The following is a 112,457-nucleotide window of genomic DNA, read 5'->3' as shown; positions in this document are numbered from 1 at the left end:
GATGTTCTGGTAGCCGGTGCACCGGCAGAGATTGCCCTCCAGGGCATGCCGTATCGCGTCGGGGCCGGGGTGCGGGTTCTCCCGCAGCAGGTCCCTCGCGGCCATGACCATCCCTGGTGTGCAGTACCCGCACTGCAGAGCGTGCCGCTCATGGCCGCGCCAGGAGGGCGGTGAGTGCTGCGGCAGGCCTTGTTGAGCGTTAATCCGTTGCCGCCGCTCACGGCCGCCTGCTGCACTACGGGGGCAAGCCGTCAGAAAGATCCGTCAGGAAGATCAAGGAGCAGCGATGCGAGCAGCGTTCATGTCCAACCGGGAAGCAATCACTCTCACTTCAAGGGACATGAGGCCAGTTGCAAACGCTGAACTTGGGAATTCTCGCCCACGTAGACGCCGGTAAGACGAGCCTGACCGAGCGGCTCCTGCACACCGTCGGGGTCATCGACGAGATCGGCAGCGTCGACGACGGCAGTACGCAGACGGACTCCCTCGCGCTGGAGCGGCAGCGCGGCATCACGATCAAGTCCGCCGTCGTCTCCTTCGCGATCGACGACGTGACGGTCAACCTGCTCGACACCCCCGGCCACCCCGACTTCATCGCCGAGGTCGAACGGGTACTGAGCGTGCTCGACGGCGCGGTCCTGGTGATCTCGGCCGTGGAAGGCGTACAGGCGCAGACCCGCGTCCTCATGCGGACGCTGCAACGGTTGCGCATTCCGACGCTGATCTTCGTGAACAAGACCGACCGCTCCGGAGCGCGCTACACGGACCTGCTGGAGAGCATCTCCACGCGGCTCACCCCGGCCATCGTCCCGATGGGCGAGGTCCACGAACTGGGCGGCAGGGAGGCCCACTTCACCCCCTACGACGGCTTCCCGCCCCGCCTGCTCGAACTGCTCGCCGAGCACGACGACGCACTGCTGGCCGCGTACGTCGACGACGAGGCGACCGTCTCGCAGAGCCGGCTGCTCACCGAACTCGCCGCGCAGACCGGGCAGTCACTGGTGCACCCGGTGTTCTTCGGATCGGCCGTCACGGGCGCGGGCGTCGATGAACTCATCGGCGGGATCCGGGAGTTGCTGCCCACGGCCGAGGGGGACGCGGACGGTCCGGTCTCGGGCACCGTCTTCAAGGTCGAGCGCGGGCCGGCGGGGGAAAAGATCGCGTACGTGCGGATGTTCTCGGGCACGCTGCGCACCCGCGACCGTGTGACCTTCGGTGACGGCGAGGACGGGAAGATCACCGGCATCACCGTCTTCGACCAGGGGTCGGACCTGCGGGGCGATCAGGTGCCCGCGGGCCGGATCGGCAGGCTCTGGGGGCTGACCGGCATCCGCATCGGCGACACCCTCGGGGTGCCGCGCAAAGGGACAGACGAGCACTACTTCTCGCCCCCGACCCTGGAAACCGTCGTCGTGCCCCGCGACAAGACCGACAAAGGTGCCCTGCATCTCGCGCTCACCCAACTCGCTGAGCAGGACCCGCTGATCAACCTGCGGCAGGACGAGATCCGGCAGGAGATCTCGGTGTCCCTGTACGGAGAGGTGCAGAAGGAGGTCATCCAGGCCACGCTGGCCGAGGAGTTCGGCCTCGACGTCGGTTTCCGTGAGACGACGCCCCTGTGCATCGAGCGGCTGGTCGGCACCGGCGCGGCCGTCGAGTTCAACGGCAAGGACCCGAACCCGTTTCTCGCGACCGTCGGACTGCGCGTCGATCCGGCGCCGGTCGGCTCCGGCGTGGAATTCCGGCTGGAGGTCGAGCTGGGGTCGATGCCGTACGCCTTCTTCAAGGCTGTCGAGGACACCGTGCGGGAGACGCTGGGCCAGGGACCGCACGGCTGGCAGGTCATCGACTGCGCGGTCACCATGACGCACTCCGGCTATTCACCGCGGCAGAGCCATGCGCACCAGGGCTTCGACAAGAGCATGTCGAGCACGGGCGCGGACTTCCGCGGACTGACGCCGCTGGTGCTGATGGACGCGCTGCGGCAGGCGGGCACCCTGGTGCACGAGCCGATGCACGCTTTCCGGCTTCAGGCTCCGGCGGACACGCTGGGCGCGGTGCTGCCCGTCCTGGCGAAGCTGCGCGCCGTACCGCAGACGACTCAGGCGCGGGGCACGGCGTCCGTGCTGGAGGGCCGGATCCCGGCGGCCCGGGTGCACCGACTTGAGCAGCAGCTCCCGGCGTTGACCCGAGGCGAGGGTGAGCTGGAGACCGCCTTCGACCACTACGCACCGGTCGCCCGAGGCGCACTCCCCGAGCGAAAGCGGACCGATCACAACCCTCTGGACCGGAAGGAGTACCTACTCAACGTAACGCGACGTGTCGGCGGGTGAAGGCGAACTCACCTTGAGGGATAGGTCACTTACTCCCGAGTAAATTGGGTACTTACTCTGGAGTCAGGGGCGTTGACGGGGCCGTTGAAGCGCTGCGAACGTAATGGGCATGTCAAAGATGACGGACATGTTCCGATTGCATATGCCTGTGCTCGGTGTGTTCCTGCTGCTCACTGGCCTGCTGACCACGGCGGGCGCTCAGCGCGCCACCGCTCTGCCCGACGACCTCTGGTTCGACGGACCCGCCGCGGCCACCCTCACGGTCAAGAACGGCCGCTTCACCGACGGTCTCGGCCGCGAGGTGGTGCTCCGCGGCTACAACGTCTCCGGTGAGACGAAACTGGCGGAGAACAACGGCCTGCCCTTCGCCTCGGTCGCCGACGCCAAGAAGTCCGCGACCGCGCTCCGGGCACTGGGCGGCGGCAACTCGGTCCGCTTCCTGCTCTCCTGGGCGTACGCCGAACCCGAACGCGGCAAGGTCAGCGCCGAGTATCTCGCCGCCGCCACCGGCCAGATGCGCGCCTTCCTCGACGCCGGGATCCGTGTGTACCCGGACTTCCACCAGGACCTCTACTCGCGCCACCTCTTCGACCCGGACAGCTGGTACACCGGCGACGGAGCCCCCAAGTGGGCCGTCGACGCCGGGAACTACCCGGACGAGTACTGCGGGATCTGCCCCTTCTGGGGCCAGAACATCACCCAGAACAAGGCCGTGACACAGGCGACCCACGACTTCTGGCACAACAAGTACGGGCTCCAGGACGCCTTCCTCACAACTGCCCAGAAGACGATGGCGTACGTCGAACAGAACCTGACCGACGCCCAGTTCGCGGGCGTCATCGGCTTCGACCCGTACAACGAGCCGCACGCGGGCACCTACGACTCCGGGCAGAGCAGCCGCAACTGGGAGAAGGACGTGCTGTGGCCGTTCTATGAGAAGTTCCGTGCCCGGATGGACGCGGCCGGCTGGCAGGACAAGCCCGCCTTCGTGGAGCCGAACCTCTTCTGGAACGCCAACCTCGACTTCCAGAAGCAGGAGGGTGGCCTCCTCGACGTGGGCAGGATCGGCCCGGACTACGTCTTCAACACGCACTTCTACGACCAGAAGGCGATCTCGGGCATCTTCATGCCGGGCAAGGCGGGCGACGGCCAGTACAGCACCGACTTCGCCAAGGTGCGTGACCGTGCCTCCGCGGCCGGCACGGCGGGGATCATCAGTGAGTTCGGCCATCCTCTCGCGGGGCTGGTCTCCGACAAGGCCCCGACCGTCCTCAAGGGGATGTACCAGGCCCTCGACTCCCGTCTGCCGGGCGCCAGTTGGTGGTCCAAGCCCGCAGAGTCCGGGCCGGTGCTCTCCGGTTCTCAGTGGCAGTGGGACATCTACAACGGCCGCCACAAGGAGCTGATGAACGGCAACCCCGACAAGGTGCTCACTCACGGCGACGCCTGGAACGACGAGGACCTGTCCGCCGTACGCCTCGACGACTCCGGCAAGCCCGTACTGCGCCAGGACGCCCGGCTCCTCGACCGGGTCTACCCGAGCGCCACCGCGGGCAGCACCGTCGCGTTCACCTACGAGGACCGTTCGCGTGACGGTTCGACGACGCTGACGTGGAACCCGGTGCCGGACTCGCTCCCGCGGGTGAAGGAACTCGTGGGCTCGGGCCAGTACGCCCTCCATGTGTGGCGCTCCGACGGCAGCTCGGCTCCCACCGAACTGCACCTGCCCGCGTCCTTCCCGGCGTCCTCCACCACGGTGGTCTCGGACCTCGGTACGACGGCGGCCCCGCCCTCGTACACGAAGACCGCCCCGATCGCGGTCGCGAACGAGCCGGGCGGGACGGGCAGCCGTCGACTGCTCCTGACCGCACCCGGCTCGGGCACGCACTACGCCCTGGTCACCAATGGCGCGAAGGCTCCGTCCGCGGAGCTGCTGAGCGCCGCGCGGACGGAGCTGGCGAACTGGGCTGCAACGAAGGCCGGTTAAACGGATCTACTGAGGTCCGGTGCGGTACCGCGCCCCAAGAGAGGCCGTAGGCCTCTTAGGGGCGCGGGGCTGTATCAATTTGCGGCTCCGCCGCGCGGGCGCGACAGGCCACGACGGACCCGCAGCTTCGAACTGCCCAACCAGCGGAGCGCTTACGCGGACGGGCCCGTCCAGTCCGCCGGGACCTTGGCCAGGCGTACACGCTGAGGGTGGTCGCCGACCTCCACCGACGCCGTCTTCTTCCCCGTGGCGAAGTCGATGGCGGTGACCCGGTCGGAGCCGCTCTCGGAGATCACGCAGGACTTGCCGTCACCGCTCACCGTGGCCCAGTAGGGCTTCGAGGCGGTGACGAGCGGGCCCTCCTGGAGGGAGGAGCGGTCGACGACGGTCGCGTAGTCGTCCATCGTCCCGGCGATGCACAGCTTGTCGCCGGCGGGGCTCATCGACATGCCGTGGTGGCGCGAGTCGTTGACCCAGGTCGTACGGTCCTCGCTGGTCGCCGGGTTCTTGGGCAGCGTCTTCACCCGGGTGATCTTGTCGCTCGCCACGTCGTACTCGACGAAGCCGTTGAAGAAGGACACCTGGAAGTAGAGCTTCGACTCGTCCGGGGTGAAGGCGACGGGACGTACGGCGTCGGACAGGTCCTTGCGGCCGAAGGCGTCGAGCCGCTCGCGCATGTCGATGACCTTGACCTGCTCGTACGTGTTCGCGTCGACAACGGTGATCTTCCGGTCGCCCTTCGTCCAGTCCAGCCACGGGGCGTCGGTCGCGGTGTTCACGTCCCCGATCGACATGTTCCACAAGTGCTTGCCGTCCTCGGTGAAGACGTTCTCGTGCGGCTTGTCGCCGGTCTTGAAGGAGCCGAGCTGCTTGCCGGTGGCGATGTCGAGGACGTGCACGGTGTTGGAGATCGAGGCCGACACGGCGACGCGCTTGCCGTCGGGGGAGACCGCCATGTGGTCGGAACGGTAACCGGACACGGGGAAGCGCCAGTTGATCTTCCCGGTGGCGAGGTCGATCGACACGACATCGGCGAAGCTGGGGCGGGAGACCACCATGGCCGAACCGTCCGGCGTGGAGTACATGTCGTCGACGTACTGGTCGTGGCCCTCACCGACGCCGTTGCGGATGGCCGTGAAGTAGATCCACTTGATCGGATCGGCGTTGATCTCCGCGATCCGCTCCTCCTTGTCCGGGACGACGTTGATCCGGCCGATCTTCGCGAGGTCGCCGCCGGGCTTGATGACGTCGGCGGTGCCGTCCCAGTTGTTGCCGACGAACATCACCTCGCGCAGATCTGCGGCGGCGTTGTTGCTGTCCTTGGAGGCGTCCTGAGTCTCGGCCGTGGCCGCCGCCGACCCGGCGACGGTCAGGGCGAGGGCGGCTGCGAGGGAGCCGACGTGCCGGGCTTTGAAGGCGGTCATGACTTCTCCTGAATGTTGGGCGCATGACAAGGTGTGCGGGAGGTGGAGTCTGAATACGCAGGCGTTCAGAGTTACTTACTGGAAAGTAAGGAGTCGATGTCGCTCTACACAAGATGCCGAAGGCGACAAAATTGGTCACCTGTGTGACATGTGAGACCGGGGAGGCCCCAGTGACGGGCAGGCTCAAAGCGCCGACCGGCCGTTATGGCGGCAAGTCCGCCCAGGAGCGGCAGGCCGAGCGGCGTCGACGCTTTCTGGATGCAGCGCTCCAGCTCTTCGGCGACAGCCCCGGCTACCGCGGCACCACCGTCGCCGCCCTGAGCGAGGCCGCCGGGCTGTCGACCCGTCAGTTCTACGAGGAGTTCCACAACTTGGAGGACCTGCTCGCCGCGCTCCACCTCCAGGTCAACGACTGGGCCGAGGAAGCCGCCCTGGCCGGGCTCGCCGAGGCGGACGGCCGGCCGATCGAGGAGCGCGTCACGGCGGCCTTCCGTGCCTACGCCGCCGATGTCACCGGCGATCCGCGGCGCCTGCGTATCGCCTTCGTCGAGATCATCGGCGTCAGTCCCCGTCTCGAACGTCAGCGGCTGGCCCGCCGCTCCCGCTGGATCGACTTCATCTGCGCCGAGGCCGAGGCCGCCGCCGAACGCGGCGAGGCGGCGACCCGCGACTACCGGGTCGCCGCCGCGGCCTTCATCGGCAGCGTCAACGGCCTGCTGCACGACTGGAGTTCGGGCTGGGTCGACGCGACGCTCGACGAGGTCGTCGACGAACTGGTGCAGATGCTTCTGGGAGTGCTGCAGCCGGTGGGATGGCGAGGGCCCGGGTCGGACGAGAAGTGACCCGGGCCCTCGGCAGGGCGCTTGCTAGCCCTCGTCGTCCCATTCCTGGAGCAGGGTGTGGTCGACGATCTTGCCGTTCCGCAGCTCCACCATCGAGCTGGCGAGGACCTTGACGCCGTCGGGGTACTGGCACGACTCCGTGTACGCGAGGTGGTCGCCCTGAACGACGCACTGTTCGACCTTGTGGGTCATGTCGCGGCTGTAGACGTCGTTGAGCATCTCGCTGATCTGGTCGCGACCGTGCATGACCTTCGGGTGGCTGGGCTGGGTGTTGCGGTCGACGACGCGGAGTTCGGCATCGTCGGCGTACAGCGACAGGAGTGCGTCCGCGCTCTGGCCTTCGATGGCCCGGCGCAGAGTTTCGGTGTCGAAGCCGGGGGCTGCGGCAGTGCCCATGGTGAACCTCCTGGTGGACAGTCTTCGAAGGCCGTGGCCGCGCGGGGAGCGGGCCGCGAACGGCCTCTCCCTTCGAGACTCCTCCTGCTGGAAGGCGCCAGCAAGCGCAGCCGTAAGACCTCCGTCATCTCTTGATCGGTGTCGTGCGGGCGTCGGGCGGATTGAATGAGGGCGAGAGGTTCTGGGCTTGTGGAAGGCAGGGTGAGGCATGTGCGCAAGGTGTTGAGCGGGCCGATGATCGCGGGGTTCGTAGTGGTGGCGGTCGTCGTGGTCGGGGCGGGGCTGTACTGGTTCCAGCCGTGGAAGGTGTGGCAGGACGAGACCGTGCAGGAGTCCCTGCCCGCGGCGGCCGCCACACCGACGCCCGCAGAAGAAGCCCCCGCGGCGGAAGCTCCCGCGGACGAACCCTCGAAGGCCGCATCCACGCCACCCGAGCCGGCCGGACCCCGGACGCTGGCGCGCGGTGACCTGATCAGCCACGAGCACACGACGTCCGGTACGGCGACCGTGCTGCGGCTGGCCGACGGCTCCCACGTACTGCGGCTGGAGAACCTCGACACCAGCAACGGCCCGGATCTGCGGGTATGGCTGACCGACGCGCCGGTCAAGGAGGGCAAGGCCGGCTGGGGTGTCTTCGACGACGGGAAGTACGTCAGCCTCGGCAAGCTCAAGGGGAACAAGGGCGACCAGAACTACGTCCTGCCCGCCGACACCGACCCCGCGGCGTACACGAGCGTCAGCATCTGGTGCGACCGCTTCAACGTCTCGTTCGGCGCGGCGGAACTGGCCCGGGTGTAGACCCGCCGTCGGCTCGGGGCGGCGACGCGGTCGGCGTCGCCGCGACGCTTGTCGAGCCCGGATCCTTGGGCACAAACTTGTGACTTGTATCACAAAAGGTCTACGGTGAGGGTACTTGGAGGACTCACCCCTCGCCCTGCAGCGCAGCCTGCTGCCCCGGGGCCGCTCCGAGCAGAACGCCGTCGAGGTCGCCTACCGCTACCTGCCCGCCCAGGCCGGGGTGGGCGGCGACTGGTTCGACGCCATCCCGCTGTCCGGCGCCCGGGTCGCGCTGGTCGTCGGCAATGTCGTCGGCCACGGACTGCACGCCGCCGCCACCATGGGCCGGCTGCGTACCGCCGTGCACAACTTCTGCGCCCTGGACCCGGCGCCCGACGAACTCCTCACCCACCTCGACGACCTCGTCGGACGGCTCGACCGGGGCGAGGGCTGGGCCGTGGAGCACGCCCAGCCGGACGCCGGCATCGTCGGCGCCACCTGCCTGTACGCCGTCTACGATCCGGTGTCCCGGCGCCGCACCCTCACCCGCGCCGGGCACCCCGTCCCCGCGGTCGTCGGACCCGACGGAGCGGTGGACTTCGTCGATCTGCCCTCGGGGCCGCCGCTCGGTCTCGGTGGGATGCCCTTCGAGACCGTCGAGCTGGAACTGGCCGAAGGCAGCCAACTCGTGCTCTACAGCGACGGCCTGACCGAGGACCGGCACCGGGACATCGACGTCGGCCTCGACAAGCTCCGCACCGTCCTCGCCCATGCCGACCGCGAGCCGGAGGACACCTGTGAGGCGGTCCTCGACGCCCTGCTCCCCATCCGCCCGAGCGACGACGTGGCCCTGCTCGTCGCCCGTACGAAAGCCATGGGGCCCGAGCAGGTCGCCCAGTGGGACCTGCCCAGCGACCCGGCGGTCGTCTCCCGCTCCCGCGCGGCGGTCACCGACCAGCTGACCGCCTGGGGCCTGGACGAACTGGCCTTCAGCACCGAACTCATCGCCGGCGAACTCGTCACCAACGCCATCCGGCACGCGACAGGCCCCGTCCAGCTGCGGCCGCTCCGTGACCGGGCGCTGATCTGCGAGGTCTCCGACGGCAGCAGCACCTCGCCCCGGCTGCGCCGCGCCAGGAACGAGGACGAGGGCGGGCGCGGCCTCTTCCTCGTCGCCCAGCTCACCGAGCGATGGGGAACCCGTTACACCACCAACGGCAAGATCATCTGGACCGAACAGCCACTGCCGCGACCGCTTTGAGAGTCGGGTCGAGGGTGGGGAACTCAGCCCCCCGGAACGGGGGTCGGCCCTACTCCAGACGCTCGGGTTGCCTGGATGGGCCGAGGAGTTGACGATCCGTAACGTCTGACGCATGGGTACGCAGACACGCGAGCAGTTCAGTCGGTCGGCATGGGTGAGGGTGACGCTGGCGGTGGCCGGGGTCGGGGCGATCGGGGCGACCACCCTGCTCGGCTCCGGCGCCGGAGCCCTGGGCGCCGACAGCGAGGGGGTCTCACTCGGCCGGTTCCAGCGGGACGCGGACGCGGTCCGGGACACCGGCGCCACCGGACTGGTGGCCAGGGCGCGGGACGCCGCCGGCCGGGACATGTCGGTCAGGTCGGGTGTCGCCGATCTGGAGCGGGGCGGGCCCGTGCCGTACGACGCCTACTACCGGATCGGCAGCGACACGAAGACCTTCGTGGCCGTCGTCGCCCTCCAACTGGTCGCCGAGGGCAAGGTGAGCCTGGACGACACCGTCGACAAGTGGCTGCCCAAAGTGGTCACCGGCAACGGCAACGACGGCAGCCGCATCACCATCCGCAACCTGCTCCAGCACACCAGCGGGCTCGTCGACTACACCGACATCCTCTTCGGCGACCCGGCCGAGCTGACGCCCGAGCGCTATCGCGAGCAGCGCTTCGAGGTGCGCACCCCCGAGGAACAGGTCGCGCTGGCCATGACGCGCAAGCCCGGCTGGCTGCCGGACGCCGACGACCTGGGGTCCGAGACCCGCTGGGCGTATTCCAACACCAACTACGTACTGGCCGGCATGATCATCGAGAAGGCCACCGGTCACCGCTGGGAGCAGGAAGTCCACGAGCGCGTCATCGAGCCGCTGGAACTGCGCCACACTCTCACCCCCGGCACCTCGCCCTACATCCCCCGGCCCACCGCCACCGCATACCTCCAGTTCCCCGGTCGCGACGACCTCACCGACACCACGCTCGCCGTGGAGGGCGGTGCGGACGGCGCCATCATCAGCACGACCGACGACATGAACTCGTTCCTGCGCGCCCTGATGAGCGGACGGCTGCTGCCCGCGGAGCAACTGGCGCAGATGCGCGCCACCGTCCCGGCGCCCGACGAGGTCGGCGGCGACAAGACGCGCTACGGGCTCGGCATCGCCTGGCGCCCGGCCAAGGGCTGCCCCGAGGGTGTCTGGCACCACGGCGGCACCTCCTTCGGCACCGTCTCCGAGTCCGCCGTCACCCCGGACGGCAGGGCCTCGGCCGCAACGGCCGTCTTCACCACCCGCTTCGGCGACGAGAAGCGCTTCATCCAGCAGGCCGAAGCCACCACCGACCTGATCGACCACGCGGTCTGCGGCCGACAGAGTGGATAGCCCGCGTCACGGGTGCGGATGCGCCGGTGCGTGCGTGGCCTCCTCGATCTCGTGGGCGGCCTTGCGCAGCAGTCGCCGGGCCATGTCGTTGAGCGCCCTGGCCGCGGCGAGTTCCTCACCGACCTGGGCCTGTTCCGGATCGTTGGGATTGCGCTTTGCATGACCACGGGTCGTCAGCCGTGTGGTGTCGGGCAACTGCAGAGTCGCCCTCGCCTCGCTCTCGGTCTCGGACCGGTCGATGTCCAGGTCGATATGCCAGTTGAGGTGTGCCATGGTGCTCACCCCTTCGCGCCCGCCGGAGTTCCGTGCAGTGGCGACGAGTGCCCGGATCCCGGGGCCGTATGCGTCGGGGCTTGCCGGCATCGGCGTACGTCACGCGAGGGCGAAGTATCGATGGCCGCCATCGTGGCGACGTACGGAATGTTGTCGACGATGCCCGACAGGACCGCGGAGGCGCCCAGCATCGTCAGGGATCCGCCCGGTTCGTTGTCACCGATCGCGTCGGCCAGGTCTTGGAGACCTCACCGATGACGCCCGTGTCGATGAGTCCGCCGATCATGATGAAAAGGCCGGCGAAGAAGGCAGGCGTGGGCCATTCCACCTCGGCCAGGACCTCGCCGGTCTCCACCGAGGAGACGGCGATGAGGAGCCCGGCGCCGAGCAGCGCCCGCCGGGTTCCGGAAGCGCTGCGGGGCGCGCCCTTATGACACGGCGCCGAGCAGCCGGTCCAGCAGATGCGAGGCGGTGATCACGCCGAGCAGATGCAGACCGGCCTTGTCCTTCTCCACGACCGCCACCAGCGGGCTGCGCACCTGCGCCATCAGCGCCGCGACCTCCAGGGCGGTGTCGTCCGGCGCGGCGACCGGCGGTGCGGGCACGGACTTCGACAGACAGTCCCGTACGGTCCGGTCCTTGAGCGCCTGGCACAACCGGTCGGCGTGGCGCTCGTCGACCACGGCGGCCAGCGTCGGGTCCTCTATGACGTACTCCGGCACCAGGATCTTGATCATCTGGGAGGCCGGCAGGATCGCCTTCGGCGCGCCCCACTCGTCGACCACCAGGAGTGCGGGCAGCCGGTGCCGGGCCATCAGCTGTGCCGCCTCCAGGGCGTCGGTGTCGAGACCGACCGTCTCGTACTCCACTGCCAGATCACGTGCCCGCACGATCGGCTCCTGTCTCTTCTTCGGTTGCCGCTCTGCTCATTGTCGCTCCCGCCCCGATGTGACGCGGTGGTGGGCGCCGCGGGCGTGCATGATCCGCGCGAGGACCGTGCCGAGGAACGCGGCGGCCAGGAGCAGGACGAGCCGCGCGGCGTCGAGGTGACCCTCCCAGCTGAGTTCACCGCGGGGCGCGATGGCGAAGTTGTTGAGGAACAGCCAGCACACGAGGGCGCTACCGGGCGCCGCACGGAAGCGGGCGGGCAGCCCGAGCAGCACCGCGAGCCCGCACAACGCCCCCAGCGCCAGGGACGGGCTGGACAGTCCGCCGGCGGTACCGAGCACGGCCACCAGGAGGCAGGACCCCGCGAAGGCCGCCATCCACACGAAGCCGGTTGCCACCGGCTCGGGCACGGGCCTGACCGCGGGAGTCCGCAGCGGGTGCCACTCCACCATGACCGCTCCCTTCACCCGTCCCTGCGCGTACGCGGTTGCCGCTCTCCCCCCAGCAACGCACGGCCAGCCGCGTTCGTCGACCGCATCGGGCCGGCTTGATGCATCCCGTACGGCTCGTTGACGGATTACGTACACCACGCGGCCAAGCCTCAGCTCAGCTCAGCTCGGCGAAGGACTCCACCGCGTGGGTCTTGCCGGTGACGATGAGGACGTCGCCCTTCTGGACGACGGTGTCGGCGGTCGCGTACGTGAAGCCCTCGCCGGGCCGCTTGATGCCGACGACCGTGACGCCGTACCTGCGGCGGACCTGGCTCTCGCCGAGCGGCATGTCCGTGACGACCTGAGGGGCGACGGTCTTCACCAGGGCGTAGTCGTCGTCGAACTCGATGAAGTCCAGCATCCGGCCGGTGACCAGGTGGGCGACGCGTTCGCCCATGTCGTGCTCCGGCAGCACGACATGGTGCACACCGAGGCGTTCGAGGATCTGGCCGTGCTGGCGGCTGATGGCCTTGGCCCACAGGTTGGGCACCTCGGCCTCCAGCAGATTCGAGCTGACCAGGATGCTCGCCTCGATGTCCGTACCGATGGCGACGACGGCGCTGGTGAACTCGTGGACACCGAGCTGATGCAGCGCCTGGGCGTCGGTGCAGTCGGCGACGGCGGCGTGGGTGAGGCTGTCGCTGTACTTCTGCACCAGCCGGGCGTCGGTGTCGATCCCGAGGACGTCCCAGCCGCGCCGCATCAGCTCGCCGGCCAGTGAGGAGCCGAAGCGCCCCAGGCCGATCACGGCGACGCGCTGGTCGGCGCCGCCGCGGGCGGGGGTCTCGGCGCGGCGCTCGCGGCGCCGATGACGCAGGGAGGGCAGGTGCTCAACCAATGACGGGTCGCTCCTCGGGCAGTTCGTAGCGGCGGGTGCGCTCGCGCAGGGCGAGGGCCGAGACGAGGGTGATGGGGCCGAGGCGGCCGACGAACATCAGCCCGATCAGGAGCAGTTGACCGGTCGTCGGCAGGTCGGCGGTGATGCCGGTGGACAGGCCCACGGTGGCGAAGGCGGAGACGACTTCGAACAGCACCGCCTCCAGACGCTCCTCGGTGAGCGCGAGCAGGGCGAGCGTGGAGGCGATGACCAGGCCGACGCCCAGCAGCGCCACGGTCAGCGCCTGGCGCAGCACCTGCGGGGCCAGCCGGCGGCCCAGCACCACGGAGTGACTCTCGCCGCGGACCTCGGCGGTGATCGCGGCGAACAGGACGGCGAAGGTGGTGACCTTGATGCCGCCTGCGGTTCCGGCACTGCCGCCGCCGATGAACATCAGTACACAGGTCATCAGCAGCGTCGAGGAGTGCAGGGCGCCGATGTCGAGGGAGTTGAACCCGGCGGTGCGCGACGTTGCAGAGTGGAAGAAGCCGCTGAGGATTTTGTGCGCCACGCCCTGCGGGCCCAGCGTCGCGGCGCTGGTCCACTCCAGCAGGCACGTCAGTACGGTCCCCGAGAGCAGCAGGACAGCGGTCATGGTCAGCGTCAGCCTGGTGTGCAGCGTCCAGTTGCGGCGCCCGGTCGTCCGCCGCCGGTTGCGGTGGCGCAGCACTTCCAGCATGACTGGGAAGCCGATGCCGCCCAGGATCACGGCGGCGGCGATCGGCAGCGTGACCCAGGCATCCCGCGCGTAGCGGGTGAGGCTGTCGGCGTGCAGCCCGAACCCCGCGTTGTTGAACGCCGACACGGCATGGAAGTAGCCCAGATACGCCGACTCGCCGATGCCGTTGCCGTATCCGTAGCGGAAACGCAGCGTGAGGACGGCGCTCACCGCGAGCTCGACGATCACGGTCGTACCGGCGACGCCGATCAGCACCCGGCGTACGTCCCCGATGCCGAGGCTCTTCGTCTCGGCCTGCGCGGTCAGCTGCAGCCGCAGGCGCAGGCGGCCCGAGACCAGCAGCGCCAGCAGCGAGGCCATCGTCATGATCCCGAAGCCGCCGACCTGGATCAGCGCGAGGATCACTCCCTCGCCGAAGCCGCTCCAGTACGTTCCCGTGTCGACCACGGCCAGACCGGTGACGCAGACCGCGGAGGTGGACGTGAACAACGCCGTCACGAAGGTCGTCGCGGAGCCGTCCTCGGAGGCGACCGGCAGCGTCAGCAGCACAGCACCACCCAGCACCACGACGGCGAACGCGACCACGACCGCACGCGCGGGATGCGCCGCGAGCAGCGAGGGCCACGATCGCAGCCGCGTCAGCAGTCCCGCCACCGCTCGTTCCTTCCCCGCATTCCGAGAGCCGTCGCCGCGTATCGCCGGCGTCAACGCTTGTCAAAGGCTCGTCAAGGTCCCGCCGCACACGTTAATTCGTCCGCTGCGCGCAATAGTCCACACAGCCGCCGTCATCGTCCACAACGGTCGCTCTAGCATCGTGCAAAGCCAGTCGCGCGGCTCAGTCACACGTACGCGTACATCAGCTCTCCAAACCCCCACGGATGGAGAATCCCATGCGCAGGACGAGCGCAAGGATCACCTTGATGAGCGTCGCCGCCGGCACGGCCGTTGTACTGGCCGTCACCGCGGCGACCACCGCGAACGGAGCCCCGACCGAGTCGGAAGGCGACCGGGCGGTAGCGGCGGCGGGCCCCATCGGCTTCGGCGCCGGTACGACGGGAGGTGCGGGCGGCAGCACGGTCACCGTGTCCAACGCCTCCGCCTTCACCTCGGCCGTTCAGAGCAGTGGCGCCGCGATCGTGAAGGTCGACGGCACCATCTCGCTCAGCGGCATGACGAAGGTCGCCGCCAACAAGACCATCGTCGGCGTCGGCACCAACGGCAAGATCACCGGTGGCGGGCTGAACGTCAGCAAGGTCAACAACGTGATCATCCAGAACCTGGCCTTCTCGGGCTCCAACGACGACGCGATCAACGTCGAGTATGCCGAGAAGGTCTGGATCGACCACAACGACATCTCCGGCGCGAGCGACGGCGGAGTCGACATCAAGCGGGCCTCGAACAACATCACCGTTTCGTGGAACCGCAGTCACGACCAGGACAAGAACATGCTGCTGGGACACTCCGACGACAACGGCAGTGAGGACAGCGGCAAGCTGAAGGTGACGTACGACCACAACTGGTTCGACGGCACCGGCCAGCGCAACCCGCGCGTCCGCTTCGGCAACCCGGTCCACGTGCTGAACAACTACTTCAGCGACATCGGGTCCTACGGCGTGGCCTCCACCGAGGGCGCGGGCGTGCTCGTCGAGGGGAACTACTTCGAGAACACCGAGGACCCCTTCCACCTCGGCGAAGCCAGCTCCGGACCCGGCACGCTCGTGGCCAAGAACAACCACTTCGTGGGCTCCGGCGAGGGCCAGACCGGCGGCAGCGTGGCGAGCATCCCGTACGACTACACCGCCGACGCCGCCTCCGGCGTGAAGGCCGCGGTGATGGCGGGCGCCGGAGTGGGCAAGATCTGACGCACCATTCGATCCGGTACACACCGGATTCCCACCGTGCGGCACCTGATGGCCGCACGGACACCGGGGCAGGACCCGCGGACGAGCCGTGCCGCAGGTCTTGCTCCGGTAAGCGCTTTCCCCTACGTTCCTCCACCCGACGGGACATCCCCGGGCAGGCACCCGGGAGCACCCCTGACGAGTGAGGCACAGATGGCGGAACAAGGGCCCGCCGGAGCCGCGGGGCGGCGGGAGAGACCAGAACGGCTCACGATCGGGCTGGTCACGGCGAACATCCATCTCGGAGTCGGAGCCACGTTGTGGTCCGGGGCGCTGAGGGCCGCGGAGCGCGACGACGTGAACCTCGTGTGCTTCCCGGGAGGCTCACTGCGCCCGGGCGGCGAGGCGTCGCGGAGCGCACTGTACGAACTGGTGGACCGGGCACGCCTCGACGGCGTCGTCTGCTGGAGCTCCACCCTCGGCCTGCCGGTGTCCGGCGACCACGCCGAGCGCTTGCTGCGCTCCCTTCGGCGGCTGCCGGTCGTGAGCCTCAACCACGCCCTGGAGGGCGTCGACGACCACGAGACCCTCACGCTCGACTCGTACGCGGGTATGCGGGAGCTCGTCGGTCACCTGGTCGCACGGCACGGAGTGCGGCGCCCCGCGTGCATCCGCGGGCCGCTCACCAACCCCGTCTCCTTCGGGCGGTACCGCGCCTACACCCAGGCACTGGCCCAGTACCGCCTGCCCGCGGAACGCCAACTCGTCTGCGCCGCGGGCGACTTCGCGGCGGGCGCCGGTGCCTCGGCGATGCGGGTGCTGCTGGACGCGCGCGGGCTGCGTCCCGGCGTCGACTTCGACGCGGTGGTCGCGTGCAGCGACGTACTGGCGGCGGACGCGCTGCGGCTGCTCGCCGAGCGGGGCATCCGGGTACCCGAGGACGTCGCCGTGGTCGGCTTCAACGATTCCCCCGAAGCCCGGCTCTCCGAGCCGCCGCTGACATCGGTCTCGCTGCCCTTCGCGGAGCTGGGCGGGCTGGCCGTGGACACGTTGGTGGCCCGGCTGCGGGGCGGGCGTGCGCCGGACCGCAGGGCGGTTGCGGGCGCGGTGGTCGTCCGCCGGTCGTGTGGGTGCCCTTCGCCGTTGGTGGCGGAGGGTTCGGTTAGCGGCGGGTTGCTGTCGGGCGGAGCGCCGGCGGGCCGGTCGCGCATCGAAGGGCGGCGCTCGGATCGGACGCGCTCGGGCCGGGCACGTGCGGAGGGGCCGCGCTCGGGCGGGGCACCTTCGGGTGGGCCGCTGAACGAGGGGGCGTGCTCGGACGGGGCACCTTCGGGTGGGCCGCTGAACGAGGGGGCGTGCTCGGGCGGGTCGCTCAACGCGGGGTCGCCCTCGGGCGGGGCGCTCAACGAGGGGCCGCGCCCGGGTGAGGCGCCTTCCGGCGGTTCGGGCTCGGGCGGGCCGTTGTCGTGTGACGACGTGTTCTCGGCGCTTCCTTGCGCCGGGCGGGAGTTGGCGGCGGCGTTCCGGGCGGACGCCGATCCCGCGGCGGACGTTGATCGCCCCGACGTCCGGCGTGCCGACGTCCCAGGCCGAGGTGTCCGAGGCCGAGGTGTCCAAGGACCCGACATCGGGGTTGCCGACGTCCGGGGCCCAGGCCCTCATGGCTCCGGCCCCCAGGGCTTTCTGCCCATGCTGGAGCGCCTGCTGGGACAGCAGGTGCGCCGCCCCGACACGGTGGCGGCCTGGGAGCGGGCCTTGTTGGAGATACGTGACGATGCGGTCAGGTGTCTGCCGGAAGCCGCGCGGGTCCGCGGGGAGCGGCTTCTCGCACAGGCGCGGCTGCTGGCGGCCGATGCGTCCCGGCGGCTGCTGGAGTACGAGCGGTGGCTGGATGCCCAGGAGGCAGGCCGGCTGCGGGAGTTCGGCACGGCGCTCGCCACGGTGGTCGATCTCGACGGGCTCGGCGAGGTGCTCGAGCGGCACGCGGTGGCGGGCGGGCTGCCGGGGTGCCGGGTGGTGCTCTATGAGGGTGCGTGGGACCGGCTCTGCGGCCCCGGCCCCGGCCGCGGACTGGCGCGGGTCCTGCCGGTCCCGTCCGCATCGGGCGACCATGGCGGGGAGCGCCCCGAGCCGGATCCGTACCCCGCGCACCTGCTGCTGCCCGACGAACTGCTGCCCGAGGCGGGCCGGTTCACCTTCGTGCTCGAACCCCTCCACGTCGGTGACGAACAGCTGGGCTTCGCCGTCTTCGAATCCGGTACGGGGCACGAGGCGGACCGGCGAGGAAGTCTCTACCGGGCGCTGGGTGACCAGATCAGCGCGGCGCTGAAGGGCATCAGGCTGTTCGCGGAGGTGCGCCGCGCCCGTGACGCCGCGGAACGGGCCAGCACGTTCAAGACACGGCTGCTGACCCAGGTCACCCAGGAGCTGCGTGGACCACTGGAGGAGATCCGGCGGCATGCCGGCACCGAAGCGGGCGGGGACGAAGCGGGCGGGGGCGAGGCGCTCCAGCTGGTGCATCGCGATGCCGACCGGCTGCTGCGACTGGTCGACGATCTGCTGGAGTGGTCCCGCACCGGGACGGATGAACTCGGCCTGTCCCCACGGCTGATCGACCCCCGTCCCGTACTTGTGAAGGCGTTCCGTGCCGTCGCCGCAACGGCACCTGGCGGCGCCGACTGGTCGCTCGTACTGCCGCGTCGGCTGCCCGCCGTGCTCGCCGACCGGGAGCAGCTGACCAAAGCTGTCTGTCATGTACTGGACGCCGCGGCACGGGCCGACACCCAGGGAGGCGTCGTGCTGACGGCGCGCACCGCGCCGACGTGCGTCAGGGTCACCGTCACGGCGGTGGCCGACCCGTCCGCGGACCCGCGGTCGGGCGAGGCCGAAGGCGCGGGCCTCGGTTCGGCCACGGCGCGTCGTCTGGTGATGCTGCACGGCGGTTCGTACGCGGTCGGCGACAGCCCGCCGCACATCCGGCTGACCGTGGATCTGCCGCTGCCCGTCGCGCCGGGGCCACGGGCGCCCTCGGCCGGAACCGGACGCACCCTGCTGGCCGTCGGCACGGGCCGGCCCGCCGGGGATGTCGCCGCCCTCGCCAGGCAGCACCGGCTCCGGCTCCGCCCGGTCGGCCCCGACCCCGACTCCGACGCGGACGCCGCCCCGCCCACCGGCCGGCGCACGGTGGCCGCGGTGGTGTGGGACGCCGAGGCCGCCGGGCCCGAGGAGTGGCGGGTGGCACAGCGCCTGCACGACGAACCGGCGCTGAGCGGCACCCCGTTCGTGCTGTTCGGGGCGACGGGCGAGGACCTCGCGCAGGCGCTACGCGGACAGCGGCCCAGCAAGAGCCCGCGGCCGGTGATCGTGGTCGACCGAGCGACACCGTCGCGGGAACGTCTCAGACGCACGGTGGCCACGGCGTTACGCGGCCACCCGGTCCGTACCGCGGCCGACGGCACCACGGCGCTCGCCCTGATCGCCGAGGAGGAACCGCACCTGGTGATCGCCCAGCGGACGCTCGCGGACATGGACGGCTTCGACTTCGTCGACCGGATACGGGTGCTGGAAGGACGCCTCGGGGAAGGAGGGCCCGGCGAACAGGGTCTGGCAGGAGGCAGCGTCCTGGGAGGCGGGGTGGCCGGGGGAGTACTCGTCGGCGGCCATCTGGCCGGAGGGCGTCCGCCGTGCCCCGTACTGCTGCTCAGCGCCGAAGGGTTCACCCACACCGACGCCCACCGCGCCAAGTCCCATCCCGGGCTCGTCCTCCTGGACCGCGACATCCTCACCGAGGACGAGACCGCCCAGCTGGTCGTCGCGATGACGGGCGACGGGGCGCAGGCCGCCGGACGGAACCGGGCCCTCGTCCACCAGGCCCTGGTCTGCCTTCAGACGCACTACCGCCGGCGGATCTCCCGCTGGCAGATCGCCCAGGCCGTCGGCGTCAGCGCCGATCACCTGGGCAGGCTCTTCCACCAGCAGTACGGCCTCACGGTGTGGGAGTACCTGACGCGCGTCAGGATCCAGCGGGCTTGCGAGCAGTTGCGCGGCAGCGAGGACAGCATCCAGAGCGTGGCCCGGGCGGTGGGCTTCACCGACCGGGCGTACTTCAGCCGGGTGTTCCGCAGGGTGACCGGTGTCGCGCCGCACGCCTACCGCACGGCCGGTCCCGTCGTCGGCCCTCAGCCGCGGGACGCGAACACGGGGCTCATTGAGAAGGCCGGTTCATGAATGCGTGCGGGTTCTTCTGTTGGACGGGCGATCTTCCCAGGGCCGATGCTGGAGGCTCGGCACCGCACTGCGCCCACGGGCACCACTGAAAGAGATCACACATGGAACAGCGGGTTATCGGCAGGATCAACCAGCAGGTCTCCGTCGTCGGCCTCGGCACCTGGCAGCTGGGCGCCGACTGGGGCGAGGTCAAGGAGGAGGATGCGCTGGCCGTGCTGGACGCCGCCGTCGAGAGCGGCGTGACGTTCTTCGACACCGCCGATGTGTACGGCGACGGGCGCAGCGAGCAGCTCATCGGCCGCTATCTGCGCGAACGCCCGGACGCGGATCTCCTCGTCGCGACGAAGATGGGCCGCCGCGTGGCGCAGGAGCCGGCGCACTACACCCTCGACAACTTCCGTGCCTGGACGGACCGTTCGCGTACGAACCTGGGCGTGGACACCCTCGATCTCGTACAGCTGCACTGCCCGCCCACACCCGTCTACTCCTCCGACGCGGTCTTCGACGCCCTGGACACCCTCGTCGAGGAGCAGCGCATCGCCGCGTACGGCGTGAGCGTGGAGACCTGTGAGGAGGCGCTGACCGCGATCGCCAGGCCCGGCACGGCCAGCGTCCAGATCATCTTCAACGCCTTCCGGCTCAAGCCGCTGGAGGCGGTGCTCCCGGCCGCCGCCGAGGCGGGCGTGGGCATCATCGCGCGGGTGCCCCTGGCCTCCGGGCTGCTGTCCGGCAAGTACACCAAGGACACCGTCTTCGCGGCCAACGACCACCGTACGTTCAACCGGCACGGCGAGTCCTTCGACCAGGGCGAGACGTTCTCCGGCGTCGACTACGAGTCGGGCCTCGAAGCGGCCGCGGAGTTCTCGGCACTCGCGCCCGCGGGGGCCACTCCCGCGCAGACCGCGCTGCGCTGGATCATCCAGCAGCCCGGCGTGACCTCGGTCATCCCCGGCGCCCGCTCTCCCGAACAGGCACGGGCGAACGCGGAGGCCGCCGCGCTGGCCCCCTTGCCGGACGCGACGCTCGTCGCCGTACGGGAGCTGTACGACCGCAGCATCCGGGCGCAGGTCCACCACCGCTGGTAGCGGGGAGGGGGGCGGTCAGCAGGCGCACGGACCCTCTCGCCCCCTGACCGCCCCGGCAGCCTTACCGCTACGGCTTACGGCCCACTCCGCCGTACGCGTCGACTGTCGACGCTTCGGACTCCGGGCGCCACTCGGTGACCTGGACGACGCCGGGCTCGGCCAGTTCCAGCCCGTCGAAGAACCCGGCGATCTCCTCGACGCTGCGTACGTAGTACGGAACAGCCCCGCTCTCGTTGTACGCGTTCGACGCGGCGATCATGCCGTCGCTGGTGGCGGTGCTGTCGCTGATGACCAGGTAACTGCCTGACGGCAGACCGGCCATGAGGCGTGAGACCAGCGAGCGGGCCTGGTCGTAATCGGCCACATGGCCCAGGGTGTTGAGGATCATCAGGGCGACGGGCTGCGAGAGGTCCAGCGTGCTCGCCGCCGTCTTGAGAATCTCCTCGGGCTCGTAGAAGTCGGCGTCGATGTACGCCGTCTCGCCCTCGGGTGTGCTGGTGAGCAGCGCGCGGGCGTGGGCGAGGACCATGGGGTCGTTGTCGACGTACACGATCCGGGCGTCGGGGGCCACGCGCTGGGCCACCTCGTGGGTGTTGTCGGCGGTCGGCAGGCCGGTGCCGATGTCCAGGAACTGCCGGACGCCCTGTTCGCCGGCCAGGTGCCGGACGGCGCGCCCGAGGAACTGGCGGCTCGTGCGCGCCACGTCGACGAGGCCGGGGAAGATCTCCTTGATCTGGTCCCCGATCTCGCGGTCCACCTCGTAGTTGTCCTTGCCGCCCACGAAGTAGTTCCAGAAACGCGCGGAGTGCGGCTTGGTCGTGTCGATCCGGGCACGTATCTCGGCAGCGGCGGCGAGCTGGGGGTCTTGATCGGACACGAAAGTGCCTCCTGCGCATCGGTGTTCGGTAACCGGACATCAATCTAGTCGAACGGTCGGGCTTCCCGCCCACGTCCTGCACGTCCTGGCAGGTGAACTGGGCCGAACCATAGGGGATTTGGTCAAGTGAGCCGCCGTCAGGCCCAAATCGGCATGGGGCGGGGAGGGGGAGTCAGATCCAGCCCTGCTGCCAGGCGTGGTGGGCGGCGGCGTGGCGGGTGGGGGCTCCAACTTTTCACCACCAGCCCCGCGCCTCCGCCTGAACGGGCGGGCTCCTTTCCCCAATCCCGCCCCTTCCCGAAACCGGGGGCTTCGCCCCCGGGCCCCCACGACCGGGGTGGGGGTGACAGTCGTGTCTCGTCTCGGCTGCGGGTCCGTGGTGGCTGGTCGCTCCCCCACGAGGAGAGCGGCACTCCACTCATCCACTGACTGGATGTGGGCGGAGGCCGCTGGGTCTGCGACCGGGATGAATGCGGTGGAGCCCGAGGACTGAGCTGCTCTGGCCCGGTTGCGGTCACGGGAGGAGTATGGAAGATGAGCGACCAAGGAGGACCGTCATGAAGACCGGGGCCTCGGACTACGACCGCTGGCTGTACTCGCACACGCCATCCCAGGCCGAGGGCGAGCGAGACGAACCGGCCGAGCGTGCGGCCATGGAGCAGCACCCGGACGTCCCCAGAACCGAGCCGTCCCAGGCGGAGGGGGAGAGGGTGGACGACATCCGGACCGCGTAACCGCTGCTACTCCAGGAACCCGCGGGGGCCGGCTCCGTAGTCGGACGGAGACGGCACCCGTCCCGCGCCCCAGGGGAGCGACCGCCGGCGCGGTCAGCGTGACGACGGAGAGTGCCCGGCGTCCCATCCGGGTGAGCCACGGTGCGACATCACGTCGGAGACTGTGAGGATGGAGCTCAGACCCAGGTGTCGAGCCACATGCGGGTGTGCCAGCTGGGATACGGAATCTTCAGGCCCGTGTAGATCGGGAAGAAATAGATGAAGTTCCAGGTGATGAGCAGCACCAGCGTGCCCGCAGCCACCGCACCGCTTTTGCGGCGTGTTTCGCTCGTCCCCGGCGGACCCAGTAGCGCGCCCAGCATCATCGCCACGGCCAGGCACAGGTACGGCACGAAGACGACGGCGTAGAAGGAGAAAACCGTTCGGTCCTGGTACAGGAACCAGGGAAGATAACCCGCGCCCACGGCACACAGAACGGCACCGGCGCGCCAGTCGCGGCGCAGCGCCCACCGGAAGAGCAGATACACGAGGGCGCAGCATGCCGACCACCACAGCAACGGTGTGCCCAGTGCGAGGATCGTCTGCGAGCAGTCGGCCGTCGCCTGGCAGCCGGCCTTGCCGGGCTCCGGTGACTGTGAGTGGAACAGCACGGGACGGCCGAGGACCAGCCAACTCCAGGGATTTGACTCGTACTTGTGTGGAGTGTGCAGTCCCACATGGAACTGGTAGACCCCGTACTCGTAGTGCCACAGGCTGCGGAGTGGTGCCGGAATCCACGACCAGGTGCCGCCGCGGCCGTCCGCCCAGCGCCTCCCATAGCCGTTGTCGGACAGGAACCAGCCGGTCCACGTCGCCAGATACGTCACCACGGCAGCCGGCACGACGGACACCACCGACCAGCCGAGGTCCTTGCGCAGCACCGCACGGTACGGGTGCCGTGCCCCCGCGACACGGCGGGCGCCGACGTCCCACAGCAGGGTCAGGATGAGGAAGGAGGCCAGGAAATACAGGCCGCTCCATTTGGCCGAGATCGCCAGTCCCAGGAAGAAGCCGGCCGCGAGCCGCCATGGACGCACTCCCGTCCCGGCGCGGTCGCCGGTGTCCTCGTCGGGGCGTACGTGACCGTCCTCGCCCGCCGGTAGGGCTGCCGCGAGCCGGGCCCGCGCCCGGTCCCGGTCGATGAGCAGGCATCCGAACGCGGCCAGGACGAAGAACATGACGACGAGGTCGAGCAGAGCGGTGCGGCTCATCACATAGTGCAGGCCGTCCACCGCCAAGAGCGCGCCGGCCAGGCAGCCCAGTACCGTCGAGCGGAACAGGCGGCGGCCTATGCGGCACAGCATCAGCACCGACAGCGTGCCCAGGACCGCCGTCATGAAGCGCCAGCCGAACGGGTTGAGGCCGAACATCCACTCGCCGAGGGCGATCACCCACTTGCCCGTCGGCGGGTGCACGACGAAGGACCCGGTGTCGGAGAGCGGAATCACCTGGGGGTCGGCCAGGATCTGCGGGTCGGCGACCTTGCGGTCCGGCCAGGTGCCCTCATAGCCGAGCTGCAGCAAGGCCCAGGCGTCCTTGGCGTAGTAGGTCTCGTCGAAGACGATGTCCCGCGGGCTGCCCAGACGCCAAAAGCGCGCCAGCCCGGCAAGGAGTGCCACCAGGAGCGGCCAGCCCCACCCTGACCAGCGTGCCAGTCGACCCGCCGCTACCGGGGACGGCCCGAGCGTGCGCCAGAGCTGTGACCCGGGTTCGGGGAACGGCACCACCAGTCGGTCGTGCACGGACGTACGCGGCCGCTCTGCATACCCGAAGCGGCGCAGCCGCCGCTCCCAGGAGGTCGGCCGGTGAGTCGCCGCCTTTTGCGGCACGTCGACAGACGCGGGCGCGTTCGCACGGATCACGTGGTGAGCTTTCAACTCGGGGAGAGCGGGACAAGCGGGGGGTCAGCCATCCGGCGGTCGACGGTGTTCACGTCGGCTCAGGCAGCCCTGACCCATCGGGACCGCTTGAACCAGGCCGAAGCGCTACCTGGTGGTTGAGGTTCGCGTCGGCATCGGGACCGTCTCGGGGGTTGAGGGGCGGTACGGCATCGGCGCCGGCCTGGTAGTTGACGTGCAGGTCGGCATCGGCACTTCCTTGGCGGTGGAGGCGGGGCGGGCCGTCGACGGCATCGGCGCCGGCCTGGTAGTTGACGTGCAGGTCGGCATCGGCATCTCCTTGGCGGTGGAGGCGGGGCGGGCCGTCGACGGCATCGAGGCCGACTCGGCAGAGGTGACGGGACGGGGCTGAGGGCCGGCAGGCCCGCCCTGAGCGAAAGAGCTCGGCAGGACCACCAGTCCGACTCCGAGTCCGGCAACGGTCAGCACGTATCCGGTGGCCATCCATGCCGTCCGGGCTCGCCGTCGGGCGCGAACGCCGGCTTGGAGTCGGTGTCGGTGCCGGTCCTCATAGGGCGTGTCCTCTTGGCTGTCACGCATCATCCGTGCCAGCTCCTGCTCGAAGTGATCCATGGCTCCCTTCTTCACTCCACCGGCTCGACTGCCTCAGCCAGAAGCTGCCGTAACCGTCCGACACCGCGTGCCGTGAGTGAACGGGCGGTACCCACCGGACACCCCAGCACCTCCGCGACCTGCCGCTCGGGCAGGTCCTGGTAGTAGCGCAGCACCACCGCAGCCCGCTGCCGCGCCGGCAACAGCGCCAACATGGCCTCCAACCGGGTCCGTTCATCCACGGCGGCGGTCTCATCCCCCACCTCGGGCGGGTCGGGCAGGTGGTCCACGGGGTGCTCGCCCCACCAGCGACGCCGTGCCGAGCGAGCCGCAGCACGGGCCAGGATCCTGCGCACATATGCCTCGGGCGCCTGCTCGGCCACCTTCGGCCAGGCAAACCACAGCTTGACCAGCGCCTCCTGCAGCATGTCCTCGGCCCGGTGCCGGTCTCCGCCGGTGAGCAGTCGCGCCAGGTGAAGCAACGCCGACCACCGAGCCGCCACGAACCGGTCGAACTCATCGGCCGGCAACTGCCCCATCAGCGTTGCCCCTTACCCCCGTACGCCCCTACACCCTGAATAAAGGCACTGGCCCCTGCCCCGCTATGCACCCCCGACATGTGGTCTGGCTCACATGTGCCCGTCCTGACGGTGCGCTCCCGCGCCCTGAAAGCCCGCGTCCTGGAAAGGCCCGCCCCCACCCGCAGCCCCCCACCGGCGGGAGGGGACGTGGGCCGGTGCGTCGTATGACGAACCGGTCGCGCTCAGGCGGTGGCGCCACCGTCGGCCAGGAGGGTGCTGCCGGTCATGAACATCGACAGGTCGCTGACGCAGAAGAACACGACGCGGGCGATGTCGTCGGGCGTCCCGATGCGGCCGATGGGGCTGGTCATCATGAGCGGCACGCTGTCCTCCTGGACGGGCACGCCGGCGGCGGCCAGCTGATTCCCCTCGGTCGGGACATAGCTGGGTGCCACCCCGAGTACGCGGATTCCGTGCGGGGCCAGCTCCATGGCGCTCTGCCGGGTGATGCCGCGTACCGCGTGCTTCGATCCGACGTAGGCGGCGAGGCCCGGAGCGCTGCCCCGGAAGCCCGCGGTGGAGCAGATGTTGACGATCACGCTGCCGTGCCCGCCGGTGCTCATGATCCGGGAGGCCTCACGGGTGCCCGCGAGGACGCCTCGGGCGTTCACCGCGAACACCTTGTCCCACATCGCGTCGTCCATCTGTGCGATCGGGACACTGGGGAAGACCCCGGCGTTGTTGACCCACGCGTCCAGCCGGTCCCACCGCTCCACGGCGAAGTCCGCCGAGCGGCGCACGTTGTCCGAGTCCGTCACGTCCATCTCGATGCCCACGACGTCGGTCCCGTATCGGTCGGCGAGCTCGGTGGCCGCACCTTGGCCAGCCCGGCATTCACGTCCCCTGACAGCAGGTAGTCGAGGGCGGTGGCCTGCGCGTCCAGGAACGGGCCGGGAAGAAGGCGTACCGCGTTACGGGGGAGTACCTGCATGACTGCTTGATTCCTTGGGTCGAACGCTTCCGCCCTGCGGGGAAGCGGCGTCGTGGGGCCGGCGGTCCGGCGTCAGGGAGGGAACCGCAAGGCCTCCCGTGTCACTGGTCAGGTCCTTCGAGAGGGAGGATGGGGGCCTCGAGGGTTTCGTCGCGGTCGCACACGAGGGTGTCTCCGCTCACCCGCAGGCGGGCGACGTGGACCGAACTCCGGCGGCCGTTGTGGTCGATGTGGGGTCCAGGGTCGTCGTCGGATCGCCTGGGGTGCGAGAAGTAGAAGACGAACGCGCCGAGTTCGCTGGTGACGACATCGGCGTGATAGCCGTACCCCCCGTCGTCCGGGCCCTTCCCGGGACGGTCGAGGATGAGTCCTCGCGGTTCCCATGTCTCCAGGTCCGTGGAGTGGAGAACCCGCTGGCCATGCCATTCGTCGATGAGCATCCAGTAGCTGCCGCCGAGCTCGAAGACGTTCGGGCCTTCGTGCTTCGAGCACGCGACGGCGGGCCCCCGGACGGTCCACTCGGCCAGATCGTCGCTGTCCGCCGCGTAGGTGTGCGCGTGATCGGCCTCGTCCTTGTACCACATGCGGTAGCCGCCCGTGGGGAGCCGCAGGACGCAGGCGTCGATCACTCTCTCGGACGAGAGCGACAGGGTGGAACGGTAGGTCCATGAGAAGAGGTCGTGGCTCGTGTAGTGACGGATCACGCGTGCATGGCCCGCCCACTGGGTCGGAACACCGCGGATCACGCTGACGAACATGTGGTACCCGGTTCCGTCGTCGATGATCTCGGGGGCCCAGTAGGTGTGCCGCCCGGGCTCGATGTCCAGCCCTTCGGCGATTCCCCGGTACAGCCAGCCGGCTCCGCCGTCCGCGGAGGACGCGATCCCGATGTCGGTCCCGTGTATCCAGCTCACGTCGTCCATCGGCGGGGCGTCGGCGCGTCGGCTCGTGTAGAACATCCACCACTCGCCGGCCTGCCGGTTCCAGATGACGGTGGGGTCGGTCGCGCCGTCGTGGATGGGGTCTCGGAACAGGGGTCGGGCAACGGTTGTCATCGGTTCTTCCCAGGCGTGAGTGTGAGGGTGTCGGGAGTGGTCAGTCCTGGTGGTTCGTCAGCCGGATCATGTTCCAGGAGAGCGGCTCGAGTTCGGCGTGGAGGACACCGTCGGTGACGGCGGTGCCGGTGGCGGGGCGCGGGGTGACCCGGTCGGGCCGGTCCGCGGTGTTGGTGGCCTCCGGGGCGCTGTCGGCCAAGGCCAGGTGCTCCGCCACGGTGTGGGCGCCGACGCCGCGCAGGTCGATCTCCAGGGGCAGGGGGTCCGTCTGGCTGCGGTTGACCGCGAAGACGGTGATGTCGCCGCTCTCGTCGTCCATGACGGCGGTGGCGTGCAGCAGCGGTACGTCACCGAAGCGGGCGGTGGGGTACGTGGGGCTGTCCACGTCGACGCGCAGCACCCGGCCGCGCCCGTACGTCGACGCCTGCGCGAAGGGGAAGAACGTGGTCTGCCGCCAGGCCGGGCCGCCCGGCTCGGTCATGATCGGCGCGATGACGTTGACGAGCTGGGCCAGGGAGGCGGCGGTCACCCGGTCGGCGTGCCGCAGCAGGGCGATCAGCAGCGAGCCGAAGACCACGGCGTCGGTGACGGTGTAGACGTCCTCCAGCAGGCGCGGTGCCTGCTGCCAGTCCTCGACCTGGTGGGGGTTGGGCCGCTTCTGGTACCAGACGTTCCATTCGTCGAAGGAGAGGTTGATCCGCTTCTTCTCCTTGAGCCGCGCCCGGACGTGGTCGCAGGTGGCGACGACCGACTCGATGAAGTGCTCCATGTCGACGGCGGAGGCCAGGAAGGAGTCGCGGTCGCCGTCGATCTCCTCGTAGTAGGCGTGCAGCGAGATGTGGTCGACCTGGTCGTACGCGGCCTCCAGGACGGTCGCCTCCCAGGAGCCGAAGGTCGGCATGGAGGACGCCGAACTGCCGCAGGCGACCAGTTCCAGGCCGGGGTCGATCATTCTCATGGCGCGGGCGGTTTCGGCGGCGAGCCGCCCGTACTCCTCGGCCGTCTTGTGCCCGGTCTGCCAGGGCCCGTCCATCTCGTTGCCCAGGCACCACATCTTGATGCCGTACGGCTCCTTGGCGCCGTGGGCGGCACGGCGGTCGGACAGCTCGGTGCCGCCCGGGTGGTTGCTGTACTCCAGCAGCCGCAGGGCGTCCTCCACCCCGCGGGTGCCGAGGTTGACGGCCATCATGGGTTCCATGCCGGTCTTGGCGCAGAAGTCCATGAACTCCCCGAGGCCGAACTCGTTGGTCTCGGTGGACTTCCAGGCCAGATCCAGCCGGACCGGGCGCTCCTCGCGCGGGCCCACGGAGTCCTCCCAGCGGTAACCCGAGACGAAGTTGCCGCCCGGGTAGCGCACGGTGGTGACGCCCAGTTCCCGGATCAGCTCCAGGACGTCCCGGCGCAGGCCGTCGGTGTCGGCCTGCGGGTGGCCGGGTTCGTAGATGCCGGTGTAGACGCAGCGGCCCAGGTGCTCGACGAACGATCCGTACAGCCGGGGGTGGACGGCGCCGATGCCGAACGCCGGGTCGAGGGTGAAGCGTGCGGGGGTGGTGGGGCTGGACATGACGGCCTTTCGTTGGCTGTTCTCAGGCTGTCCGGCGTTTGCGGACGAGGTGTTCAGGGCGAAGCGGGTGTCAGAGGGCGAGCGCGCAGACCACCGACGGAACGGACAGCGCCGGGCCCGCCTGCCGCAGTGCCCCGTCGGCCAGGACACGCAGCGCGACGAGCGTCCCGCTGTGCTGGTTGGCGACCAGCAGATGATCGTCCGCGTAGGTCAGGCCGCGCGGCCAGGTACCGCCGGTGGGCATCTCGTAGACCGGTTCCAGCGTTGTGCCGGTGACCCGGAACGCGGCCACTGTGTCCGCGCCCCGGTTGGTCACCCACACGAAACGGCCGCAGGGCGAGGTGACGATGCCGCCCGGCTGGTTGGTGACGTCCCGGACCGCCGTGGCGGGCGCTGAGGAGAGGCCCGTCAGGGTGCCCGTACCGGCGTCGTAGCGGTGGCAGGTGACGGTCGAGGACAGTTCGTCCGCGCTGAAGACCAATTCTCCGCCAGGAGCGAAGGCGAGGTGGCGAGGACCGGACCCCGCGCGCAGCCGGTTCACCGCGACTCGCGCCAGGGTGCCGGTCCGGGGGTCGAGCCGGTAGGTGAAGACCGAGTCCGCGCCCAGGTCGGTGGCGAGGACGTAACGGCCTGCCGGGTCGACGAGCATCTGGTGGGCGTGGCTGCCCTCCTGCCGTCCGGCGACCGGGCCCGCCCCTTCGTGGACGGCGACGTCGGTCAGCTCCACCGGGCGTCCGTCCGCGCCGAGGCGGTGCACGGCCACGCTGCCGGGCGCCGTGTCGCTGCCGTAGTTCGCGGTCAGCAGCCAGCCCCCGTCCGGGTGGACGGTGAGGTGGCACGGGTTGGCGCCGCCGCTGCTCAACGGGTCGCCCAGCGGGGCCAGTTGGCCGTCGCCGTGCCGGATCAGGGCGCTGACGGTGCCCGGATCCGTCTCGTGAGTGCTGTAGACGACGTCGAGCGAGGGATGCGCCGCCAGGAAGGACGCCCCGCTGACGGGCACCGGTGGCACTTTGGTGTCGTGCGCCAGGTGGCCGGTGCCGGGGGCGAGTTTCAGGGCTGCGATCCCGGCGCCGTCCCCGCCGGAGTCGGGTGTGTAGGAGCCGGTGAGGACAGCGACCTCATCGGTGGAGGAAGGCGTGGGCATGGGTGTTCCCTGGAAGGTCCTTGAGCGGGTGGGTACTTGCGCGGATGCGGTGCCGCGAAGGGCTCAGCGCACGATGTCGTCGTAGTGGTCCAGCAGATCCAGTTCGTTGCGCCTGGGCAGTCCTTCCCAGTCGCCGGTGGTGCTGACGGCGAAGGCGCCGAGCAGGGCCGCCGTCCGCAGCCGCCGCTCCGGGGGCTCACCCGCGAGCAGTTCGGCGAGGTACCCGGCGGCGAACGCGTCTCCCGCGCCCACGGAGTCGTGCAGGGTGACGGGCACGGCGGGCTGCCGGTGTTCCCGGCCGTCGAGAAGGGCGTACGCGCCCTCGGCGCCCAGTTTGATGACGGCTCCGGCGGGGCCGAGTTCGCAGATGCGCTTGGCGAGCTCCTCCGGGCCGTCGGCGTCCGGCACCATGAGACGGGCCTCGTGCGGTCCCGCGAAGACCAGGTCGCTTCTGCGTAGCAGCGGCAGCAGCGTGCGCCCGGCCTCCTGCTCGTTCCACAGCAGCGACCGGAAGTTGACGTCCAGTGAGACCGGTACGCCGGCGTCGACGGCGATGTCCACCGCCCGGGTGACGGCACGGGCCGGACCTTCGCCCAGCGCCGGGGTGATCCCGGTGATGTGCAGGACCGCCGCGCCGGCGACGAGGTCCTCGGGGATGTCGTCGGCGGTCAGCCGGGCACCAGCCGTGTGGGTGCGGTAGTAGCGCGTACGGCTGTGCGTGGCCGTACGGCGTTCGCGCAGCAACAGCGAGGTGGGCGCGGGGTCGCGTGCGGCGACCGTGGTGACGCCTTCCGCGCGCAGCTCGCGGAGGATGAGGTCGCCGAGTGCGTCGTCGCTGACGCGGCCGATCCAGGTGGCGGACCCGCCGAGCCGGCTGACGCCCACGGCGACGTTCGACTCGGCTCCGGCGAGCCCGAGACGCAGGTCGGAGCCGAGGGCCAGTGGGCCGGTGTCCGACGCCGCCAGGACCGCGAGAACCTCGCCGACGGTCACCAAGTAGCGTTGCTGGGAAGGGTCGTTCACGGGCCGATCTCCTGATGACTGGACGGGGCCCGGATCGCGTCGAGCAGCGTGCGGGTTCTCGCCGTGAGGGCGTCCAGGGTCTCCGGTGCCGGGTTCCGGTCCGCTCCGCGCAGCAGCGGGGAACCGATGCCGACGGCGAGGGCGCCCGCGTCGAGGTAGTCGCGGGCCTGGTCGACGCCGACTCCGCCGACGGCGACGAGCGGGACGTCCGGCAGCGGCGCCCGCAGCTGCCGCAGGTGGGCGGGGCCGCCGGTGCTCGCGGGGAAGAGCTTGACGGCGGCGGCACCCGCCCGCCAGGCGGTGGACACCTCGGTGGGTGTCCAGGCGCCCGGGTAGAACGGGATGCCCCGGCCGGCGGCGTCGCGGATCACGTCGGTGTCGACAGCCGGGGCCACCAGGAACTCGGCCCCGGCCGCGAGCGCTTCCCGGGCCTGCCCGGTGGTGATCACCGTGCCGGCGCCGACCGCCACCCCGGGCCCGAGCTCGTCCCGGACGGCGGCCAGCGCGTCGAGGGCACCCGATGTGGTGAGGGTGACCTCCAGGCAGGTGATGCCACCGGCCGCGAGGGCCCGGGCCACAGCGGGCAGTCCCCTCGCGTCGGCCGACCGCAGGATGGCCATGACCCGGGTCCGGCCCAGCTGCGGGGTGAGAGCGGGACGTTCCGTCATGACCTGGCCGCCGCAGGGGAGTTGCCGGTGCCCAGGGTGTTGGTCATGGGAGGTTCCTTTGCAAGATGGTGCGTCGGTAAACGGCGTTACTTGAGTCCGGAGGTGGAGATCCCGGAGATGAAGCCTCGCTGCATGATCAGGAAGAGCACCAGCACGGGTACGACGTACATCACCGCGCCGGAGGCGACCACGTTGCCGAGCTGGGCACCGTGCTCGTTGACATAGCCGGTGGCGAGCTTGACCGCGAGAGTGGTGCGGGCGTCGTCCAGCAGCAGGGCCGGGGCGATGTAGTCGCCCCAGGTCCAGGAGAAGGACAGGATCAGGCTGGTGGCGATGACCGGCCAGGACTGCGGCAGGAAGATCCGCCAGAAGATTCGGATCTGCCCGCAGCCGTCGACGATCGCCGCCTCCTCCAGTTCCTTGGGCATGTTGCTGAAGAACTGCCGGAACAGGAAGACGAGGTACGGCGCGCCGGACAGACCCCACAGCACCCACGGCATGTAGGTGTTGAGGAGGTGGAGCTTGGCGAACATCAGATAGGTCGGGATGAGAGTGATCACGCTCGGCAGCATCATCGTCGACAGCAGCACGGCGAAGATGGCCTTCTTGCCCGGGGCGTCCAGCCGGGCGAAGCCGTAGCCCGCCCAGGCCGAGGCGAGGGTGACCAGCACCGCGTAGACGGTGGCGATCGTCAGGGAGTTGCGGGCGTAGCCGATGTAGTCGAAGAGGGTCAGAGCCTGGTGGAAGTTGCCGAGGTTCGGTTCGTGGGGCCACCAGTGGATGGGGAAGGCGCGCAGCTCGGACACGTCCTTGAGCGCGGTGATCGCGAGCCAGCCGAAGGGGCTGAGCATCAGCGCGAGGATCGCGATCAGGAGCATGTAGACGGTGCTGCGCCGGGAGAGCACGCTCATCGGCTGCCTCCGATCGTGCGGGCCTTGGGCTTCGCCTGCTCCGGCTCCACCGAGTAGAAGACCGCGCCCTTGCTGAGCTTGAAGATGAGGAAGGTGACGACGCAGATGATCGCGAAGAGCACCCACAGCAGGGCGGAGGCGTAACCGTAGCGGCCGTTGGCGAAGTACTGGGCGAAGACGTTGATCATGTAGAAGTAGTTGCTCTCGGGCACGGACGAGACGCCCTTGGGCGTGGGGTCGAGCGCGATGAGCAGCGGCATGAAGGTCTGCAGCGAGCCGATGATGCCGGTGACGACCTGGAAGAAGATCACCGGGGAGAGGAGCGGCAGGGTGATGCGGGAGAAGGACTGCCAGGGACTCGCGCCGTCCACCCTGGCCGCTTCGTTCAGCTCCTTGGGGATGTCCTGCAGCCCCGCCAGCGAGATGATCATGCCGTTGCCCACGCCCCACAGCGTCAGGACGATCAGCACCCAGCGGGCGTAGGGGTCGACCAGCCAGGTGACGCCGTTGATACCGGCGAGGTCCAGGGCGCCGTTGGCCGCTCCCGAGTCACGGTCGAAGATCAGCTTGAAGGTGAGGGCGGCGCCGACCGGGGGCACCACGGCGGGCAGGTACAGCAGGGTGCGGAACAGTCCGCGGGCCCGTATCGGCTGGTTCACCAGCACCGCCAGGAGCAGTCCCGCCACGATCGTCAGCGGCACCGTTACCGCGGTGAAGACTCCGGTGCGCCACAGGGAGGACATCGTCTCCGGGTCGGAGAAGACCTCCCGGTAGTTGTCCAGGCCCACGAAGCGGGAGTTCTGTGACAGCCCGTCGGCGTTGGTGAAGCTGAGCCACAGCGCGTACCCCAGTGGGAAGGCCGTCAGGGCGAGGAAGCCCAGCACCCAGGGCACGGTGAACACATAGAACGCGCGTGCCCGGCGGGCCCGCAGTGAGGCGGGCCGGCGAGCGGGGCCGGCCGGCCGGGACGGGGACGACGACGCCCCCGCCCCGGCGGCCTGCTCAGTGAGCTGGCTGGTGCTCACCCCACCAGCTCCTTGCCCTTGGCGATCTGCTCGTTCATCAGCTTGTTGAGCTCGTCGGCGGCCTTGCCCGCGGACGCCTTGCCCTTGATGGCCTTCGGCAGCACCTTGCTGATCACACCGTCAAGGGCGGCCAGCTGGGCGTACGGCGTGAACGTCAGCACCGAGAAGTGCTCCAGCTCCTGCTCCTGCACCTTGAACGCCTGCTTCTGGTACGGCTGGGCCTGCGGCATCTTCGAGCGCAGCGACTTCAGGCTGGGGATGCCCCAGCCGCCCGCGGCCCGCTCCTCGGCGGCCTTGCCGCCGAAGAAGTACTCGAAGAACTTCCAGGCCGCGTCCTTGTTCTTGGCGTCCTTGGGGATCCAGTAGCCGGTGGCGCCGAAGCAGGGGCTGATGCGGTTGCTGCCGAGCTGGGGGGCGGGCGCGAAGCGCGACACCTCGGCGACCTTCGGGTCACCGCCGATCGCCCCGCCGAACCAGTAGCCGTCGGAGGCGATCGCCATGCGTCCGGCCTGGTAGGTGGGCCAGTCCCAGCCATCCGGGTTGGGGTTGGCGACGTTCGGGCCGATGTCGGCCCGCGCGTACTCCAGGTACCACTCCAGCGCCTTGAGCGCCTCGGGGGACGAGAAGTCGACCGAGGCCAGGTCTTCGGCGAACACGCTCCCGCCGGTCGAGGCGGTCATGCCCATGAGCTGCGAGAAGGTGCCGAGACCCGAGGCGCTCAGCCCGTAGACCTTGACCTTGCCGAGCCTGCGCTTGGTCAGCTTCTTGCCCAGTTCCAGCAACTCGTCGTACGACAGCGGCTCGGTCTCGCTGAGCAGATCCAGCTTCGCCGCCTCGAACAGGTCCGTGCGGTACCAGAGCATCTGGTCCTGCGAGTAGTCCTTGGCCAGGCCGTAGCGAGGTCCCGCGCCCTGCTTCTTGCCGTCGTAGCGCCAGACGTCGTTGACCGGGTCGATGTCGGACGGCTTGAGCACCGAGCTCTTGGCGAAGTACGGGTCCAGGTCGGTCATCAGCCCGCGTGCGGCGAAGTACGGCGTCTCCACCGCGCCCAGGCCGCGCACCACGTCCGGCGGGTTCTTCGCCGCCAGCATCGCGTTGAGCTTGGTCTCGTCCCGGGCGACGAAGTTGATCTTTATGCCCAGCGCCTTCCCGACCGTCTGGAGCTCCTTCTTCTCGTCTTCGCTGGACATGACGGTGAGCGTCTTCGAGCCGGCCTTCGTATCGCCGTCGCTCGAACCGTCGTCGACGGAAGCGGCACAGCCGGGCAGGGCTGTCGCGGCGAACGCGGCGCCGGCGGAGACGGTGAGGAAACGGCGTCTGTCGAAGGACCCTGTGGTCGAGACGGACATGCTGGTGAGCCTTTCGTGCGGGGACACAAGGGCGTGCGGACGTATGCGGCGTTTGCCGCGAGGAGGAGCGATAAAGGGGCCATGGGGGGTGCGGAGCCGGGCGGGGGAGGAGCACCGGGCCCGCTCGGCCGTCGTGCGGGATCTCCCGAACCGAGCGCGCACACGTCTGTCGTGGACGTGTGCAGGCACCGGCATCGCCCCACCGGATTGCGACGGTGGTCGCGTTCGTGGTGGGCCTTTCGGGGCGCATCGAGGCACACCCCACCCATGGCTGACTCTGGCTGGATTGCTGTCGTGGAGGTTGTGACCGGTTTCTCTGGCTCTGCCCGGACGTATCGCTTATTTCCGCCTGAGGAAACCGGTTGACTGAAACTTCGGCGAACGTTAAGTTGCGGCGCCAGAGGGTGTCAAGAGTTCTTGCAAGAGTCGGAATGCGCCACCGGCAGACACACCCGAGCGGTCCGAGGCGCCCAACGGAAAGAGGGAACCCACGTGCCGGAACAGCCCGTCAGGGCAAGGCTGGTCGACGTGGCGGAGATGGCCAAAGTCTCCAAGGCCACCGTGTCCAAGGTGCTCAACGGCCGGCAGGACCTGTCCGTCCGGCCGGAGACCCGGCAGCGCGTCCAGGAGGCCGCCGCAGCGCTGGGCTACCGTCCCCACTCCGGAGCCCGGGCCCTGGCCGGTGCCCGCACGCACGCCCTGGCGCTGCTGGTCCCCGCCCTGGACAACCCCACGTACGTCACCATCGCCCGAGGCGCCTACCAGCGCGCCCGCGAGCTGGGCTATCTCTCCCTGCTGGCCGAGGACTTCGACGGGCAGGAGGCCGACGAGTCCTTCAACGACCTGGTGCAGGAGGGCCGGGTCGACGGGCTGCTCATCGCCTCCGCGCGCCCCGGCCACCCACTGCTGGACGCCCTGAGCCGCACCCCGGTCCCGCATGTCTTCCTCAACCGCTCGGTGGAGGGCTCCGGCCGGAACGTCACCATGGACGTGGCCCGTTCGAGCATCACCGCCCTCGACCACCTCTACGGTCTCGGCCACCGCGCGGTCGGCCACATCGCGGGCCCGCCCGGCATCACCCCCAGTGAGGACCGCAAGAAGGCGTTCCTGCGACACGCCGGGGAACTCGGGCTGTCCGCCTCCCCCGTGGCGTCCGGGGACTTCACCGAGGACGGCGGCGTGTCCGCGGCGCTGCAACTGCTGCGTCCGGCCGACGGTAGTACGCGTCCGCCGGTCACCGCGCTCTACACCAGCTCACTCGCCCAGGCGATGGGCGCCATGACAGCCGTCCGGGACCTCGGCCAGCGGATCCCCGAGGACGTCTCCGTGGTCGGGAACGACGACCTGCCCGTCGCCGGTCACCTCTCCCCGCCGCTGACCACCGTGGCGATGCCCCTGTACGAGCTGGGCACCGCGGCCGTGGAGGCCTTGGTGGCCGCCATTCAGGGGGCACCCGTTGGAGACGTCGTCGTACCCACCGAGCCGCGCCTGGTGCTGCGCGGTTCCACGGCAGGTCCAGGAGCGACACCATGAGTCGTGCCGGTCCCACACGCTTCACGGGCCGTACGGCCCTGCTCACCGCGGCCGCCTCCGGCATCGGTGAGGCGACCGCCCACCGCCTCGCCGCGGAGGGGGCGTCGGTCCTCGTCACCGACGTGGACGCCGAGGGCGCCCGCCGGGTGGCCGAGGAGATCGGCGCCCAGGGCGGACGGGCCCGGCACCGTGCACTCGACGTCACCTCGGTCGACGCGTGGACCGAGGCCGTCGAGGCGGTGACGTCCTGGACCGGGCACCTCGACGTCCTGCACCTCAACGCCGGCCAGAACTTCCCCGGAGCGGCACACGAACTGGACGACGCCGCCTGGCACGACCAGCTGCGGCTCTGCCTCGACTCCGTCTTCTACGGTGTCCGGGCCGCCGTGCCATTGCTCAGTACGGCCAGAGGCGCGGTGGTGATCACCTCGTCCGTACACGCGGTCATCGGCTTCAAGGGTTTCCCCGCGTACGCGGCGGCCAAGGGCGGGATCAACGCCCTCGTACGCCAGCTCGCCGTCGAGTACGCCGGGCAGATCAGGTTCAACGCCGTCCTGCCCGGAGCCGTGGCCACTGCCCTGTGGGCCGAGACACCCCCCGAGTACAAGGCGCAGACCATCGCACGCACTCCCGTCGGCCGGCTCGGTGCCCCCGAGGACATCGCCGCCGCCGTCGCCTTCCTCGCCTCCGAGGACGCCTCCTTCGTCACCGGCCAGAACCTGCTCGTGGACGGTGGCCGCAGCATCAGCTCCCAGGAGTAGGCCGCCCTCGCCCGTTCCAGGCCTGACCCCTGCCCGCTCCAGGCACGACCCGGCTCTCCGCGTCCCGGTGGGCCGCGCCCGCGGGCGTCCTGCACAGCAGCCCCTTCCTCACAGCTCGACTCTCTCCCGGAGCGGGCACGTCCTCTCACCCGCCCCAACCACACCGACTCACCCGCACGCTGTCTCGCCCGGGCCCGGCCCGGCGGATCCAGCACAGGACCGGAGGTCCACCCCATGAAGATCACTGGATACGAGCTCTTCCTCGTCGAACCGCGCTGGCTCTTCCTGCGCGTCGACACCGACGAGGGCATCTCCGGCTGGGGAGAGCCCATCGTCGAGGGCAAGGCCCACACCGTCGCCAAGTGCGTCGAGGAGATGTTCGACTACCTCCTGGGGCAGGACCCGGCCCGTATCGAGGAGCACTGGCAGGTGCTCGCCAAGAGCGGTTTCTACCGTGGAGGCGTCGTACTCAACAGCGCCTTGGCCGGTATCGACCAGGCCCTGTGGGACATCGCGGGCAAGACCCACGGTGTGCCGGTGTACCAGCTGCTCGGCGGCCATGTACGGGACCGGGTACGCGTCTACGGCTGGGTCGGCGGGGAAACCCTCGAGGAGCTGGGCGAGTCGGCGGCCGAGCAGGTCGCCAAGGGCATGACCGCGGTCAAGCTCAACCCCTGCGGGCAGCTGGAGCCGCTCGCCACGGCCGGCGCGATCAACGCCATCGTGGACAGCGTGACCGCGGTCCGCGAGGCCATCGGCCCGGACCGCGACCTGGCACTCGACTTCCACGGCCGGTTCAGCGGGGCGATGTCCCGCCGCGTACTGCCCCTGCTCGAGCCCCTGCTGCCGATGTTCGTCGAGGAGCCCGTGCTGCCGGAGTTCTCCCAGGACCTCGGCGCCGTGGTGCGCTCCACCTCCATCCCCATAGCCACCGGCGAACGGCTCTACTCCCGCTGGGACTTCCGCTCAGTGCTCTCCGACGGCATCGCCGTGGCCCAGCCCGACATCAGCCACGCCGGAGGCATCTCCGAGACCCGCCGGATCGCCGCGATGGCCGAGGCGTACGACGTCGTGGTGGCCCCGCACTGCCCGCTCGGCCCGATCGCCCTCGCGGCCAGCCTGCAACTCGACTTCGCGATCCCCAACTTCCTCATCCAGGAACAGGCGCTCGGCATCGGCTACGGCGACAGCAGCGGACTGCTGGACTACCTCGCCGACACCACGCCCTTCACGTTCCGCGACGGCTACATCGACCGCCCCACCGCCCCCGGACTCGGCATCACCATCGACGAGGACGCGGTCCGCGCCGCCGCCGAACGCGGCCACCGCTGGCGCAACCCGGTCTGGCGCAACACGGACGGGTCACTGGCTTCCTGGTAGTCCGTGACAGGCCGCTTGGCGATGGGCCCTACATGTGAATTGAAACTCACGTTGGATTGGGCGCGAGGGCTCCCGCGTCAGCAGTCGGCGACGAACTGCTCACCCGAGTGGGGAACACCTACGAGCTCACGCCGCTGGCCGAGCGCGTGGCCGCGCACACGGCGCAGGCGCTCGGCTCGGCGGACCGGGTTTTCCAGACCCGTCCCGCCTTTGAACCCGCCCACGCGCTGCGCGAGTTCACCCTGGTGGTGACCGATATACATCTGGCCACCTTCGGCCGGACGCTGGCCGCCCTGGTGCGCGACGCGGCGCCGGGGGTGCGGCTGCGGTTCCAGCACATCGCCCCGCAGATCGCCCGCCGCGCCCAGGAGCACCTGCGCACCGTTGACGGCATGGTGCTGCCGCAAGGCCGCGCCACTGGCGGTCAGCCCGTAGGCCCTGCGGACATCGCCCTGAACCCCGGGGCGCGCGGCGATCGGCATGCGTCCCCGGACCGCACCGGCCCCGTGGGGACGTGGCCGGCGCGGTGAACGACCCGGCCGCGGCCTCCCCACCCCCCAGGGACCGCGGCCGGGTCTCTCCCACCGACGGCGTCAGGATCACAGGTGCTGACGGTGTCAGGTGCTGACCTGGGGTTGTGCCGGGCTGAGGAAGTGCACGGCGGTCTGTTCGGCGTGCGGGGCGAGCAGGCCCTGGAGTTCCTTCGCCGCGACCTTGAGGACGTCGCCGTCGCGGGTGGCGTGGAGGGTTTCGAGGGCGAAGGCGATGTGGGTGGAGTCCTCGGTGACGCGGGTGCGGTGGGCGTCGCGGTGGTTCCAGTGGCGGGTCAGGACGCCGGTGGTGTCCGCGTAGATGATCTCGCCGGGCTTGGGGTTCTCGACGGTGTCGGGTTCGCCGAGCGGGGTGAAGGACTCGGTGCCGTCCGCGTATCGGATGTCGACGTCGCCGGTGACGTGGTCCAGGTCGAAGGCGCCGGCGGGCAGGCCGTGCCGTACGGAGACGACGTTGTAGGTGTCGACGGCCGGGTTGATGCGCGGCAGTGTGCCCTTCTTGGCGAGGCGGCGGCCGAGGGCGTCGACGCTGGGGCGGATACGGCGGGGGTTGGTGCCGAAGGAGCGGTAGGCGGTGTGCCAGGCCTCGATGCGGGGGTCGGTCTCGTCGGCGGGCTGCCAGGTGCCGTCGGCGAGTTGCTGCTCCAGGTCCTCCAGGGCTGCGGTGGTGTGGGGCCAGGGTTCACGGCCGCGCAGGCCGGTGGCGGTGACCAGGGCGATGAGCGTGTCGGGGAAGGCGTCCGCGACGGCGGGGGTGATGCGGAAGGCGGGCATGGGCGGGGTTTCCGTTTCCTGTGTCCGGGCGTGGGTGGTCGGGGCGGGCGTCAGGGCTTCCAGGGGCCGATGCGGTCCAGACGGCGGCGCTGCTGGCGTGCGGTGGGCACGTCGAGGCCCTGGTCGCGTGCGCTGAGGTGGTCGGCGACGGCGGTGCGGTGTTCGACGGGCTTGTGGTCGTCGTACTTGAACTTGGCCTGTACCTCGGTGACTTCGAGGCGCAGGCCGCGGATACCGGGCAGCATCCGGCCGTAGGGCGGCCGGTCGACGGCGACGGCCCCTTACTATCATTGGAACGACCACACCGTACAACGCAACGACCGGCCCGTGTCAACCAAACGACCGCGCGGTGCATTGAAGTGGTCGGTGGCGAGGATGGAGATCAGATGGTCGAGACAGCCGCAGCCCTGCGGACGGTGGCGCACAACGTCCGGGCGGCCCGTACCCGGGCGGGCCTGTCCCTGGAGGAACTCAGCCGACGCTCCCAGGTCAGCAAGGGAGCCCTGGTGGCACTGGAGAAAGCCCAGGGCAACCCGAACCTGGCCACCCTGGTCCGACTGGCCGACACCCTCGGCATCTCGGTGTCCGACCTGCTGCAGGGGCCGCCCGAAGGCCGCGTCCGCGTCGTGGCCGCCGACGCCGTGGCGCCGCTGTGGACCGGAGAACGGGGGAGTGAGGCCCGGCTCATGCTGACGACCTCCGGCCCGGCCCCGGTCGAGGTCTGGCGCTGGCAACTGGAACCGGACGAGGAATACCCCAGCCACCCCCACCGGTCCGGCGTCGTGGAAACCCTCAGCGTCACCACCGGCCGGATGACCCTGATCGTCGACGGCACCGAACACACCCTGGAAGCCGGACAGACCGCCACGTTCGACGCCGACGCCCCGCACATCTACCGCGGCTCCGGTACCGAAGCCTGCAGCCTGATCATGACGGTCCACCTGCCGCCCGGTCCCGCTTCCACCACCTGACCCGACCCGCCGTGGCTGATCGCTCGACACATCGCATCCGAGGCCCGCCTCGTGATCTTATGGATCAAACCCGTCAGCCCTCGGAGTCAACAGGCCGCTGGAAGGCCGTAGTTGGGCGAGATGTCCCGGGCCGGGCCGAGCGCGCGCCCGGGGACCCCACGGACTCGCCCGCACGTTCCCCGCAACGCATAGGCACGTCACCCAAGCCATACATGGAGGAGCCGGATACATGGTGACCCGCATACTCGTCATCGGCGGCGGGATCGCCGGCACGACGACGGCCCTGGCCCTGCACAAGGCCGGCTTCGACGTCTCCGTGTACGAGGCCCACCCGGACTCGGCCGAGGACATCGGCGCTTTCCTCGCGCTCGCGAGCAACGGCATGCGAGCCCTCGCGCAGATCGACGCCTCCGCCGCGGTCACCGCGGCCGGTTTCCCGCTGACCTCGATGCGCCTCGTCGACGGCGCGGGCACCGAAGTCACGCAGAGGCGGCTCGGCGAGGCCGACAACCCCGTCCTGCGGTACCGGTGCCTGCGTCGCGGTGAACTCAACGCCGCCCTGCAGGCCGAGGCCGCCCGCCGGGGCATCGGCATCCGGCACGGCGCCTCGCTGGCGTCCGTCCAAGACGGCCAAGACCGCGTCACCGCACACTTCGCCGACGGCAGCACCACGACCGGCGACCTGCTCATCGGTGCCGACGGCCTGAGCTCCACCGTCCGCCGGACGATCGCCCCTGCCTCACAACCGCGCTACGCGGGCGAGTACGTGTTCTACGGCTACACCGCCGGCGCCGCTCTGGCCGAGGAGGCCGACGACGAGCGCTTCACCGTGGTGCGCGGAAGTGCGGCCTCCTTCGGCCACGCGGTGTCGCCCGGCGGGCAGACGTACTGGTTCGCTCGCGTGGCCGGAGAACCCCTGTCCGCCGAGGAGATCGCACACGGCACGCCTGCCCAGTGGCGCGAACGGCTGCTGCCGCTGCTGCGCGAAGACGCCACCCCGGCCGCCGACATCGTCGCCGCCTCCACCGACGACATCCTGGCCACCAACGCCACCGAGATACCGCCCGGAGCGCCCTGGCGCTCGGGACGGATGCTGGTCATCGGCGACGCCGCCCACGCGGCCTCCCCGGCAGCCGGGCAAGGGGCTTCGATGGCGATGGAGGACGCCGTCATCCTCGCCAAAGCACTGCGCGACACACCCGACACCGACACCGCGCTGTCCGTGTACGAAACCCTCCGCCGCCCGCGCGTGGAACACAACACCACCGTCAGCGGAAACATCTCACGGGGCGTCCATACACCGTCCCGCACCGGTCAAGCGCCTGCGGCGCGGCCCGGCGATGAGGAACTTGCCCGGCTGCTGGAGTGGAACTCCACCATCGGAATCAAGGTCTGAGACGACCGCCGCCAGGACCGCTCGGAGTTCGCGGAGCACCTAGCCCGAATCCCGCTCCGCCGCCTCCGCTTCCTCGGCCACGCGCTTGATGGTCGCCAGCCGGCTGTCCCAGTCGGCCGCCAGCGTGGCCATCCACCGCGCCGTCGCGTCCAGTGCCGCGGGCCGCACCATGTAGCGCATCTCGCGCCCGACCCGGCTCCCGGACACCAGCCCGGCGGCATCCAGGACGGCGAGGTGTTTGACCACCGCCTGGCGTGAGACGGGGAGTTGGGCGGCGAGCGTCGTCGCGGTGGCCTCACCCCGGGCGGCAAGCTGATCGAGGAGCTGACGCCGCGTCGGGTCGGCCAGCGCGCCGAGGACGCTGTCGACCGGCCCGATGGCGCCGCGAGACTCCTCCGTCATGCGGAGGGCTGTTCGGCGCGCGTCTTGAGCGCGTCGAGCTCCACGGGCCAGCCCTCGCTGTGCTCCTTGAAGTTCTGGCTGCGCAGCTCCTCGGAGCCGGCCAGTGCCGCGAACCCGCTCTCCACCACGCGCAGCCGTGTCCCGTCGCCTTCCTGTGACAACGTGAACTCGACGAGGGTGCTGTTGTCCTCGCGCAGCTCTTCGCCCGGGAACGCGCTGGTCCAGCGGTACGCCAGGTACGTCGGAGGCTGAACCTTCTCCACTCGCACCGGGAAGTCCCCGTGCTCGGCGTTCTTCGCCACCATCGACTCGCCTTCCCTTGCCACCGTGCCGGGCAGGCTCGTCTTGTCGGCCACCCAGAACCCGGGCTGGGCCACCAGCGTCCAGACCCGCTCCAGGGGTGCCGCGATCAGGGTTTCGCGCTCGATCCGGTCCTCGCTCATGGGTGACTCCTCTGCCGTAGTCATGCATGGATGTCATTCATCGGTGGCGTTCATTGCCACCATTGATGCAACTCCAGGGTTGCACGTCGCTCGCCCATGTGCAACTACAGAGTTGCACTACGAGTCCGCAACCCCCGCCGACTCAGGCGGCATGTTGTACGGCGTAACGACCTGGATCGGGGACGGCAGCGCGGGTGCCGTACCGGCGGGCAGCGCGCCATGGGCCCGCATGATCACCCGGCAGGCCCGCCGCATGTCCTGACGCAGGTCGTGGTGGAGTACGGCGGACAGCCGCCCCGCCCGCAGCAGCCGCGCGTTGTCGTGGTCCAGGTCGTGGGCGATGAAGACCTCGCACGGCCGGTTCAAGGCGTCGAAGGCGTCGAGCGTGGCGACGTTCCCGCCCCCGATCGAGTAGACGGCCTTGATGCCCGGGTCGTCCCGGAGCGCGGCCAGCACCAGGTCGTACTGGGTGGCGTCCAGGCCGTCGCTGTCCGTGACCTCGACCAGGCGCCGTACGGGATGACGGGCGCGTATCGCGGCGCGGAAGCCCATCTCGCGTTCCTCCTCGCCCCGGAAGAAACCCCGGCTGACGGTGGTCAGGACGTGCCCCGGCCGGTCGCCCAGCCACTGGCCCAGGAGATATGCCGCGGTGGCGCCCGCCGCCCTGTTGTCGATGCCGACATAGGCGAGCCGCGTGCTCGCGGGCAGATCGGTCACCAGGGTCACGACCGGGATGCCCGCCGCCTCGAGCCGGCCGACCGCGGCGGTGACCTCGGGGACGTCCGGGGCCTTGAGGATCACGCCCTGCGAGCCGCGCCGGGCGATCCGGTCCAGGGTGCCGACCAGCTCCCCGACCGGGCCGGTCTCGCGGAACCGGAAACGGGAGCGCAACACGGCCGGATGCAGAGACGGCAGCTCGGCCTCCAACGCGGCGCGTACGGCGGTGGTGAAGCGCTCCGGCGCCTGCATCACTATGTCGATCATGAAGGTGCGGCCCACGAGCCGGACCTGGGTGCGCTGCCGGTCCAGGTCGGCTATCGCCCGGTGCACCTCCTGCGCGGTGCTCTCCCGTACGCCGCCCCGGCCGTTGAGGACCCGGTCGACCGTGGCCTCGCTCAGACCCGCCTGACGTGCGATCTCACGGACGGGAAACGGGTGGCCCATGCGCCGGCTCCTTGAGGGGTTTTTGATGGGTTCCTGCTGGTTGTTCGAGGGGTTTGTACTGACAAGAATGACAGCGCTCCACCGCTCCGTGACCCGAAGGGACGACGATGACCGTCACCTCCGTACACCCCCGTCCCTGGCTGTCCGAGCAGGACTGCGACCTGGACTCCTTCCGTGCGCTCGTCGAGCAGGAGACCGACCCCACCGACTACCCGCAGGCCTCCGCCATCGTGCGGAACGTGCCGGTCTACGACGCCGACCAGGTCGAGGCCGACCGCGAGTTCCAGGCCGAGCTGGTGCACGCGCTCGCCGAGGGCCCGGGAATCGTGGTCTTCCGGGGCGCCTTTGCGGACCCGGAGGTCGTCGACCGGGCCACCGCCGTCTTCGACGCCCTGATCGCCGAGCAGCGTGCCGCGGGCGCGACCGCGGGTGATCACTTCGCCAAGCCGGGCGCCAACGACCGGGTCTGGAACGCACTGGAGAAGGCGGCCCTGTATGACGCTGAGGCGTTCGCCGACTACTACGCCAACGACGTCCTCGCCCTGGTGTCATCGGCCTGGCTCGGCCCCGGCTACCAGGTAACCTCCCAGATCAACGTGGTCAACCCGGGCGGCGCCGCCCAGACGGTGCACCGCGACTACCACCTCGGCTTCCTCTCCAACGAGACCGCGACCGCATACCCGGCGCACGTCCACCGCCTCTCACCCGTACTGACCCTCCAGGGCGCGGTCGCCCACTGCGACATGCCCGTCGAGTCCGGCCCGACGATGTACCTGCCGCATTCACAGAAGTACGAGCCCGGCTACCTGGCCTGGCGACTGCCCGAATTCCGGGCCTACTTCGAGGCACGTCACGTCCAGCTCCCCCTCGCCAAGGGCGACGCGGTCTTCTTCAACCCCGCCCTGTTCCACGCCGCCGGACACAATCGCTCGGCGGACGTCCGCCGCATGGCCAATCTGCTCCAGGTCTCCTCTGCCTTCGGCCGGGCGATGGAGACCGTCGACCGCGAGGCCGTGGCGAACGCCGTCTACCCGGTGCTGCTGAAGCGCAAGGCCGAGGGCGCACGCCAGGAGTGGCTGGACACGGTGATCGCGGCCTGCGCCGAGGGCTACCCCTTCCCGACGAACCTGGACTCCGACCCGCCCGTCGACGGACTGGCCCCGCCCTCCCAGGCGGACCTCGTCCGGCGCGCCCTCGGCGAGGACTGGACCCCGGAACACCTGCGGGACGCACTGCGGGCCGCCACCGAGCGCCGCGAGAGCTGAGGAACGAGAGAGCACATGGGACTTCTTGAGGACAAGGTCGTCCTCGTCAACGGCGGCACCCAAGGCGTCGGCGCGGCCGTCGCCCGGGCCGCCGCCCGCGAGGGCGCGACCGTGGCCGTCACGGGGCGCCGCCCCGAACCCGGCGAGGCACTGGTCACGGAACTGACCGAAGCCGGGACCAAGGCCATGTACATACGGGCCGACCTCGCCGACGCGCAGCAGGCGCGGGGGAGTGTGGCCCAGGTGATCGAGGCGTACGGCTGGATCGACTGCCTGGTCAACTCCGCCGGGCTCACCTCCCGCGGAACACTGCTCGACACCACACCCGAGTTGTTCGACGCGCACATCGCGATCAACCTCAAGGGCCCGTTCTTCGCCATGCAGGCCGCAGTGGCCGACATGGTGGCGCGCAAGGCGCCCGGCACGATCGTCAACATCATCACCTCGTCCGAGCACGGCGGACAGCCCTTCCTGGCCCCGTACGTCGCCGCCAAGGCCGGACTCGCAGGGCTGACCCTCCCCCACGCTCGGCTTCGCTCGCGCGGGGGGACCCCCATCGCCGCGCACGCCCACCGCTGGGACCGGATCCGGATCAACGGCCTGAACATCGGCTGGACCGCGACCGAGGGCGAGGACACCACCCCGCGCACCTTCCACGGCGGCGGGCGACGACTGGCGCGAACAGGCCGCTCAGAAGCTGCCGATGGGCAAACTCGGCCAGCCCGACGAGATCGCCGACTTCGTGGTCCTGCTGGTCTCCGACCGCAGCGGTGTCGTCACCGGCTCGGTCGTCGACTGGGACCAGAACGTCCTCGGCGGACTCGATTGACCCCCCACTCGACTACGACGCGCACTTCATCCGTACGACGCAGAAGCGATCAGAAGCAGTACGTACGACGCACAAGGAAACAAGGAAACTAGGAGCCCCTGAACCATGCGTATCGGCATCCTCGGCCTCGGCCGCATCGGCGCGTTCCACGCCGAGACCCTGTCCCGGCTCGACGTGGTCGAGTCCCTCGTCGTCGCGGACCCGTTCGCGGATGCCGTCACGGCCGCCGTCGAGCGCTTCGGCGCCGAAGCAGTCGGCTCGCCGGAGGCGGTACTGGCCGCCGGCGTCGACGGTGTGGTGATCGCCGCCGCCACCGACGCCCATCCCGGACTGATCCGGGCCGCCGTCGAGGCGGGAGTGCCGGTCTTCTGCGAGAAGCCCGTCGCCCGCGCGATGAAGGAAGGCGTCGAGGTCCTGAACGCCGTGCGGGACAGCGGCGTCGAGATCCAGATCGGCTACAACCGGCGCTTCGACGCCGGGTTCATGGCCGCCCGAACCGCCGTCCAGAGCGGCGAACTCGGCCCGCTGCACACCGTACGGTCCACCACCCTGGACCCGGCGCCGCCCCCAGCCACGTACATCGCCGCCTCCGGAGGCATCTTCCGCGACTGCTCCGTACACGACTTCGACATCATCCGCTGGGTCACCGGCCACGAGGTGACCGAGGTGTACGCCGTCGGCGGCAACCGGGGCGCCGAATACATCAAGGAGGCCGGTGACGCCGACACCACCGGCGCGATCCTCACCCTCGACGACGGGACGATCGCGGTGGTGTCCAACTCCCGCCACAACGCCCGCGGTTACGACGTCCGCATGGAGATCCACGGCTTCCAGGACTCGATCGCCGTCGGCCTGGAGGACAAGCTGCCGCTGCGCTCCGTGGAGCCAGGCGTCACCTTCCCTGCCGGGACGCCGCACGACTTCTTCATGGACCGCTTCACCGACGCCTACCGCGCCGAACTCGACGCGTTCACCGAGGTCGTCGCCGGCCGGCGGACCTCGCCGTGCACGGTGGCCGACGCGCTGGAGGCAGGCTGGATCGCCGAGGCCTGCACGCTGTCGCTGAACGAGCACCGGCCGGTGACGATCGCCGAGGTCCGCGCCGGCTGAGACCCCTCGCCCGTGTCCCGGGTGCCTCGGGCACCCGGGACAGCCTGTGTGTGAACATCACAGCTCCCGCGTCCGTTTACGGCCATGTGATCTCTCCATCCGACCATGAGAGCCGTTCACGTCCGACCGATCGAGGAGCGACGACCATGCAGGAGTTACCCGACACCGCCGGCCCCCGGAGCGTGGTCGTCATCGGCGGGGGACCGAGCGGTCTGGCGGCCGCCCGCGAACTGGAGCGTGCCGGGCACCGGGTGACCGTCCTGGAGGAGCAGGACACGGTGGCCGGGAAGTGCCAGAGCGTTCACGTCGACGGCCGGGCCTACGACCTCGGCGGCCACATATGCACCAGCCAGTACGCGCGGGTCGCGGAGTTGGTGACCGAGCTGGACGTGGAGACGGAACGCACCACCCGCTACCGGGTTATCCGCGGTCTCGACGTCGCCGCACGCGCCCCGGGCCGCCAGTCCATGGCGTTCCTGCTCGACGGCGCCCTCCCGCGCTACCAGGCGCTGCGCGAGCGGGAGTTCCCGCGCATCGCCGAACCCGGGCTCGCCCACTCCGCGCGGGCGCTCGCCGCTCCCGTCACCGAGTGGCTCGCCCAGCATGGCCTTCAGTCCATGGCCGAGTCGTTCGGCACCGGATACACGGCGGCCGGGTACGGCTATCTCGACGACGACGTGCCCGCGCTGTACTTCGTGAAGTACGCGGAGATGACCGGGCTGCTGTCCTCCCGCAGACCCGAACTGCTCGGACACGCAGGCGACTTCACCGTCGTGGGCGGATTCGCCACACTGTGGCGCCGGGTCGCCGACGAACTGAAGGACGTACGGTGCGCCGTGCGTGTGGAGTCCGTCGAGCGGCACGCGGGCGGCGTGCGGGTCGGTACCGACTCCGGACCGGTGGAGGCGGACGACCTGGTGCTCGCCGTAGCCCTGGACCGGATCCTGCCGGTCCTGGACGCCACCGAGGAGGAGCGCGACCTCGCCGCGCGGATCCGCTGCAACGCCTACCACACCACCCTCGCCTCAGCGTCCGGCCTGCCGGAGAACGCCTTCTATTTCCTCGACCGCCACACCGCAACCCGCGAGGCGAGGGGTCACTGCGTCTCGTACCACCACCGTTACCCGGGCAGCGATGTACGCACCTTCTACTCCTACGGCCGCCCGGAGGACGTTCCCGCGCTGCTGCGGGACGACGTCGCGGCACTCGGCGGGCGGCTGCGGGAGGTGCACCTGCGGCGCCAGTGGGCGTTCATGCCGCACTTCGGCAGCGACGACCTCGCCGGCGGCGCCATGGACCGCCTCGACGCGCTGCAGGGCCGGGCCCGCACCTACTACGTCGGCGGCCTGCCCGCCTTCGAACTGGTCGAGTGCGCCGTAGCCCACGCCCAGGACCTCGCCCGCCGGCACTTCCCGACTGTGGACGGCGGGACGACTCTGCAGGAAGATCGCCCTGTCACGATCGAGGAGGAACAGCAGGCATGAGCGAACCGGGCCGGGAACCACTGCGCATCGGCGTACTCGGGGCAGCACGGATCACCGAACGCGCGCTCGTCGACCCGGCCCGGGCCGGCGGCCACCGCCTCGTCGCGGTGGCCGCACGGGACCGCGGCCGGGCGGAGACCTTCGCCGCACAGCACGGCGTGGAGCGGGTGCACGACTCGTACGGCGATCTGCTCGCCGACCCCGAGGTCGAGGTCGTCTACAACCCGCTCGCCAACGGTCTGCACGGGCCGTGGAACCTCGCCGCCCTCGCCGCGGGCAAGCATGTCCTGACCGAGAAACCGTCGGCGAGCAACGCCGCGGAGGCCGCCGAGGTGCGGGAGGCGGCCGCGAAGTCCGGAACCGTCTTCATGGAGGGCTTCCACTACCTCTTCCATCCGGTCACGCGGCGCCTGCACGAGCTGCTGGCCGGCGGTGAACTCGGGGAGCTGCGACGGGTGGAGACGCTGGTCGCGATTCCCGCCCCGGACGACGCCGATCCGCGCTGGTCGCTGCCGCTCGCCGGCGGTGCCGTGATGGACCTGGGCTGCTACAGCCTGCACGCCGTGCGGTTGCTGGCGCCGTGGGCGGGCGGTGCTCCCCGCCTCGTATCCGCGCGGGGTGAGGAACGGGCCGGGGCGCCCGGGGTCGACGAGTGGATCGACGCCGAGCTGGAGTTCCCCGGCGGCGCGACCGGGTCGGCCCGCTGCCACATGGCGTACGGCGAGCTGGAGATGAGCTGCCGGATCGTCGGCACCCGGGGCGAGGCCTTCGCACCGAACTTCGTGCTGCCGCACCAGGACGACCGGGTCGTGGTGCGCACGCAGGAGGGCGAGCGGGTGGAGCACCTCGGCACCAGGTCGTCGTACACGTACCAGCTGGACGCCTTCGCCGCGCGCGTCCGCGGCGGGGCGGCGCTCCCGCTGGACGCGGACGACGCGCTGGCGACGATGACCCTGATCGACGAGTGCTACACGGCGGCGGGTTTCCGCCCGCGACCGCGTACGGCTCTCTCGGCCTGACGCCGCGTCAGCCGCAGCAAGCGACAGGCGCGGGCCGGGATTCGCTCCTGGCCCGCGCCTTGATTGCCTGGTGTGACGCCCTGTCAGCTCCGGTACAGCTCAGGGCGGTCGATCATCTTCACCTCTCTCCGGCCGCCCTCGGTCAGCGCCGTCACGCCCGTTTCGCAGACCGCGGCGGCCGCATAGCCGTCCCACACGCTCGGTCCTGTGACCTCGCCGCGGCGGGTGGCGTCCACCCAGGCCTGCACTTCACGGTCATACGCGTCCTCGAAGCGCGCCACGAAGTCCGGGGCGATCGAACCGCCCCACTGCCCGGCCGAGTTGACGAGCATCCCGTGGGCGTCACCGATCCGTGCGGTGCCGTTCTCGCAGACCGCCTCCGCCTGAACCTGGTAGCCGAACCGGCAGTTGACGTTCATCTCGACGTCGACGACGGCGCCCCCGTCGGTCTCGAAGATGACGAACTGCGGGTCCTGGAGGCCCTCGGGCGCGTTGGACGACGGCCTGGGCTTCATCACGGTGACCGCGGTGATCTCCTGGTCCAGCAGCCACCTGGTGATGTCCATCTCGTGCACGACGGCGTCGTTGATGAGCATCTCGCTGGTGAAGCCGGGCACCGGGAGGGTCGCGTTGCGGTGCCGGTTGTGCAGCATCAGCGGACGCCCCAGTCGGCCGCTGTCCAGCAACTCCTTGAGCCGCATGTACTCGGCGTCGTACCGGCGCATGAACCCGACCTGCACCCGCCGGTGGCCCAGCTTCTGCTCCGCCTCCATGACCCGCAGCGCTGAGGCGGCGTCCGGCGTGAGCGGCTTCTCGCACAGGACGGGCAGGTCGTGCTCGAAGGCCGTCAGCAGCGCCGCCTCGTGGGCGGGACCGGGGGAGGCGATCAGCACCGCGTCCACGTCGTCCGCCGCCATGGCGGCGTCGGGGTCGGTGTACGCGGTGCAGCCGTCGATGCCGTCGGCGAGCCGCTCGGCCCGTGCGGTGTCGAGGTCCACGACCGCCGCCACCCGCGCCCCGCTGGTCACCCCGTCGATACGACGTACATGGTCGGCCCCCATCTTGCCGGTGCCGACGACGGCCACGCCGAGCGTGCCGCGCTGGGTCATGGACTGGTGTCCCCTCTCAGGCGCCGCAGGAGCGGAGGAACTTCCGGGTGCGGGTGGCGATGGGCAGCGGCTTGTCCGGCTCGCACGGGTACATGTCCTGCTCGACGATCGCGAACAGCTCGACGCCGAGGTTCTGCGCGGCGACCAGCACCGGCTCCAACTCCGGTACGCCGGACGGGGGTTCGCACATCACTCCACGCTGCACGGCGGGCCCGAACGGCACCTCGTTCTTGACGACGTCGGCCAGGATCTCCGGGTCGACCTGCTTGAGGTGGAGGTAGCCGATGCGCTCGCCGTACGTCTCGATCAGCTTGACGTTGTCGCCCCCGCAGTAGGCGTAGTGGCCGGTGTCCAGGCAGAGGTTGACCAGAGCGCTGTCGGTGGAGTCGAGGAAGCGCTCGACGTGTTCCTCGGTGTCGATATGGGTGTCCGCGTGCGGGTGCACCACGATGTCGAGACCGAAGCGCTCCTTCACCTCGTGCCCGAGCCGCTCCATGCCCTTGGTGAGATTCGCCCACTGCCGGACGGTCAGTTCGGGCGGCTCGATCAGCTCGGCGGTCTTGTCGTCCCGCCAGAAGGACGGGATGACCACCAGGTGCTTCGCGCCCATGGCCCGGGTCAGTTCGGCGACCTGGCTGACGTGCTCCCAGGTGGAGTCCCAGACGTCGGGGCCGCGGTGGAGTGCGGTGAAGACCGTGCCGGCCGACACCTTGAGGTCGCGCTTGTTCACCTCGTCGGTGAGCCTGGCCGGGTCGGACGGCAGATAGCCGTACGGGCCGAGCTCGATCCAGGAGTAACCGGCCTCGGAGACCTCGTCCAGGAAGCGTTCCCAGGGCACCTGCAGGGGATCGTCGGGGAACCACACGCCCCATGAGTCGGGAGCCGAACCGACGCGGATGCGGTCCAGGGCGTTGGTCACGATGCGGTCCCTTCGGACGTCACTACGGGGGCCTTGAGGTCCTGCTCCTCGGGAAGCTCTTCCACGTCGACGCCGCGGACTTCCGCCAACTCGTGCTTGAGCGCGGCCAGTTCGGCACCGCCGGCCATGTGGTTGGTGAGCTCTTCCAGGCTGACCTGGCTGCGGTCGGCGGACAACTCCATGGTGCCCAGACGCAGCACGCTGAAGTAGTCGCCGACCATGTAGGCGTGGTGCGGGTTGTGGGTGATGAAGATGACGCCGAGGCCGCGGTCGCGGGCGGCGGCGATGTACTTCAGCACGACGCCGGACTGCTTGACGCCGAGCGCGGCGGTCGGCTCGTCCAGGATGAGGACGCGGGCGCCGAAGTAGACGGCGCGGGCGATGGCCACGGACTGGCGCTGGCCGCCGGAGAGCGTGCCGATGGGCTGGTCGAGGTCGTCCAGGACGATGCCCATGGCGCGCAGTTCGTCGTCCGCGGTCTTCTTCATCCGCGCGATGTCGAGGCGGCGGATCGGCCAGGGGCCGCTGGTCATCTCGGAGCCGAGGAAGAAGTTCCGCCACACCGGCATCAGCGGGACGACGGCGAGGTCCTGGTAGACGGTGGCGATGCCCTTGTCGAGGGCCTCGCGCGGGGTGCTGAAGCGCACCGGTTCGCCGTCGACGAGGAACTCGCCCTCGGTGTGCTGGTGCAGCCCGGAGATGATTTTGATCAGCGTGGACTTGCCGGCGCCGTTGTCGCCGAGGACGCATGTCACCCTGCCGGGGTGCACGGAGAGGGTCACGCCGTGCAGGGCGCGGATGTTGCCGTAGGACTTGCCGGCGCCGCGCAGTTCGACGATCGGCTTCTCGTCCTGGGGGGCGGCGTCTTTGACGAGGGCCCCGCTGGCCGTGGATCCGTTGCTTGTCATGGGATCAGATCACCTCCGGGTGGCCGCGTTGCGGACCCACAGATTGACGAGGGTGGCGCCGAGCAGCATCACGCCCAGGAAGGCCATGAACCAGTCGGGGTTCCAGCCGGCGTACACGATGCCCTGCTGCACCATGCCGAACATGAAGGCACCGAAGACCGGGCCGATGGCGGAGCCGTAGCCGCCGGTCAGCAGACAGCCGCCGATCACCGCCGCGGCGATGTAGATCAGCTCCTGGCCGACGCCTTCGCCGGACTGCACGGTGTTGAAGGAGAACAGCTGGTGCATACCGACGAACCAGGCGCCGAAGCCCACGCCCATGAACAGCGCGATCTTGGTGAAGGTCACCGGCACACCGACCGCGCGGGCGCTGAACTTGTTGCCGCCGACCGCGAAGGTCCAGTTGCCGAACTTGGTGCGCAGCAGCAGCCAGGTGGCGATCGCCGCGAAGACCAGCCAGTAGAAGACGGTTATCTTCACCCCCACGCCACCGATGGTGAAGGTCGAGGCGAAAACCGACTTGGCCCCCTCGAAGCCGTCCATGTCGCTGATGTCGTTCGTCGCGACGTTGCCGGTGACCAGCTTGGTGACCGCCAGGTTGACGCCCTGCAGGATCAGGAAGGTGCCCAGGGTGATCAGGAAGCTCGGCAGTCCGGTTTTCACCAGCAGCCAGCCGTTGAACGCGCCGATCGCCAGCGACACGATCAGGGCGACGATGACGCCCACCCAGACGTTCATCGTCAGCTGGTAACTGACCATGCTCGCGGTGAGCGCCGAGGTGAGGACGGCGACACCGGCCGACAGGTCGAACTCGCCGCCGATCATCAGCAGGGCGACCGGGAGGGCCATCAGGCCGATGGTCGACGACTGATAGAGGATCGTGGCCATGGAGCCGGCCTCACGGACCGGCGGCGCCGCGATGAGGAAGAAGACGAACACCGCGACGGCTCCGAGGAAGACGCCGACCTCGGGCCGGGCGAGCAGCCGCAGCCACATGGGGCGCTCGGAGGTCCGGCCGTCGGTTTCCTTCTTCGGGCCGGAGGCCGGCGGTGCGGACACCGCCGGCGCAGCCTGCTGGGTCATGGGGATCACCGAGTACCCTTCGCGGCGAACTTCGCTATGGCCTCGACGTTGGACTTGTCCACGAAGGCCGGGCCGGTGAGGACGGGAGCCTCGCCGCCGCCGCTGTAGTTGCCGTTGTTCTTGTAGAGCCAGAGAGTGTCGACCGCGAGGTAGCCCTGCAGGTAGGGCTGCTGGTCGACGGCGAACTCGATGTCGCCCTTCTCGATGGCGCCGGTCAGGTCCTTGTTGAGGTCGAAGGTGGCGACCTTGGCCTCGCTGCCCGCCTCGGACACCGACTGCACGGCCGTCATGGCGAACGGGGCGCCGAGCGTGACCACTTCGTCGATGGAGGTGTCCTGCTTGAGCTTGGCGGTGATGGTCGACTTCACGGACGGCATGTCGGTGCCGTTGACGTAGAGGTTCTCCGTCTTGCCCTTGAAGGTCTTCTTCACGCCCGCGCAGCGCGCCTCGAGCCCGACGTGTCCCTGTTCCTGGACCACGCAGACGGCGTTCTTGGCGCCGGACTCGTTGAGCCTGTTGCCGAGGGCCTCGCCGGCGATGCCCTCGTCCTGGCCGAAGTAGGACAGGAGGCCCATATCCTTCCAGTTGTCGACACCGGAGTTGAGGCCGACGACGGGGATGCCGGCCTTCTCGGCCTTGGCCACCGCTTCCTTCATGGCGTCCGGCTTGGCCAGGGTGACCGCGATGCCGTCGACCTTCTGGTCTATGGCGTTCTGGACGAGGTTGGCCTGCTCGGCCGCGGTGGGGTTGCTGGAGTAGATCAGCTTGATGTTGTCCTTGGCGGCGGCCGCCTCTGCGCCCTTGCGGACGATGTCCCAGAAGGTGTCGCCGGGGGCCTGGTGGGTGACCAGGGCGACGGTCATGCGGGGCGTGCTGGCCTTGCCCGCGGCGATGTTCTCGCCGCTCTCCTCGGATTCCTTGCCCCCGGAGCTGCTGGAGCAGCCGGTGGCGATCAGTGCTGTCGCGGCGGCTGCGGCCACGAGTACGGGGAGTCTGCGGGAGCGGGGGCGAGACGTACGGTCCATCTTTCCGGCACCTCACTGTGCTGCGGGGAAATAGGGAGCGGGCGAGGACACGGGCCGGGCAAACGCCCGCACCCTGGGAGCCCGTGCGAAGAACATACGCCGGGCCAGATGCCGAAGAACTTTCGGCTGCACTTGTTGGGACGGGATGTAAGCCCCTGATGAGGCACCGTGTCAATACTTTGTTAAGACATCATTTCACGAGCACGTGAGAATGTCAGTACAAACTATTGACAGGGTCCCGTCCGCCGACTTACATCTGAGGGCATCCACCCGAGCGAGGAGCGACGCATGACCGAGTCCTTCGACCTGATCACCATGGGCCGTATCGGCGTCGACCTCTACCCTCTCCAGGCCGGCGTCCCCCTCACAGACGTCGACACCTTCGGGAAGTTCCTCGGCGGCTCCGCGGCGAACGTCGCGGTGGCCGCCGCGCGCCTGGGCCGGAGAACCGCGATCATCACCCGCACTGGTAAGGACCCCTTCGGCGCGTATCTGCACCAGGCGCTGGGCGAGTTCGGGGTCGACGACCGCTTTGTCACCCCGGTCGACGCGTACCCGACGCCCGTAACTTTTTGTGAGATCTTTCCCCCCGACGACTTCCCGCTGTACTTCTACCGGCAGCCCAAGGCGCCGGACCTGGAGATCCACACCGAGGAGCTCGACTTCTTCGCCATCCGCTCGGCCCAGATCTTCTGGATCACCGGGACAGGCCTGAGTGAGGAGCCCAGCCGCTCGGCCACCCTCGCCGCCCTCAAGGCGCGCGACAAGGCGGGCACCACCGTCTTCGACCTCGACTGGCGTCCCATGTTCTGGAAGAACCCGGCCGAGGCCCGCCCGTACTACGCCGAAGCACTGCGCCACGTCACGGTCGCCGTCGGCAACCTCGACGAATGCGAGGTCGCCACAGGCGTACGCGAACCGCACACCTGCGCCGAGGCCCTGATCGAAGCGGGTGTGGAACTCGCGGTGGTCAAGCAGGGTCCCAAGGGTGTCCTCGCCGTCCACCGCGACGGCAGCACCGCCGAGGTGCCGCCGGTGCCCGTGGAAGTGGTCAACGGACTCGGCGCGGGCGACGCCTTCGGCGGTTCGCTCTGCCACGGGCTGCTCGCCGGCTGGGAGCTGGAGAAGACCATGCGGTACGCCAACGCGGCCGGAGCCATCGTCGCCTCCCGCCTCGCCTGCTCCTCCGCGATGCCGACCGCCACCGAGGTCGAGGAACTCGTCGCTTCCCGAGGCTGACCCCGACACGCCTCCCGAGGCTGACCCCCACGCCCCCTGAACGGAGCCAACCCTTGAGCCTCACCATCCCCGACCTCGTCAGAGTGCGCGCCCGGCACCCGGAGGCCATCGCCGAAGCAGCCGCCCGCCGCAACCGCCGCCCCCTCATCGGCGACAGCGGACGCCTCATGATCGTGGCCGCCGACCACCCGGCCCGCGGCGCCCTCGGAGTCGGCGACCGCCGCCTGGCCATGGCCAACCGCGCCGATCTGCTGGAGCGGCTGTGCATCGCGCTGTCCCGGCCAGGCGTGGACGGGGTGCTCGCCACCGCCGACATCCTGGAGGACCTGCTGCTCCTCGGCGCCCTGGAGAACAAGGTCGTCATGGGCTCCATGAACCGCGGCGGGCTCGCCGGGGCGACCTTCGAGATGGACGACCGCTTCACCGGACACCGCCCCGAGGACATCGCCCGGCTGAACTTCGACGCGGGCAAGCTGCTGCTGCGCATCGACTACGACGACCCCGGCTCGCTGGCCACCCTGGAGTCGACCGCGCGGGCCGTCGACGCCATGGCCGAGCGTCGACTCCCGTTGTTCGTCGAGCCGTTCATCTCCCGCCGGGTCGAGGGGAAGGTACGCAACGACCTGTCCGCCGAGGCCGTCACCCGCTCCATAGCCATCGCCTCGGGCCTGGGCGGCACCTCCGCCTACACCTGGCTGAAGCTGCCCGTCACCAGCGACCCGGACGACATGGCGGCCGCGCTGGAGACCTCGACCCTGCCGGCCGTACTGCTGGGCGGCGAGGTGGGCAAGGATCAGGAGGGCGCGTACGAGAGGTGGCGCAAGGCGCTGCGGCTGCCCACCGTGCAGGGCATGGTCGTCGGCCGTTCCCTGCTCTACCCCGCGGAGGGCAGCGTCGAGACCGCCGTGGACACCGCGGTCGGGCTGCTGTGAGCCTGACCCGCAGGAACCGCGCGATGACCGGACCAGGAGGAGCCGACCGATGACCAACACGCACCATCTGCCTCTGGGCAAGGCCACCGGCGAGCAGTACGCCGTCGACGTCACCCCCGAGAGCGCCGGCTGGGGCTACTCCAGCCTGCGGGTGCTCGAGCTTGCGCCCGGCGGCACCCACCATTTCACGGCCGGGGACAGCGAGTGGATCGTGCTGTCGCTCAGCGGCGGTGCCGCCGTCGCCGTCACCGACGATTTCGGCGGTGAGACCTACGAACTGCACGGCCGCGCCGGCGTGTTCAGCGGCCCCAGCGACTTCGTGTACGTCCCGCGCGACGCGACCGCGAGCCTCACCTCCCAGGCGGGCGGACGCTTCGCGCTCACCGGCGCCCGCTGCACCCGCCGCCTGCCGGCCCGCTACGAGCCCGCCTCCTCCGTCCCCGTCGAACTGCGCGGCAGCGGCAACTGCTCGCGCAAGGTCCACAACTTCGGCGCGGCCGGGGTCTTCGAATGCGACAAGCTCATCGCCGTCGAGGTGATCACCCCCGGCGGCAACTGGTCCTCGTACCCGCCGCACAAGCACGATGTGAACCGCCCCGGCGAGGAGTCCGAGCTGGAGGAGATCTACTACTTCGAGTTCGCCGACCACGAGGGCACGCCCGGCCTCGGCTATCAGCGGGTCTCGCCGTCCGGTCACGGCCACGGCACGGACGTACTGGCGGAGGTGCGCGGCGGCGACGTCGTACTGATCCCGGACGGCTGGCACGGTCCCTCCATGGCCGTGCCAGGCCACGACATGTACTACCTCAACGTCATGGCGGGCCCCGGCGCCGAGCGCGCCTGGCTGATCTGCGACCACCCCGACCACGCCTGGATCCGCGACACCTGGCCGAGCCAGCCCGTAGACCCCAGACTCACCCTCCCCCACTCTCGGCTTCGCTCGAGCGGGGGGACCCCCACCACTCCGTCTCAGTGAGGTAACCGATGAGCCCCACCCGCCGCCTGACCGTCGCCCAGGCGCTCGTGCGCTTCCTCGCCGCGCAGTACACCCAACGCGACGGCGTCCGGCACCGCCTCATCGCCGGCACCTGGGGGATCTTCGGGCACGGCAACGTCGCCGGGATCGGCCAGGCGCTGCTGGAGGCCCAAGAGGAGACCATGCCGTTCCACCAGGGCCGCAACGAGCAGTCCATGGTGCACGCGGCTGTCGGCTACGCCCGCCAGCTCAACCGGCTCTCCGCGCAGGCCGTGACCACCTCCATCGGCCCCGGCGCCACGAACCTGGTCACCGGCGCAGCCCTCGCCACCGTCAACCGGCTCCCCGTGCTGCTGCTGCCCGGCGACTACTTCGCCACCCGCACCGTCGACCCCCTGCTCCAGCAGCTCGAACACCCCATCTCCGCGGACGTGTCCGTCAACGACACCCTGCGCCCGGTCTCCCGCTACTTCGACCGGATCAACCGCCCCGAGGCCCTGATCTCCTCCGCCCTGAACGCCATGCGCGTACTCGCCGACCCCGTCGAGACCGGCGCCGTCACCCTCGCCCTGCCGCAGGACGTCCAGGCGGAGGCGTACGACTGGCCCGAGGAGTTCTTCGCCGACCGCGTCTGGCAGGTGCGCCGCCCCGCGCCCGAACCGGCCGAACTCGCCGAAGCCGTACATGCGATCCGGGCCGCCGAACGGCCGCTGATCGTCGCGGGCGGCGGCGTCCACCACAGCGAGGCCGAGAACGCGCTGAAGGCGCTCGTGGACGCCACCGGCATCCCCGTCGCCTCCACCCAGGCCGGCAAGGGCTCGCTGCGTCACGACCACCCCGCCGACCTCGGCGGCATCGGCCACACCGGCACCGCGGTCTGCGACGACATCGCGCGCACCGCCGACCTGGTCATCGGCGTCGGCACCCGCTACACCGACTTCTCCACCGCGTCCGCCACGCTCTTCCAGAACCCCGACGTCCGCTTCCTCAACCTCAACATCACCGCCTTCGACGCCCACAAGCTCGCCGCCCGCACCCTGGTCGCCGACGCCCGCGCCGGGCTCGACGCACTCACCGAGGCGCTGTCCGGCCACCGTGTGGATTCGGCGTACGAGGCCGAGTACCGCGCGGGCAAGGAGCACTGGGAGCAGGTCGTGGACGCCGTCTACCGGGCGGACGACGAGAACCAGATCCCCACCCAGACGCAGGTGCTCGGCGCCCTGGACTCCGTGGTCGGCGACGACGACGTGATCATCAACGCGGCCGGCTCGCTCCCCGGCGACCTGCACAAGCTGTGGCGCGCCCGCTCCCCGCGCCAGTACCACCTGGAGTACGGCTACTCCTGCATGGGCTACGAGATCCCGGCGGGCATCGGCGTACAGCAGGCCGCGCCCTCAACTCCCGTATGGTCCCTGGTCGGTGACGGCACGTACCTGATGATGCCGACCGAGATCGTCACCGCCGTCCAGGAGGGCCTGCCCGTCAACCTGATCCTCATCCAGAACCACGGCTACGCCTCCATCGGCGGCCTTTCCGAGGAGACCGGCGGCGAGCGGTTCGGCACCGCCTACCGTTACCGGGCGGCCGACGGCACGTTCAGCGGCGCACCCCTGCCCGTGGACCTCGCCGCCAACGCGGCCAGCCTCGGCATGGACGTCCTGCGCGCCAAGACCGTCCGCGAACTGCGCGACGCCCTGGCCGCCGCCCGCGCCTCGGACCGCCCGACCTGCGTGTACGTCGAGACGGACCCCACGCCCACCGCCCCCGCGGCCCAGGCATGGTGGGACGTACCGGTCGCCGAGGTCGCCTCCCGTGAGGCGGCCAACCGGGCCCGCGAGAATTACGACCAGCACGCGCAGGGACGCCGCCGGCACCTCTGAAGCCCTTCGCCCGACCCCCCGGCTCACGAAAAGGACCCGCACGCCATGAAGACCATCACCCACTGGATCGGGGGCAAGCCCGCCGAGGGCACCTCCGGCCGCTTCGGCCCCGTGTACGACCCCGCCACCGGCGCCCAGGACAAGCAGGTCGCGTTCGCCACCACCGACGAGGTGGACGGCGCCGTCGCCGCCGCCAAGGCCGCGTTCGAGAGCTGGGGCGCCGCCTCGTTCGCCAAGCGCACCGCCGTGCTGTTCAAGTACCGCGAGCTGCTGGACGCGCGCCGCGACGAGATCGCGGCGCTGATCACCGCCGAGCACGGCAAGGTGCACTCCGACGCGCTCGGCGAGGTCGCCCGCGGCATGGAGATCGTCGAACTCGCCTGCTCCATCCCGCAGTTGCTCAAGGGTGAGCTGTCCACGCAGGTCTCCACCCGGGTGGACGTGGCGTCCATCCGCCAGCCGCTCGGCGTCGTCGCGGGCATCACGCCGTTCAACTTCCCGGCCATGGTGCCGATGTGGATGTTCCCGGTCGCCATCGCCTGCGGCAACACCTTCGTGCTCAAGCCCAGCGAGAAGGACCCCTCCGCCTCGTACCGGCTGGCGGAACTGGCCTCCGAGGCGGGCCTGCCCGACGGCGTACTGAACGTCGTGCAGGGCGACAAGGTCGCCGTGGACCGCCTCCTGGAGCACCCGGACATCGCCGCCGTCTCCTTCGTCGGCTCCACGCCGATCGCCAAGTACATCCAGATGAAGGGCATCGAGCACGGCAAGCGCGTCCAGGCCCTCGGCGGCGCCAAGAACCACATGCTCGTGCTGCCCGACGCCGATCTGGACTTCGCGGCGGACCAGGCCATCAACGCCGCGTACGGCTCGGCCGGCGAGCGCTGCATGGCCGTGTCCGTCGTCGTCGCGGTCGGCGACACCGGCGACGAGCTGGTCGGCAAGATCGCCGAGCGGGCCAAGGGACTGAAGATCGGCCCCGGCACCGACCCCGCCTCGGAGATGGGCCCGCTGATCACGCGCGAGCACCGCGACAAGGTGGCCTCGTACGTCTCCGGTGCGGCGGCGCAGGGTGCCGAGGTCGTCGTCGACGGCACCGGCTACACGGTCGAGGGCCACGAGGACGGCTTCTTCCTCGGCGTCTCGCTCCTCGACAAGGTGCCGGTGACGGCCGACGCGTACCAGGACGAGATCTTCGGCCCGGTGCTGTGCGTGGTGCGCGCCGAGACCTACGACGACGCCATGAAGCTCATCAACGGCTCCCGCTGGGGCAACGGCACCGCGATCTTCACCCGCGACGGCGGCGCCGCCCGCCGTTTCCAGCTCGAGGTCCAGGCAGGCATGGTCGGCGTCAACGTGCCGATCCCGGTCCCCGTCGGCTACCACTCCTTCGGCGGCTGGAAGGACTCCCTCTTCGGCGACCACCACATCTACGGCAATGACGGCATCGCCTTCTACACCCAGGGCAAGGTGATCACCACGCGCTGGCCCGACCCGGCCGACAGCGGCGGCATCAACCTCGGCTTCCCCAGCAACTCCTGACGGCTTCTCGAGCAACCGACGCGAAGGGAGGGGGTTCTGGTGGCGAAGAAGGGACGGGCCGCCCGTGCCAGGACCGCCTCCCCGGTCGACGGCCTCGAGATCACGCTGGACCGGGGCAGCCCGATCCCGCTCTACTACCAGTTCGCCCAGCATCTCGAGTCCGCGATCGAGCACGGAACGCTCGCGCCCGGCGATCTGCTGGGCAACGAGATGGAGATCGCGGCCCGGCTCGGCCTGTCCCGGCCCACCGTCCGCCAGGCCATGCAGTCCCTGGTGGACAAGGGCCTGCTGGTGCGCCGCCGCGGCGTCGGCACCCAGGTGGTGCACAGCCAGGTCAGACGCCCACTGGAGCTGAGCAGCCTCTACGACGACCTGGACTCGGCCGGACAGAGCCCCGCCACCAAGGTCCTGCGCAACGAAGTCCTGCCCGCCTCCGCGGACGTCGCCGCCGCTCTCGGCATCCCCGAGGGCGGCGACGTCACGGTCCTCGAGCGGCTGCGCCTGACCCACGGCGAGCCCGTGGCGTACCTGTGCAACTACCTGCCCGCCGCACTCCTGGACCTCGACACCGCCCGGCTGGAGGCGACCGGCCTCTACCGGATGATGCGGGCCGCCGGGATCACCCTGCACAGCGCCCGCCAGAGCGTCGGCGCCCGCTCGGCCACTGCTGAAGAGGGCGAGCTCCTTGACGATCCGGCGGGCGCCGCGCTGCTCACCATGCGGCGCACGGCGTACGACGACACTGGGCGGGCGGTCGAATACGGCACCCACGTCTACCGCGCCGCCCGCTACGCCTTCGAGCTCCAGCTCCTCATGCGCGCCTGAGCTGGCGACTTCCATGGGCCCGGCCGCCCGCCCGGCGGTACGTTGGGGCAATACCGGACACGTGTGGCGGCAGCCGCACGGGGCGCCGGCCGGGGGTGTACGACAACAGACCACTCTCGGGGACGGAGAGGGTCACGGTGGTGACGAGCGAGGAGAGCGGAGTCACGGGCCGGCGGTTCGACGTGGCGGACGCCGCGCCGGTGCTGCTGGACGCGGCCACGGTGGTGACCGGCTGGAGTGGCGACGCCCAGCGGCTGTACGGATACTCCGCGTCCGAAGTCCTCGGCCGTGGCGCCGCCGACCTGCTGATGCCCGAGGACGCCGCGCGCCTTCCGGAACTGATCGAGCGCTGTGAACGGGGCGGCGGCTGGGCCGGTCCCATGTCCGTACGCCACCGGGACGGGCACCCGGTCGCCACGATGGTGCGCGTCGTCCCCGCCCTGGCGCCGGACGGCCCGGCGCGCTGGATGGTGCTGGCCTCCGACATGACCGGCGCCGCAGGCTGGGACATGAGCCGTACGGTCCTGGAGCGGCTGGCCACCCAGTCACCGATCGGCCTCGCCATCGTGGACACGGATCTGCGGTACGTGTGGTCGAACACCGCCATGCAGCAGTTCGGCGGCGGACCCGCGCACGAACGGCTCGGCAAGCGCCTTGCCGACATCCAGCCGGGCCTGGACGCCGAGGCGCTGGAAGTCGTGATGCGTCAGGTGCTGCACACCGGTGTGCCGATCGTCGACCACGAACACGTGGGCCGGGTACGGTCCGCCCCGCACCGGGAGTCGGCGCACGCGATGTCGTTCACCCGGCTCGAGGACGACCACGGCAACCCGATCGGCGTGTACTACACGGTGGTCGACGTCACCGAGCGCTACCGGGCCCGTAGGCGGCTCACCCTGCTCGACCAGGCCGGCGAGCGCATCGGCCGCACGCTGGACGTGCGCCGTACCGCCCAGGAGCTGGCAGACGTGGCCGTGCCGGGGCTGGCCGACTTCGTCGCCGTGGATCTCCTGGAGTCCGTCCTCGAAGGCGGCGAGCCGCTGTCCGGGCCGTTGGACGAGTCGGACGGGGTGCCGCTGCGCCGGGCCGCCCACCAGTCGGTGAACGCGGGCGTCCCGGAAGCCGTCGTCGAGATCGGACAGGCCGCCCGGTACCGGGCGGGGGCACCGCCGATCCGCTGTCTGACCAGCGGCAGATCCTGGCACCAGGAACGGCTCGACCCACTGGCCAAGGAGTGGGCCACCGGCATACCCGGAGGCAGGGCCGCCTCCTTCCTCGACCTCGGACTGCACAGCGTGATGATCGTGCCGATCCGGGCGCGGGGCACCACGCTGGGGATCACCACGTTCTTCCGGAGGCAGTGGCAGGACCCCTTCGAGGCGGACGACCTGAGCCTGGCCGAGGAGTTCGTCGCCCGAGCGGCCCTGTGCCTCGACAACGCCCGCCGCTATACGCGCGAACGCGACGCCGCTCTCGTACTGCAGCGCAATCTGCTGCCGCACCGGCTGCCCGAGCAGGACGCCCTGGAGGTCGCAGCCTGCTACCGCCCGGCCGACGAACTGACCGGCCTCGGCGGCGACTGGTACGACGTCATTCCCCTGTCGGGCGCCCGGGTCGCCCTGGTGGTGGGGGAGGTGGCGGGAGGCGGCATCGAGGCCGCCGCGGCCATGGGCCGGCTGCGCACCGCCGTCCAGACGCTCGCCGACCTGGACCTGCGCCCCGAGGAGGTGCTGGCACACCTCGACGACGTGGTCGTACAGGCCGCGCACCAGGACGACACCGAGCCGAACTCGCGCGGCGGCGGCGTGCACGCGGTGGGCGCCAGTTGTACGTACGCGGTCTACGACCCGGTCGCCGGGCAGTGCGCCTTCGCCGTCGCCGGTCACGCCGCGCCCGCCATCGTCGCTCCCGGCGGCACCGTCGACTTCCTCGAACTCCCGGCCGGCCCCCTCCTCGGCGTCGGCGGCACGCCCTTCGAGTCCGTCGAACTGCCGCTCGCGGCAGACAGCGTGCTGGCCCTCCACACCAACGGCCTGCTCGCGGGCGTCGGGCTCGACCCGGACGAGGAGGCCGCCGCGGGCCGGGAACGGCTGCGCCGTGCGCTGGAGCGGCCGGATCCCCTGCTCGACGACCGCTGCAAGGCCGTGATCGACGCCCTCGTCCCGGCGCGCCCGCCGGACGACGTGGCCCTGCTGATGGCCCGCGTCCGCCGCCTCGACCCGCGCCGGATCGTGTCCTGGGACCTGCCCTCCGACCCCGCGATCGTCGCCGACGTCCGCAGACGGACCGCGCGGCGGCTGACCGAATGGGATCTGGACGAGCTGACCTTCACCACCGAACTCGTCGTCAGCGAACTGGTCACCAACGCCATCCGGCACGCCTCGGCACCGATCCGGCTGCGCCTGATCCTCACCCGGGCCGCCCTGATCTGCGAGGTCTTCGACGGCAGCGCCACCGCCCCACACCTGCGCCATCCCAAGACGACCGACGAGGGCGGCCGGGGACTGTTCCTGATCTCTCAGTTCACCCAGCGCTGGGGCTCCCGCCACACCCGGGACGGCAAGATCATCTGGACCGAGCAGTCCCTCACGGACCCCGCCGTGTGATACGCCGATACGGGCGGCTCCTCGGCGCGCGCGGAGGCGGGGCGCTGGCTAGCGTGAAAGTCGGAGCACGTTCTCGCAGCGACCTTCAAGGACGAAGGAGTCGAAGCCATGGCCGTGGAACCCGAGGGAACGCCGTGCTGGGCCGATGCGATGTTCAGCGATGTCGAGGGGGCGAAGAGCTTCTACGGTGACGTGCTGGGCTGGACGTTCGGCGAGGCGTCGACGGAGTTCGGCAACTACACCGAGGCGTACGCCAACGGCAAGGCGGTGGCCGCCGTCGTACCGCCGATGCCCGGGGCGGAGGAGCAGTCGGCCTGGTGCCTGTACCTCTCGTCGCCGGATGTCATGGCCACCGCCGCCAGGATCCGTGACAACGGCGGCGAGGTGCTGATGGAGCCCATGCAGGTCGGCGACTTCGGCTCGATGCTGCTCGCCCGCGACCCGAGCGGTGTCGTCTTCGGCGTATGGCAGGCCGGCACGCACGAGGGCTTCGAGGCGAAGGCGGTGCCGGGCGCGTACTGCTGGGCCGAGGTCTTCACCCGGGAGCCCGAGAAGTCGGACGCCTTCTTCCCGGCCGTCTTCCCGTACACCGCCCAGCAGATGGAAGACGGGGAGATGGACTTCCGGCTCTTCAACATCGACAAGCAGCCGGTGCTCGGCCGGATGAAGATGACGGAGGAGTTCCCGCCCGAGGTGCCGCCCTACATCAACGTGTACTTCACGGTCGAGGACTGCGACGCAGCGGTGGCGAAGGCGACCGAACGGGGCGGCGTGCTGCGGTTCGGCCCGATGGACACCCCCTTCGGCCGCTTCGCGGCACTCAGCGACCCACAGGGCGCGTCGTTCTCGGTCATCGACATCACCACGACGAAGGGCGAGATGCCGAAGCTGACGGACGTGTCCTGACGGTTCGGGTGGCGGCCGTATTGGGGGGGGAAGCCGGCCGCCACCCTCGTCGTACGGTGCTCGCTAACAGATGTTCTGGCTGCTGTTGACCAGCCGGTTGTTGCGGAACGTCGTGTTCTCGCCGCAGGGGCTCTCCCTGATGGCCGAGTCGGTCACCGTGAGGTTCTGGACGGTGATGTCCCGGTTGTTCGGGAAGTCGGAGCGTGCGGCGAGCCGGATCTCCCCGCCGCCGGTGACGCTGCCGCTCTGGGCGGCGATGTTCACGTTGTAGCAGTTCTCGATCAGCATCGAGTTGTTGCCCGTGTTGGAGATCGACACCTTGTCGATGACCGCGCCGCCGCTCTCCGAGACGCAGAAGACGCCGCGTCCGCCGCCGCGCGCGATGACCTCGCCCACCCGGATGTTCGTCGGGTAGCTGCTGCCGACCCGGCCGTTGCGGTTGGCCATCCGGAAGGCCGCGTAACCGGTGCCGGCGCCCGCGTTGTCCGCGTCCACCTTGGTGACGGTGGCGTTGATGGTCTGGTTCAGCAGCAGACCGGACTCGCCGACATTGCGGGCGGTGACGGTGCCGGCGGTGAAGCCGTCGACGCCGTACGTCTCCACGGCGTGGCTGCTCGCCCCGGACACGTACACGTTGTCGATCCGGACGTTCCTGGTCCACTGGCTGGTGTCGCCGCGGTTGTCGATGCGGACGCCGAGACCGCGCGAAAGCCGCATGTCGATCTGGCCGAGGACGACGTTCTGCACGTTGCGCATGAAGATGCCGTACAGCGGGGCGCCGGTGAGGTTGAGGTGCTGGACCTCGATGTCGCGGGCGCCGCGTGCGTAGACCGGGGCCTGGTCGCCGGAGCCCGAACCGGTGACGTTGATGGTGCCGCAGACGTCGAGGACGGTGTAGCTCGGCAGGGAGACCCTGGACCCGGCACTGATGGAGCCAGAGCCGCGCACGACGACCCGCTCCTTCGAAGTGCGGCCTGACGTAAGGCTGTTGACGGCGGCCTGCATCGCGGCGCGCATGTCGGTGCCGGTGTAGACGACGCTGCTGCCACGGCGGGCGGTCCAGGTGCCGCCGCTGAGCACGGCCTCGGCCTGGTACGAGCCGTCGCCGCACGCCGCCGCGACAGAGGCGGCGGCCGGTTCGGGTGCGGCGGCCTCCTTGTCCTGGGCCGCGTCGGCCGGTGCCGTCAGTACGGCCGCTCCGGTGAGCAGGGCGGTGGCGCAGGCGGCGGTGGCGCCGGCCCGCTTCTTGCGGGTACCCAAGGTCCTGCCGATGAGGTGAGGTGCGGCTCTGCGTCCCATCTCGTCTTCTCCTGTTGTGGGGGCGGATGTTGCGAGGACCGTCGCGCCCGCTGCCCTGTCGTCCGGGCCGTCGTCCCGTCGTCGAAACCGATTCGATTGAATCGATTCACGATCAGGGTGTACGTGACCTGGAGCGACTCGGCTCGGGGAGCGGTGGCGCGTTACCGGAGGTACGCTAGCAAGCGCTTTCTCGCGCGGGTGGTGAGTGTGGCAACGGCCTGACGTGACGTCAAGGGTCCGCGGTCAGAGCGCCGCGGAGGCGCTCTCAGGCACGCCGTCCCGCAACCGCGCCCCCTGGCGCAGCAGTTCGCGCTGGACGAGGGAATGCGGCAGCTCCCGCGGGCTGCGCCCGAGGCGGGAGGCCAGGGCCGCACAGACGCCCGCCGCCTGGCCGGTGGCCATCGCGATGGGCATGACGCGGTACGAGGAGTGGGCCACGTGCGTACCGGAGATGCAGCGCCCCGCCACCAGCAGACGGTCGGTGTCCTGGGGCAGCAGACAGCGCAGCGGAATGTCGTAGAAGCGGCCCGTGGGCACCCGCTTGAGGAGCGTGCCGGTGCCCTCCGGATTGTGGATGTCGATCGGATAGGCGCCGTGCGCGACGGCGTCCGCGAAGGTGCGGGCCTCGAGGATGTCGTTGCCGGTCAGCTGGTAGTCGCCGACGATGCGGCGGGTCTCCCGTACGCCGATGTGGCTGCCGCTCTGCGCCACGTACGCGTGCTCGAAGCCCGGTACGTGGGTGCGCAGGAAGTGGTCGATCTGAGCCAGCTGGCGGCGGGCGGTGTACTCGGCGCGACTGAGGTCCCAGACGCTGGTGCCGAGCGCTCCGGTGACGCGCGTGCTGTTGACGCTGACCTCGCGGGGGTGCGGGGTACCGAAGAACAGTACGTCCTCGCGCGGCAGCCGGAGCTCGCCGCCCTCCGTGGCCTCCCTGACCAGGTCCCACAGGCCGTGCACGCCGCGCCACTGGTCGGGATGGGCCCGTACGTACTCGGCGAACCGCGGCCGCAGGAAGTCCACGACGCGGAACATGAGCGTCATCGGCTGCACCAGTCCGTCCTCGGGGCGGCCGATCTCGTACGGAGCTCCGCAGGCGGCCGCCACGTCGCCGTCACCCGTGCTGTCGACGACCACGCCCGCGTCGATCACCACGGGACCCGACTTGGTCTCGAAGACCACGCGCCAGCCGTCGTCGAGCGGCAGCGCGGTGGAAGCCAAGGAGTGGAACAGCATCCGTACGCCCGCCTCGTCGAGCATCTCCAGCAGGACCGTTTTGAAGATCTCCGGGTCGAACGGCACGGTGTAGCCGGTCTCGACGGAGGGCGGTACGCAGCCGCCGCTCGCGGTGAGGCGCTCCATCAGCCGCCACAGGACGCCGGCCACCACCGGCTCGCCCTCGCCGTGGTCGGTGGGCAGCAGCCGGGTGTCCTCACCGTTCTCGGTGAACGCGGCCTGTTTGTGCTCGTTGTGGAACGACATCAGGGGCATGACGAGCGCCACGGTCGCATTGCCGCCGAGGAACCCGTACCGCTCGACGAGCACGACCTCAGCCCCTGTGTCCGCTGCGGCGAGCGCGGCGCCGCAGCCGGCGGGGCCGCCGCCGACCACCAGGACGTCGGTCCGGCCCGCGTACTCGGCGTCCCGCGGCGGCAGCGTGACGGTACGGAACTCGTCGGGCGGTTCCAGGATCGGCATGGCTTCCTCCCTAGTCCTCCCCTCGGTGCTCTTCGGGCCGCCGTACGTCAGGGCCTCGTACTCAGGTCCTCGAGGCCGGAGCCGGTGCGCAGGCCGACGTCGATCCCGTCCAGCAGGGATCCGCAGCGGGTGCAGGTCTCCCGGGCGAGCCCGCACAGCTCCCGGACCCGCGACTGCATCTCCTCGCGCCGCTGCGGATACTCGTCCCAGAGCCGGTCCACCTCCGCAAGCAGCAGCCCGGCCTGCTCCCGTGCCACCCCGACCAGCGCCGGAGCGCCCACCCGGCGCGCGAAGTCGAAGACCTTGCCCGAGTAGGGGAGCGGCAGGATGGGCAGCCCGGAGACCGCCGCGAAGATCAGGAAGTGCAGGCGCATGCCGACGGCCAGGTCCAGGTGGCGCATAAAGCCGAGGACCTGCCCGGGGCTGTAGGTGCCGTTCATGATCCGGCCCTGGTCCGGCGCGGACATGTGCGAGAGCACGGCATGGGCGTGGCGCACGTCATGGCGTTCCATCGGCATGAACACCACATGGGCGTCCAGGCGCCGGACCAGGAAGTCGGCTACGTCGGCGAGCAGCGCGTGATAGCCGCCCTCGTCCAGCTTCTCGGCCGCCCGGCCCGGTTCCCGTACCGACATCCCCACCAGACGTTTCCCGGTCGGGATGCCCTCGTGTGTCATCATCCGGCCGGAGAAGGGTTCTGCGGACAGCAGCAGCGCCGGGTCGGCGGTGACCGTGAGTTCGCGCTCCACCCCGACCTCGTCGAGGACCAGGCCGGACTCCTCGTCCCGTACCACCACGTCGTCCATCCGAGGCAGCACGGTGCGCACCGCCTCCCGGTCGTCGGGCTCCCTCAGCGGGCCCGCGCCGACGGCGTAGGCGAAGGTGCGCACCCCGTGGTCCTGTGCCGCACGGACCAGCCGCAGATACCGGCGCGCCTCTCCGTCGTAGAGGATCCCGCCGCCGCCCAGCACCAGCAGGTCCAGACCGGACAGCGTGTCCAGCAACTGCCGCTGGGCCACGCCCTCCCAGTCCACCACCTCGTCGGCGCCGCGGTGATGGCTGCGGGTGTGTTCGGCGTTCCGGCTGAAGACGACGATCCGGGCGTGCGGGCGATGGGCTCTGAGGCAGCCCAGTACGCAGGCCAGAATGGACTCGTCGCCGAGGTTGAAGCCGCCGTACGAACCGAGGACACCGATCCGCGGTGCCGACGTCCGGGAGAACGAGGGCGGGCGCTGGGCAGCGTGGGTCATCCATGCGCTCCCGTCGCGTCGGAGTCGGCCGGTACGGGCTCGGGTTGCCCGGCCCGGGCGTGACAAACACCCCGGAAAGGGGCGAGCGCGAGTGGGCGCCCCGGCCGCCGGCCCCAGCGTGAGGCGTCACCGGCCCTGAGCGTGCGGCTTCGGCGCGACATCGAGCAGCCGGTCGTACTCCCACAGCTGGTCGACCACTTCGAAGCCGGCCTCGTGGAAGAGGCGTGGGGCGGTACCGGTGGTGCCGGTCGCTCGCCACGTCGTGCCGACGGCGGCGACGACATGCGTGGCGCCCTCCTCGGTGAGCAGGGCCAGGGCCTGGTCGAGCAGTTTGCCGGCCAGGCCACGGTGGCGGTACTCCGGCGCCGTCTCGATCCAGTACAGGGCCGCGGTCCGATCACGTGCCGTGCTCACCACGATCTCGGCGATCGGCTCTGCCGCCTTGTGGAGGACCAGCCGGTGCCCCGGCGGATACTCGCAGGGGTACACATCGGCCACGAGCTTGGTGGGCGAAGGACCGGGCTCGAGCTGCCGGAGCAGATAGTGGCCCCTCAGTCGGCCGGTGAAGCCGAGCCCGACCAGTACGTCATGCGTCGCGGCGCGGTGCGCGCGGGGCAGGCCGCCGGGGCCCAGAGTGCCCGGCGAGGCCGCCGTGAACGCCTCGATCCGCGGGCACTCGCCGAGCGCGGTCAGGGCGTGGGCGACCAGGTCGTGCAGGGCCGGGGTGTCCTCGCGGGCGTGCAGGAGATGGATCAGCCCGGAGCGCAGGTCCTGCCAGGACAGAAACGCGATGGCTCCCCGTGGCCGGTCGGCGGTGTCGGCGAGCACGCTCAGCCGCGCCCGGGCCGGTGCCTGCCAGCCCGCCGCGGACGGGCAGCCGCGCAGCGCTGCGTTCGGCAGCTCCGGTGTGCAGCGGGGCTGTCCGGGCAGTCGGTCGGCATCGATCAACTCCCGTACGGCCGACTCGTCCCCGGCCTGGTACGGGCGCACACGCCATCCGCGCCGACCAGGCGCCGCGGTGATGCCACCGTCTTTGCGCATGGTGTGTCGTCTTCTTCCGGCATTGCTTCCGGCATCCGCTGGGTACTCCAGCCTCTCGCAGGCTGCCCGCCCTGTCTTGGGCAGGCGGCGGGCTCAGCCGGCCAATGGGAGCTCCATGGCCTCGGTGAGGACGTCGCGGACCCCGTGGATGACCGTCCCGTGCACCGGCAGCATCAGATGTCCGACGCCGTCCACGAGGACGTTGCGCACCTGCAGGTCCGGGTGGTCGATACGGGCCCGGCTGCTGGGGATGATCGCTTCGTCCAGGTTGCTGTAGAAGGCGACGAACTGGCTGCGGCAGCCGGCACACGGCTCCGCCAGCTCGGCCAGCAGCGGACTTCCCGGGCGCAGCTGGCGCAGCACGGGGTGCGGGGGAGCCCACAGCGCCATCGCCGTGCCGCTGTGGGGTGTGGCCAGCGTGATCACCAACGGCACATGCGCGTCTCCGCCCAGCCGCTGCACGTAGTAGCGCGCGATCAGGCCGCCCATGCTGTGCCCGACGAGGCACACGGGCCGGCCGCCGTTCTGTTCCCGGACCCGTTCGACCTGCTCGCCCAGCATGCGGGCGGCGACCCGGATGTCCGGATTCAGCACGCTGTACGTCGCCGTGACGAACGGCCCTGCCCCGCAGCCGCGCAGCCCGTTCTGCAGCTTCGAGAAGATCGATGGACGGTCGGCGAGCCCGTGCACGAACACGACCGGCATGCCCGACACCCCGAACTCACCCTCGCTGTCGTCCGGCAGCAGCCGGCGGTCGACGGCGCCGAGGAGCCCGGCGAACTGCCGTACCCCCCACAGCGCGAGATCCAGGGGCAGACCCGCCAGCCGCACGGTCATCCACCCCGTCTCCAGAGTGACTCCTCGTAGGGTCACCAACCATGGAACGGGAAGTCGTGGTCCCCTCAGTGAAATGCTCGTGGTACTCATCTCCGAGACGACACCCACCGACGGCCCGTAACCCCGCTTTTTCAGGGTTCTCGCAGGCGGCCGACTCTGTTCCTTCAGCCTCTCAAGTACCCGGGTGCAGCGCCTCAAACGTGCGGAGCACGGCGGGTGACCATGGACCGGAGCCGTGTTGCCGGTGGCAGAGCGAAATTCTATGCCTCGTGCCGCTTGCTGTCATGCTGGGCGAATTCGGGGTGATGCAGGTCGAAGGCCGGGGAATGCGAACGGATCCGGGGCAGCGCCACGAAGTTGTGGCGCGGCGCCGGACACGAGGTGGCCCACTCCAGTGACCGGCCGTACCCCCAGGGATCGTCCTCCGTCACGCGCTGCCCGTACCGGGCGGTCCGCCACACGTTGTAGAGGAACGGCAACGTGGACACACCGAGCAGGAACGCACCGGCCGAGGACAGCGTGTTGAGGAGGGTGAAGCCGTCCGCGGGCAGATAGTCGGCGTACCGGCGTGGCATGCCCTTCTGGCCGAGCCAGTGCTGCACCAGGAAGGTCAGCTGGAAGCCGACGAAGAGCAGCCAGAAATGGATCTTCCCGAGGCGTTCATCGAGCATTTTCCCAGTGAATTTCGGCCACCAGAAATAGAAGCCCGCGAACATCGCGAACACGACGGTGCCGAACAGAACGTAATGCAGATGTGCCACGATGAAGTACGAGTCCGTGAGATGGAAGTCCAGCGGCGGCGAGGCGATGAGCACCCCGCTCAGCCCGCCGAGCAGGAACGACACGAGAAATCCCAGGGCCCACAGCATGGGCGTCTCGAAGGACAGCGATCCCTTGATCATGGTGCCGATCCAGGCGAAGAATTTTATGCCGGTCGGTACCGCGATGAGGAATGACATCAGCGAGAAGAAAGGCAGCAGCACGGCACCGGTGGCGAACATGTGGTGCGCCCACACCACCGACGACAGCATGGTGATGGCGACGGTCGCCCCGATGAGCGACATATATCCGAAGATGGGTTTACGGCTGAAGACCGGAATGATCTCGCTGATGATGCCGAAGAACGGCAAGGCCACGATATAGACCTCGGGATGGCCGAAGAACCAGAAAAGATGTTGCCACAGAATGGCGCCGCCATTGGCCGCGTCGAAAATGTGTGAACCGAATTTTCGGTCCGCCTCGAGGGCGAGCAGCGCCGCGGTCAGCACCGGGAAAGCGGGCAGTACCAGAATCGATGTGAACAGAATGTTCCAGGTGAAGATCGGCATCCGGAACATCGTCATGCCGGGCGCGCGCAGGCACAGTATGGTGGTGATGAAGTTGACCGCGCCGAGCGTGGTGGACACACCTGTGACCACCAGCCCCATGGTCCACAGATCGCCTCCGGATCCGGGCGAGCGCACGGCGCTGTTGAGCGGTGCGTAGGCGAACCAGCCGAACGCGGCCGCACCACCCGGCGCCAGGAAGCCGGAGACCACCATCAGCCCGCCGAACAGATACATCCAGTACGACAGGGCGTTGAGGCGAGGGAAAGCCACGTCCGGTGCCCCGATCTGCAACGGCATCAAGGCATTCGCGAAGCCCGCGAACATCGGCGTCGCGAACAGCAGCATCATGATGGTGCCGTGAATGGTGAACAGCTGGTTGTACGAGTGCTCGTTCACCAACTGCAGCCCGGGCCGGGCGAGTTCGGCCCGCATCAACAGAGCCAGCACGCCGGCCAGCAGGAAGAACCCGAACGCGGTGACCATGTAGAGATTGCCGATCACCTTGTGATCGGTCGTGGTCGCCCAGCGGTACAGGGCACGCCCCAGCCGCAGGCCCGGTGACTGAGGCGCCGCTGACGACGGACCGAGCGGAGCGGTCTTCCTCGCGGACGTGCCCATGAGCCTGGGCAGTACCCTCACGAGCGGGGCACAAAACAAAGGGTGACGAGACCATGGCAGGTGAGACGGACGCCATCAGTGAACTGACCGACGACCATCGCCACGTGGAAGACATATTCCGTCAGATCGAGGCACTTCCCGACGCCGATCGCATATGCAAGGTCTATACGGACCGGGCGACCATCGAGCTTGTACGGCATTTCGTTTCCGAAGAGGAATTCGTCTATCCGGTGCTGAGCGATCGTGTCGTGGACGGCGCCGAACTCGCGAAAAAGGGAATGGAAGACCACGGTCGGCTGGAGCAGCTGATGAGAAATCTCGAAGAGGCCGAGGCGGGAACCGTCACCTTCGCCCGGCTCGTCGACCAGCTGCTGCGCGAGGTCCGCCGCCAGACCAAGGAGGAGGAAGACCTGCTCTTCCCCCGCCTGAAGGACGCTCTGCCGCCGCCTACGCTGACCGATCTCGGCAGCCGGATCCGCCGGGTGAAGTCCATCGTGCCGACGCGCCCCTACCCGGCCACTCCTGGTGTCCCGCCGACGAGCAAGCTGCTCTTTCCCGGGCCCGGCCTCGTCGACCGGGTACGTGCCGTGCTGTCGGGCTGGCACCACGCGTTCTGATGAGGACCGCCTTCTGATTCCGATGAGGACCGCCTGCTGATGGGTACTTCCTTCTGATGCGGACCGAAGCACGTCTGTTCACCGGGGTGGCGGTCTTCTTCGCCGTCACCGCCGCCGGATACGGCTGGTTCTCCGAGGAGCCCGCCGGCACGGCCGTCCTGGCCATCGCCTTCCTGATGGCGGCACTCGTGGCGTTCTTCCTGCACGTCCAGTACCGCAGGCGCGGCCGACGGGCCCAGGACCGGGGCAACGCCGAGGTGGTGGAGACTGCCGGACCGGTGGAGTTCCTCCCGCCGCACAGTCCCTGGCCCATCACCACGGCTCTGGGATCGGTCATCGTCGCACTCGGCGTGGTCTACGGGCTGTGGCTGTTCCTGCTCGGCCTCGGGGTTCTCGCGCACGGCGTGTTCGGGATGGTCTTCCAGTACGCGGGACGCCACGACCGGGCCGGTCAGGGCTCCAGCTCGCCCCTGCCGGACGGCGGCTCGTCCCCGACCCGGTCACGATAGTACCACGAGCTCAGAGTGGTCCGCAGCCGGCGCAGCCGCGGTACGCCGCCGTCGTGCTCCGGCGGGGGCAGGGGCCGCGGCAGCTCTCGCGTGCGGAGGACGTACTGCCGCACGGCGTCCAGCGGTTCGTGGCTCTCCTCGTAGCCGCCCTCGACCGACTGCCGCACCTCGCCGGTCTCCTCGCCCTCCGCGAGCCGCTTCAGCTCCGCCTCCCGCAGCGCGAGGCACACCCGCTTGGTCACCGTGAACGCGAGCGGCGGCAGCACCAGGAGGGCGATCCGGAACACCCACGTCAGCGTGTTGAGCGAGACCTTGAAGGTGTGCGCGATGACGTCGTTGCCGCCCGCCGCGAGCAGTACGCCGTAGAAGACGATCGCGGCGACACCGAGCCCCGTGCGGACGGGCTTGTCCCGCGGTCGGTCGCACAGATGGTGCTCCTCGTCGTCGCCGGTGATCCACTTCTCGAAGAACGGATACGCGTACAGCACCGCGAAGAGGGCGAGCGGCAGGATCACCGCGGGCAGCAGCACGTTCCACATCACCGTGTGCCCGGCGAGCGCCGTCTCCCACGGCGGCACGAGTCTCAGCGAGCCCTCGAGGAAGCCCACGTACCAGTCGGGCTGCGAGCCGGTCGACACATGGTCCGTGCGGTAGGGCCCGTACACCCAGACCGGATTGATCTGCGCCGCCCCCGCCAGCAGCGTCAGCACGCCGAAGACGATGAAGAACAGTCCGCTCGAACTCGCCACGAACTGCGGGAACATGGGCTTGCCCACGGCATTGCGGTTGGTCCGGCCGCGCCCCGCCCAGTGCGTGTGCTTCAGGTAGAAGACCAGGATCAGATGGAGGCTGACCAGGGCGAGCAGCAGGCCCGGCAGCAGCAGGATGTGCAGCGAGTACAGCCGCGGAATCATGTCCTCGCCCGGGAACTCGGCCCCGAACGCCAACATGCTCAGATACGTCCCCACGACCGGGATCGACAGCATGATGCCCTGCGCGATCCGCAGCCCCGTGCCGGACAGCAGATCGTCCGGCAGCGAGTAGCCCGCGAAACCCTCGGCGAGCGCCAGCAGGAACAGCGTCACGCCGATCATCCAGTTCACCTCGCGCGGCTTGCGGAACGCGCCGGTGAAGAAGACCCGCAGCAGATGCACGCCGATCGCCGCGAGGAACACCAGGGCCGCCCAGTGGTGCAGCTGCCGGATGAGGAGTCCGCCGCGTACGTCGAAGCTGATGTGCAGGGTCGACTCGTACGCCTCGGACATGCGCACGCCGTCCAGCGGCCGGTACGAGCCCTCGTACACGACCTCGTTCATCGACGGCTGGAAGAACAGCGTCAGCCAGACCCCGGTCAGCAGGAGGACGACGAAGCTGTACAGCGCGAGCTCGCCCAGCAGGAACGACCAGTGGTCGGGGAACGCCTTGCGCAGCAGCGGCCCGCTCTCGGACACCGGCAGCCGCGCGTCCAGCGCGTCAGTGGTCCGCTCCGCGCCCCGCCGCAGCCGCGCCGCCGCGCGAGCCTTCCTCCCGGTGAACACCCGCACCGGGTGCCCCGCCGCCTGCCACGGAAACGAGCCACCGGGTGCTCTGCCCGGTCAGGACGGCTTGAGGGGATCATGCCCCAGGGTCATCAGCCGGTGGCGCCGGCTCAGGTCGGCAGACTCCGGCTCGCGTTCCTCGTCGCTCAGGGAACCGACGACGTCCACGACCTTGCGCATGAGGCGTACGTCGTCGTCGGTGAGGTCCCGACGGCGTTTCTGCAGGATCGCCAGCACATGCCGCCCCGCCTCGCTCCCGGCCTCCTCGGGCAGCGGCTCGGTGACGGGACTCGCATCCCGGGTCCTGAGCCACTCGCTGAGCGCGTGCGAGGTCATGTTCACGACGCGATGGAACTCCTCCCACAGGGCGTCGAGTTCGTGGTCGGAGAGGCCGTGGATATCAGCCATGGAGGATCACCTCACATCGCGCGTCGGTGTGCGGCCCCTCCCGGACGGACGGGGCGCGGTCATCGGCCTCGGGTACCCGTGAGGGCCGGGCTCATCCTCGGCTGCGGCCCGTCCTCGGCTGCGGCGCCGGGACGCGACCGACTTGCATGAGAAAACCGATCGGTTTACATTGGTCGAAACTGATCGGTTTCCCATCTTCTGGAGGTAGTCGTGACAGCGATCAAGGGCGCCAACGTCTTCGTCACCGGAGGCAGCCGGGGTATCGGCAAGGTGCTGGTCGAGGAGCTCTACGCGCGCGGCGCCGGCAAGGTCTATGCCACGGCACGTGACCCGCGCTCGGTGACACACTCCGGTGCCGTTCCGCTGGCGCTCGATGTCACCGACCCGGTATCCGTGGCAGCCGCCGCCGAGCGGGCCCAGGACGTCACCATCCTGATCAACAACGCCGGCGCCTCCGTACGCGCCTCGTACCTCAACTCCCCGATGGACGACGTGCGACGGGACCTGGAGACCAACTTCTACGGGCCGCTGCTGGTCACCCGGGCCTTCACGCCGATCATCGAGCGCAACGGCGGGGGCCACATCCTCAACGTCCACTCCGCCCTGTCCTGGCTGGCCGACGGCACGCCCTACAGCGCCTCCAAGGCCGCCCTGTGGTCGCAGACCAACTCTCTGCGCCTGGAGTTGCAGCCGCGCGGCATCGCGGTGACCGGGCTCCACGTGGCCTACGTGGACACCGACATGACGTCGGGTATCGACGCGCCCAAGGCCGACCCACGCGACGTCGCCGTGACCGCGCTCGACGGCATCGAGGCGGGGGCGCACGAGGTGCTGGCCGACGACACCACCCGCTGGATCAAGTCGCAGCTGTCCGCCGGCCTGGAAGCCATGTACGCCCAGCTGAAGCAGTAGCACGCACGCACTCACCCACCGATCCAAAGGAATTCCCTGTGGGAAGTTCGCTCACCCACCGCTTCGTCGACGTGAACGGGGTCAGGCTGCACATGGGGTCCCAGTAGTTCTCGCCGAAAAAACAACGCTAAGGACTGATCCCCAGGTCAGGCCGTGGGCTCCAGAGTGGCTGTGGCTGTCTGCTCATCGTGTTCGCGCAGCATGCGCATGACGGTGGCCGGGGCTGGGTGCTGGCCGCGCTTCTTGCCGGTGCGGATGACGAGGCGGGAGGCGATCTCGCGCAGCGAGAGCCGTTCGTCGTCGCGCAGGCGCAGGGCGGTGGCGAGCATGTCCTCGTCGGAGACCTTGACCCCGCCGATCGCCTTGCCCTTCGTACGGGCGGTCTCCTGGCCTTCGAGGGTCTTGTCGCGGATGTAGTCGCGCTCGGACTCCGCCATGGCGGCGAAGAAGGCGAACAGGGCGGCCCCGTGGCCTGACGGGTCGTGCTTCCCGGCCAGGGGGCCGGTGAGGAACTCCAGCTCGATCTCGGCGTCGCGCAGTTCCCCGGCGACCTTGAGGAGTTCCAGGGCGCCGCGGCCGAGCCGCTTCATCTCGTGCACCACGAGGGTCACCCTCGCCCCCAGCGAGCGGTACTCGCGGGCCGCCGCCAGGGCCGCCTTCATTTCGGAGCGTTCGCGGACCCGGGTGCTGATCTGTTCCTGGAAAAGCCGGTGTACGCCGGAGGATTCGAGGGCGTCGACCTGGGACTGGATCTCCTGCGTCCGGCTGGAGACGCCTTACGCGAGCCGAACCTCCATCGGCACGGCAGGCGCCGCGAGCTTCTGCACCGGCAGGGCCTGCCAGGCGGAGCCGGGATGGCGTACGGCCGGGGTGGCGACGTGCAGCTCGGAGCGGAGCGCGGGGACGAGCTGGAAGCGCGCGGTGTGGTACTTGAGCGCGACCTTGCCGGAGGTGGTGCGGCAGGGCGAGCCCGCCGGGGCCTGGCAGGTGGACATCGGGCAGGTGTGCGACTCGACGAGCCGGAACGGGTCGGTGATCACGCTCGGATCGTTTCAGAAGTGCGTTTCACTGGCCATGAGGAAGGAAACGGCCTGTGAAACAAATCGACCTGCGGCGATGTTGCTGGCGCCCGGTGCTGAAACGGGGACCACCTATGAAACACCGACTTGCGGTGGGGCCGAGGCGCGTCAGGGGTTGTTCAGGTAGGTGAGAACGGCGAGGACGCGGCGGTTGTTGTTGTCGTCATCGGTGATGCCAAGTTTGCCGAACAGGGAGGTGGTGTACTTGCTGATGGCGCTTTCACTGAGGAAGAGCCGTTGGCCGATGGCCTGGTTGGACAGTCCTTCGGCCATGAGGCCGAGCACGGAGTGTTCGCGTTCGGTGAGCCGTTCGAGCCGTCGATACGAGGATCCGTTGGACAGTAGTTTGGCGATGACGGCCGGGTCCATGGCGGTCCCGCCGGCGGCGACGCGTTCCAGGGCGTCGATGAACTGATCGGCGTCGAAGACGCTCTCTTTGAGGAAGTAGCCGATGCCACCGGCGCCGTCGGCCAGGAGTTCGCGGGCGTACAACTGCTCGACGTACTGGGAAAGGATGAGGACCGGCAGTCCGGGCAGTTCGCTGCGGGCGGCAAGAGCCGCCCGCAGGCCCTCGTCCGACTGGGTCGGTGGCATGCGGACGTCGACGACGGCAACATCCGGCCGCCACGTCAACAGCGCGTGCAGCGTCTCGGGTCCGGTGGCTGCGGTTGCCACCACCTGGTGTCCATATGCCTCGGTGAGGCGAACCATCCCGTCACGCAGGAGGTACAGGTCTTCGGCTACAACGATTCGCACGGCACCATCATCCTCACCCGGGTCGGGCCGCCTTCCGGGCTGGTGATCTCCAGGGTGCCGTCGAAGACCGCGAGGCGGCGGCGCAGCCCCGCGAGTCCGCCGTCGGCTCGCAGGCCGGCTCCGCCGCGGCCGTTGTCTTCGACATCGATGACGATGCCGGTGTCGTCCTGGGTGATGGATATCCGGGCCCGGGTCGCACGGGCGTGCTTGACCGCGTTGGTCAGCAGTTCGGCGATGGCGAAGTACAGGGCGGACTCGATCGGCGGGTCCAGGCTGAGTTGAAGGTCTGCGCTGACAGCCGCTTCGAGCGGGCTGTCCAGGGCAAGAGCGCGAACGGCGTCGATGAGCCCGCGGTCGTTCAGCACGGGCGGGTTGATTCCCTGGACCAGTTCGCGGAGCTCGGTCAGTGACGCGGTGGCACCGGCTCGCGCTTCCCGCATCAGCGTCCTGGCCTGGTCAGGGTCGGTTTCCATCAGCTTCTCCGCAGTCGCCAAAGAGAGCCCGAGCCCGACCAGGCGGGCCTGCGCCCCGTCGTGCAGGTCCCGCTCGATCCGGCGGATCTCGGCGGCCTGGGCAACCGTCGCATCCGCGCGCTGGGCAGTCAGCTCGTCCACCCGGTCCGCCAGCGCCATCGCGGGTGACGGGCGCAGGAAGCGGACGGCCACTGGCTCGACGCACCGCCAGGCATACGGGGCGCTAGCGCCGGCCACGACCAGGCCGAGCGCGCCGACGACGCGCGTGGCGGGCCCCGGCTGGCCGAGCCCGAGCACCGCCACGGCCACCCCGGCCGGCGGGAGGGACGCGACCACGCCCGCGGTGAGCGGCGCGATCGCCGTGAACCGCAGGTCGCGCCAGTTGGCGGGGTCGCTCCACCGGACCCGCCACTTCTGATCCAAGAGGGCATCGCGGCGGGTGCGCTCGTAGCTGAAGCCGTTCCACCAGTACCCGGTGGACATCCGCGTCACCGGCCCGGCCTGCCGGTATCCGGCGGGGATGACGGTGGCCGTCCACCTCGCGACGAGGAAGCGGACCATCCGGCAGACCGGGCGGGACAGGGCGAGCGTGCCCCCGCACACCAGCACGACCGGCGCAACCCACGACCACGGGTTTCCCGCTCCCCACCAGATCCCCAGCGCCACGGCGGCGGCCCACACGGCCGGGACCAGCATGCTGATGACCGCCACGACGCACGCCCGTACGAACCCCACGCGGACGCACGCCAGCCACGAACCCAGCTGTCTCATGATTCTTCCTTCGCTTTCCGTTCGGTGCTCCCACTGTGCACCGCGCGGAGCCCGCTACCGCCCTGGTCAGCCAGGGAGTGGGGCTAGCCCCACCCACCCGTGGGTCCAGACGGATACCGCGTCGGCCTGGCGCTTCCTAGCGTCGGTGAGCATGGAAACCAACAAGCACACGACTGAGGCGGCACTCCTCAACAGCCCCCGCACCCAAGAAGCCTTCGATACGGCGGAGAACAGCGTCAAGGTCTACGGCGCACTCAGCGCCGTCGCCCTCCTGGCAGTCATCGTGGTGTCGAGCAGCGGTCATATGGTGAACACGTTCATGTGGGTCCGGGCAGTCCTGCTGCCTGTAGTCGCCGTGCTGATCTACCGGATGACCGTCTCCGCTTCCCGGGGATCTCGACGGGCCTTCGAGCGCGTGAGCGTCCTCGCCGTCATCATGCCGATCGCGATCATCGGCGTCGACCTGATCCCGGGTGTCTGCCCGCCGTGGTACGCCGTGATGCAGGCCGTCTGCATGCTGCCCATCATCCGAGTCGCGTTCATCACCCGCGGCTCCGCACTGCGCGCCGCCTTCCCCAAGTCACGCTGACCCCTCAGCTCCTGCGTGCTTCCTGACTGCACCAACGGCAAGGAAGGCGACAGTGAACCAGGCGGACAACGCCGGCCACCGCGCTGGTCCACTCCCTGTCGTCGGCATCGTCTGATGCATCCGGGGCGTGCAGCGGACAACAGGTCCGTGTCCGGCTGCTACAGCCCGGCTCCGGGCTCGTCCATGCCAGCGGTTCGCAGCGGACGGTGTCCCTTCTCGTCGAGCTGCGCGAGTTCGCGTTCGTAGTCGACGGTGATCGAGCCGTAGTAGTTGACCACCGAACTGCGCGCCGGGGAGATGTGCGCCAACACCTCGGCGTCCACCCCGCGCCCGGCGGTACGCAGTTCACCGACGGCCAGGCCCATGTACTCCGTGTGCCAGCAGACCACTGCGTTCGTCACGACGGTCAGGCACCACGCCTGCTCGTTCTGCTGCTCGGTCTGGCGGCGGATGACCTTGCCTTCGCGCGCGTAGTGGAGCTGGCGGCGCAGGGCGTGCAGCGACTCGCCCTTGTTCAGCTGCCGGGCGATCTTGCGCCGGTATCCCTCGTCCGACAGGTACTTCGCCGCATAGATCGTCCTCCTGATCGCGCCGTACTCCTTCAGCGCGGCGGCCAGCGCGTTCCGCCGGGAGGACGCGGAGAGCTTGCCGACGATCAGGGAGGCGGTGGCGTGCCCGTACTTCAGCGACCCGGCCAGACGGAGCAGGTCGTCCCAGTGGTCGGCGACCAGGTCCAGGTTGGCCTTCTTCGTCAGCAGCGGCCCCGCAGTCGGGAACCGCTCCTCGTAGTCGCTCTTGGCGCCCATCCGATACAGGGTGATCTTGCCCAGGTCCCGGATGCGGGGCGAGAGCTGCTCGCCCACCAGGTCGAACAGGCCGAAGTTGACCAGGGTGACACCACGCGTGTCCGTGGCGTGCTCGGTGATCGGCAGATCGGTGGCGTTGCCCAGGATCTCGTCCAGCACATAGTGGGCCTCGCGATGGGTGGCCACGATGACCTTCGTGCCGAACGTCGAGTGCTGGTCGGAGACGTGGGTGTAGGTGGAGATGCCCTCGGACACGAAGTACTTGTTCAGGTGCCGGGCAGTGATCGACTTGCCCCTCGTCGGGAACCGCTGCCCGTCGGATGACGACAGGGTGCCGGAGCCGAACATGGCCGTCACCGGCAGCTGGTGGTGGTAGTTGACCCGGCCATGCCGTGCAATCCGAGGTTCGTGGAGAGCCCGATCAGGCAGGCGATCAGATTCCTTTTGAGCTGCGGGGAGCGGGCCTGCTTGCCGCCGGCGTGGACGAAGCAGTCCAGGAAACCGGTGTGCCGGTCCATCTCCACCAGCAAAGAGGCGATCGGCACGTTCGGCAGCATCCGCTCCAGCTCGGCGTGCAGATCCTCGGCCTCGGACGGGATGTCCTCCGCGGTGAGCGGCGAGATGACCAGCTCCCCGGCGTCGTTCAGCCGGACTGGCCCGTCGCCGCGCTTGAGGACCTCCTCCAGGTCGCCCAGAGCTTCGTCCAGTTCGTCCATCACCAGCGGCAGAGCCTCGGAGGCATCGGGGCTCTTGCCGACCAGACGGCAGAACTCCGTGCCCCAGCCAGGGCAGGGCGGACAGCTGCACGGCGGCACCGAGCACGTTCTGGGCCCGGCGGAACTTCCGCAGGAACGCCTCGTCGGCCGGGTGAGGGTGAAGTACCGGATCAGCTCGTCCTTGCCGATCGCCGGAAAGGACCGTAAGCCCTCCAACTCCTCATCCGAGAACACCCTGGTGGCCATCGGCCCCCTCCCATCCCACTCGATCAACGCAGACGAGCACCACCGCTACCCGGCCAGACGATGGGCAGAGGCAGAAATCCCCGAACTCCCCGGACGACAGGGGGCGTTGCACTATCCTGCGGCGTCCCTACGCAGGGAACCCGGTGTCGCGCAGGTTCGCCATGGCCAGGTCGGCCTTGATCCGCTTCGAGCTCCGCACCGCGCCGAGCACCGCGGCCGGCAGTAGTTCGTCCGGCCGCTCCTCGGGGCTCGAGCATGGTCTGCCGCCCGACGGTGAGCACGGACATCAGCCCAGATCAATGGGCTGCCGCACGGCTTAGCGTTGTTTTTCCGCGAGAACTACTGGGACCCCCACATCGCCGAGCAGGGGCAGGGGCCGCTGGTCCTGCTGCTGCACGGCTGGCCGGAGAGCTGGTACTCCTGGCGTCACCAGTTCGGGGCGCTGGCGGCGGCCGGGTACCGGGTCGTCGCCCCTGACCAGCGCGGCTACGCCCGCAGCGAGCAGCCGCCGGACGTCACGTCGTACACCCTGCTCCACCCCGTCGGCGACGTGATCGCCCTGATCGAGGAGCTGGGGGAGGAGCAGGCGGTCGTCGTGGGCCACGACTGGGGAGCACCCGTGGCGTGGACCGCGGCGATGCTGCGCCCGGACAAGGTCCGCGCGGTGGCCGGGCTCAGCATTCCGCCCATCCTGCCCGGCGGGATGGTCCCGCCCTCGATCACCCGCACCCAGTACGGCGAGGGCTTCTACCAGGTCTACTTCCAGCAGCCGGGAGTCGCCGACGTGGAGTTCGCCAAGGACATCCCGGACTCCTTCCGCCGCCTCCTGGTCGGTGCCTCGGGCGACAACCCGCTCGGCAGGGAGCCCCGCCCGTTGGTCGTACCCGACGGTCTTGGCCTTCTGGACACCATGCCGCAGTCGCCCGACCTCCCTGCCTGGCTGACGGAGGAGGACATCCAGGCGTATGCCGAGGACTTCGCCCTGCACGGCGAGCAGGCATTCACCGGAGCCTTCAACTGGTACCGGAACATCGAACGCAACAACGAACAGCTCGCGCCTTTCCGGGGGCTCGGGATCGACGTCCCCGCGCTGTACATGGTGGGAGACCGCGACATGGTCACCTCACTGCGTGCCCCGGACGGGGGCAGCTCGCTGAGCGAAATGTTCCGTGGCCAAGGCGGATCGGATAACCCGCTGAGCGCTGTCGCGCCTCAACTGCACGGCCCGGTGGTGCTGCCGGGCTGCGGGCACTGGACACAGCAGGAGCGTCCCGCCGAGGTCAACGCCGCACTCGTCGGCTTCCTCGCCCGCATCGACAGCCCGGCGTCCCGATGACACTGCGCCCCAAGCAGCCCAGGGCGATCGCCGACCGCCTCCGCCTGACGGAGCACTTCGCCGCCCTCATGTCCACGCCCACCCTGGAGGAGGTTGTCGGAATCAACCGCTTCGCCCACCGCTGACGCCCCCGCCGCAGCCGTGCTCGTACTCGGGCAACGCGCTGAAGAGGTGCGGGTGCCCGTGAGCGGGGGCCCATCCTGACTTTTCGGCCGGGGCGGGACGGGAACTCGCCAGCCTGACCGGACTACCAGCAGTCAGCCCAGCGGTCAGGAGGCCGACGTGACCGATCCGCAGCACGCGCAGCAGAATCCAGTGACGCAGCATCCTCGCCCCGAGTTCCCGGCACAGGACCAGCCCCATCCGGGCTGGACAGGTCCGATGGACCCGCCGCCCGACCACGGCGAGGAGTCCTACCGCGGCAGCGGCCGGCTGGAGGGCCGCAAGACCGTCATCACCGGCGGGGATTCCGGCATCGGGCGGGCTGTGGCGCTGGCCTTCGCCCGGGAGGGCGCCGACGTGCTGTTCACCTACCTCGAACAGGAGGCGGACGAGGCGAGCGAGACGTCCCGGCTTGTGGAGGGCGCAGGCCGCAAGGCGGTCGCCGTCTCCTGCGACATCCGCGAGGAGGAGAACTGCCGGGCGCTGATCGAGCGGGCGGCCGGGGAGTTCGGGCGTATCGACGTCCTGGTGAACAACGCGGCGTACCAGATGTCGCAGCCGGAGGGCATCGAGGCGATCTCGACCGAGCAGTTCGACCGGGTCATGCGCACCAACCTGTACGGAATGTTCTGGCTGACGAAGTTCGCCCTGCCGCACATCCCGGAGGGTGGCAGCATCATCAACTCCACGTCCGTGCAGGCCTACAAGCCCAGCCCCCATCTGCTGGACTACGCGACGACCAAGGGTGCGATCGTGACCTTCACCCAAGGGCTGGCCCAGATGCTCGTGGACCGTGGCATCCGCGTCAACGCGGTCGCACCGGGCCCTGTGTGGACCCCGCTGATCCCCGCGACGCTGCCGGACACGGTGAAGTTCGGCAAGCAGTCCCCCTTGGGGCGGCCGGCACAGCCTGCCGAGCTGGCCCCGGCGTACGTCTATCTCGCCTCCCAGGAGGCGAGCTTCATCACGGGGGAGATCCTCAACGCCACGGGCGGCACGCCGCTGCCTTAGGGCGCCAGTGGTTGTTGCTCTCGTTCGACGCACTCGACGAAGGGAGCGGTCGGCATGGAGGAGAAACGGTCCGAGAAGCCGGGCACCGAGACCAAGGTGCCGCGGGATCTGCCCGCGTCGCCGGAGGAAGCCGAGCGGGAGGAGGCCATCGTGGACGTTCCGGCCGCCGAGTCCGCCGGGCAGGAGCCTCCGGAGGCCTATCCGGACCCGGACGAGGCGGGCTCAGGACAGCGTGGCGACGAGGGCTCCCGGGCTTCCCCGGTCGAGCCGGTCGAGGAGGAGCCCGGCCCACAAGAACAGCCCGACTGACGGCACGACCGAGCGCCCGATCGGCGGAACGTACGTGCCCACGGACGGTGCGTACTCACAGGGCGAGCGCGATCGCGAACGCGAGGAAGCCTGCGGCGACCAGCACCACGAGAACCAGGATGACGGTCAGCGGGCCCTTGGCCCAGCCGCGCGGCGGGTTGTGGGTCTCCTGCGGTCCGGCGCCGGGCGTACTGCTCTCGGCAGGCGGCGTCTCGCCGGGCGGAACGCCGCCACCGGGCTCCAGGCCGGGCGTCCGCAGCGGATCGGGATCTGGGTTGCTGTGCTGCTGCATGCTGCGCGAGTTCCCCGGCTATCCACTGACGAACAGCGAAGAACGTCCATATTCCTGCTGTTCCTGCTGTTCCTACTATTCCTGCCGACTTGTCATCACTGGACCGGGCCGTTGAGCGAGATCGGATCGAAGCGGTTCAGTCCGCGCTCTCCGGGCGTTCGCCCTTGGGGCCGCGGCCACGTTCCGTGCGGGGCCCGCGGCTGCGCCAGTCCGAGTCCTCCCGCAGCGTCTCGTTGGCCTCTTCGTTGGCCTGCTGGTCGGGGGTCCCGGCCGCCTCCGCGTCCTTGCGCAGCCGCGCACGCCGGGTGTCGTACTTCTTGCTTCCGGGCTCGGGCATGTCAATCACTTCCTGAGTAGTCCAGAGCCGCGTTTCCTCGGACCTTTGGGCCTGGTGTGCCGTCGCGCGCTAGTCCGTACTGCCCGCGAAGAGGACCTCGGCGAGGTCGTCGTCGAGTGCCGGACGGATCTGCGTGGCCAGGGCACCGTCGGTGGCCTCGGTCGCGACCTCGAAACGGGTTACCCCGGCCTTTGGTACGAAACGGGAAGAGGGGTGTATCCCGGCAGGGTGCCGGCCGGCGCCGGGGCGCGCCCGCGGTTTGCCCGGCGTACGAAGGGCACTCGTCGCCAGATGACCGGCACGGATTCCGGGCGGCAGGAGGGGAGAGGCGGGCGCATGCGACGAGTGGACCGGATCGCTGAGCCGTGGGGGACCCGTACGCCGTACGCGCGAGGCGAGAAGTGGCCGGTGCGAGTGGACACCTACCTGTCCGAGCACATGGGCACCACGCACCCCGACCGCTGGGTACGGTCGGCCTCGGTGCTGCACTCCAACGGAGACGCCCTGGACATCGCGGTCAAGGACGGGGAGATCGTCGGAGTGCGCGGCCGTGCCGAGGACCGGGTGAACCAGGGCCGTCTGGACCCCAAGGACTTGTACGGCTGGCAGGCGGGCGCCTCCCCGGACCGGCTGACGCGGCCGTTGGTGCGGCAGGACGGCCGCCTCGTGGAGACGGACTGGGACACCGCGATGGACAGCGTCGTCGCCCGTACGAAGCAGCTCCTGCGGGACCAGGGGCCGAGCGCGATCGGCTTCTACACCACCGGGCAGCTCTTCCTGGAGGAGTACTACACCCTGAGCCTGATCGCCCGCGGCGGGCTGGGCACCAACCACCTGGACGGCAACACCCGGCTGTGCACGGCGACCGCGGCCGAGGCACTGAAGCAGTCCTTCGCCTGTGACGGACAGCCCGGTTCGTACACCGACATCGACCGCGCCGACGTCATCGCCTTGTTCGGGCACAACGTGGCGGAGACGCAGCCCGTGCTGTGGATGCGCATCCTCGACCGGCTCGCGGGACCCGAACCGCCCTCGCTGATCTGCGTGGATCCCCGCCTGACTCCGGTGGCCCGTGCCGCGGCGGTGCACCTGGCCCCCACGCCGGGCACCAACGTGGCGCTGATGAACGGGCTGCTGCACGAGATCATCGGCAACGGCTGGACGGACGCGGAGTACATCACCCGGCACACGGTGGGCTTCGACGAACTGGAGCGCCGCGTGAAGGAGTACCCGCCCGAACGGGCCGCCGAGATCTGCGACGTACCCGCCGAAGAGATCCGGCGGGCAGCCCGGGCGCTGGGCACCTGTGAGCGGCTGGTGTCCACGGTGTTGCAGGGCTTCTACCAGTCCCACCAGGCCACGGCCGCCGCGGTGCAGGTGAACAACCTCCACCTCGTACGCGGCATGCTCGGACGCCCGGGCTGCGGGGTGCTGCAGATGAACGGCCAGCCCACGGCCCAGAACACCCGCGAGTGCGGTGCCGACGGCGATCTTCCGGGCTTCCGCAACTGGGCCGACGACGCACAGGTCGCCGACCTCGCCCGGGTCTGGAACGTCGACCCGTCGCGGATTCCGCACTACGGTCCGCCCACCCACGCCATGAAGATGTTCCGCTATGCGGAGCAGGGCACCCTGCGCATGCTGTGGGTCACGGGCACCAATCCCGCGGTGTCCCTGCCTGAACTGTCCCGCATCCGTTCCGTACTGTCCCAGGAGCGCCTCTTCCTCGTCGTCCAGGACCTGTTCCCCACGGAGACGACCGAGCTGGCCGACGTCGTATTGCCGGCGGCCGGATGGGCCGAGAAGACGGGCACCTTCACCAACGCCGACCGCACCGTCCACCTCTCCGAGAAGGCGGTCGACCCGCCCGGTGGTGCTCGCCCCGACCTGGACATCTTCCTGGACTACGCCCGCCGCATGGACCTGCGCGACAAGGACGGCGGCCCGCTGGTGAAGTGGCAGGATCCGGAGTCGGCGTTCGAGGCGTGGAAGGAGTGCTCCCGTGGCCGCCCGTGCGACTACACCGGTCTGAGCTACGACAGACTGCGCGGCGGCAGCGGCATCCAGTGGCCGTGCGACGCGGAACACCCGGACGGCACCGAACGCCTCTACTCCGGCGGCGCGTTCTGGAGCAACCCCGACTACTGCGAGAGCTACGGCCGTGACCTGGTCACCGGAGCACCCGTAGAGCCCACGGAGTACCGGGCGATGAACCCGTACGGCAAGGCGGTGATCAAGTCGGCCGGATATCTCCCTCCGCATGAACAGCCGAACGGTGATCACCCCTTCCTGCTCACCACCGGACGCACGCTCTACCACTTCCACACACGCACCAAGACGGCCCGCGCCCCCCAACTGCGGGCGGCGGCCCCCGAGATGTGGGTGGAGATCTCGACCGGTGACGCGAGCGAGCTGGGCGTCATGGAGGGAGACCTGGTCGAGGTCTCCACGCCACGCGGCTCGGTGCGCGCCAAGGCCCGGGTCAGCGGCACCCGGGACGGAGTGCTGTTCCTTCCGTTCCACTACGGCTACTGGGACATCGACGAGGGTCCGGATGCCGACGTGGGCCACGGCCGGGCCGCCAACGAGCTGACCCTCACCGACTGGGACGCCGCCTCCAAGCAGCCCCTGTACAAGACCGCCGCGGCCCGGCTGCGCCGCATCCGGGCGCAGGACGGCAGCCCCGCCCCGGCTCCGACGACGGCCGCCTCCGCGCCGATCGGTGCCGGCGTGCCCGAGACGCGGGGCGGCCCGGCCGCGGAGGCAGATGAGGACGTACGCGGTATGCCGCCGACGGAAGGTGACACATGAAGATCGGCCTGGTGCTGCGGGACCTGCATCGCGAGGAGCGTGAGCTGGCCCGGGAACTGCTGCACACCGCTGAACGGCACAAGACCTCGCACGACATCCACCACCTCGCACTCGACCTTGCGGACTGGTCCCACCGGCACATCCGCGAGCTGGCCGAACTCGCCGAGCGCTATGACGTCGCCCTCGACCCGGAACCGGACGACGAGCCGGGACCGGTCGGCCGGCTGCGCGAGAAGGGCAGCGAGATCATCGGCCGCCGCAGCGAGGCGGGACGCCGGGGCGACGCGGGACTGCTCCTGCTCCGTGATCTGAGAAGGATCTGCCAGCAGGCGTCGGCGGTCTCCGTCGACTGGGAACTCGTGGCCCAGGCCGCCCAGGCCACCGCGGACGACCAGCTGCTCGGCCTCGCGCAACGATGCCATCCCGACACCCTGCGCCAACTCCGCTGGGCGAACGCCGAGTTGAAGGAGACCTCGCCCCAGGTGCTGACGAGCTGAGCGTTCCGCTGGAAGCACACTGATGAACCCGCGGGCCGGTGAGGGCTGACCGCACCCCCCGGGCTCAGACCCGCCCCGCCGCCGCTGCCAGCTCCCGCATCGGTCCCGACCACGCGTCAGGAACCAGCCAGGGAAACGTGTGCGCCCCCGGCACCTCGATGTACCGGCCGTCCGGCACGAGGCCCGCGAGCTCCCGGCCCCAGCGGGCCGTACTGATCCGGTCCTCACGGCCACGGATCACGAGCAGCGGAACGCGCAGCCGGGCGACGGAGTCCTCCAGTCTGTCGGCCCGGTGCACCAGCGCGATGTGCACCATCCTGCGGATCCCGGCCCGTTTCCATTCCGGGCGATGGTTCTCGCTGAGCCCGGACGGTTCGTGGCGGGAGTCCAGCCGCCAGCGGAGCAGCAGTCGCGGCAGGCTTCTGGCCATGGGGTCGACGGTGGGACTGGCCAGCACGACGCCCACGACGTCCGGGTGGTCCACGGCGGCCCGGACAGCGACCTGAGTGCCGCTGGAGTGCCCGACGAGAATCACCTGCCCGAGGTCTTGTTCGCGCAGCCAGTCCGCGACACAGATCCCGAACTCCCGTACATCCATCTCATGCGGGGGATCCCCACTGCCGGCGAATCCCGGCAGCTCCACCAGATGGGCCCGGGTCCACTCACCGAGCGCCGCGAGCCCGGGGAGCAGATAGTCGGACACGCCCATGCCCTGGACGAGTACGACCTCGGGCACCGACGGCTGCCTGCGGCCGACCGTACGACTGCGCATCCGCCCGAAGTCCCCGTCGTGGTACGTGATGTCGGTGTGCTCCGGGAACGCCGGGGTGTGCTGCTCGCGTGTGCTCATGGCCGATCGTTCATCCTCTTCTTCCGCTGCCGGGTGGCCGCGGTCATGATCCGGTCGCCGGGTGCAGGCTCTCGACCCTTGGCGGCAACGGAACCGAGGTGGCCGGGAAGTGGGTGAGGAACTCGTCCAGTTCGTCGAGGCGCAGCGGAGGAGGCATCGGGTGCCGCTCGGGCAGAGCCGCGAGCGCGGGCCGGTGGCGCATCGTGGCGCCGAAGTCCCACGGGTAGGCACGCTCGTCCACGCCGAGGGTGCCGCCGCTCTCGACCGCGTACCGCTCGGCCAACTCGCGCCACTCGGCCGCCGGAATCTGGCCGACCGAGCGCAGACCGTTGGAGAAGAGATTGATCCCGATGTGCCGGTACGGCTCGACTCCGCCGAGATAGCGCTCCAGCAGTTCGAGGGAGGACCTGGCGGTGAACTGCAGCCAGAACGGCACCGCGCCCAGGCGCAGCGTCCAGTGCGGCTCCCACTGGTCGTACGTCTCGACCAGCAGCCGTTCGGCGGGCAGTCCGCGGCGGTGGTGCCACCAGCGGTACAGCTCAGCGACCGTCGGGCTCAAGTGCTCGGGTTCCTCAAGGGTGATGCGCCGCACCCGGTAGCCGCGCCGTGCCGCCACCTCGGTGATGTCCGCGGTGAGAGTGTCGTCGTATCCCCACTCGGCCTCGGGCCGCCGTTCGTCCGCCGGCGGCGGGTCCCAGCGGCGTACCGGCGACCCCTGCTGCGCGAGATGCTCGGCGACCCGCTCGCTTCCGGTGACGTACTCGTCGGGCGACATGCCGCCCAGCGCGCCGAACTGGAAGCTGTGGCGCTCCCCGAGGACGGTGACGGGCCAGGTCAGAGTGCAGTCCACGATGAAGATCGTCGCGCCTGGGGCCAGCCGCTCATCGAGGAACCGCTCCAGCACCGCCCCGAGCCGCAGCCGCTTGAAGCGGAAGTACAGGAAGCGCACGAGCATGGCCCGGTCCTGACTCGGGTCGTGCATATGGCACAGGGAGAGATCAGGGTTGGCCGCCACCATGCTGCGGCCCGGTTCCAGGCCCGCCATGAGTGAGTCCCGCGGGCGGTCGGGGTCCACCCGGGCCCGTACCGGAACCAGATAGGTCTGCGGCAGTACCGGCGCACCCATCGCGGCCGCGAGGTGTACGGCGGCGCCGCTGACGGAGCCGATGAAGACGGCAGGATACGGGCCGGGGCCGTACTCCCCGACGGTCCAGGAGGACAGGTCCTCACTCGTGAGCCCGCGCACCCGAGACGCGCGCGAACTCTGGAACCGTCCCGCCGTGACGAACAGCCGGCGTTGCGCCGCAGAGGGCAGCGCCGAGGCGAGCGCCGCGAGACGCGAGGAGGCGGGCCCCGCACCCAGCGCGCGGAAGTCGCGCCCGCGCATGAATCTGCTCACCGCACGAACGGCCGCGACCGACGAGTCGAAGTCACAGAGCGTACGGCTCACCCGCCGACGATTGCGCACAAGGGGCCTCCTCGGTTCGGAGGGGGTGGCATTCCGGGTTCCCCGTGCGGGGCGCCGCTAACGCCGCGGTCGGACCACACCGTTCCGGCCGCGCCAGGTGTGCCCGTGCTCCTTCGGGGTACTGCGGCGCGCATGGCCGGAATCGAACTCAAAAGCACCGCATTCAATGATCACGCCCTGATCCCGGACCGCTTCGCCAAGCAGGGCGACAACGTCTCCCCGCCTCTGACCTGGTCCGGAGTGCCCGACGAGGCAGTAGAGCTGGCTCTTGTGTGTGAAGATCCGGACGCGCCGTCGGGGACCTTCATCCACTGGCTGGTGACGGGCATCGATTCGCGCAGCCAGGGCCTGGACGCAGACGAGAAGCCACCGGGCGGACACCAGCACATCAACGGCTTCGGCGAACCGGGCTGGGGCGGCCCACAGCCCCCGGTCGGCGACAAGGCGCACCGCTACTTCTTCCGCCTGTACGCCCTCCCCGGCCCCGTCTCCATCCCGGACGAGGCCACCGCCGAGGACCTGCACAACGTCCTCGACCGTCAGCAACTGGCCAGCGGCACTCTGGTCGGGCTCTACCAGCGCTGACGCGCGAAACCCGGCTCATTGGTCAGCCTCGGCCCGTGGGCCGGCCCCGGCTCATGGCTCCGTCCACCGGCACAACAGCCGGAAGACCCCGAACAGCGTCAGCGGCCACAGCGCGGCGAAGGCCCAGATCACGAACGGCTCGGAGGTACGGATACCCACCACCATCAGCACCACCGACAGCGACAACAGGAGCGCGACGGTCGGAACACGAGGCCGGTAGCCGGCGACCCGTGCGGGGTTCAGCCGTCGCTTGATCCGTAGGGTGCGCAGCCTGCGACGCAGCCGTCGGTCGCGTCGCAGGTCCGCTTCCATGTCGTCCAGGATGCGCTGTTCGCGATCGGGGAGTCGGCCTGTCGCCATGTTTCGTTCCTTCTACGACGGGCGGTGTTCGGTCACCACGGGTGCCCCGCACTCCGGCGAACTAACCGGACGACGGCCCCGACCGGAGGGGGCGGGCCGACAGCGCCTCGACGAGCCCGTGCACGCCGTCCCGGGCAGGCTCGTGCAGGAACTCGTCCCTGCTCTGCCGAGCCGCGGCACGCCCCGATGTGAGGCACCAGTCCCACCAGCGGTCCAGCTGGCGGGCGTCCAGCCGCTCGGCCGGAACGAGGGCCGGCCAGTCGCAGGCGCGCGCCTGAGCGGTCAGCTTCGCGCCACCGGCGACCGGATCGATCGCCAGCGCCGGGATTCCGGTTCGCAGCGCGAGCACCAGTCCGTGCAGTCGGTCGGTGACGACACAGTCCAGGCGGGCGAGCACGGACTGGAACTGCTCGGGAGTCGAGTCCAGCCGCCAGTCCCGCGTATCGAGACGCGTCTCCAGCTCGACCGGCGCACAGTCCTTGCCCGCGAGCCACCGCGTCACCGCCTCGGCGACATCGCCGTGCCGCCGACGAGGCCCGTACTCCTGCTGGCCGTGTGTGAGGATCACCCCGACGACGGGCGTGGGCCGTCCGATCGGGGCGCTCGCCGACAGGTCCAGCGCCGGATCCGTACCGGGAGCGTCCCGTGGCAGCACGAGGTGGAACCCGGTGACGGCGGGATCCTCGGGATCGACCACGGAGACACCGACCGCGATACGCCAGCAGGCCCTGAACTCCTCGTGCAGCCGGGCGACTTGGGGTCCGTGCAGCGGCCCGCAGACGAACACCAGGTGGGAGTACGCATCCGGCCGTACGTCCGCCAGGTGCAGGGCCTCGGGGAGGAAACCGGGGCTCCACGCCGTGTCGTACGACAGGCCCTCGCGGGCCAGCGCCTGCTCCACCCGCCGCAGCGCGAGTACGTCACCGGCCGTTGCCTCCCCTTCCAGGAAGCTGAACCACCCGGTGAGCAGGATCTTCTGTCCGGTCACGACAACCCGTGCAGGACGTCGAGCACCTCGTCGTCCGTGACCTGGTCGAACTCCTCGTACCAGAGCCCGACCGCCATGAACGCCACCGGCTCGTGCAGACAGACCACCTCGTCCGCCGCCTCCCGCATCAGCAGCGCCGCCTCCGGCGAGCACACCGGGACGGCGAGCGTGACGCGGCCGGGATCGTGGCGCCGTACGGAACGCAGGGCGGCGAGTGCGGTGACTCCGGTGGCCACGCCGTCGTCCACCACGACAGCGGTGTGGCCTGTCAGCTCGGGGATCGCTCTGCCCTTGCGGTAGAGCTGTTCACGCCGGTGCAACTCGTCCCGCTCCTGCTCCACGATGGGCTCCAGGGCCGCCTTGCTCAGCCCGAGCCGGTCCAGCGCCCGCTCGTCGAAGAACGGCTCGTCCTCTCCGGCGATCGCGCCGACGCCGAGCTCCGGCTGGAACGGCGCTCCGATCTTGCGGGCGACCAGCACATCCAGCGGGGCGTCGAGCGCCCGCGCCACTTCGGCGGCCACCACGACGCCACCGCGCGGCAGAGCGAGCACGACCGGATCGGGCAGGGCGCCTTCCTCCCGGCGCACGAGCAGTCGTTCGGCCAGGGCCGCACCGGCCTGCTGTCGGTCACGGAATCGCATGAACTCCACTCCTTCCGCCTCCGAGTGCGTTCTCGCTGGTGGGTGAGGGGGTCGGGCGAACGGCGAGTACCCCCGCGATCGTGGGCCATGCGAAAGGAGAGGCTCAGGCTCTGCGGGTCGTGTACGACTCGATTGGTGTGGCCCACAAGGGGTAGCCGCCTCCCAAGGGAGAGCCGTCCCACTCACCCCCGACGCCATGACGACGCACATGCGCACACCCCGAAGGGGGTGGGGACGATGGTGCAGCAACCGACGTACGGCCTCCGGGAACGGAGGCTGAGCGACAGCACGGTCATCGAACTCTCCGGAGAGCTCGACCTCCTGGCCACGACCGAGCTGGTGACCTCCCTCGACGCCGTGTGCGCCACCCAGCCCCGTCAGCTGGTGCTCGATCTGCGCAAGGTCACGTTCCTGGACTGCAGCGGCCTGTCCATGCTGTGCCGGATCCGCAACCGGCTGCGGGGCCAGCGGAGCCGGCTGCTCCTCGTCCTCGACGACCCACGCCACAGACGCCTCCTGCGGCTGACCCGGCTCTCGGACGCGTTCGACATCGCCACGGACGTGAACTCCGCCGTTGAACCTCCACGGGGACGGGCCGACTCGAGCGAGGGCGACATCGCCTGAGGGGCGGTGCCTGGTTCGCTATGTCTCTGTGATGTCGGCCCGGGCGACCGGCAGCAGCGTACGGATGTCCGTGGGCAGGACGCGCGCCAGTTTCTCCATCTCCTCGGGTGCGACCGCCGCGTCCAGGACTTCGAAGACCGCGACCGCCTCCCGCAGAGCGGCATCTTCGGGCACCCCGGCGCGCCAGGCGACCCGCCCCGCGAACGCGGTCAGGTCGAAGCGCTCACCGGAGCCGCGCCGCTCATCACTCCCGGCGGGCGAGGACACCCTCTCGCGTACCGACTCAGCCAGCTGCGCGGGGAGTTGGGCGGCCAGATGATCGGCAAGCCCGTCGGGTATGCGTTCCGCCAGCGTCGACAGCACCGCCCGCGTGGCCCGCTCGGCGGAACTCCGGTCGGGCAGCTCTGCCCGCTCCCGCACCTTTGCGATCAGCTCGTCGTGCCGCATGGTTCCCGACTCCTCCGCGTGCGTGGGCCCCTGTTCCTCCGACATGGCCGACGGACCCGTATCTCACGCGAGTGTCCCTGGAACAGCCGAATACACGGCATGCACGGCCCTCATCGCGCTCGCAGGATCCCCCGCACGAACGCCGCCTGCCCGACGTGCTGCAAGTCGTCGGAGAGGACGCTGACCAGACGGACGCCCAGGGTGACGGGCGGCGACCAGCTCTCGTCGACGACGCGGTCGAGCTCGTCGTCGTCCAGTTCGCGCAGGAAATCCAGCGTCTGCTCATGGACCGCGTCGTGGTAGCCGAGGAGCAGCTCACCCGAGTCCACCCGGACCTTCGCGACCTTCGATGCGGTGTGACCGTAACCCGTGTCCCGGCGGGGGAGGTTCAGGCCGAAGCGGTCCGCCCAGTCCTGCGCGAGCCAGAGCTGCTTGAGGCCGGAGGCATCGGCGATGTGGTCGTCCTGGACGCGGGTGAGATGCCAGACGAGCCAGGTGATCGAGTTGGCCTCGCCGTCGAGGCGGGCGTTCAGTTCGTCCGCGGAGAGTCCCTCGACGACGGCGTGGACCTCCTCCTGGATGCGACCGTACGCGTCGACGAGAACGTCCTTGGCATGCATGGGTTCCTCCACGCTCCGCGCGGGCAGCTGACCCTGCCAGTGTTCCCGCACGAGCCCGCCCGCGCGCGTCAGGAGCCGGTCAGAACCAGCCGGAGTACGGCTCTTCGCACAGCTTGAACACGGGCTCCCGGCGCACCGTGTCCGCGGCCGTGGTGAGCTGCACGCGGTCGCCGACCCGGATCGCGATGAGCGGGCCCTGCACGCGTCCCCGCACGGTGAAACCCTCCGCCAGCTCGATGAGGGACACATTGCGGGCGGCCGGGGTGTTGCGATGGACGATGGTGGCGTGGCGTACGACGCCCAGGCCCGCGCTGCGTTCCGTCCGCAGGTCGCTGCCCGCGCAGACCGGGCAGAGCAGCCGGTGGAACATGGCGGTCCCGCACCAGCGGCAGCGCTGGTAGTGGAGCCCTTCTTCGGCCGGTTTCGAGGTCGTCGCCGTCTCCGCGTCGAGTACGCCCGCCGTGGTCCGGCTTCCCGGGTGGAACACGATGTCATCTCCCTGCACTGGGCCGGAATCTGATGTGCTGGCGCGCGCAACTGCTGTGCGCCGCATCGAATCCAGCGTATGGCACGGAGTGCCACACGTAAAGGCACTCAGTTCCCTCGGTTTGCTCTGTTCCGTCAGTCGGGTCGGCGTTCCAGCGTCGCCTCGAGTTCCTGGACCACCCGCCACATCGGCGCCCCGCGCCGGGATACGAGCACGACGACATCCTCCGCGGCGGCCTCGCCGGGACCGGCGCCACGGGTATCAGGGGTGTCAGAGGTGTCAGAGGTGTCAGAGGTGCCAGGAGTGAAGGTCCGCTGCACATGGGCAAGCGCGTGGTCGACCTCCGCGCTCGCGTCGCTCTCGCCGTCCGAACGCAGCCACGACCGCAGCCCGTTGTTGTGCGCGGCGACGACGGCCGCGGCGATCACATCGGCCCGCAGAGTCCCGTCGGGCCGCCCCGCGAAGCGCCGGCGCAGATATTCGGCGAGGGCCCGCTCGTACCGCCAGACCACCGAGAGTTCGTACGTGCGCAGCCCCGGGACCTTCTTGGTGAGGCGGTAACGCTGGACCGAGAACGTCGGGTTCTCCGCGTACATGCGCAGCACCAGGCGGGCCGCGTCGCAGACCCGCGCCACCGGGTCGTGCTCGTCGCCGCCGCGGCCCAGGAACCCGGTCATATCGGCCAGGCAGCGCTCGTGGTCCGGGAAGACCACGTCCTCCTTCGACGGGAAGTACCGGAAGAAGGACCGCCGTCCGACCCCGGCGAGCGCCACGATGTCATCGACGGTGGTCTGTTCGTACCCCCGCTCCAGGAACAACTGGAACGCCGCCGCCACGAGCGCGTCCCGCATCGGCGGCTTCGGAACGGTCATGTGCGGAAACCTAGCATCGGCCAGGGGAAATGGCACTCAGTGCGCTCACGAAAGGGAACTCAGTGCCATGTGTCGCGCGATACGCGCCCCGGACGCCGGGGCGGCGAGCGGTGTCTGGCCGGCTCAGCGTCCGGTGCGTCCGCTGTTGCTGTCCACCAGGGCCTGGGTGACGACGCGTACGCCGCGGGCGATGTGGTTCAGCTGCGTGAGTTCCGCAGCGTACAGCTTGATGGTGTGCTCGATGACGGACTCCGGCATCCCCATGGAGGGCAGCTCGGCGCGGGCGCTGTGCAGCGCGGTGCGGATGACCCGGATCTCCTGCTGGAGCTGGATCTGCGCATGGCGGGCGAGCAGAACGGGCTCGCGGATCAGCAGCGGGTAGCTGCCGTAGCGGGAGGGCACCAGTTCGCGCAGCCACTTGGCCGCCGACCGCTCCCAGTCCCGGTTGCCGGGCGTCTTTACCTGGCGGGGCCAGTCCGTGCTGATCGGTGAGTACGTCAGGGACATCGTCATCGCATTTCCGAGGCGGCGGGCGGTTCGGGGGACTCCCGATCAGCGAGCAGTATTCATATATACCGTCGGGTAAGCAAGCGCATGAAAAAATTCATGTGAGTGCCTCGTTGAATACGGCCGAATCATGCCTTGCGGGCGGTGACCGCCGCGTTCCGGTGGACTTCGGACCTTTACGGTGCAGTCCGTACTCAACCTTCCTCGGTCCGTTGCTCAGTCCTTGAGGAAGAAAGCGTGCTGTTCCGCGCCCTGCTCGTATTCGTCGAGTCGGGCCTGTGTGCGTTCGGGGTCCGCGTCGGTCATCGCCTGGAGCAGGGCCGCTGACATCACGACCGGCGCGGCGTACGAGTCGAAGACGAGGCGCGCGCCGGTACCGGAGGCGAAGGCCACGTCCGCCTCGTCGGCGAGCGGGCCGAGCGCCAGGTCGGTGATCAGTGCGACGCGCAGGCCCGCGCGTTTGGCGACCCGCAGGGCCGTGAGCGTCTCGTGTGCATGCCGTGGCATGGAGAAGGCCAGCACCCAGGTCCCGCCCGCCTCCCGCGACTGCAGCAGTGCGTCGTACGCGACACTGCCGCCCCGTGTCACAAGCCGGACGTCCGGGTGGATACGGCGCGCGGCGTACGCGAAGTACTCGGCCAGCGAGCCCGAGATCCGCAAGCCCAGGACCGTCAGCGGCGTCGACTGCGACAGTGCCCGGCCGATCTCGATCACCCGCTCTGGATCGGCGAAGTCGCGCCGCAGGTTCTCCAGGTTGTCGATCTCGGAGTCGACGGCCGCCTGGAGTTCGTTCGGGCGGGCCTCCTCGGCGGCGTCCGGCGCGGACGCGAGCGTACTGAGCGCGATCGACTGAAGCCGCTCCCGCAGCGCGGGATAGCCGCTGAAGCCCACCGCCGTCGCGAAGCGCGTCACCGAGGGCTGGCTCACGCCCGCCCGGTCGGCGAGATCCGTGATCGACAGGAAGGCGGCCTCGGTGATGTGCTCGATCAGATACTGAGCGATACGCCGCTGGCCGGGGGAGAGCCGCGGCCCGTCGAAGAGCGCCCGCAAACGCGAGGAGGGGGCGGCCTCCGCCTCGGGTACCGCCTTGCCCGAGCTGATCGCGGACGCCTGCGCGCGAGCCCGCTGCGGCGATGGCACCGGTGCGCCTCCTTGGTCTCCCACAGTGGTTCAACATACAGCGAGGCATGAGGGACGGACGGTGATCCGCTTGACATAGGCGGCTGCGCCGCGGGGCGCGACCAGCGACAACGAGCCCGCAGCTTCGAAACAAGCCGCAGCTTGGAGCCGCACAACCCAGCGGAGCGCTCTGGCATGATCGTACGCATGGCTGAACGCGTTATCGCCGCGTGTGACGGGGCGTCGAAGGGAAACCCAGGGCCGGCCGGCTGGGCCTGGGTGATCGCCGACGCGACGGGGACCCCCGTCGCGTGGGAGGCCGGACCGCTGGGGACGGCGACCAACAACGTCGCCGAACTCACCGCGCTGGAGCGGCTGTTGGCGGCCGTCGAGCCGGGCGTGCCGCTGGAGATCCGGATGGACTCGCAGTACGCGATGAAGGCCGTCACGAGCTGGCTGCCCGGCTGGAAGCGCAACGGCTGGAAGACGGCAGCGGGCAAGCCGGTGGCCAACCAGGACCTCGTCGTACGCATCGACGAGCTGCTGGAGGGCCGCGAGGTGGACTTCCGCTACGTACCCGCGCACCAGGTCGGCGGGGACCCGCTCAACGACTTCGCCGACCGGGCCGCGAGCCAGGCCGCGTTCGTCCAGGAACCGGCGGGCAGTGAACAGGGATCGCCGGAGCCGCCCCCGTCGTCCGGCGGCAAGAAGGCGGCGTCTCCCAAGAAGCGGACCTCCGCCGCCGCCTCCTCGTCCCGCACACTCAAGGCCAAGTTCCCGGGCCGCTGCCGCTGCGGTCGCGCCTACGCGGCGGGCGCGACCATCGCCAAGAACCCCGACGGCTGGGGCCACCCGGAGTGCCGGACAGAGGCATAGTCCTCCGTCCGCCCCGCTCCCACCCCACGTCCCTGGGATGCGAAACCCCCCACCTGCCGTGAACCTGGATAGGTGGGGGTGAGCTGATCAGGAGGATGTCTCATGTCCATGATGGACAAGATCAAGAGCATGCTGAAGGGCCACCCGGAGCAGACGTCCAAGGGCGTGGACAAGGGCGGCGACGCTGTGGACGAGAGGACCCAGGGTAAGTACAGCGGCCAGGTCGACACCGCCCAGGACAAGCTCAAGGACCAGTTCGGCGGCGACCGCCAGGACCGCCCGCCGCAGCAGTGACCCAGGCCCCTCGTGGCCCCGGGGTGTTACCTCCGGGGCGACGGGGGCCCGCTCAGGTCCGCGGAGGCGACGAGTACGACGAGTACTGAAGCTGGTTGCCGCCGAAAGGCCGTCCCTTCACCTGACCCCACCACCTCCACGCCCCCCACGGTCGGGCCCGGGTCAACTATGCCCGCGGTAACGGCGAGTTTCGGCCTCCGTGTGGATCACCTGACCAGAACTCCTGTTGTTCCAGTGAAGGATGGCGCTGTGCCATGGTGATGGGGCAGCGGAAGCAGGATGGGGGGCACTGCGTTCATGGCAGCGTCATCGAAGCCGGCCTCGCCTTCGTCCCGCCAGCGGGTCGTCATGGCGGCGGCTTCCCTCGTGCTGCTGCTCATCGGCCTGTCTCCCAGCGCGGCGCCCCTGCGGGCGAACCCGGATCCCGTACCGCAGGGTCCGGCGCCCATACAGGCGGGCCCGGCCGCGACGACGTACCGGATCGGCACCTTCAACATGGCGGGCGGCAACCCGAAGTACGGGGCGGCGGGCGAGGAGGCCGCCGACGACTTCGTACGCACCGTCAAAGAACGCCGGCCGGCCTTCGTGACCATCCAGGAGGGATGCCGCGACTGGACGGAGCGGCTCGACAGCCAACTCCCCGGCTATTCGACGGTGTTCGACCCGGTGGTGCCGGAGGCCGGCACCCCCGCGCGGTGCTGGCACGACTCCGAATTCGGCAACGCCCTCCTTTACCGCGACGACCTCGGCTTCACCCCTCCGGCCGGCGGTGGGCACGACCTCGGTTCACCGGCCGGCCGTGAGCAGCGCGAAATGCTCTGCATACGCTCGCAAGAACGGCGCCTGGCGGTGTGCTCGATCCATATGTCGAGCGGTTCCGCTCCCGTGCTTCAGGAAGCCCGCCAGAAGGAGGCCGCCGAGGCGAAGCGGCTCCTGGCCACCACCTACCGCGGCTACCGGAAGTTCCTCCTGGGCGACATCAACACGACCGCCGAGGAGGCGCCCACCGACAGCTTCTATCACCGCGGGTACGGGGACGGGGCGACGGGGGAGTTCAAGGAGGCGGGCAGTCCGTGCGGCAACTACATGAACAACTGGACGGTGCCCTGCCGGGCCGGTGAGGCGACCTACGGCCTGAGAAAGATCGACTACCTCTTCGTCCCCCCGTCCGTCACCGTCAAGTGGAGCCAGACCGAGCACAGCGACTACTCCGACCACGACTCCCTCTGGGCGGAGATCGTGCTCCCGGACCGGTCCGGAGACCAGGATCGGTTCGGAGACCAGAGCCGGTCCGGGTGACCCCTCAACCCGTGGGACAGGTGTTCCGATACTCGCTGATCTGCTGGTTCGGTGCCGGAGCCGGGCACAGGAACTGCTCGTAGCGCACGTCCTCGTCGACGAACCGCTTCAGCCAGGCGATGCTGTACTTCGCGATCGTCACATTCGGGGAGACCGCCACCAGGTGGCCCTCGCCCCTCAGTTCCAGGTACGCCTTCTCCGGTGCGGAGGTGAGGCTGTCGTAGAACGGCTTCGCGTGCGAAGCCGGTGACGCGATGGCGTCGTTCTGGGCGCCCATGATCATCGTGGGTACCCGGTCGCCCTGCCAGGTCTTGTCGTTGTTCCACGGCATGAGCGGAATGGCGGCCTTGAGTGAAGGCCGCAGCTCCGAGGCCTTGAGCGAGCCGCCCCCGCCCATCGAATGGCCCATCACGGCAAGGCGGTTGGGGTCGATACGGTTCTTCACGGAGCTGCTCTGGACGAGGAAGTCGAGCGCGTTGACCAACTGGGTCGCCCGGTCGTCGGGCTGGTCGGTGCCGGAGTTGGTTTCCAGGGTCAGTACGACGAACCCCTGGGACGCCAGGCGTGGGCCGTACCAGCTGACGACGGCCTCCGGCGACAAGAACCCCGGGCTGATCGCCACGGCTCCGAAGGTGCCCTGGCTGGTGTCGGTGGGGTAGTAGGCGGTCCCCTTGTTGAAGGTCGGGCCGTCGACCGTGGTCTGGGCCGTGGCGAAGGGGCCGCGTTCGGCGGTGATGGACTGCTCGGTGGGCGCGGGACCCCGTTGGAAGTCGCCGGGTCCTGCCTGCGCCTGCTGAGGGAGGAGGCTCGCACCGGTCACCGCCAGGGCGGCGGCGCCGGAGAGCAGTCCGAGTCGTTTCGCGGTGCGGGTGCTCGCATGTCTCATGCGGACTGAGCATGCTGACAGAAGTTCAGTACCGCTTCTTGTTCAACTGCTGAATTCTGAACGGAAGTTTGTCAGAGCAACGAGGAACGTGGCGCTGACCTGCTGCGCAGCGCGAGCTGCGCGTCGAAGCGGAACGCCGGGTCGTCGAGCCGGTCGCCGTACAGCGCGGTCAGCTGACGCAGCCGGTTGCGGGCCGTCTGCGGATGGATGCCCAGCGCGGCGGCGACTTCCGGGGCGGTACGCCCGGTGGAGGTGAGCAGCGCGTCGAGCGTGTCCGTGAGGCGTTGCACCTTGCCGGGCGGGAGGCCTCGCAAGGGCTCAAGTACCTGGTCGGCCAGGAGACTTCCGATCGGGGAGCCGTGCAGCAGATGCAGCTCCGCGAGATGGTCCTGGGCGCTCGTCCGTCCCAGGCGCCGGGCAAGGCGGGCGCAGTGCAGCGAGACCCAGGCCTCGTCCAGGGGGACGGCCGGGCCCACCGCCGCTTCAGTGCCCTGGAAGACCGTCAGCAGCCGCTCGTCGGGCACCACCAGGTGCAGCTCGTCGTCCCTGGTCACCCTGAGGACATCGGCGTCGAGGCCGGGCACCTTGACGGAGGCGGGCAGCAGCACACAGCGGACCCGCTCCGGCAGCGGCCAGGCGGCCCTGCGGGCCAGATCCGGCAGCGGTTCCGCGAGGGGATCGCGGCGGCGCTGCAGCAGCCGTGCCACGAGCAGCCGACGGCTGCGCAGGACGTCGTCGGCGGCACCGGCCCGCGCCTCCTCGAAGCCCGCCACCGCCTCCCCGGCCATCGCGTGGATGTGCGTGAGCACGGCCTCGCTGAGCGGAACGGCGATCTCGCCCGGCAGCGCCGCGTCCCGCGCCACGTCCACATAACGGCGGCACGCCACCCGGGCGCCGATACGGTACGCGGCCTGCAGACCGTCCATGCCCCGCCCGCTCAGGTACTCCAGCCTGCCCAGCCTTCTGAAGCGCGGCACATAGTGCTGCTGCGGCGCGTCCGGCTCCTCGACCAGCTCGGTGAACTGGGTGGCCGCCAGACGCACCGCATCGGCGAGATCACGCGCGACGGCGGAACCGATCGGCTGCCGGTAGCCCCGTACCTCCCGGCGGATGGCCTGCACCATCTCCGTGGTGAGCTCCGGAAGCCGGGTGCGCAGACGCGGGGCGAGGGCCGGCGGCAGCTCGTGCCACGGGCGCCTGGATAAGAACGGCTCGGCAGCTTCCACGTCGCAACTCCCTTGTTTGGCGGCCTTGGTGAAGTCCGCGCCCCGTAAGGGGCGCGGGGCTGTGACATAGGCGGCTCCGCCGCGGGGCGCGACCAGCCACGATGAACCCGCAGCTTCGAACCGCATTTGCAGCGGAGCGCCTAGCACGAGAGGGTGAGTCGTCGTGGTCTGGAGTGTAAGGCGGATGACACCTTCGCCGTGCGCTCGCGCGCGAAATCTGGCGTACGTCACAGGAGTCCCGCATGATTGTCCAGCCCCACGGGACTCCACGGGAGGCACCTTGACCCTCGCGAACGCACAGGACGCCGATCCACTCCCAGGCGGGCTGCGCCGGATACTGCTGCGGCAGATCCCGGCCGTCGTCGACGAGATGGAGGAGGCCGTACGCTCCGGGCTGCCGGACTACTCGGACATCGCGGACGACACGGCCGGCTTTTCGGTACGCCAGGTCATCGACCAGACGGTGAGCTGTTTCGTCTCACTTCACGACGTGACCCGGCCCAGCCCCGCCGTCGTCGCCGAGCTCATCGCCCTGTACGAGGCCATCGGCGCCCAGCACGGCCGCCTCGGCCGCCCCCTCGACGTACTGAGAGACGCGCTCGACCTCGGAGGGCGGGTGGCGTGCCGCCGGCTCATCGAGGACGCGTACCGCGAGAAGTGGCCGGAGCCTGTGCTGACGAAGCTCACCGAGGACGCCTTCGAGCTGATGAGCATGGCCATCGCGGCGGCCTCACGCGGCTACGACGACGTGTGCGGCCGGGCCCCGGTCGACGTACAGCGGGACCTGCTGCGCGACGCGCTGGTCGCCGAGGCCGGGCAGGCTCCGCGGCCGCTCGCCGAGCTGGCCGCGGCCGCCGGGTGGCAGCTGCCGCGCACCCTCGCCGTGCTCGCCCTGCCACCGGGGGACCACCCGCAGACCCACGTCCTGCCGCCCGAGGTCCTCGCCGACCGCAACCCCGCCGCGCCATACCTCATCGTGCCCAACCCCCGTATCTCCGGGCGCGGTTGGCTGCCGAAGGCCAAGGGCGCGGTGCTCGGGCCCGTCGTCCCCGTCGACCAGGGTGCGGTGTCGTTGCACTGGGCGCGGCGCGCACTGGACCTGGTCGACCGCGGGGTGCTGGCCGCGGAGGCGCCGCTGCGCTGCGTCGACCACCTGGCCGTCCTGACCGCCTTCCAGTCCGGCGACCTCCTCGAAGCCGCCGCGACCACCCTGCTCGGTCCGCTCCTCGAACTCCCGCCCCGCCGCCGGGAACCCCTCCTCGAAACCCTGCTGGTCTACCTCCGCTGCGGAGACAACGCCGTCCTCACCGCCGAACGCCTCCACGTCCACGAGCAGACGGTCCGCTACCGCCTCCGCCAGATCTCCCAGCTGACGGACGGCACCTGCCCCGATCCCGAACGCCACCTGGAGACCATGCTCGTACTGACGTGGCTGCTGTCGCCGGAGGCCCGCTGACCGCGCCGGGGCTCACGGCAGTTGGGCGCGCGATTTCGCCCCCTGCTCGCGCAGCCAGTGGACGACGGCATCGGCGTCCGCGGCACGGGCGATGTCGAGCGGCGTCCGGTCGTCGTAGCCGATCCAGTCGCGTTCGGCGCCGTGCTCCAACAGGTACTCGGCGGTGGCCAGTTGGCCACCGTGGCAGGCGCCCCAGAAGGCACGGGTGAGGGCGTCGTGGTCGACCGGGTCGTGATCCGCCGGCTTGTCGTCGGCCGGCCCGGGGCCTTCGATGAAGATCTTCACCCGGTCCAGCAGGCCGAGCGTCGCGGCGTCCTCAATCGTCGTACGCGCCCCGAGTTCGACGAGTCGGTGCGCGGCCCGCCACTGGCCGAAACCGCGTGCGTCGGCGAGGGGAGTGCCGCCGCCGATCACGGCACCAGGGGCCTCGATGTCGGCGCCCGCCTGGACGAGCGCGTCGAGCATGGGGACGTCGTTGCTGCTCGCCGCCCAGTGCAGCGGGGTCTCCGAGTGGGCCCCCTCGAAACGGGCGTTGGGATCCGCACCCGCCGCCACCAGCGTGGCGACCACCGCGGGACCGTGGGGAAAATGACCGGGCCAGTCCGCGGCGATGTGCAGCAGCGTCCGGCTCCCCGCACCACTGCCGCGCTCGACGATCCGCGCGGTGGCCAGGCCGGGATGCTCGGCAAGGCACTGCCGCAGCGCCGCCACGTCACCTCCGCGGATCGCCTCGGTCACCGCGACGGATAGGGGATCCTGCGAGTCGAACGTCTCCATGACACGCCTCCAGCCCATCGCCACCTGTCACGCACGCCCCTGAGCCTGCCAGAAATCGAACGCCCGCGAGCCCGACTCGTGGGCGACTCCGACGCGCGCCGCCGGGTTGCGGGCTGCCGTGCGGTCAACGGTCAGGCGCTGACCTGGATCAGAGCGTGCGTTCCGCTCGTGCGCCAGGCTTCCCCGGTCGCGTCCAGTTGCTCGAGGGTGCGGGGCGGCAGGCCCGTGGCGACGTCCGACTTGAGGGTGCGCAGTGCCGCCACCGGGGCCGGGAAGTACGCGGTGACCTCGGCGAAGGGGATCGTGGCGGGCCAGTGGCGGTCGCCCACGAGGCGACGGTAGTTGAGGTCGCCCTTCATGATCGTGAGCGTGGCGGACGCGAAGTCGTCGCGGAGGTCGGCCGGCATGTGCGCGTAGGGGAGTGGTGCGCAGGAGAACGGGTGGGTACGCAGGATCAGGCGGCCGCTCGTGATGGCCTGCCGCAGCCGCTTGCCGATGTCCGCAGCGTGACCGGACGCGGTGGTCAGCCGGTCCAGGCAGGCGAGGGCGTCGGCGGTGGTGGCGTCGGAGACGTAGTACGGGTACGGCTTGAGATGCAGGACGACCGAGTTCGCGCGGCGCGTGGTCAGCAGGTGGTCGGCGAGTACGAGGTCGGGGAGCAGCTCGGGTCCGGCGTTGTCGGCCACCAGGCAGACCTTGCCGGGCTGAGCGGCGGCCAGGGTCCCCCACAGCGCGGCCGAGTCGTCCACCACCAGTCCGGGTACGCGATCGCCCAACCCCTTGGCGCCCGCGGACAGTTGGAAGCCGAGGTCCGCACGGTTGCCCCAGAGGGAGGAGTGCAGGGGCGTGCGGTCCTGTTCTTCCGCGGGGAGCTGGGGGAGGCGGTCGAGTGCGGCGAGTTCGTCGTCGACCTTGGAACTCGCGAGTTCGGCGTTCTTGAACGGGGCGAAGGGGTCCACACCCTGCCACGGGCCGGGCGTGAAGTAGCGCAGGGCGGCGAGGAGTTTGCGGTAGAAGAAGCTCTCCGCCCACAGGAAGGGGACGTCCGGCCAGCGTTGCCCGTAGTGGGGTTCGTCCCGCCACTGATCGGCACCCGGTTCGTCGTCGTCCAGCGGCTCGATCACTCCCTCGGTGATCTCCTCCAGGAGGACGTTCAGCGCACGCTGCTGCTCGGGCGGGTACGGCGTGGCCTGCCGTACCCGCTCGATGAGGGCCGGGTGCCGCTCGTCCAGCACACTCCGCGCGAAGGAGCCGGCGGTGCTGACAATGACAGGAGCGCGGTCGTCGGGCGCTGGGCGGGGAAGCGTCATTCCCTCAGTAAACCGCTCACGGTACGGCGCTCACGTCAGCCCCAGCTCTGCGAGTACTCGTTGCGGTACTGCCTGCGCCCCCGCTCCATGCGGATCTGGATCGCCACCAGCGCGATCAGGCTTCCGGCGATGACCAGCAGCCCCGGCCCGAGATTCCGGTACTCCGCGAGTCGCGCGAACGGTGACGAGGCCTCGTCCGACCCGCCCTCGGGCACGGTCTCCACCTCTCCCACGCCGCCGGGCGCCGTCGAGGCTCCGCCGGGCGGCACGCCCGCGCCCGCCCCGTTGTCGGCGTCGTCGCCCGCGCCCGCGTTGTCGTCCCGGGCCGACGGTGAGGCTTGCCCGCCGCCCGCCGCATCGGGATCGGCGGCCAGCTGCACGCCGAGCGAGTCCAGCGCCTTGGTGACCGGCTGGAAGAACGTCGTACCGCCGCTGTCGCAGTCCCCGTTGCCTCCCGAGGTGATGCCCAGCGCCGTGCCGTCGGCGAACATCGGGCCGCCGCTGTCGCCCGGTTCGGCACACACCGTGGTCTCGATCAGCCCGGTGACCGTGCCCTGCGGGTAGTTCACGGTCGCGTCGAGACCGGTCACCTCGCCGGACTGGAGCCCCGTGGTGCTCCCGCTGCGGAAGACCTTCTGCCCGACGGCGGGATCGGCCGCACCGGTGATCCGCACGCCTTCGCCGTTGCCGACGGCCACCACGTCCGGTCCCTCGAGCACGGTGCCCGTGTCGTACCGAATGAGCGAGTAGTCACTGCCGGGGAACTCCCCGTCCACGGTGGTCCCGACCTGCTGGGTGCCCTGTGTGTCCGAGAACCAGGTCGTGCCCTCAGGCCCGCAATGGCCCGCCGTCAGAATGAAGTTGGCCCGGCCGTTGGTCACGTTGAAGCCCGCCGAGCAGCGGCCCGCGCCCGCGAAGAGCGGCTCGGCGCCGTTCAGCCGTGGCGTGAACTCGCCCTCGATGCGTTCCATCCGTACGGACTTCCCGATGCTCTCGGCGACCTTGGTCAGCCGCGACCACTCGTCGGCGGAGACGGTGCTGTCCGCGCGGACGACCACCTGGTTGTTGGCGTAGTCCATCGACCACGAGGTGCCGGACACCCGGGGCGAGTCCTTCAACGTGGCGGTGGCCGACCGCAGTTCGCGCATGTTGTGGTTCACCATCTTGGCCTGGGCGCCCGCCTTGCGTACGTCCGCCGCCGCCTCCTCGTCGGTCACCGCGACCACCGGGCGCCCGTCGGCATCGAGCCAAGTGCCCGCCGTGCGCTCGGTGCCCAGCTCGGAGACGAGGCCCCGGCCCGTGTCGGCGGACCGGGTCACGGCGCCCGGCTGGTCCGACTCGGCCGACGTCTCGCTCGCCATGGCCTGCGAGACCATCAGCCCTCCGCAGACCAGCCCGCCGATGGCGGCGAACCGCGCGAACCGCTGAACGTTCCGTCGTGCATGCCTCATCCATGGCTCCCGTACGCCTGTCCTGACACAGCGTCATCCGCGCGGGCGCCCACGCAGGGTGGACGCCCTCCTTCAGTACGTGCCGGCATACCGTCCGGTTCACCGAACCCGCCCACTCTTCGGAGTCGGCCGGATCCCGACGGTCGGGCGCGATCCAAAGGGGCGGTGGACAGGGACCTTGTTGCCGGAACAGCAAATTCGGTCGCGATGTCGCAGCCGTACCTCCGACGATCGAGATCAGTGGACCTCCGACCCCGAGAAGGACGTATGTCGCACGTAGCGGACCCGTACACACCGGCGGACGCCCAGCATCGGCAGGTGGACGTCCCAGGTGGCCGTATCCATCTGGTCGAGCAGGGGAGGGGCCCATTGGTCCTCCTGGTGCACGGCTTCCCCGAATCCTGGTACTCCTGGCGCCACCAACTCCCCGCGCTCGCGGCGGCGGGCTACCGTGCCGTCGCCGTCGACGTACGCGGGTACGGGCGTTCCTCCAAGCCGCACGATGTGGCGGCGTACCGGATGACGGCACACGTCGAGGACAACGCCGCGGTCGTCCGCGCCCTCGGCGAGGAGGCCGCCGTGATCGTGGGCCACGACTGGGGCGCGACCATCGCGGCCCATTCCGCCCTGCTCCGGCCGGACGTCTTCACCGCCGTGGGACTGCTCGGCGTCCCGTACGCACCACGGAACGCGATCCGCCCGACCGACGCCTTCGCCATGATCGGCGGGGACGAGGAGTTCTACGTCGGCTACTTCCAGGAGCCGGGCCGGGCGGAGGCGGAGATCGAGCCGGACGTACGGGGCTGGCTGGCGGGCTTCTACGCCACGCTGTCGGCCGACACGATGCCCACGTCAGGAGACGGCAGCGTCTTCTTCGTCCCCGAAGGCGGGCGGCTCGCCGACCGATTCGTGAAGGACCGGCCCTCCTGGCTCACCGACGCAGAACTCGACCACTACGCGGGCGAGTTCGAGCGCACGGGACTCACCGGAGCACTCAACCGCTACCGCAACGTCGACCGGGACTGGGAGGACCTCGCCGAGTGGGACGGAGCCCCCATCACCCAGCCGTCCCTCTTCCTCGCCGGCGAAAAGGACGCCTCCCTCGCCTGGCTGGCCGACGCAGTCAAGGCCTTCCCGACGACCCTCCCCGGCCTGGTCTCGTCCCACATCCTCGAGAACTGCGGCCACTGGGTGCAGCAGGAACGTCCCGAGGAGGTCAATCGACTCCTGCTCGCCTGGCTTCAATCCCCCGACCTGGTCGCGGCACTCGCGGAACGGCTCAGGGAGTAGGGATGCCCGCCGGGCGGGACGGGCGACCGAGCAGAACAGGGACGCCGGGGGAGTACAGGACGCTGACCGGGGCGTCGCCCGGGGCGGGCAGGCCGGCCGCGGTGATGAGGTTCTCCTCGCAGGTCAGCAGCTCGGCGCGGTGCAGGGGCCAGCGCGGGTGGTGGTTCGGGAGATACGACGCCGAGCCGAAGAAGGCGTTGTGCATGCCCCAGCGGGCGGTGAGGAAATGCTCCAACTCGGTTGGTTCCTCGATGCGTTCACCCGTCCGTACGGTGATGCGGCTGTACGCGCCGCGCGGGCCGGGCCAGCGCCGGGAACTGGTGTAGGTCACGGTGTCGCCGGCGGAGCGGACGGCCATCCGGGACCACAGGTACGGCAGCCGGAAGCCGACGCGTCCCATCACCACCGGGATCAGCCGCGAGGCGTCCATCGAACGGAAGACGACGCCGCGGCGCCCGTGCGCGTCCACCGAGTACAGGCGCACATTCGTCTCCGGGAAGGTCCCCAGATACGGCACCCCGGGCAGACGCAGCCATCCGACCCGGTGCATCCGGAAGGCGACGAGCCCGGCGTACGTCACTCCGTCATGCGTGTCGGGAACGGTTCCCCTCGGCAACAGCCCCGCCACGACGGCTGGTTCGACGGCCCAGTGGATGAAGGCGAGGTCGAGCCACTGCTGGGTGAGGAGGGGAGTGCGTATCGGAGTGGGGGAGTCGGGGGTGACAGGGCTCGGCTTCTGCACCGGGCCAGGATGGCAGAGGGGTTGGTGGCGGCGGCCACTCACACATGCGGTGACCAATGCGTCACTTTGGGCGACGCGAGCTGGCGTGTGGGCCTTTCTCGTGCGCGTACGCCGGTGCGGCAACGCCGTCCAGGGCGCCGGCGCGACGGCACGGTGGCATGGGCCTCGTACGAGGGCCCGGTCGAGGGTCGTTTCGTCGGCGCTTATCCGGAAACTCCGTCTGCAGATCGCGGGAGATTCCAGCGCCCGCCCGCAGACACCGGCAGGGGAAACACCATGCGCATCGGGATCATCGGAGCCGGTCACGTCGGCTCCACACTCGCCACCGGACTGGCCGGGATCGGCCACGAAGTGGCCATCGCCAACTCGCGCGGCCCCGAGACCCTCAAGGACCTGGTCTCGCAGATCAGCGGCCCGATCAGGGCCGTGACGGCTCAGGAGGCCGCCCGGTTCGGGCAACTCGTCGTCATCGCGATCCCCTACGGGCGGATCAACGAGCTGCCGATCGCCGACCTGCGCGACAAGGTCGTCGTCGACGCCTGCAACCACGTCCCTCAGCGGGACGGCCACGACCCCGATCTGGACGAGGACAGGACCACCTCCAGCGAGAAGCTACGGGCTCTCACCGGCGCCGACCTCGTCAAGGCCTTCAACGCCATCCACTGGCAGAACCTGCGCGACCGCGGGCGCCCCAAGGGTGACCCCGCCCGGCTGGCCATCCCCTTGTCCGGCGACGACGAGGAGGCCAAGGCGGTGGTGGCGGGCCTGATACGCGACCTCGGCTTCGACCCGGTCGACGCCGGCTACCTCGGGCGCGGCGGTCGCAGGCACCAGCCTGGTAGCGCCGCCTTCGCGGCCGAACTGTCGGCCGCGGAACTGGACGCGTTGGTGCACGCCGCCGTCTGACGGGGG

The 112,457-nt window shown here is 70.0% G+C and carries 107 protein-coding genes and 5 pseudogenes (1 of these 112 cut by a window edge); 48 read left to right on the top strand and 64 right to left on the bottom strand.

Translation table 11 applies throughout. The annotated features are described in order from the left end of the window. Positions 1-153: pseudogene (locus ABD357_RS43350) on the bottom strand ((2Fe-2S)-binding protein); its annotated part reaches 69 nt to the left of the window's first position; the annotation flags it as partial. Between the two features lie 197 nt (positions 154-350). Here ABD357_RS43350 and ABD357_RS43345 point away from each other — a divergent pair. Beyond that, on the top strand, positions 351-2,333 hold the full coding sequence (locus tag ABD357_RS43345; protein WP_344397222.1) for a GTP-binding protein: 1,983 nt from the start codon (positions 351-353) through the stop codon (positions 2,331-2,333). Between the two features lie 109 nt (positions 2,334-2,442). Next, positions 2,443-4,320, top strand: a complete 1,878-nt coding sequence (locus ABD357_RS43340; protein ID WP_425585244.1) for a glycoside hydrolase family 5 protein — start codon at positions 2,443-2,445, stop codon at positions 4,318-4,320. A 152-nt stretch (positions 4,321-4,472) separates the two neighbouring features. On the opposite strand, the gene ABD357_RS43335 is transcribed toward ABD357_RS43340, so the two are convergent. Further along, on the bottom strand, positions 4,473-5,744 hold the full coding sequence (locus ABD357_RS43335; protein WP_344397218.1) for a YncE family protein: 1,272 nt from the start codon (positions 5,742-5,744) through the stop codon (positions 4,473-4,475). Between the two features lie 170 nt (positions 5,745-5,914). Here ABD357_RS43335 and ABD357_RS43330 point away from each other — a divergent pair, with 170 nt between their 5' ends. Continuing rightward, complete coding sequence (locus ABD357_RS43330; protein WP_344397216.1) at positions 5,915-6,586, top strand: TetR/AcrR family transcriptional regulator; 672 nt, start codon at positions 5,915-5,917, stop codon at positions 6,584-6,586. Between the two features lie 24 nt (positions 6,587-6,610). Here ABD357_RS43330 and ABD357_RS43325 read toward each other — a convergent pair whose 3' ends face one another. Further along, a complete protein-coding gene (locus tag ABD357_RS43325; protein ID WP_344397214.1) occupies positions 6,611-6,982 on the bottom strand; it encodes a nuclear transport factor 2 family protein in 372 nt (123 codons plus the stop codon). A 234-nt stretch (positions 6,983-7,216) separates the two neighbouring features. Here ABD357_RS43325 and ABD357_RS43320 point away from each other — a divergent pair, with 234 nt between their 5' ends. The 3 genes and pseudogenes from ABD357_RS43320 to ABD357_RS43310 all read left to right on the top strand — a co-directional run bounded on the left by ABD357_RS43320 (position 7,217) and on the right by ABD357_RS43310 (position 10,383). After that, positions 7,217-7,780: a DM13 domain-containing protein gene (locus tag ABD357_RS43320; protein WP_425585256.1), complete on the top strand. Its 564-nt coding sequence runs from the start codon at positions 7,217-7,219 to the stop codon at positions 7,778-7,780. Positions 7,781-7,901: 121 nt separating this feature from the next. Continuing rightward, positions 7,902-9,020 (top strand): annotated as a pseudogene (locus tag ABD357_RS43315) (ATP-binding SpoIIE family protein phosphatase); the annotation flags it as partial. A 112-nt stretch (positions 9,021-9,132) separates the two neighbouring features. Further along, positions 9,133-10,383 carry a serine hydrolase domain-containing protein gene (locus ABD357_RS43310; RefSeq protein WP_344397209.1) on the top strand — a complete coding sequence of 417 codons (1,251 nt, stop codon included), beginning with the start codon at positions 9,133-9,135 and terminating at the stop codon, positions 10,381-10,383. A gap of 6 nt (positions 10,384-10,389) precedes the next feature. Here ABD357_RS43310 and ABD357_RS43305 read toward each other — a convergent pair whose 3' ends face one another. From ABD357_RS43305 to ABD357_RS43280, 6 genes are all read right to left on the bottom strand, one after another. Further along, positions 10,390-10,656 carry a DUF1876 domain-containing protein gene (locus tag ABD357_RS43305; protein ID WP_344397207.1) on the bottom strand — a complete coding sequence of 89 codons (267 nt, stop codon included), beginning with the start codon at positions 10,654-10,656 and terminating at the stop codon, positions 10,390-10,392. Positions 10,657-10,849: 193 nt separating this feature from the next. Next, a complete protein-coding gene (locus ABD357_RS43300) occupies positions 10,850-11,011 on the bottom strand; it encodes an SLC13 family permease (protein ID WP_344397205.1) in 162 nt (53 codons plus the stop codon). Between the two features lie 73 nt (positions 11,012-11,084). Then, positions 11,085-11,546: a CBS domain-containing protein gene (locus ABD357_RS43295; RefSeq protein ID WP_344397203.1), complete on the bottom strand. Its 462-nt coding sequence runs from the start codon at positions 11,544-11,546 to the stop codon at positions 11,085-11,087. Positions 11,547-11,582: 36 nt separating this feature from the next. Beyond that, positions 11,583-11,996, bottom strand: coding sequence for a hypothetical protein (locus ABD357_RS43290; RefSeq protein ID WP_344397201.1), 414 nt, complete (start codon positions 11,994-11,996; stop codon positions 11,583-11,585). Between the two features lie 154 nt (positions 11,997-12,150). Beyond that, complete coding sequence (locus ABD357_RS43285; RefSeq protein WP_344397199.1) at positions 12,151-12,873, bottom strand: potassium channel family protein; 723 nt, start codon at positions 12,871-12,873, stop codon at positions 12,151-12,153. Beyond that, positions 12,866-14,245 carry a TrkH family potassium uptake protein gene (locus tag ABD357_RS43280; RefSeq protein ID WP_344397197.1) on the bottom strand — a complete coding sequence of 460 codons (1,380 nt, stop codon included), beginning with the start codon at positions 14,243-14,245 and terminating at the stop codon, positions 12,866-12,868. The genes ABD357_RS43285 and ABD357_RS43280 overlap by 8 nt, the downstream gene beginning before the upstream one ends. Positions 14,246-14,511: 266 nt before the next feature. Between ABD357_RS43280 and ABD357_RS43275 the strand changes: the two genes are divergently transcribed. The 3 genes from ABD357_RS43275 to ABD357_RS43265 all read left to right on the top strand — a co-directional run bounded on the left by ABD357_RS43275 (position 14,512) and on the right by ABD357_RS43265 (position 20,744). After that, a complete protein-coding gene (locus tag ABD357_RS43275) occupies positions 14,512-15,453 on the top strand; it encodes a pectate lyase family protein (protein ID WP_344397195.1) in 942 nt (313 codons plus the stop codon). A gap of 192 nt (positions 15,454-15,645) precedes the next feature. Next, a complete protein-coding gene (locus tag ABD357_RS43270) occupies positions 15,646-19,659 on the top strand; it encodes a substrate-binding domain-containing protein (RefSeq protein ID WP_344397192.1) in 4,014 nt (1,337 codons plus the stop codon). Between the two features lie 101 nt (positions 19,660-19,760). Further along, entirely contained in the window at positions 19,761-20,744 is a 984-nt protein-coding gene (locus tag ABD357_RS43265) for an aldo/keto reductase (protein WP_344397191.1), read from the top strand. Positions 20,745-20,811: 67 nt separating this feature from the next. Here the strand turns inward: ABD357_RS43265 and ABD357_RS43260 are convergent, their stop codons facing one another. Then, a complete protein-coding gene (locus tag ABD357_RS43260; protein ID WP_344397190.1) occupies positions 20,812-21,621 on the bottom strand; it encodes an SAM-dependent methyltransferase in 810 nt (269 codons plus the stop codon). A 557-nt stretch (positions 21,622-22,178) separates the two neighbouring features. On the opposite strand from ABD357_RS43260, the gene ABD357_RS43255 reads away from it, so the two are divergent. Further along, on the top strand, positions 22,179-22,355 hold the full coding sequence (locus ABD357_RS43255; RefSeq protein ID WP_344397189.1) for a hypothetical protein: 177 nt from the start codon (positions 22,179-22,181) through the stop codon (positions 22,353-22,355). Positions 22,356-22,531: 176 nt separating this feature from the next. Here ABD357_RS43255 and ABD357_RS43250 read toward each other — a convergent pair whose 3' ends face one another. Next, on the bottom strand, positions 22,532-24,223 hold the full coding sequence (locus ABD357_RS43250; RefSeq protein ID WP_344397631.1) for a dolichyl-phosphate-mannose--protein mannosyltransferase: 1,692 nt from the start codon (positions 24,221-24,223) through the stop codon (positions 22,532-22,534). 163 nt (positions 24,224-24,386) lie between these two features. On the opposite strand from ABD357_RS43250, the gene ABD357_RS43245 reads away from it, so the two are divergent. Beyond that, positions 24,387-24,644, top strand: a complete 258-nt coding sequence (locus tag ABD357_RS43245; protein WP_344397187.1) for a hypothetical protein — start codon at positions 24,387-24,389, stop codon at positions 24,642-24,644. 232 nt (positions 24,645-24,876) lie between these two features. Here ABD357_RS43245 and ABD357_RS43240 read toward each other — a convergent pair whose 3' ends face one another. The 11 genes from ABD357_RS43240 to ABD357_RS43190 all read right to left on the bottom strand — a co-directional run bounded on the left by ABD357_RS43240 (position 24,877) and on the right by ABD357_RS43190 (position 35,095). Beyond that, positions 24,877-25,383 carry a SigE family RNA polymerase sigma factor gene (locus tag ABD357_RS43240; RefSeq protein ID WP_344397185.1) on the bottom strand — a complete coding sequence of 169 codons (507 nt, stop codon included), beginning with the start codon at positions 25,381-25,383 and terminating at the stop codon, positions 24,877-24,879. Between the two features lie 224 nt (positions 25,384-25,607). Beyond that, positions 25,608-26,201, bottom strand: coding sequence for an SDR family NAD(P)-dependent oxidoreductase (locus tag ABD357_RS43235; RefSeq protein WP_344397183.1), 594 nt, complete (start codon positions 26,199-26,201; stop codon positions 25,608-25,610). After that, a complete protein-coding gene (locus tag ABD357_RS43230; protein WP_344397181.1) occupies positions 26,180-26,356 on the bottom strand; it encodes a hypothetical protein in 177 nt (58 codons plus the stop codon). The genes ABD357_RS43235 and ABD357_RS43230 overlap by 22 nt, the downstream gene beginning before the upstream one ends. A gap of 101 nt (positions 26,357-26,457) precedes the next feature. Then, the gene (locus ABD357_RS43225) at positions 26,458-27,411 is read right to left on the bottom strand and encodes a glycoside hydrolase family protein (RefSeq protein ID WP_344397180.1); all 954 of its coding nucleotides are present in this window, start codon (positions 27,409-27,411) and stop codon (positions 26,458-26,460) included. A gap of 40 nt (positions 27,412-27,451) precedes the next feature. Next, the gene (gene arfA / locus ABD357_RS43220; RefSeq protein ID WP_344397178.1) at positions 27,452-28,975 is read right to left on the bottom strand and encodes an arabinosylfuranosidase ArfA; all 1,524 of its coding nucleotides are present in this window, start codon (positions 28,973-28,975) and stop codon (positions 27,452-27,454) included. 70 nt (positions 28,976-29,045) lie between these two features. Further along, positions 29,046-30,119, bottom strand: coding sequence for a lactonase family protein (locus ABD357_RS43215; RefSeq protein ID WP_344397176.1), 1,074 nt, complete (start codon positions 30,117-30,119; stop codon positions 29,046-29,048). A 63-nt stretch (positions 30,120-30,182) separates the two neighbouring features. Beyond that, positions 30,183-31,142, bottom strand: coding sequence for a sugar kinase (locus ABD357_RS43210; RefSeq protein ID WP_344397174.1), 960 nt, complete (start codon positions 31,140-31,142; stop codon positions 30,183-30,185). Next, positions 31,139-31,810 (bottom strand): bifunctional 4-hydroxy-2-oxoglutarate aldolase/2-dehydro-3-deoxy-phosphogluconate aldolase, encoded by a 672-nt coding sequence (locus ABD357_RS43205; RefSeq protein ID WP_344397172.1) that lies wholly within the window; start codon positions 31,808-31,810, stop codon positions 31,139-31,141. The genes ABD357_RS43210 and ABD357_RS43205 overlap by 4 nt, the downstream gene beginning before the upstream one ends. Positions 31,811-31,896: 86 nt before the next feature. Next, positions 31,897-32,721, bottom strand: coding sequence for a carbohydrate ABC transporter permease (locus tag ABD357_RS43200; RefSeq protein ID WP_344397170.1), 825 nt, complete (start codon positions 32,719-32,721; stop codon positions 31,897-31,899). Further along, a complete protein-coding gene (locus tag ABD357_RS43195) occupies positions 32,718-33,746 on the bottom strand; it encodes a carbohydrate ABC transporter permease (protein WP_344397168.1) in 1,029 nt (342 codons plus the stop codon). The genes ABD357_RS43200 and ABD357_RS43195 overlap by 4 nt, the downstream gene beginning before the upstream one ends. Beyond that, positions 33,743-35,095: an extracellular solute-binding protein gene (locus tag ABD357_RS43190; RefSeq protein WP_344397166.1), complete on the bottom strand. Its 1,353-nt coding sequence runs from the start codon at positions 35,093-35,095 to the stop codon at positions 33,743-33,745. Before ABD357_RS43190 ends, ABD357_RS43195 begins: the two co-directional genes overlap by 4 nt. A 492-nt stretch (positions 35,096-35,587) precedes the next feature. Between ABD357_RS43190 and ABD357_RS43185 the strand changes: the two genes are divergently transcribed. From ABD357_RS43185 to ABD357_RS43170, 4 genes are all read left to right on the top strand, one after another. Beyond that, complete coding sequence (locus tag ABD357_RS43185) at positions 35,588-36,628, top strand: LacI family DNA-binding transcriptional regulator (protein ID WP_344397164.1); 1,041 nt, start codon at positions 35,588-35,590, stop codon at positions 36,626-36,628. Further along, positions 36,625-37,389 carry an SDR family NAD(P)-dependent oxidoreductase gene (locus ABD357_RS43180; protein WP_344397163.1) on the top strand — a complete coding sequence of 255 codons (765 nt, stop codon included), beginning with the start codon at positions 36,625-36,627 and terminating at the stop codon, positions 37,387-37,389. Before ABD357_RS43185 ends, ABD357_RS43180 begins: the two co-directional genes overlap by 4 nt. A 234-nt stretch (positions 37,390-37,623) precedes the next feature. Next, positions 37,624-38,769: a galactonate dehydratase gene (gene dgoD, locus ABD357_RS43175; protein WP_344397161.1), complete on the top strand. Its 1,146-nt coding sequence runs from the start codon at positions 37,624-37,626 to the stop codon at positions 38,767-38,769. 107 nt (positions 38,770-38,876) lie between these two features. Continuing rightward, complete coding sequence (locus ABD357_RS43170) at positions 38,877-39,299, top strand: hypothetical protein (RefSeq protein ID WP_344397159.1); 423 nt, start codon at positions 38,877-38,879, stop codon at positions 39,297-39,299. An 87-nt stretch (positions 39,300-39,386) separates the two neighbouring features. On the opposite strand, the gene ABD357_RS43165 is transcribed toward ABD357_RS43170, so the two are convergent. Beyond that, the gene (locus tag ABD357_RS43165) at positions 39,387-40,094 is read right to left on the bottom strand and encodes a B3/B4 domain-containing protein (RefSeq protein ID WP_344397157.1); all 708 of its coding nucleotides are present in this window, start codon (positions 40,092-40,094) and stop codon (positions 39,387-39,389) included. Between the two features lie 50 nt (positions 40,095-40,144). After that, positions 40,145-40,339, bottom strand: coding sequence for a hypothetical protein (locus tag ABD357_RS43160; protein WP_425585241.1), 195 nt, complete (start codon positions 40,337-40,339; stop codon positions 40,145-40,147). 141 nt (positions 40,340-40,480) lie between these two features. Between ABD357_RS43160 and ABD357_RS43155 the strand changes: the two genes are divergently transcribed. Then, on the top strand, positions 40,481-41,065 hold the full coding sequence (locus ABD357_RS43155) for a helix-turn-helix domain-containing protein (RefSeq protein ID WP_344397155.1): 585 nt from the start codon (positions 40,481-40,483) through the stop codon (positions 41,063-41,065). 232 nt (positions 41,066-41,297) lie between these two features. Then, complete coding sequence (locus tag ABD357_RS43150) at positions 41,298-42,461, top strand: FAD-dependent oxidoreductase (protein WP_344397629.1); 1,164 nt, start codon at positions 41,298-41,300, stop codon at positions 42,459-42,461. Between the two features lie 39 nt (positions 42,462-42,500). On the opposite strand, the gene ABD357_RS43145 is transcribed toward ABD357_RS43150, so the two are convergent. The 3 genes from ABD357_RS43145 to ABD357_RS43135 all read right to left on the bottom strand — a co-directional run bounded on the left by ABD357_RS43145 (position 42,501) and on the right by ABD357_RS43135 (position 44,470). Continuing rightward, positions 42,501-42,863, bottom strand: a complete 363-nt coding sequence (locus ABD357_RS43145; protein WP_344397154.1) for an ArsR/SmtB family transcription factor — start codon at positions 42,861-42,863, stop codon at positions 42,501-42,503. Beyond that, complete coding sequence (locus tag ABD357_RS43140) at positions 42,860-43,306, bottom strand: SRPBCC domain-containing protein (protein WP_344397152.1); 447 nt, start codon at positions 43,304-43,306, stop codon at positions 42,860-42,862. Before ABD357_RS43140 ends, ABD357_RS43145 begins: the two co-directional genes overlap by 4 nt. A gap of 117 nt (positions 43,307-43,423) precedes the next feature. Continuing rightward, positions 43,424-44,470 carry a LacI family DNA-binding transcriptional regulator gene (locus ABD357_RS43135; protein WP_344397150.1) on the bottom strand — a complete coding sequence of 349 codons (1,047 nt, stop codon included), beginning with the start codon at positions 44,468-44,470 and terminating at the stop codon, positions 43,424-43,426. Between the two features lie 107 nt (positions 44,471-44,577). Here ABD357_RS43135 and ABD357_RS43130 point away from each other — a divergent pair, with 107 nt between their 5' ends. The 5 genes and pseudogenes from ABD357_RS43130 (at position 44,578) to ABD357_RS43110 (ending at position 50,177) form a co-directional block, all read left to right on the top strand. After that, positions 44,578-45,735 (top strand): phytanoyl-CoA dioxygenase family protein, encoded by a 1,158-nt coding sequence (locus ABD357_RS43130; RefSeq protein ID WP_344397148.1) that lies wholly within the window; start codon positions 44,578-44,580, stop codon positions 45,733-45,735. A 15-nt stretch (positions 45,736-45,750) separates the two neighbouring features. Next, positions 45,751-46,564, top strand: a pseudogene (locus ABD357_RS43125) (SDR family oxidoreductase). Between the two features lie 105 nt (positions 46,565-46,669). Further along, positions 46,670-47,674, top strand: coding sequence for a Gfo/Idh/MocA family protein (locus ABD357_RS43120; protein WP_344397146.1), 1,005 nt, complete (start codon positions 46,670-46,672; stop codon positions 47,672-47,674). Positions 47,675-47,820: 146 nt separating this feature from the next. Beyond that, a complete protein-coding gene (locus ABD357_RS43115; protein ID WP_344397144.1) occupies positions 47,821-49,158 on the top strand; it encodes a protoporphyrinogen/coproporphyrinogen oxidase in 1,338 nt (445 codons plus the stop codon). Next, a complete protein-coding gene (locus ABD357_RS43110; RefSeq protein ID WP_344397142.1) occupies positions 49,155-50,177 on the top strand; it encodes a Gfo/Idh/MocA family protein in 1,023 nt (340 codons plus the stop codon). The genes ABD357_RS43115 and ABD357_RS43110 overlap by 4 nt, the downstream gene beginning before the upstream one ends. Positions 50,178-50,260: 83 nt before the next feature. Here ABD357_RS43110 and ABD357_RS43105 read toward each other — a convergent pair whose 3' ends face one another. From ABD357_RS43105 to ABD357_RS43085, 5 genes are read right to left on the bottom strand one after another with little or no spacing between them, the layout of a single operon-like run. Then, a complete protein-coding gene (locus ABD357_RS43105; RefSeq protein ID WP_344397140.1) occupies positions 50,261-51,286 on the bottom strand; it encodes a Gfo/Idh/MocA family protein in 1,026 nt (341 codons plus the stop codon). Between the two features lie 16 nt (positions 51,287-51,302). Continuing rightward, on the bottom strand, positions 51,303-52,205 hold the full coding sequence (locus tag ABD357_RS43100; protein WP_344397138.1) for a sugar phosphate isomerase/epimerase family protein: 903 nt from the start codon (positions 52,203-52,205) through the stop codon (positions 51,303-51,305). Further along, the gene (locus ABD357_RS43095; RefSeq protein ID WP_344397136.1) at positions 52,202-53,113 is read right to left on the bottom strand and encodes an ATP-binding cassette domain-containing protein; all 912 of its coding nucleotides are present in this window, start codon (positions 53,111-53,113) and stop codon (positions 52,202-52,204) included. The genes ABD357_RS43100 and ABD357_RS43095 overlap by 4 nt, the downstream gene beginning before the upstream one ends. 9 nt (positions 53,114-53,122) lie before the next feature. Then, the gene (locus ABD357_RS43090; RefSeq protein ID WP_189321835.1) at positions 53,123-54,202 is read right to left on the bottom strand and encodes an ABC transporter permease; all 1,080 of its coding nucleotides are present in this window, start codon (positions 54,200-54,202) and stop codon (positions 53,123-53,125) included. After that, positions 54,202-55,221 carry a sugar ABC transporter substrate-binding protein gene (locus ABD357_RS43085; protein WP_344397135.1) on the bottom strand — a complete coding sequence of 340 codons (1,020 nt, stop codon included), beginning with the start codon at positions 55,219-55,221 and terminating at the stop codon, positions 54,202-54,204. Before ABD357_RS43085 ends, ABD357_RS43090 begins: the two co-directional genes overlap by 1 nt. A 288-nt stretch (positions 55,222-55,509) precedes the next feature. Here ABD357_RS43085 and iolC point away from each other — a divergent pair, with 288 nt between their 5' ends. From iolC to ABD357_RS43045, 8 genes are all read left to right on the top strand, one after another. Continuing rightward, positions 55,510-56,460 (top strand): 5-dehydro-2-deoxygluconokinase, encoded by a 951-nt coding sequence (gene iolC, locus ABD357_RS43080; RefSeq protein ID WP_344397133.1) that lies wholly within the window; start codon positions 55,510-55,512, stop codon positions 56,458-56,460. Between the two features lie 53 nt (positions 56,461-56,513). Then, complete coding sequence (locus ABD357_RS43075; protein WP_344397131.1) at positions 56,514-57,392, top strand: Cgl0159 family (beta/alpha)8-fold protein; 879 nt, start codon at positions 56,514-56,516, stop codon at positions 57,390-57,392. Positions 57,393-57,441: 49 nt separating this feature from the next. Next, positions 57,442-58,368 carry a 5-deoxy-glucuronate isomerase gene (gene iolB, locus ABD357_RS43070; RefSeq protein WP_344397129.1) on the top strand — a complete coding sequence of 309 codons (927 nt, stop codon included), beginning with the start codon at positions 57,442-57,444 and terminating at the stop codon, positions 58,366-58,368. 8 nt (positions 58,369-58,376) lie between these two features. Then, positions 58,377-60,248, top strand: a complete 1,872-nt coding sequence (iolD, locus tag ABD357_RS43065; RefSeq protein ID WP_344397127.1) for a 3D-(3,5/4)-trihydroxycyclohexane-1,2-dione acylhydrolase (decyclizing) — start codon at positions 58,377-58,379, stop codon at positions 60,246-60,248. A gap of 45 nt (positions 60,249-60,293) precedes the next feature. After that, on the top strand, positions 60,294-61,790 hold the full coding sequence (locus ABD357_RS43060) for a CoA-acylating methylmalonate-semialdehyde dehydrogenase (protein WP_344397125.1): 1,497 nt from the start codon (positions 60,294-60,296) through the stop codon (positions 61,788-61,790). 39 nt (positions 61,791-61,829) lie between these two features. Further along, positions 61,830-62,615: a GntR family transcriptional regulator gene (locus ABD357_RS43055; RefSeq protein WP_344397123.1), complete on the top strand. Its 786-nt coding sequence runs from the start codon at positions 61,830-61,832 to the stop codon at positions 62,613-62,615. A 137-nt stretch (positions 62,616-62,752) separates the two neighbouring features. Further along, positions 62,753-65,221: a SpoIIE family protein phosphatase gene (locus tag ABD357_RS43050; RefSeq protein WP_344397121.1), complete on the top strand. Its 2,469-nt coding sequence runs from the start codon at positions 62,753-62,755 to the stop codon at positions 65,219-65,221. 108 nt (positions 65,222-65,329) lie between these two features. Then, positions 65,330-66,127: a VOC family protein gene (locus ABD357_RS43045; RefSeq protein ID WP_344397118.1), complete on the top strand. Its 798-nt coding sequence runs from the start codon at positions 65,330-65,332 to the stop codon at positions 66,125-66,127. A gap of 63 nt (positions 66,128-66,190) precedes the next feature. Here the strand turns inward: ABD357_RS43045 and ABD357_RS43040 are convergent, their stop codons facing one another. The 6 genes from ABD357_RS43040 to ctaD all read right to left on the bottom strand — a co-directional run bounded on the left by ABD357_RS43040 (position 66,191) and on the right by ctaD (position 74,195). Continuing rightward, positions 66,191-67,426, bottom strand: a complete 1,236-nt coding sequence (locus ABD357_RS43040; RefSeq protein ID WP_344397116.1) for a hypothetical protein — start codon at positions 67,424-67,426, stop codon at positions 66,191-66,193. Between the two features lie 243 nt (positions 67,427-67,669). Beyond that, on the bottom strand, positions 67,670-69,121 hold the full coding sequence (locus ABD357_RS43035; protein ID WP_344397114.1) for an FAD-dependent oxidoreductase: 1,452 nt from the start codon (positions 69,119-69,121) through the stop codon (positions 67,670-67,672). A 47-nt stretch (positions 69,122-69,168) separates the two neighbouring features. Beyond that, positions 69,169-70,371 carry a polysaccharide pyruvyl transferase family protein gene (locus ABD357_RS43030; RefSeq protein WP_344397112.1) on the bottom strand — a complete coding sequence of 401 codons (1,203 nt, stop codon included), beginning with the start codon at positions 70,369-70,371 and terminating at the stop codon, positions 69,169-69,171. Between the two features lie 126 nt (positions 70,372-70,497). Continuing rightward, on the bottom strand, positions 70,498-71,412 hold the full coding sequence (locus ABD357_RS43025) for a GNAT family N-acetyltransferase (RefSeq protein ID WP_344397110.1): 915 nt from the start codon (positions 71,410-71,412) through the stop codon (positions 70,498-70,500). Between the two features lie 93 nt (positions 71,413-71,505). Further along, positions 71,506-72,249, bottom strand: a complete 744-nt coding sequence (locus ABD357_RS43020; protein ID WP_344397107.1) for an esterase/lipase family protein — start codon at positions 72,247-72,249, stop codon at positions 71,506-71,508. 260 nt (positions 72,250-72,509) lie between these two features. Continuing rightward, complete coding sequence (gene ctaD / locus ABD357_RS43015; RefSeq protein WP_344397105.1) at positions 72,510-74,195, bottom strand: aa3-type cytochrome oxidase subunit I; 1,686 nt, start codon at positions 74,193-74,195, stop codon at positions 72,510-72,512. 53 nt (positions 74,196-74,248) lie between these two features. Between ctaD and ABD357_RS43010 the strand changes: the two genes are divergently transcribed. Both ABD357_RS43010 and ctaF read left to right on the top strand, forming a co-directional pair. Continuing rightward, positions 74,249-74,812, top strand: a complete 564-nt coding sequence (locus ABD357_RS43010) for a hemerythrin domain-containing protein (protein ID WP_344397103.1) — start codon at positions 74,249-74,251, stop codon at positions 74,810-74,812. A 56-nt stretch (positions 74,813-74,868) separates the two neighbouring features. After that, on the top strand, positions 74,869-75,321 hold the full coding sequence (gene ctaF / locus ABD357_RS43005; RefSeq protein ID WP_344397101.1) for an aa3-type cytochrome oxidase subunit IV: 453 nt from the start codon (positions 74,869-74,871) through the stop codon (positions 75,319-75,321). Here the strand turns inward: ctaF and qcrB are convergent. Then, positions 75,264-76,859 carry a cytochrome bc1 complex cytochrome b subunit gene (gene qcrB, locus ABD357_RS43000; protein WP_344397099.1) on the bottom strand — a complete coding sequence of 532 codons (1,596 nt, stop codon included), beginning with the start codon at positions 76,857-76,859 and terminating at the stop codon, positions 75,264-75,266. The genes ctaF and qcrB overlap by 58 nt on opposite strands. A 57-nt stretch (positions 76,860-76,916) precedes the next feature. Next, positions 76,917-77,267, bottom strand: a complete 351-nt coding sequence (locus tag ABD357_RS42995; protein WP_344397097.1) for a DUF3140 domain-containing protein — start codon at positions 77,265-77,267, stop codon at positions 76,917-76,919. Between the two features lie 210 nt (positions 77,268-77,477). Here ABD357_RS42995 and ABD357_RS42990 point away from each other — a divergent pair, with 210 nt between their 5' ends. Continuing rightward, positions 77,478-78,179: an SDR family oxidoreductase gene (locus tag ABD357_RS42990; protein ID WP_344397095.1), complete on the top strand. Its 702-nt coding sequence runs from the start codon at positions 77,478-77,480 to the stop codon at positions 78,177-78,179. 146 nt (positions 78,180-78,325) lie between these two features. On the opposite strand, the pseudogene ABD357_RS42985 reads toward ABD357_RS42990, so the two are convergent. The 4 genes and pseudogenes from ABD357_RS42985 to ABD357_RS42970 form a co-directional block, all read right to left on the bottom strand. Further along, positions 78,326-78,940: pseudogene (locus tag ABD357_RS42985) on the bottom strand (recombinase family protein); the annotation flags it as partial. A 15-nt stretch (positions 78,941-78,955) separates the two neighbouring features. Further along, the gene (locus ABD357_RS42980) at positions 78,956-79,219 is read right to left on the bottom strand and encodes a zinc finger domain-containing protein (protein WP_344397093.1); all 264 of its coding nucleotides are present in this window, start codon (positions 79,217-79,219) and stop codon (positions 78,956-78,958) included. A 147-nt stretch (positions 79,220-79,366) separates the two neighbouring features. Further along, positions 79,367-80,014 carry a response regulator transcription factor gene (locus ABD357_RS42975; protein WP_344397091.1) on the bottom strand — a complete coding sequence of 216 codons (648 nt, stop codon included), beginning with the start codon at positions 80,012-80,014 and terminating at the stop codon, positions 79,367-79,369. Next, positions 79,999-81,258 carry a sensor histidine kinase gene (locus ABD357_RS42970; RefSeq protein WP_344397088.1) on the bottom strand — a complete coding sequence of 420 codons (1,260 nt, stop codon included), beginning with the start codon at positions 81,256-81,258 and terminating at the stop codon, positions 79,999-80,001. Before ABD357_RS42970 ends, ABD357_RS42975 begins: the two co-directional genes overlap by 16 nt. Positions 81,259-81,409: 151 nt before the next feature. Here ABD357_RS42970 and ABD357_RS42965 point away from each other — a divergent pair, with 151 nt between their 5' ends. After that, a complete protein-coding gene (locus tag ABD357_RS42965; RefSeq protein WP_344397086.1) occupies positions 81,410-81,847 on the top strand; it encodes a hypothetical protein in 438 nt (145 codons plus the stop codon). Between the two features lie 158 nt (positions 81,848-82,005). Here the strand turns inward: ABD357_RS42965 and ABD357_RS42960 are convergent. Next, positions 82,006-83,171, bottom strand: a pseudogene (locus tag ABD357_RS42960) (transposase). A gap of 766 nt (positions 83,172-83,937) precedes the next feature. Between ABD357_RS42960 and ABD357_RS42955 the strand changes: the two are divergent. The 4 genes from ABD357_RS42955 to ABD357_RS42940 all read left to right on the top strand — a co-directional run bounded on the left by ABD357_RS42955 (position 83,938) and on the right by ABD357_RS42940 (position 86,433). Next, positions 83,938-84,951 (top strand): alpha/beta fold hydrolase, encoded by a 1,014-nt coding sequence (locus ABD357_RS42955; protein WP_344397084.1) that lies wholly within the window; start codon positions 83,938-83,940, stop codon positions 84,949-84,951. After that, positions 84,948-85,076 (top strand): hypothetical protein, encoded by a 129-nt coding sequence (locus ABD357_RS42950; protein ID WP_344397082.1) that lies wholly within the window; start codon positions 84,948-84,950, stop codon positions 85,074-85,076. Before ABD357_RS42955 ends, ABD357_RS42950 begins: the two co-directional genes overlap by 4 nt. Positions 85,077-85,233: 157 nt before the next feature. Beyond that, positions 85,234-86,124: an SDR family oxidoreductase gene (locus ABD357_RS42945; protein ID WP_344397080.1), complete on the top strand. Its 891-nt coding sequence runs from the start codon at positions 85,234-85,236 to the stop codon at positions 86,122-86,124. A gap of 54 nt (positions 86,125-86,178) precedes the next feature. After that, the gene (locus ABD357_RS42940) at positions 86,179-86,433 is read left to right on the top strand and encodes a hypothetical protein (RefSeq protein WP_344397078.1); all 255 of its coding nucleotides are present in this window, start codon (positions 86,179-86,181) and stop codon (positions 86,431-86,433) included. A gap of 55 nt (positions 86,434-86,488) precedes the next feature. On the opposite strand, the gene ABD357_RS42935 is transcribed toward ABD357_RS42940, so the two are convergent. Next, positions 86,489-86,725: a DUF6480 family protein gene (locus ABD357_RS42935; RefSeq protein WP_344397076.1), complete on the bottom strand. Its 237-nt coding sequence runs from the start codon at positions 86,723-86,725 to the stop codon at positions 86,489-86,491. 136 nt (positions 86,726-86,861) lie between these two features. Continuing rightward, entirely contained in the window at positions 86,862-87,062 is a 201-nt protein-coding gene (locus tag ABD357_RS42930; RefSeq protein ID WP_344397075.1) for a hypothetical protein, read from the bottom strand. Positions 87,063-87,398: 336 nt separating this feature from the next. Between ABD357_RS42930 and ABD357_RS42925 the strand changes: the two genes are divergently transcribed. Then, positions 87,399-89,873 (top strand): molybdopterin oxidoreductase family protein, encoded by a 2,475-nt coding sequence (locus ABD357_RS42925; protein WP_344397072.1) that lies wholly within the window; start codon positions 87,399-87,401, stop codon positions 89,871-89,873. Continuing rightward, the gene (locus ABD357_RS42920) at positions 89,870-90,370 is read left to right on the top strand and encodes a hypothetical protein (protein WP_344397071.1); all 501 of its coding nucleotides are present in this window, start codon (positions 89,870-89,872) and stop codon (positions 90,368-90,370) included. The genes ABD357_RS42925 and ABD357_RS42920 overlap by 4 nt, the downstream gene beginning before the upstream one ends. 64 nt (positions 90,371-90,434) lie before the next feature. On the opposite strand, the gene ABD357_RS42915 is transcribed toward ABD357_RS42920, so the two are convergent. Together ABD357_RS42915 and ABD357_RS42910 are read right to left on the bottom strand one after the other, a co-directional pair. Next, positions 90,435-91,220: an alpha/beta fold hydrolase gene (locus ABD357_RS42915; RefSeq protein ID WP_344397070.1), complete on the bottom strand. Its 786-nt coding sequence runs from the start codon at positions 91,218-91,220 to the stop codon at positions 90,435-90,437. 43 nt (positions 91,221-91,263) lie between these two features. Next, a complete protein-coding gene (locus ABD357_RS42910; protein WP_344397068.1) occupies positions 91,264-92,670 on the bottom strand; it encodes a hypothetical protein in 1,407 nt (468 codons plus the stop codon). Between the two features lie 150 nt (positions 92,671-92,820). On the opposite strand from ABD357_RS42910, the gene ABD357_RS42905 reads away from it, so the two are divergent. After that, a complete protein-coding gene (locus ABD357_RS42905) occupies positions 92,821-93,273 on the top strand; it encodes a YbhB/YbcL family Raf kinase inhibitor-like protein (RefSeq protein ID WP_344397066.1) in 453 nt (150 codons plus the stop codon). 51 nt (positions 93,274-93,324) lie between these two features. Here ABD357_RS42905 and ABD357_RS42900 read toward each other — a convergent pair whose 3' ends face one another. From ABD357_RS42900 to ABD357_RS42890, 3 genes are all read right to left on the bottom strand, one after another. Continuing rightward, entirely contained in the window at positions 93,325-93,633 is a 309-nt protein-coding gene (locus ABD357_RS42900) for a DUF3040 domain-containing protein (protein ID WP_344397064.1), read from the bottom strand. Between the two features lie 61 nt (positions 93,634-93,694). Further along, the gene (locus ABD357_RS42895; RefSeq protein WP_344397062.1) at positions 93,695-94,621 is read right to left on the bottom strand and encodes a polysaccharide pyruvyl transferase family protein; all 927 of its coding nucleotides are present in this window, start codon (positions 94,619-94,621) and stop codon (positions 93,695-93,697) included. Then, a complete protein-coding gene (locus ABD357_RS42890; protein ID WP_344397060.1) occupies positions 94,618-95,262 on the bottom strand; it encodes a phosphoribosyltransferase in 645 nt (214 codons plus the stop codon). Before ABD357_RS42890 ends, ABD357_RS42895 begins: the two co-directional genes overlap by 4 nt. A gap of 237 nt (positions 95,263-95,499) precedes the next feature. Between ABD357_RS42890 and ABD357_RS42885 the strand changes: the two genes are divergently transcribed. Beyond that, positions 95,500-95,886 carry an STAS domain-containing protein gene (locus ABD357_RS42885; protein ID WP_344397058.1) on the top strand — a complete coding sequence of 129 codons (387 nt, stop codon included), beginning with the start codon at positions 95,500-95,502 and terminating at the stop codon, positions 95,884-95,886. Between the two features lie 18 nt (positions 95,887-95,904). Here ABD357_RS42885 and ABD357_RS42880 read toward each other — a convergent pair whose 3' ends face one another. The 6 genes from ABD357_RS42880 to ABD357_RS42855 form a co-directional block, all read right to left on the bottom strand. Beyond that, a complete protein-coding gene (locus ABD357_RS42880) occupies positions 95,905-96,333 on the bottom strand; it encodes a DUF2267 domain-containing protein (RefSeq protein WP_344397056.1) in 429 nt (142 codons plus the stop codon). Between the two features lie 110 nt (positions 96,334-96,443). Next, the gene (locus tag ABD357_RS42875) at positions 96,444-96,953 is read right to left on the bottom strand and encodes a mycothiol transferase (protein ID WP_344397054.1); all 510 of its coding nucleotides are present in this window, start codon (positions 96,951-96,953) and stop codon (positions 96,444-96,446) included. 79 nt (positions 96,954-97,032) lie between these two features. After that, positions 97,033-97,440, bottom strand: coding sequence for a Zn-ribbon domain-containing OB-fold protein (locus ABD357_RS42870; protein WP_344397053.1), 408 nt, complete (start codon positions 97,438-97,440; stop codon positions 97,033-97,035). 134 nt (positions 97,441-97,574) lie between these two features. After that, entirely contained in the window at positions 97,575-98,291 is a 717-nt protein-coding gene (locus ABD357_RS42865; protein WP_344397626.1) for a TetR family transcriptional regulator, read from the bottom strand. 144 nt (positions 98,292-98,435) lie between these two features. Beyond that, a complete protein-coding gene (locus ABD357_RS42860) occupies positions 98,436-98,819 on the bottom strand; it encodes a hypothetical protein (RefSeq protein ID WP_344397624.1) in 384 nt (127 codons plus the stop codon). Between the two features lie 216 nt (positions 98,820-99,035). Further along, positions 99,036-99,959, bottom strand: coding sequence for a MurR/RpiR family transcriptional regulator (locus tag ABD357_RS42855; protein WP_344397052.1), 924 nt, complete (start codon positions 99,957-99,959; stop codon positions 99,036-99,038). 174 nt (positions 99,960-100,133) lie between these two features. Between ABD357_RS42855 and ABD357_RS42850 the strand changes: the two genes are divergently transcribed. The 3 genes from ABD357_RS42850 to ABD357_RS42840 all read left to right on the top strand — a co-directional run bounded on the left by ABD357_RS42850 (position 100,134) and on the right by ABD357_RS42840 (position 102,407). Beyond that, complete coding sequence (locus ABD357_RS42850; RefSeq protein WP_344397050.1) at positions 100,134-100,814, top strand: ribonuclease H family protein; 681 nt, start codon at positions 100,134-100,136, stop codon at positions 100,812-100,814. Between the two features lie 102 nt (positions 100,815-100,916). Next, complete coding sequence (locus ABD357_RS42845; protein ID WP_344397048.1) at positions 100,917-101,108, top strand: antitoxin; 192 nt, start codon at positions 100,917-100,919, stop codon at positions 101,106-101,108. Between the two features lie 297 nt (positions 101,109-101,405). Continuing rightward, positions 101,406-102,407, top strand: a complete 1,002-nt coding sequence (locus ABD357_RS42840; protein ID WP_344397047.1) for an endonuclease/exonuclease/phosphatase family protein — start codon at positions 101,406-101,408, stop codon at positions 102,405-102,407. 4 nt (positions 102,408-102,411) lie between these two features. Here the strand turns inward: ABD357_RS42840 and ABD357_RS42835 are convergent, their stop codons facing one another. Together ABD357_RS42835 and ABD357_RS42830 are read right to left on the bottom strand one after the other, a co-directional pair. Then, positions 102,412-103,293 (bottom strand): poly(ethylene terephthalate) hydrolase family protein, encoded by an 882-nt coding sequence (locus ABD357_RS42835; protein WP_344397045.1) that lies wholly within the window; start codon positions 103,291-103,293, stop codon positions 102,412-102,414. Positions 103,294-103,364: 71 nt separating this feature from the next. Beyond that, the gene (locus tag ABD357_RS42830; RefSeq protein ID WP_344397043.1) at positions 103,365-104,519 is read right to left on the bottom strand and encodes a PucR-like N-terminal domain-containing protein; all 1,155 of its coding nucleotides are present in this window, start codon (positions 104,517-104,519) and stop codon (positions 103,365-103,367) included. 280 nt (positions 104,520-104,799) lie between these two features. On the opposite strand from ABD357_RS42830, the gene ABD357_RS42825 reads away from it, so the two are divergent. Further along, on the top strand, positions 104,800-105,975 hold the full coding sequence (locus tag ABD357_RS42825; RefSeq protein WP_344397042.1) for a PucR-like N-terminal domain-containing protein: 1,176 nt from the start codon (positions 104,800-104,802) through the stop codon (positions 105,973-105,975). Between the two features lie 12 nt (positions 105,976-105,987). Here the strand turns inward: ABD357_RS42825 and ABD357_RS42820 are convergent, their stop codons facing one another. From ABD357_RS42820 to ABD357_RS42810, 3 genes are all read right to left on the bottom strand, one after another. After that, a complete protein-coding gene (locus tag ABD357_RS42820; RefSeq protein WP_344397041.1) occupies positions 105,988-106,752 on the bottom strand; it encodes an ankyrin repeat domain-containing protein in 765 nt (254 codons plus the stop codon). Positions 106,753-106,883: 131 nt separating this feature from the next. Next, the gene (locus ABD357_RS42815; protein ID WP_344397039.1) at positions 106,884-108,062 is read right to left on the bottom strand and encodes a damage-control phosphatase ARMT1 family protein; all 1,179 of its coding nucleotides are present in this window, start codon (positions 108,060-108,062) and stop codon (positions 106,884-106,886) included. Between the two features lie 35 nt (positions 108,063-108,097). Beyond that, positions 108,098-109,513, bottom strand: coding sequence for a S1 family peptidase (locus ABD357_RS42810; protein WP_344397038.1), 1,416 nt, complete (start codon positions 109,511-109,513; stop codon positions 108,098-108,100). 267 nt (positions 109,514-109,780) lie between these two features. On the opposite strand from ABD357_RS42810, the gene ABD357_RS42805 reads away from it, so the two are divergent. Then, positions 109,781-110,803, top strand: a complete 1,023-nt coding sequence (locus ABD357_RS42805) for an alpha/beta fold hydrolase (protein WP_344397037.1) — start codon at positions 109,781-109,783, stop codon at positions 110,801-110,803. Here the strand turns inward: ABD357_RS42805 and ABD357_RS42800 are convergent. Next, positions 110,793-111,545: a YqjF family protein gene (locus ABD357_RS42800; RefSeq protein WP_344397036.1), complete on the bottom strand. Its 753-nt coding sequence runs from the start codon at positions 111,543-111,545 to the stop codon at positions 110,793-110,795. The genes ABD357_RS42805 and ABD357_RS42800 overlap by 11 nt on opposite strands. A 276-nt stretch (positions 111,546-111,821) precedes the next feature. Here ABD357_RS42800 and ABD357_RS42795 point away from each other — a divergent pair, with 276 nt between their 5' ends. Next, positions 111,822-112,451, top strand: a complete 630-nt coding sequence (locus ABD357_RS42795; RefSeq protein ID WP_344397034.1) for an NADPH-dependent F420 reductase — start codon at positions 111,822-111,824, stop codon at positions 112,449-112,451. The last annotated feature ends 6 nt before the right edge of the window (positions 112,452-112,457 follow it).

Source organism: Streptomyces vastus (genome assembly GCF_039532825.1).
GTDB classification, from domain to species: domain Bacteria; phylum Actinomycetota; class Actinomycetes; order Streptomycetales; family Streptomycetaceae; genus Streptomyces; species Streptomyces vastus.
Note: the sequence above shows the minus strand (reverse complement) of the source record. Positions and strands in the feature narration are given on the sequence as shown.

Coding starts and splice junctions, on each gene's coding strand:
- ABD357_RS43340 (WP_425585244.1), top strand. CDS start 2,443: ATGTCAAAGATGACGGACATGTTCCGATTGCATATGCCTGTGCTCGGT.
- ABD357_RS43335 (WP_344397218.1), bottom strand. CDS start 5,744: ATGACCGCCTTCAAAGCCCGGCACGTCGGCTCCCTCGCAGCCGCCCTC.
- ABD357_RS43325 (WP_344397214.1), bottom strand. CDS start 6,982: ATGGGCACTGCCGCAGCCCCCGGCTTCGACACCGAAACTCTGCGCCGG.
- ABD357_RS43320 (WP_425585256.1), top strand. CDS start 7,217: ATGATCGCGGGGTTCGTAGTGGTGGCGGTCGTCGTGGTCGGGGCGGGG.
- ABD357_RS43310 (WP_344397209.1), top strand. CDS start 9,133: ATGGGTACGCAGACACGCGAGCAGTTCAGTCGGTCGGCATGGGTGAGG.
- ABD357_RS43305 (WP_344397207.1), bottom strand. CDS start 10,656: ATGGCACACCTCAACTGGCATATCGACCTGGACATCGACCGGTCCGAG.
- ABD357_RS43290 (WP_344397201.1), bottom strand. CDS start 11,996: ATGGTGGAGTGGCACCCGCTGCGGACTCCCGCGGTCAGGCCCGTGCCC.
- ABD357_RS43275 (WP_344397195.1), top strand. CDS start 14,512: ATGAGCGTCGCCGCCGGCACGGCCGTTGTACTGGCCGTCACCGCGGCG.
- ABD357_RS43270 (WP_344397192.1), top strand. CDS start 15,646: ATGGCGGAACAAGGGCCCGCCGGAGCCGCGGGGCGGCGGGAGAGACCA.
- ABD357_RS43265 (WP_344397191.1), top strand. CDS start 19,761: ATGGAACAGCGGGTTATCGGCAGGATCAACCAGCAGGTCTCCGTCGTC.
- ABD357_RS43255 (WP_344397189.1), top strand. CDS start 22,179: ATGAAGACCGGGGCCTCGGACTACGACCGCTGGCTGTACTCGCACACG.
- ABD357_RS43240 (WP_344397185.1), bottom strand. CDS start 25,383: ATGGGGCAGTTGCCGGCCGATGAGTTCGACCGGTTCGTGGCGGCTCGG.
- ABD357_RS43230 (WP_344397181.1), bottom strand. CDS start 26,356: ATGCAGGTACTCCCCCGTAACGCGGTACGCCTTCTTCCCGGCCCGTTC.
- ABD357_RS43225 (WP_344397180.1), bottom strand. CDS start 27,411: ATGACAACCGTTGCCCGACCCCTGTTCCGAGACCCCATCCACGACGGC.
- arfA (WP_344397178.1), bottom strand. CDS start 28,975: ATGTCCAGCCCCACCACCCCCGCACGCTTCACCCTCGACCCGGCGTTC.
- ABD357_RS43215 (WP_344397176.1), bottom strand. CDS start 30,119: ATGCCCACGCCTTCCTCCACCGATGAGGTCGCTGTCCTCACCGGCTCC.
- ABD357_RS43205 (WP_344397172.1), bottom strand. CDS start 31,810: ATGACGGAACGTCCCGCTCTCACCCCGCAGCTGGGCCGGACCCGGGTC.
- ABD357_RS43200 (WP_344397170.1), bottom strand. CDS start 32,721: ATGAGCGTGCTCTCCCGGCGCAGCACCGTCTACATGCTCCTGATCGCG.
- ABD357_RS43190 (WP_344397166.1), bottom strand. CDS start 35,095: ATGTCCGTCTCGACCACAGGGTCCTTCGACAGACGCCGTTTCCTCACC.
- ABD357_RS43180 (WP_344397163.1), top strand. CDS start 36,625: ATGAGTCGTGCCGGTCCCACACGCTTCACGGGCCGTACGGCCCTGCTC.
- dgoD (WP_344397161.1), top strand. CDS start 37,624: ATGAAGATCACTGGATACGAGCTCTTCCTCGTCGAACCGCGCTGGCTC.
- ABD357_RS43165 (WP_344397157.1), bottom strand. CDS start 40,094: ATGCCCGCCTTCCGCATCACCCCCGCCGTCGCGGACGCCTTCCCCGAC.
- ABD357_RS43160 (WP_425585241.1), bottom strand. CDS start 40,339: ATGCTGCCCGGTATCCGCGGCCTGCGCCTCGAAGTCACCGAGGTACAG.
- ABD357_RS43155 (WP_344397155.1), top strand. CDS start 40,481: ATGGTCGAGACAGCCGCAGCCCTGCGGACGGTGGCGCACAACGTCCGG.
- ABD357_RS43145 (WP_344397154.1), bottom strand. CDS start 42,863: ATGACGGAGGAGTCTCGCGGCGCCATCGGGCCGGTCGACAGCGTCCTC.
- ABD357_RS43140 (WP_344397152.1), bottom strand. CDS start 43,306: ATGAGCGAGGACCGGATCGAGCGCGAAACCCTGATCGCGGCACCCCTG.
- ABD357_RS43135 (WP_344397150.1), bottom strand. CDS start 44,470: ATGGGCCACCCGTTTCCCGTCCGTGAGATCGCACGTCAGGCGGGTCTG.
- ABD357_RS43130 (WP_344397148.1), top strand. CDS start 44,578: ATGACCGTCACCTCCGTACACCCCCGTCCCTGGCTGTCCGAGCAGGAC.
- ABD357_RS43120 (WP_344397146.1), top strand. CDS start 46,670: ATGCGTATCGGCATCCTCGGCCTCGGCCGCATCGGCGCGTTCCACGCC.
- ABD357_RS43115 (WP_344397144.1), top strand. CDS start 47,821: ATGCAGGAGTTACCCGACACCGCCGGCCCCCGGAGCGTGGTCGTCATC.
- ABD357_RS43110 (WP_344397142.1), top strand. CDS start 49,155: ATGAGCGAACCGGGCCGGGAACCACTGCGCATCGGCGTACTCGGGGCA.
- ABD357_RS43105 (WP_344397140.1), bottom strand. CDS start 51,286: ATGACCCAGCGCGGCACGCTCGGCGTGGCCGTCGTCGGCACCGGCAAG.
- ABD357_RS43095 (WP_344397136.1), bottom strand. CDS start 53,113: ATGACAAGCAACGGATCCACGGCCAGCGGGGCCCTCGTCAAAGACGCC.
- ABD357_RS43085 (WP_344397135.1), bottom strand. CDS start 55,221: ATGGACCGTACGTCTCGCCCCCGCTCCCGCAGACTCCCCGTACTCGTG.
- iolC (WP_344397133.1), top strand. CDS start 55,510: ATGACCGAGTCCTTCGACCTGATCACCATGGGCCGTATCGGCGTCGAC.
- iolB (WP_344397129.1), top strand. CDS start 57,442: ATGACCAACACGCACCATCTGCCTCTGGGCAAGGCCACCGGCGAGCAG.
- iolD (WP_344397127.1), top strand. CDS start 58,377: ATGAGCCCCACCCGCCGCCTGACCGTCGCCCAGGCGCTCGTGCGCTTC.
- ABD357_RS43060 (WP_344397125.1), top strand. CDS start 60,294: ATGAAGACCATCACCCACTGGATCGGGGGCAAGCCCGCCGAGGGCACC.
- ABD357_RS43045 (WP_344397118.1), top strand. CDS start 65,330: ATGGCCGTGGAACCCGAGGGAACGCCGTGCTGGGCCGATGCGATGTTC.
- ABD357_RS43040 (WP_344397116.1), bottom strand. CDS start 67,426: ATGGGACGCAGAGCCGCACCTCACCTCATCGGCAGGACCTTGGGTACC.
- ABD357_RS43035 (WP_344397114.1), bottom strand. CDS start 69,121: ATGCCGATCCTGGAACCGCCCGACGAGTTCCGTACCGTCACGCTGCCG.
- ABD357_RS43030 (WP_344397112.1), bottom strand. CDS start 70,371: ATGACCCACGCTGCCCAGCGCCCGCCCTCGTTCTCCCGGACGTCGGCA.
- ABD357_RS43025 (WP_344397110.1), bottom strand. CDS start 71,412: ATGCGCAAAGACGGTGGCATCACCGCGGCGCCTGGTCGGCGCGGATGG.
- ABD357_RS43020 (WP_344397107.1), bottom strand. CDS start 72,249: ATGACCGTGCGGCTGGCGGGTCTGCCCCTGGATCTCGCGCTGTGGGGG.
- ctaD (WP_344397105.1), bottom strand. CDS start 74,195: ATGGGCACGTCCGCGAGGAAGACCGCTCCGCTCGGTCCGTCGTCAGCG.
- ABD357_RS43010 (WP_344397103.1), top strand. CDS start 74,249: ATGGCAGGTGAGACGGACGCCATCAGTGAACTGACCGACGACCATCGC.
- ctaF (WP_344397101.1), top strand. CDS start 74,869: ATGCGGACCGAAGCACGTCTGTTCACCGGGGTGGCGGTCTTCTTCGCC.
- ABD357_RS42995 (WP_344397097.1), bottom strand. CDS start 77,267: ATGGCTGATATCCACGGCCTCTCCGACCACGAACTCGACGCCCTGTGG.
- ABD357_RS42970 (WP_344397088.1), bottom strand. CDS start 81,258: ATGAGACAGCTGGGTTCGTGGCTGGCGTGCGTCCGCGTGGGGTTCGTA.
- ABD357_RS42965 (WP_344397086.1), top strand. CDS start 81,410: ATGGAAACCAACAAGCACACGACTGAGGCGGCACTCCTCAACAGCCCC.
- ABD357_RS42950 (WP_344397082.1), top strand. CDS start 84,948: ATGACACTGCGCCCCAAGCAGCCCAGGGCGATCGCCGACCGCCTCCGC.
- ABD357_RS42940 (WP_344397078.1), top strand. CDS start 86,179: ATGGAGGAGAAACGGTCCGAGAAGCCGGGCACCGAGACCAAGGTGCCG.
- ABD357_RS42935 (WP_344397076.1), bottom strand. CDS start 86,725: ATGCAGCAGCACAGCAACCCAGATCCCGATCCGCTGCGGACGCCCGGC.
- ABD357_RS42930 (WP_344397075.1), bottom strand. CDS start 87,062: ATGCCCGAGCCCGGAAGCAAGAAGTACGACACCCGGCGTGCGCGGCTG.
- ABD357_RS42925 (WP_344397072.1), top strand. CDS start 87,399: ATGCGACGAGTGGACCGGATCGCTGAGCCGTGGGGGACCCGTACGCCG.
- ABD357_RS42920 (WP_344397071.1), top strand. CDS start 89,870: ATGAAGATCGGCCTGGTGCTGCGGGACCTGCATCGCGAGGAGCGTGAG.
- ABD357_RS42915 (WP_344397070.1), bottom strand. CDS start 91,220: ATGAGCACACGCGAGCAGCACACCCCGGCGTTCCCGGAGCACACCGAC.
- ABD357_RS42905 (WP_344397066.1), top strand. CDS start 92,821: ATGGCCGGAATCGAACTCAAAAGCACCGCATTCAATGATCACGCCCTG.
- ABD357_RS42900 (WP_344397064.1), bottom strand. CDS start 93,633: ATGGCGACAGGCCGACTCCCCGATCGCGAACAGCGCATCCTGGACGAC.
- ABD357_RS42890 (WP_344397060.1), bottom strand. CDS start 95,262: ATGCGATTCCGTGACCGACAGCAGGCCGGTGCGGCCCTGGCCGAACGA.
- ABD357_RS42885 (WP_344397058.1), top strand. CDS start 95,500: ATGGTGCAGCAACCGACGTACGGCCTCCGGGAACGGAGGCTGAGCGAC.
- ABD357_RS42880 (WP_344397056.1), bottom strand. CDS start 96,333: ATGCGGCACGACGAGCTGATCGCAAAGGTGCGGGAGCGGGCAGAGCTG.
- ABD357_RS42875 (WP_344397054.1), bottom strand. CDS start 96,953: ATGCATGCCAAGGACGTTCTCGTCGACGCGTACGGTCGCATCCAGGAG.
- ABD357_RS42865 (WP_344397626.1), bottom strand. CDS start 98,291: ATGCGGGACGCGCTCGTGGCGGCGGCGTTCCAGTTGTTCCTGGAGCGG.
- ABD357_RS42860 (WP_344397624.1), bottom strand. CDS start 98,819: ATGTCCCTGACGTACTCACCGATCAGCACGGACTGGCCCCGCCAGGTA.
- ABD357_RS42850 (WP_344397050.1), top strand. CDS start 100,134: ATGATCGTACGCATGGCTGAACGCGTTATCGCCGCGTGTGACGGGGCG.
- ABD357_RS42845 (WP_344397048.1), top strand. CDS start 100,917: ATGTCCATGATGGACAAGATCAAGAGCATGCTGAAGGGCCACCCGGAG.
- ABD357_RS42840 (WP_344397047.1), top strand. CDS start 101,406: ATGGCAGCGTCATCGAAGCCGGCCTCGCCTTCGTCCCGCCAGCGGGTC.
- ABD357_RS42835 (WP_344397045.1), bottom strand. CDS start 103,293: ATGAGACATGCGAGCACCCGCACCGCGAAACGACTCGGACTGCTCTCC.
- ABD357_RS42820 (WP_344397041.1), bottom strand. CDS start 106,752: ATGGAGACGTTCGACTCGCAGGATCCCCTATCCGTCGCGGTGACCGAG.
- ABD357_RS42815 (WP_344397039.1), bottom strand. CDS start 108,062: ATGACGCTTCCCCGCCCAGCGCCCGACGACCGCGCTCCTGTCATTGTC.
- ABD357_RS42810 (WP_344397038.1), bottom strand. CDS start 109,513: ATGAGGCATGCACGACGGAACGTTCAGCGGTTCGCGCGGTTCGCCGCC.
- ABD357_RS42805 (WP_344397037.1), top strand. CDS start 109,781: ATGTCGCACGTAGCGGACCCGTACACACCGGCGGACGCCCAGCATCGG.
- ABD357_RS42795 (WP_344397034.1), top strand. CDS start 111,822: ATGCGCATCGGGATCATCGGAGCCGGTCACGTCGGCTCCACACTCGCC.